Raw genomic sequence first — 110235 nt, 5'->3', positions numbered from 1 at the left:
GCGCGGCGCGGCCACCTGCAGAAGGCCGCCGACCGCATCCTCTGGGACATCTACGACCGCCTGTCCGCCACCCAACGGGTCATCACCCGCATCTGAGCAGCCAGCGGGAGAGGTCGATCAAGAGGCCAAGCGGGCTTGTCGATGTAATGGGGGGTGGGTGGGGGCTGGTGGAGGTCTACCCTTCTGATCCGTGAGGGAGCCTAAGCTGCGCGAGATCGACGAGCGGGCCTTCCTGCGCCGCCTGAACCCGATCCTCGGGGTCTACGCGGCCGCGATGCGGCCGCCGGCCGAGCAGCTGCCGGGGCGGCACACGATCATGGAACGGCACGCCGCGTATCCCGGGTTCCGGGCCTTCGTGGCCGAACGGCGTGGATCGTTCCTCGCCCCGACCGAGGTCACCGGCTTCGCGTACGGCTTCCACGGGGCGCGCGGGCAGTGGTGGCACGACGTGGTCCATCAGGCCCTCACCGACCTCGGCGGCCCGGATCACGCGGCGGAGTGGCTCGACGACCCGTTCGAGGTCGCGGAGCTGCACGTCCATCCCGAGCATCAGGGCCAGGGCCTCGGCCGGGCGCTGCTGACCTCGCTCTGCGAGGGGCGCCGGGAGCGGACCGTGGTGCTGTCGACGCTGGACCGCAGGCCCGACTCGCCCGCGCGGCGCCTCTACCGGTCGGTGGGCATGGTCGATCTGCTCACCGACTTCGAGTTCCCCGGCGGCGGGCCGCGCTACGCGGTCATGGGGGCCGCGTTCCCGCTGGCCCCGTACGCGGCGGCGCCGAGCAGCCCGTAGACCTCGCGGGTCGCCGTCGACTTGTTGAACGTGATGAAGTGGATGCCGGGGGCGTCCTGCTCCAGCAGCTCCCGGCAGACCTCGGCGGCGTGCTCGATGCCCAGCCGCCGGACGGCCTCCGGGTCGTCGGCGACGGCCTCGAAGCGGGCCCGCACCTCCGGGGGGAACGGCGCACCGGACAGCTGCTCGGACCGTTCGATCGTGCTCATCTGCGTCACCGGCATGATGCCCGGCAGGATCGGCACGTCACAGCCGTGCGCCGCGACCCGGTCGCGCAGCCGGAAGTAGTCCTCGGCGCGGAAGAACATCTGCGTGATCGCGTAATCGGCGCCCGCCCGGCACTTCTCCACGAAGTAGCGGGTGTCGCTCTCGATGTCGCGCGACCTGGGATGCTTGTAGGGGAACGCCGCGACGCCGACGCAGAAGTCGCCGTACGAACGGATCATCTTGACCAGCTCGGCCGCGTACTCGACGCCCTCGGGGTGCTTGATCCACTCACCCATGGGGTCGCCCGGCGGGTCGCCGCGCAGGGCCAGGATGTTGCGCACGCCCACGGCGGCGAACCGGCCGATGAGGTTGCGCAGCTCGGCCTGGGAGTGGTTGACCGCGGTGAAGTGGGCCACCGGGGTCAGGGTGGTGTCGGTGGCGATCCGCTCGACGATGTCGACGGTGGTGTCGCGGGTGCCGCCGCCCGCCCCGTACGTCACCGAGACGAACGTCGGGTGCAGCGACTCCAGCTCGCGGATCGTGCGCCAGAGGCTCCGGACGCCCTTGTCGGTCTTGGGCGGGAAGAACTCGAACGAGAAGGACCGCCCGCCCTGCGCGAGCAGTTCGCGGATGGTCGGTGCTCGGTCGGGGCGTCCATGTCGCATCCCCCCAGACTAGTGGAGCCCCGGCGGCCCCCCGCGTCGCGGGCGGTGGCCAGATGGATACGATCACGGACATGTCCACCCGGCTCATACGCAAAGAGGTCGATGAGGCCCTCCTGGCCTTCGTCGACCGGCAGCGTCCTGGCCTCCTGGCCATCAGCGACGAGCTGGGCCCCATGTTGTCGGCGCTCGACGCGCTGCTGGCCGGCGGCAAGCGGCTGCGCCCGGCCTTCTGCTACTGGGGCTGGCGCGGCGCCGGCGAGGGCGAGTCGCCCGGCATCGTGAACGCCGCCGCGTCCCTGGAGCTGCTACAGGCCAGCGCACTGATCCACGACGATGTCATGGACTCCAGCGACACCCGCCGAGGCCAGCCGTCCGCGCACCGCCGGTTCGAGGCCATGCACCAGGAGCAGGGCTGGCCTGGCGCGGCCGTGCCGTTCGGCGCGGGCGCCGCGATCCTGCTGGGTGATCTGTGTCTCGCATGGTCCGGCGAGATGTACGAGTCGAGTGCGCTGGACCCCGACCGCCTGCGCCGGGGTCGTGCCTTCTATGACCTGATGCGCACCGAGGTCATGGCCGGGCAGTACCTCGACATGCTGGAGGGCACGCGCGACACCGGCACGGTCGAGACGGCGCTGCGGGTGGTGGAGTACAAGAGCGCGAAGTACACCATCGAGCGGCCGCTGCACATGGGCGCGGCGCTGGCCGGAGCGTCCGACGAGGTCATCGAGGCGCTGAGCGCGTACGGGCGGCCGCTGGGCATCGCGTTCCAGCTCCGCGACGACGTGCTCGGAGTGTTCGGCGATCCGGCCGAGACCGGCAAACCGGCCGGCGACGATCTTCGTGAGGGCAAGCGGACGGTGCTGATGGCGCTGACCCTCGAACGGGCGGACCCCGCGGCGGCCGCGGTGGTCCGGCGGCGGCTGGGCGATCCCGCGCTGGACGCCGCCGGGGTGGCCGGGCTGCGCGCGATCATCGAGGAGACGGGCGGCCTGGCCGCCTGCGAGGCCATGATCGACCGGTACGCGGCGGAGGCCGCGGCCGCGCTGGACGCCGCCCCGCTGACCGGCGAGGCCCGGCAGGCCCTGGGCGAGCTCACGATCGCCGCCACCGCCCGCCGCGTCTGACCGGGTTCACACCCGGTCGGAAAATGACACGATGTGGCCACTTCGGCCGCTCGGGGTAGCACTGTTACACCATTTGGTGGCAGAAATGTCGCCATGCCTGCCGAGACGCCCCGGATCAGCCCGCTCCCCCAGGACGAATGGAGCGACCTGCTCAAGGTCGTGGCCGAGACGACCGGCCCGCTCAACATCTTCACCACGCTGGGCCGCCACCCCGCCTTGTTCGAGTCGTGGATCGGCTTCGGCTCGATGTTGCTCCTGAAGGGCACGCTGAGCGCGCGCGACCGCGAGCTGGCCATCCTGCGCACCGCCCACCACCGGTCCTGCTCGTACGAGTGGCACCATCACCACCGGCTGGGCCTGGAGGCGGGGCTCACCGAGGCGGAGATCGCCGCGCTGCGGCTCGACCTCGACGGCCACAGCTGGAGTGCGGACGACCGCATGGTGCTGGCGGCCGCCGACGACCTCCACGCACGCGGCACTGTGAGCGACGCCACGTGGGCCGAGCTGGCAGGACGGTTCGGCGAACGCGAGCTGATCGAGCTCGTGATGCTCATCGGGCACTACCACCTGCTGGCGTTCACGCTGAACTCCCTGCGCGTCCAGCCTGAGAAGCACGAGGAGCCGGGAGAGGGCGGCTGATGGGTTCCGCCAGAAGATTCGTCGCCGCGGCAGGCACGCTGGCCTCCGTCCTCGCCATGGTGGCCGTGCCCTCTCCGGCGGAAGCGGCCGGACGGTGCGGCGACCCCCGGCAACGCCCCTGGTGTGACACCTCGCTCGGTCCCGACCAGCGCGCCGGGTTGCTGCTGGCCAGGATGACGGTGGACGAGAAGATCGCGCTGATGGCCTCGGACGACCCGATGGGCGGGCCGCTCGGCGGGTTCAGCGAGAACGCGCACGCCGACACCAACGCCGGGATCCCCCGGCTGGGCATACCGCCGCTCTACATGGCCGACGGCCCGGCCGGGGTACGCCAGGGCAAGGCCACGCAGCTGCCCGCGCCGATCGCCGTCGCCGCCGGTTTCGACCCCGGCGCGGCCCGGCGGTACGGCGCCACGGTGGGGTGGGAGGCCAGGCACCGCGGCAACGATGTGATCTTCGGCCCGACGGTGGACGTCCTGCGGACGCCGTGGAACGGGCGCACCTTCGAGGCCTTCGGCGAGGACCCGTACCTCTCCGCGTCGACCGCCGCGTCCTGGGTCCGCGGCGCGCAGGAGCAGGGCGTGGCGGCCTCGGTCAAGCACCTGGCCGTCTACACCCAGGAGACCGACCGCCTCAGGCTGAACATGAAGGTCGCGCAGCGCACGCTCCGCGAGATCTACCTGCCGCCGTTCGAGGCGGCCGTGAAGGAGGGCAGGGCCGGCACCGTGATGTGCGGGTTCGGCCAGTTGAACGGGCGGTGGGCCTGCGAGGACGGGTCGGTCCTCAACAAGATCCTGCGCGCCGAGTGGGGCTTCAAGGGATTCGTCCCGTCGGACCACACGGCCGCCCACGACGCCGTGACCGCGGCCAACGGCGGCCTCGACATGGAGCTGCCGATCGGGCTCAGGTTCAACGCCTGGAACCTCAAGTCGGCGATCGGCCAGAAGAAGGTCTCGCAGGCCAGGATCGACGGCGCCGCCCGCAACATCCTCCGCACGATGTTCGCGTTCGGGGTCTTCGACCGCGCCGCGTACCCCAACGACCTCACCAGGATCGACCGGACCGCGAGCGAGACCGCCGCACGGCAGGTCGCCGAGGCCGGGATCACCCTGCTCAAGAACACCGGCGGCACGCTGCCGCTGAAGGCTCCCAGGTCGGTCGCGCTGATCGGCAAGGCCGCCGGCGAGAACCCCAGCGGCTTCGGCTCGGCGCAGGTGCAGCCGTTCGGCGGCGTCACCCCGCGCCAGGGCATCACGCGGCGGGCCGGGACGGGCACCAAGGTCACCTACCACGACGGCGGGGACCGGGGCCGGGCCGCCGCGGCCGCCAGGGAGGCCGAGGTCGCGATCGTCTTCGCCGCCGACGGCCAGGGCGAGTTCTTCGACAAGTCCTGCCTGACGCTGGCCTGCAGCGGCCTGTTCGCCCGCGACCACGACGCGCTGATCTCCGAGGTCGCCAGGGCCAATCCCAACACCATCGTCGTGCTGGAGACCGGCGGTCCCGTGACGGCCCCGTGGGCGGACCAGGTCAAGGGCATCATCGAGGCCTGGTACCCCGGGCAGCAGGGCGGTGACGCGATCGCCCGCGTCCTCTACGGGGACGTCGATCCCGGCGGCCGGCTCCCGGTGAGCTTCCCCGTTCGCGAAGGTGACGCACCGACTGCGGGCAACCCTGCCCAGTTCCCTGGCGTGAACAAGACCGCGACGTTCTCCGAGGGAGTCTTCGTCGGCTACCGGCACTACGACGCCAAGGGGATCGCGCCGCGCTTCCCGTTCGGGCACGGCCTCTCCTACACCGGCTTCCGCTACAGCGACCTCTCCGTGAGCCCGACGGCCGTCCAGGTCACCGTGACCAACACCGGCTCGCGCTCTGGCATCGCCGTACCGCAGCTCTACCTCGGCTTGCCGTCCCCTGGCGTGGACGTCCCGCAGCCGCCTCGGCAGCTCAAGGGCTATCAGAAGGTCTCCTTGGCACCTGGCGCGAGCACACGTGTCACCTTCCCGCTGACCTCGCGTTCCCTGGCCTATTGGAACGACTCGGCGAACGCGTGGAAGGTCGCCGCGGGCTGCTACAAGGTCATGGTCGGCAACTCCTCGCGCGACATCGCACTGACAAGCAGCTTCGCCCAGGGCGGAGGTGCCTGCTAGGGAAGATCCGAGATACACGGGCGGCTGTCGGTCCCACGCGGTACAAATGACCCAATCAGGCAATCCACCACTCGTCCCCCGCCGAGCCGGAGCCCCCAGTGCCGCAAGATTCCCTTCAAGGGCGGACGCTTCCGCGTCCGTCCCGCCCCGACCGGCCGCTGGGGCCGGACGATCCGCGTCGCGTCGGCGACTACGAGCTGCTCGGCCGCCTCGGCGAGGGCGGCCAGGGCGTGGTCTACCTGGGCCGAGCCGACGACGGCGACCTGGTGACCGTCAAGCTGCTGCGCGGCGGCACCGCCGCCGGCCAGCGGGCGCGCAGCCGCTTCGCCAAGGAGGCCGAGGCCGCCCTGCAGGTGGCCAACCGGCACACGGCCCGGATGCTGGACGCCGACGTGACCGGCGACCGCCCCTACATCGTCAGCGAGTACGTCGAGGGCCCGTCGCTGCAGTACATCGTCGAGGAGGACGGCCCGCTGCCGGAGCCGCAGCTCCGGCGGCTGGCGCTGCGCACGGCGGGCGCGCTGGCGGCCATCCACCGGGCGGGCGTCGTGCACCGCGACTTCAAGCCCGGCAACGTGCTGCTCGGGCCGGACGGCGCGAAGGTCATCGACTTCGGCATCGCCCGGATCCCGGACGCGACGCCGATCACCACCGGCCCGGTCGGCACGCCCGCCTACATGGCGCCCGAGCAGATCGAGGACGAGCCTGTCGGGCCGCCGGCGGACGTCTTCTCCTGGGGCGCCACGATGGTGTTCGCCGCCACCGGACGGCCTCCGTTCGGCACCGGGGCGAGCGCGGCGGTCATGCGGCGCGTCACCACGCGCAGGCCCGATCTGGGTGATCTGGACGGCCCGCTGCGCGATCTGGTCGCCCGCTGCCTCGACAAGAACCCCGCCGCCCGCCCGAAGGCCGGGCAGATCGTCCGGGCACTGCGAGACAACGAGATGCCGAAGCCCAAGCCGAAGCCCAAGCGCATTCCCGCCTATCGCTGGCGGATGATGGTGGCCCTCGCGGCGGTGATGGCGGCGGGATTCCTCATCGGGGTCGTGCTGCTCTAGCACCCGGACGGGCGCCCAGCGCACCGTTCATCAGGTCACCAGTGCGGCGGGCGGTCCTCCAGCAGGCGGTCGTCGTCGTTCCCGCCGCCGCGCCACTCGCCCCAGCCGGTGTCGGTGTCGTCCGACGTCTGGTCCGGCAGGATCTCCAGGTCGTCGTCGGCCAGGTCGACCGGCCGGTCGTCGTCGGGTCCCAAGGTCATGCATCCATTCTGAGGCATGCCGAGACCTGGTTTCGGAGAACCCCGGCCATCGTCCGGATGAACGGATCAGTACGCGGCGGCTCAGTCCACGGGCGGGAGACGCCGCGCGAACTCGGCCGCCGCGGCGCCGGGGTCGGCGGCCTCGGTGAGCGCGCGGACGACCACGACGCGGCGCGCGCCGGTGGCCAGCACCTGGTCGAGGTTGCCGAGATCGATCCCGCCGATCGCGAACCAGGGCCGCCCCTCCCGCTGCGCCGCCACGTACTCCAGCAGCTTGGGCCCCGGCGCCTCGCGGCCGGGCTTGGTCGGGGTCGGCCAGACCGGCCCGGCACAGAAGTAGTCGACGCCCGGCTCCACGGCGGCCGCCGTGGCCTGCTCGCCGGAGTGGGTGGAACGGCCGATCAGGATGTCCTCGCCCACCATGGCGCGGGCCGCCGGGACGGGCAGGTCGTCCTGGCCCAGGTGCAGCACATCGGCGTGCACGGTCTGCGCGATGTCGGCGCGGTCGTTGACCGCCAGCAGGGCGCCGTGCCGCTCGCAGGCGGCCCGGAAGACCCGCAGGTATCCGATCTCCTGCCGCGCCTCCAGGCCCTTCTGGCGGAGCTGGACGATGTCCACACCGTTCGCCAGGACGGCGTCGAGGAACTCCGGCAGGTCTCCCTGCTGCTCCCGGGCGTCGGTGCAGAGGTAGAGGCGCGCGCGGCTGAGCCGGGCTCGCAGGGCGACCGCGCGATCGGAGAGCAGGTGCCTGGACACGGTGCGTGCCGGTTCCTTTCCGGGACGTGGACGCGGGGCCACGCGGACGTCTCCCGCGTGGCCCCGCAATCTTGTCACGTCAGACTTTCTTCCATATTTTTGGGGCATTTCGGGCGAAACGGCGGCCGGGTCTTTTCGGCGCCCGTCAGAACGCGAGCGCCTGAGCGCGCCTGCGCACCTCGGTGCCCCGGTTCTCGCTGAGCGCCTCGACCGGGGTGCCCGGCAGCGTGTCGTCCGCGGTGAACAACCACCGCAGCGTCTCGACGTCGTCGAATCCGGCGTCGGAGAGCAGCGTCAGCGTGCCGGACAGGCCCTTGATGACCTGGCCGTCCTTGATGAACGCCGCGGGGATCGCAGGACTCCCCTCCCGCCTCACGGCCAGGAGCCTGCGTTCGCTGAGAAGCTGCTTGGTGCGGTTGACCTTGATGCCGAGACGATCGGTCGCCTCTGTGAGGGTGAGCCACTCCCCTACGAGGGCATCGGTCTGCGGGTCGAGAGCGTTGTCGACGGTTGCGTGCATCTGCGTCACGCCACCTGCCTACCACTCACGCCGATCCGTCAAACCATCAGGTTTTCACCGCCTGGCGAACGGGCACTCCGGGGTCGGCCACGGCCTCGGGGTCGACCGGCGTCCCGGCCGCGATGATCCGCCGGGCCTGCACCAGGTCACGCGGCCTGTCCACGGTCAAGATCGCGTCCAGGCGGTCGCCGGTGAGCCAGCACACGGCCCATTTGTCCGCCGCGGGATCACCTCGGAAGACCATGCGTTCGGCCACCGGGTGGTACCCCGCGTACTGCACCATCTTGCCGAACTGCTCGGACCAGAAGTACGGCGCCGCGTCGTAGCTCGCCTCCTGCCCGAGCAGGGTGGCGGCGGCCACGTCGGGGGCGTTGAGGGCCGTGTCCCAATGCTCGACGAGCAGCCTCCGGCCGTACCGTTCCGACCACCAGGCGGCACAGTCGCCGACCGCGACGATCTCGGGACGGCCCGTGCGCAGCGACGCGTCCGTGACGACGCCGCCCTCGATCTCCAGCCCGGAACCCGCCAGCCAGCCCACCTCGGGCCGGACGCCGACCCCCACGACGATCTCGTCGGCCGCCACATGATCGCCGTCGGCGAGGAGGAGCCGTCCGTGTTCGACGGCCGCCACCTTGACGCCGGTACGGAGGTCGATCCCCGCCTCGGCGTACCAGCGCGCGGTCAGGCCGCCCACCTGCGGGCCGACCGCGTTCGCCAGCGGCGCGTCCGCGGCCTCGATCACGGTGACCTCGCAGCCCTTCTTCGCGGCGGTGGTCGCGACCTCGGCACCGATCCAGCCCGCGCCGACGATGACGACGCGGGCGCCCGCGGTCAGCCCGGCGCGCAGGCGGCGGGAGTCGTCGAGGGTGCGCAGCACGTGCTGGGGCCCGTCGCCGGGCAGAGTGATCGGGGTCGCGCCGGTGGCGATGACGAGCCCGTCGAACGGCCGGTCGCCCGCCGTGGTCTCCACGGTCCCGCCGCGTCCGGCGTCCAGCCGCAGCGCCGTGGCCCGCTCGCCGAGCAGCAGTTCGCAGCGGAGCCCGTCCCAGTCGGCGTCGACGGTGGTGTCGTCGACCTCCCCGGCGAGGACCGCCTTCGACAGCGGGGGCCGGTCGTACGGCTTGTGCCGTTCGGCCGAGATGAGGGTCAGCTCGCCCTCGTACCCCTTGCTCCGCAGGGCCTCCACGGCCCGAACGCCCGCCAGCCCGCCGCCTGCGACGATCACCCTGTCCATGGAGGCACACCTTAGCCGGGGCACCTCGAGGACAAATGGACGGGTGTCCAGACATGTGCGTACATGCAGGAAGACGTACCCTGGAGGGGATCGCGGGAGTCCGGTTCGACCGGGCTGAGAGGGCGGCTGAGGCCGGCGGCGCCACGGGGAGTGGCGACCGGCCGCACGGGCCGCCGACCGCCAGGACCTGATCCGGATCATGCCGGCGAAGGGAGCGCGAATGGATGTTGTGATCATTGGGGCCGGGGTCATCGGCCTGGCCACCGCGTGGCGTGCCGCCGCCCGCGGCGCCGCCGTCACCCTGGTCGACCCCGATCCGGCGAGCGGAGCCTCCTCCGTCGCCGCCGGGATGCTGACACCGGTCAGCGAGCTGACGTACGGCGAGGAGCCGCTGCTGCGCCTCGGGCTGGCCTCCAGGGAGCGGTACGCGTCGTTCGTCGCCGAGCTGGAGGAGCTGACGGGCCACGACACCGGCTACCGCACCGACGGCATCCTCGAGGTGGCCTTCGACTCCGACGACCTCGGCTATCTCGATGATCTGCGGCGTTTCCAGGAGTCGCTGGGAATCCCCATTCAAGCGCTCACCGGCCGCGAGTGCCGCAAGGCCGAGCCGATGCTCGCGCCGGGCGTGCGCGGCGGACTGCTGGCGCCCGCAGACGGCTCGATCGACCCGCGGCGCCTCACGCCGGCCCTGCGTGCCGCAGGCGAGAAGCTCGGCGTACGGCTCGTACGGCAGCGCGCCACCGCTGTCCTCGTCGAGAACGACACGGCCGTGGGCGTGCGCCTGGAGGACGGCTCGGAGGTACGGGCCGCCGAGGTGCTGCTGGCCGCCGGGCCGTGGTCGGGCGACATCGAAGGCCTGCCCGCCGGGATCGTGCCGGCCGTACGGCCGGTCAAGGGGCAGGTGATCCGGCTCCGCACCCGCGTGCCCTTCCTGCGGCGGCCCACCCGGGGTCTGGTCAAGGGTTCGTCGATCTACCTCGTGCCGCGGGCGGACGGGGAGATCGTGATCGGCGCCACCCAGGAGGAGATGGGCTTCGACACGCGCGTCACCGCGGGCGGCCTGTGGGAGCTGCTCCGCGACGCCCGCGAGCTGCTGCCCGGCATCACCGAGCTGGAGTTCGCCGAGGTCACCGCCGGCCTGCGGCCCGGCTCGCCCGACAACGCGCCGGTGATGGGGCCGACCGCGCTGCCCGGCTTCTTCGTCAGCACCGGGCACTTCCGCAACGGCATCCTGCTCACCCCGGTCAGCGCCGACATCCTCACCGACGTGCTGCTGGACGGCACGGTGCCGGACGTCGGCACGCCGTTCACTCCGGATCGTTTCGAGGTGGTCCCATCGTGAAGGTCATCGTCAACGGCGAGGCGCGCGAGCTGCCGGAGGGCGCAAGCGTCGCCGAGGTGGTCGCCACCGTCACCACGGCCGCGTCAGGGGTGGCCGCGGCACTCAACGACGAGGTCGTCCGCCGGTCCGAGTGGGACGCGACGACGGTACGGGACGCGGATCGGCTCGAAGTCCTGACCGCCGTGCAGGGAGGCTGACATGAGCGGAACCGCAGTGAACGAGAGCGCAGTGAACGAGAGCGGCCGGCTGGTCATCGGGGGCAAGGAGTTCGGCTCCCGCCTGATCATGGGAACGGGCGGGGCGCCGAGCATGCAGGTGCTGCGGGAGGCGCTCACCGCGTCCGGCACGGAGCTCACCACGGTCGCGATGCGCCGGGTCGACCCGGCGGCGCGCGGCTCGGTGCTGGACGTGCTGCGCGAGTGCGGCATCGAGGTGCTGCCCAACACCGCCGGATGCTTCACGGCGGGCGAGGCCGTGCTCACCGCCAAGCTGGCCCGCGAGGCGCTGGAGACCGACCTGGTCAAGCTGGAGGTCATCGCGGACGAGCACACGCTCCTCCCCGACCCGATCGAGCTGGTCGAGGCGGCCGAGCAGCTGGTCGACGACGGCTTCACGGTGATGGCCTACACCAACGACGACCCGGTGCTCGCCCGCCGGCTGGAGCAGCTGGGCTGCGCCGCCGTCATGCCGCTGGGCTCACCGATCGGGTCGGGCCTCGGCATCCGCAACCCGCACAACATCGAGCTGATCGTGGAACGGGCGAACGTGCCGATCATCCTGGACGCGGGTCTCGGCACGGCGAGCGACGCAGCCCTGGCGATGGAGCTCGGCTGCGATGCCGTCCTCCTCGCCACCGCCGTCACCCGGGCCCAGTCCCCCGTCACGATGGCCGCCGCGATGCGGCACGCCGTCGAGGCCGGCCGCCTCGCCCGGCTGGCGGGCCGCATCCCCATGCGTCGCTACGCCCAGGCGTCCTCGCCGTGGGAGGGGATGAGCCGTGGGAGGGGATGAGCCGTCCAGAGTGAAGCAACGCTAATGGCAGGGTTGAAGTAATACTCACTGGACCTCAATGGTCACCCGCCAGAAAACTGGTCGCACCAGCACCGCAACCACCGGGCACGCTTCGGTGTTCGTGGAAGTGTCCCCTACCTAAGGTGCAGCGCATGGATCAGTTGAAGGCGGCCTCGCCGCGCGCGGAACGCCTGGCCATCGCGGCCGCCACCGTCACCGTGGTGCTGTGGGCCTCGGCGTTCGTCTCCATCCGCAGCGCCGGGCACGACTACAGCCCAGGGGCCCTCGCCTTCGGGCGCCTCCTGTCCGGTTCGATCGCGCTGGGAGCCATCTGCCTGGTGCGTCGTGAGGGCTGGCCGTCGCGCGCCGCCTGGCCCGGGATCCTCGCCTCCGGGCTCCTCTGGTTCGGCCTCTACATGGTCGCGCTGAACTGGGGCGAGCAGGAGGTGGACGCGGGCACCGCGGCCCTGCTGGTCAACGTCGGCCCGATCCTGATCGCGCTCCTGGGCGGCTGGCTGCTCAAGGAGGGCTTCCCGCCGCGGCTGCTGGCCGGCATGGCGGTCTCGTTCGCCGGCGCCGCCGTCGTGGGCGTGTCGATGTCCGACGGCGGGCGGTCCTCGCTCCTCGGCGTCGGGCTGTGCCTCCTCGCCGCCGTGACGTACGCGGCCGGGGTCGTGAGCCAGAAGCCCGCACTCCGGCACGGCTCGGCCGTGCAGATCACCACGTTCGGCTGCGTCGTCGGCACGATCGCCTGCCTGCCGTTCTCCGGCCAGTTGATCTCCGAGGTGCCCGACGCCTCGCTGACCGCCACCCTGAACGTCATCTATCTGGGCGTCTTCCCGACCGCCTTGGCGTTCACCACCTGGGCCTACGCCCTGGCCCGGACCTCCGCGGGCAAGATGGGCGCCACCACCTACGCCGCCCCCGCCCTGGTGGTCCTCATGTCGTGGCTGTTCCTCGGCGAGATCCCCGGCTGGCTGACGCTCCTTGGCGGCCTGCTCTGCCTGGCGGGCGTCGCCGTGTCACGCGGCGGCAAGAAGCCGGCCGCCGCCCACGCGCCCGTCGTGGAGCCCGAGCCCGCCGCCGACCGCGAATCGGAGTCCGTCAGGGCTCGATGACGCGCGCGACGAAGTAGATCGCACCGGTCTCCCGGTGCCGGACGATGACGAGGAACGGCCGGTCCACCAGGAACGGCACCGGAGTGCTCACGTCGAACGAGACCGTCCGCATGACGACCGCCGTCGCGGCGGCGCCCTCGAACCCCCGCTCGTCGACCGTCAGGACGGCCTTGTGCACCACCTGGTCGATCCAGATGCGCGTCTCCTCGGTGATCGCGGAGAAGTCGGCCTCGCGCGTGAACGCCTCGTTCACGCCAAGGGCTTGGAGGGGCCCGTTAAGGACGGCCGAGCCCTCGATCCGGAACCTGGGCAAAGCCAGGTCGAGTTTGGCTTGGCCGCCATCGGCGTACAAGGAGCCGAGCACGTCCGCGGTCACGGCGCGTTCGGCGGCGGCCAGATCACCGTCTGGCAGCAGCACGTCGACCACGGCGTCGCTCTCGGTGGGAAGGGTCGCCATACGCCAGCCGTGGCCCTCCGTATAGCCGAAGTGCTCCGACTGCCGCATCGTCGGTACCTGGCGTGTCCCTGAGGGGGCGTGGAACGGCGCGGGCTTGGTGATCGTCCGCTCGAACACGTGCAGCCACGCCACCTTCATGAAGAGCGCGTTGACGATGACGGCCGCCACCTCCGGGTGGATCGTCCCCTCGGCGAGAAGATTCTTGATCAGCCCCCTCGTCGTCCGTTCCACGTCACGGTTGATCTCCTGCCGCGCTCCGTCGGGATCGCCCGCGAAGTCGGCGGTGTGCAATGCGCCGCCTGGCCATCCGAGCACGGTCTTCTGGAAGTCCTCGCCGAAGACGAGCCCTTCCCGCATCCACAAGTCGTTCGCCACGGCCATCTCGGGCCCGCCCTCGCCATGCGGCAGGTCGATCCGGGCAGAGCGCGCCAGCATCGCCGCGACGTCGCCCAGATCACCGTTCGGCGCGATGGCCGATGCCAACTCGTCGTACGTCCGCCCCCTAGCGCCGGCGGACGCCACGCCGAGCGCCGACGCCACCGAGTAGGGCGACCATGCGAAGTTCCCTCGGGCCGGCAACTCACGGAGGAGGGACAGCGTGAATTCAAGGTGAGGGACGTCCATAGGGCCGACCCTAGGGGAGGCCGCAGGGGAATCCAGTCCTCTGGCGTGATTCATGCTCATACTCCCGAGTGATGAGAACACCGTGATTTCGCCTTTAAACTCGCTCTGATGGACGCGACGGTTGCAGACCCACTCGTCGGGCAGGTGCTCGACGGGCGCTACCGCATTGAGTCGCGGGTCGCCCGTGGCGGTATGGCCACGGTCTACGTGGCCCGGGACATCCGGCTCGACCGCGAGATCGCCCTGAAGGTGATGCACTCCCACCTGGCGTCGGACGAGGACTTCGTCCGGCGTTTCATCGGCGAGGCCAAGGCGGCCGCGGCCCTGTCGCACCCCAACGTGGTCGCGGTCTATGACCAGCGGACCGACGGCGAGCACGTGTTCCTGGTGATGGAGTACGTGCCCGGCCGGACCCTGCGCGACCTGCTGGACGAGCGGGGACGGCTCGGCCCGCGCGAGGCGCTGGAGATCATGCAGCCGGTGCTGGCCGCGCTGGGCGCCGCGCACCGCAGCGGGCTGGTGCACCGCGACGTCAAGCCCGAGAACGTGCTCATCACCGACGACGGCCAGATCAAGGTCGCCGACTTCGGGCTGGCCCGGGCCGAGTCGGCCAGCAAGATGACCAAGACCGGCCTCATCATCGGCACCGTCGGCTACCTGGCACCCGAGCAGGTGCTCAAGGGCAGCGCCGACGTGCGTTCGGACGTGTACGCGGCCGGTGTGCTGCTGTTCGAGCTGATCACCGGTTTCCTGCCGCACCAGGGCGACTCGCCGCTCGCGGTGGCCTACAAGCACGTGAACGAGACCGTGCCCGCGCCGTCCACGGTGGTGCCTGGGCTGACGCCGGAGATCGACCTGCTGGTCACCCGGGCCACCTCGCACGATCCCGCCCGGCGCCCCCAGGACGCCAACCAGTTCCTGGCCGCCACGGCCGAGGTCCACGGCGGCCTGCGGCGTGACTTCGACGAGCGCGTCGCGGCGGCCTCATACTCCCAGACGGCCGTGTTCGAGTCGGGCCCGGCGGTCTCGGGGCACACCGCCGTCTTCGGCGCGGGACCGACCGCGCCCCCCGGCTACACCGCGCCGCCCGGCTACGAGGCCTATCCGCCCGAGCGCACCGCCGCCGACCGGGCGATCGGCGCCATCACCGGCAAGTACGTGCTCATCGCGATCGGCGCGGTCGCGGCCGTGATCCTCGGCTGGGCGGTCTGGTACCAGGTCTCCGGCCAGTACGACCACGTCCCCGACAAGATCGTCGGGATGGAGCTGAACGCCGCCAAGCAGCAGCTCCAGGACGACGGGCTGCAGGTGCAGATCGCCTCGGCGGTCTTCTCCGACCGGGTCAAGAAGGGCCAGGTCGTCAAGTCCGATCCGCCGGCCGGCGCGCGCGTCTCCAGCGGCTCGCTGGTCACGCTCACCCCGTCCAAGGGCCGCACCCCCAAGGATGTGCCGAACGTGGAGGGCAAGTCCCTCAACGAGGCCCGGGACACCCTCCGGGACAAGGGCTTCACTCCGGGCGACGTCATGAAGGAGTCGAGCACCACCGTCGAAAAGGACGACGTCGTCCGCACCGACCCGGCGGCGGGCGAACGCCACTCCCCCGACGAGCCGGTCAAGATCGTGGTGAGCACCGGCATGTCCATGCCGCCGCTGGTCGGCCGCAACGCCGAAGAAGCCGAGAACCAGCTGCGCTCGATGGGCCTGGACGTCAACGTCGACAAGCAGGAGGACGGCGACAAGCCACCCAACACGGTCCTCAGCCAGACCCCGGAGGCCGGCACCGGCGTCTCCAGGGGCGACTCGGTGACGATCGTCGTCAACAAGAAGGACTGCCTCTTCGGCGACTTCTTCTGCCGCGACGGCGGCGGGGGCGACGACGAGAGGATCCCCGTCCCCAACGTGACGGGCCGTACCGTCGACGATGCCCGCCAGGCCCTGGAGAACTCGGGCTTCCGGGTCAGCGTCGTCGGGATCACCGGCAACATCGTCCGGATCCAGACTCCCAACGGCGGCGAGGCGCCCCGCGGCTCGACCGTCACCCTCGTCCGCGGCCCCTGACCGACCCTCCCGCCACTAGGCTGGGAGGCCTATGACCTCCAAGAAGAGCCCCGTCGGAGGGCATATCCCCGTCGCCGGCGGGATGGCCACCAAGGGACTGAAATACGCCGCCGAGATCGGCGCCGAGGCCGTCCAGGTGTTCGTGTCCAACCCGCGCGGGTGGGCGCAGGCGGCGGGCAAGCCCGATGAGGACGCCATGATGCGCGAGAGCGGCGTCCCCACCTTCGTGCACGCCCCCTACCTGGTCAACTTCGGCTCCCCGAGCCCGGAAACGCTGGAAAAGTCGATCGCGTCAGTCCGGCATGCGCTTCAGCGCGGCGCCGCCATCGGCGCCCTCGGCGTCGTGGTGCACACCGGCTCGGCCGTCAGCCAGCCGTTCAACGACGCGATGCGGCAGGTGGGCGAGCACGTGCTGCCCCTGCTCGACGAGCTGCCGGACGACGGGCCCGACCTCCTCCTGGAGCCGATGGCGGGCCAGGGCGCGATGCTCTGCGCGACGGTCGACCAGCTCGGCCCGTTCTTCGAGCAGCTGGACGGCCACCCCAAACTCGGCGTCTGCCTCGACACCTGCCACGCCTACTGCGCCGGGCACGACCTGGCCGCCCCCGACGGCGTCCAGAAGACCCTCGACCTCCTCGTGGAGACGGTCGGCACGGGCCGCCTCAAGCTCGTCCACGCCAACGACTCCAAGGACCCCTGCGGCTCGTTCAAGGACAGGCACGAGAACATCGGCGCCGGCCGGATCGGCGAGAAGGCGTTCGCCGAGCTCTTCCGCCACCCCGAGGTCGCGGGCGTCCCGTTCATCATCGAGACCCCCGGCCGCGCCGCCGAGCCCCACCGCAAGGATGTAGAGACCTTGAAACGCCTACGCGACGAGCCGTAACGACTCAGTGACAACGTCACCATCTCAGCGCGGCAACCCTGAAAATAGGCTCGGGCGCTGCTGAACAACCCCCCGACTGTTCAGCAGCGCCCGAGCCGACCGCCGTCGGATCCCACCCCCCCGGTACGGGATCCGACGGCTCCTGATCCGGCGTTCGACATGCGTTCGCCGGATCTCCAGTGTCGTTCTGGCCGGGGTCTTGCAGGGCCGTCACCGGTCCTGCCCGCTTCCCCGTTGCGGTACTGAGAACACTAGAGGGGTCGTGCCGCCGATCGGGGCACGGACGGCCGCACCCTCGATGAACGGTGCGTAGTCATCGCTGTACGTAGAGTAGTCACAGGACGAGCGGTCGGTTTGGAGCGGCGAACGGTTCCGTTGGCGTGCTGGGAACGATCCACAGGGGACACCCGCCCGTTCACGGACGCGGAACGGTGCGTTTCAGCGGACGAGAATCTCTTCGGGAAGGTGCAGGCGGGCGATCGCACGATCGGCGCGGCGCGGGATGTGACGCCGCGTGAGCAGCGACACGATGATCGTCACCGCGACGCCGATCGGCACGATCACCATCGCGGGCTGAGCCAGGACCGCGGCCGTCCAGCCGGACCACGGGCCGCCGAGGATCCAGGCGACGCCCGCCGCCACGGCGAGCCCGCCACCGACCACCAGGCCGGCGCCCGCGCCGGCGGGCGTCAGGCGGCGCCACCAGATGCCGAGCACCAGCAACGGGCACAGGGAGCACGCGGAGACGGTCAGAGCGAGGGTCACCAGGCTCGCCGCGCCGAGCGGTCCGATCCGGGTCACGAGGGTGAGCGGCACCGCCAGGGCGAGAAGCGCGCCCACCCGGAACGCGGCGACACCGCCGCGCCACAGGCATTGCGAGAACGTGCCCGCGATCGCCACCACGATCCCGCAGGACGTCGAGATGAACGCGGCGAACGCCCCCGCCGCCACGAGCGCGGTGAGCAAGGCGCCTGCGGCGCCCGGTGCGAGCCGCTGAGGCAACATCAGGATGGTCGCGTCGGTGTCGCCCGTCATGAGGAGCTCTGGCGTGTAGAGGCGCCCCAGCGCGCCGTACACCGCCGGAAAGACATAGAAGAGCGACAGGAGCACCGGGACGACCGCGGCGGTGCGGCGGGCGGCTCGGCCACAGCGGTCGGTGTAGAAGCGCATGAGGATGTGCGGCAGGCCCATCGTGCCCAGCAGCACGCCGAGGAGGGCGGAGTAGGTGGCGAACAGCGGGTGGCCCTCGCTCCGCCCGAACGGCATCGCCCACGTGTGCCCGTCCTGCAGAGGAAGGCGTTCGGCATGCGGGACGGGTGTCCCCGCCCGGAAGACGAGCGTGCTCCCCTCCCCCAAGATGTGCCGTCCCGCGGGAAGCGGGACGTCGGCCCCGTCGTAGTGCCTCCCGTCCAGCTCACCGCGTACGGTCACGACGGTGTCGCTCGTGACAACCCGGACGGCCACCTCGGCCTGCACCCGCACGGTCGTGGCCCGGTCGAACGCGGGCAGCCGGTCCGCGGTCGGGTCGTCGCCGCCGTCCAGGTGCCAGAGCGAGAGGAGCGCCACCGCCGGGACCGCCACCGCGACCAGCTTCACCCAGTACTGCACGCCCTGCACAACGGTGATGCTGCGCATCCCGCCCGACAGGACGATGGCCAGGACCACCGCCACCACGACGGCCCAGCCCACCCAGACCGGTGCCCCCGTCAGCACCCGCAGCGTGACGCCCGCTCCCTGGAACTGCGGGAGCAGGTAGAACCAGCCGATGAAGCACACGCACACGCTGACGATGTGCCGTACGGCCCGGGAGCCGAGCCGCCACTCGGCGAAGTCGGAGATCGTGTAAGCACCGGACCGCCGCAGCGGGGCCGTCACGAACGCCTGCAGCAGCACGTAGCCCGCGGCCGCGCCGATCGGCAGCCACAACACGTCGGCGCCGTAGGCCAGCACCATCCCGGCCGTTCCCAGGAAGGCCGCGGCCGAGATGTACTCGCTGCTGATCGCCGACGCGTTCCATGTCGGCGTGACGCCGCGCGAGGCGACGAGGAAGTCCGACGTGGTGGGGGTGCGGCGCCGCCCGTACGAGCCGAGGACCGCGACCATGCCCAGAACGGCGACCAGCGCGGTGAGCGCGGCCGCCACGGCCATCACGATCATGACCGGTCCACCAGCCGGGCGAAGTCCCGCTCGATCCGCTCCGCCTGGCGCAGGTGCCGGGCCGCGGCGGCGATCCAGATCGGCTGGATGCACAGCGCGAGGCCCAGCCACGAGACCGGGATGCCGTGCATCCGCGACCGGCCCAGCGCGGGGAGGAGCACGAGCAGCAGCGGCAGTCCGATGATCACCACCGCGACGACCGTGAGGGTGGCCAGGGCGGCGCGCAGCTGGGCGCGGATGAGCGTGCGGACGTACACGGCGCCGAGTTCGGTCTGCTCGTCGAGGTCGTGAGCCAGGCTCCAGCTCCGCTCGCTGCCCGTGTCTCCGAGCCGGCGCGCCCGGTGCGTACGCGGGCTCGCCACCACGACCCGCCGCTGGTCAGACATCTTCGGCCCGTCCCCGGGTCGCCGCGCCCCGGCCCTCCGCGTTCCGTCTCTCGAGAACGACACGAGTGTCGCGGACGCCGTGGTCGTCGTCGGGCTCGGCGTGGCGGAAGCGGCGGACGAGGAGGTCGCGCACCTCGCGGGTGTGGCGCCGGCTCACCGGGAGCAGCTCCGCGCCGACCTGCACGGCCGCCCGGCCGCCGTCGAAGCGCAGCTCGCTGATGTGGGCGGACGCGACGAGCGTGCTGCGGTGGATGCGGATGAACCCGGCCGCCTCCCACCGCCGCGCCAGCGAGGCCAGCGGCATGCGCACCAGGTAGCTGCCGTCGCCGGTGTGCAGCCGCACGTAGTCGCCCTGCGCCTCGACGTGCGTCACCGAACGGCGGGAGACCAGGCGGGTGCGCCCGCCGAGCTCGACGGGCACCATCTCGTCCGCGGCGGGCTGCTCCGGCGCGCCGTCCTCGCGCGACTGCCGGTGCACGGCCTCGTCGACGCGGCGGACCGCCTCGGCGAGCCGCTCCGGCCGCACCGGTTTGAGGAGATAGTCCAGCGCGCCGAGCTCGTACGCGGTGACCGCGCAATCGTCGTGCGCGGTCACGAAGACGACCTCGGGCGGCGACGCGAACCCCGTCAGCAGCCGGGTGAAATCGAGGCCGTCCAGTCCCGGCATGCGGATGTCGAGAAAGACCGCGTCGAGGCGTTCGCCGGCGACGAGCATCCGGCTGAGGTCGCGCAGCGCCGCCGCCGCGTCGCCGGCGCCTGTGACCTGCTCGATGCGCGGATCCTCGCGCAGCAGGTAGAGCAGCTCCTCCAGCGCGGGAACCTCGTCGTCGACGGTCAGGACACGCAGCATAAAGAGGACCCTGCCGTGATTACTCTCCGTCCGCAATCGATTTCGCTATGCGAGGTCAATGTCTTCCTCAAATTGGCCTCGGCCGTTCCGATGTCAGTCCGGAAAGACGCCTGGACGGTACTTCGGCACCCGCAGGTTGACCTTGGCTCCGGCCCCGAGCGCCGTCTCGACCGTCATCCCGTACTCGTCGCCGTAGACCTGCCGCATGCGCTCGTCCACGTTCGCCAGGCCGATCCCGGCGCCCGCGCCCGCCCGCCGCTCACGCCCCGCCGGTCCGGCGCCCGCGGAGAGGACCTCCCGCAGCCGGTCGGGGTCCATGCCGACGCCGTCGTCCTCGACGCTGATGGCCGCCTCGGCGCCCGCGTCGCGCGCCACGATCCGGATGTGGAACGACTCGCGACTGCCCTCCATGCCGTGCCGGATGGCGTTCTCCACCAGCGGCTGCAGTGAGAGGAACGGCATCGCCACCGGCAGCACCTCGGGCGCGACCTCCACGCTGAACTGCAGCCGGTCGCCGAACCGCGCCCGTTCCAGCAGCAGGTAGCGGTCGATCGAACGCAGCTCGTCGGCGAGCGTGGTGAAGTCACGTGGATTGCGGAACGAGTAGCGGGCGAAGTCGGCGAAGTCGAGCAGCAGCTCTCTGGCCCGTTCGGGATCGGTCCGGACGAACGATGCGATCGTGGTCAGCGAGTTGTAGACGAAGTGCGGGGAGATCTGCGCGCGGAGCGCCCGCATCTCCGCCTCGGCGAGCCGGGCTCTGGAGGAGTCGAGCTCCGCCAGCTCCAGCTGGCTCGAGACCCAGCGCGCCACCTCGCCCACGGCGCGGACGCGGGCGGCCGAGGCACCCGGGCCGTACGCGGCGATCGCGCCCTCGACCCGTCCCTCGACCGACAGCGGAGCGATCATCGCCACGCGGATCCGGCACAGCGGGTCGTCGCAGCCGTTGAGCTCGGGTGCCACCACGCGCGGCCGTCCCGAGGCGAGCACCGGCTGGGCGTGCAGGAGGGCCTGGCAGGCATGCGCATCGCCACCGGGGCCTTCCCAGACCAGCAGCCGCCCGCGCTCGTCGTCCGCGCCTGTGTCCGTGTCCGCACGTGCACCCGCGGCCGTGTCCGTGGCGTGGCCGTCGCAGTCACCGACGCCAGTGTCGGCGTCGGCGTCGATGTCGGCATCGGCGTCGATGTCGGCATCGGGCTGCTGGACGGCGACGAGCGCGACCGCCTCGGCTCCCAGCAGGATGCGCAGGTGCTTGGCGGCCTTGCGCGCCGACTCCCGGTCAAGCCCGGCCCGCAGCGAGGGCGAGGCGCGGGAGATGGTGTGGAGGGTCGCGAACGTCGCCTCGTCAGCCAAGGTGCCGAATCCGCGTCGCCGCGCACGCAGCCAGCGGCGGACGGCGCTGACGAACAGCGCTGTTCCGGTGACGAGGACGCACGCCACCACGTCCAGCACAGAGGGTGATACCACGATGGCCCAAGGTAACGCCCTCGCGGTCCCGGCGTGGCGAGTCCCGCACATCGGCGTTCAGAGCGGCTCGGCGTTCAGAATCGCTCGGCGTTCAGAGCCGCTCGGCGGTCACAGCGGCGGGGTCTCGCCCTCGTCCTCCTGGTAGGAGTAGCGCTGCTCGCGCCAGGGGTCGGCGCCGTTGTGGTAGCCGCGTTCCTCCCAGAACCCCCGCCGGTCCTTGACCAGGTACTCGACACCTCGGACCCACTTGACGCTCTTCCACGCGTACAAATGCGGCACGACGATCCGGATGGGGAACCCATGGTCGGGACTGATCCGCTCGCCGTTCCGGTGCGTGGCGAAGAGCGTGCCGTCGGCCAGGAAGTCGCTCATCCGGATGTTGGCGCTGTAGCCGTACTCGGCCCACACCATCACGTGCGTGACGTCCGGGGCGGGCGGCGCGAGCTCGACGATCGCCGAGCCGGAGACGCCCTCCCATTCGTTGTCCGGGATCGTGAACTTGGTGACGCAGTGGAAGTCGGAGACCGCCTTGGTCCGCGGCAGCGCGTCGAACTCGTCCCATGTCCAGCGGTGCTGCTCGCCGGACTCGGTCGCGCCGAAGACCCGGAAGTCCCAGTCTTTGGGACGGAACTTGGGCACCGGGCCGTAGTGCAGGACCGGCCAGCCCCGGGGGATGTACTGCCCGGGCGGCAGTTGCTTTTCGGGTGGCGACATGACGCGGCCATACTGCCATCCGGGGTGAGCTGAGCCATATTCGCCCCCTCCTCGCAGGTTCACCCAGCCCCATGGGCTACGCTGTGGGCCATGCGCAACGTGATCTATTTCTTTTGGTACGACCGGCCCGGGAGGCTGGTCTGCCAGACGCTGCGCTGACAGACCACAAGGCGAAAGCCCCGGGCCGTGATGGCCCGGGGCTTTCGTCGTTTCAGGATGAGGAGAGGCACAACCATGGTCGTCGTCATGGCCCCGGAGGCCAGCGAGGCAGATATCAAGGCCGTCGTCTCACTAGTCGAGACGGCGGGCGGTGACGCGTTCGTGAGCCGCGGCGTGCAACGCACCATCGTCGGGCTGGTCGGCGACGTTCAGCAGTTCGGGTCGCTCAACCTGCGCGGCATGCGCGGCGTGACCGACGTGATCCGGATCTCCGCGCCGTACAAGCTGGTCAGCCGTGAGAACCACGCCGAGCGCACGGTCGTGCGGGTCGGCGGCGTTCCGATCGGGCCGGGCACCATGACGCTCATCGCGGGGCCGTGCGCCGTGGAGACGCCGGAGCAGACGCTGGCGGCGGCGCAGATGGCCCAGGCGGCCGGCGCCACGCTGCTGCGCGGCGGCGCGTTCAAGCCGCGCACCTCGCCGTACGCCTTCCAGGGGCTGGGCGAGGCCGGGCTCCGCATCCTCGCGGACGTCCGCGCGGAGACCGGCATGCCGGTCGTCACCGAGGTCGTGGACGCGCACGACGTCGAGCTCGTCGCCTCGTACGCCGACATGCTCCAGATCGGCACCCGCAACGCGCAGAACTTCGCGCTCCTGCAGGCCGCCGGGGAGTCCGGCAAGCCGGTCATGCTCAAGCGCGGCATGAGCGGCACCATCGAGGAGTGGCTGATGGCCGCCGAATACGTCGCGCAGCGCGGCAACCTCGACATCGTGCTGTGCGAGCGCGGCATCCGCACGTTCGAGAAGGCCACCCGCAACACCCTGGACATCTCCGCGGTCCCGGTCGCGCAGCGCCTCTCCCACCTGCCGGTGATCGTGGACCCGTCGCACTCCGGCGGCAGCCGCGACCTCGTGCTGCCGCTCACCCGCGCCGCGATCGCGATCGGCGCCGACGGCGTGATCATCGACGTGCACCCGCACCCGGAGACCGCCCTCTGCGACGGCCCCCAGGCCCTGGTGGACGGTGACCTGAGGGAGCTCGCCAAGGTCGTGCGCGACCTGCCCCCCATGGTCGACCGCGAACTCACCCAGGCCGCCGACGGCGTGCCCGCCTGAGCACCCTCTCCTCATCCCCGTCCCGCCGTGATCATGCAGTCGGCGATCCCGAAAGTCGTGGTCACGGCGGATGGTAGGGTCTCGCCCATGGCGTACTGGACCCCCAACTGCGGACCGCCCCGCTCCTGACCGGGGCGTGGCGACTCTTCTCACCCTGAGCATGTTGCGAGACCGGCGCTGACGCGCGCCCGGTCTTGATCTTCTGCGCCCCGGATTCGAACCCTGTTTCTTCTGGTTTCGAGTTCAGGAGCAATTCTTCGTGTCCGTACGCACTCTCTCCCAACGCGCTCTTTCACGGCGCACTCCTTCCCGTCCTGCGCCCGTGCGCGTGGGGGGCACCGCCGACATCCTGGTGGCCGCCTGCCTGTGGGGCACCACCGGGACGGTCCGCACCTTCGCCGACGGGGCCTCCAACGTCTCGATCGCGGCGTCCCGCATCGTCCTCGGCGGCAGCCTGCTGCTCGCGCTGGCCCTGGTGACCGCGCGCGGCGGCCTGTTCCGGCTGCTGAGCACGCCCCGCGACCGGACGCTGGTCGGCCTCGGCGCCGTCGCCATCGCCGTCTACCAGGCGGCGTTCTTCGTCGCCGTGGCCCGTACCGGCGTGGCGGTGGGCACCGTCGTCACGATCGGCAGCGCACCCGCGTTCGCGGGCCTGCTCGGCGCCCTCACCCGCCAGGCCAGGCTGACACCCCGGTGGCTCGCGGCGACCGCCGGGGCGGTGGCCGGCTGCGCGGCCCTCGTCGGCGGCGGCGAGTCGGCCGGCGTCGAGCCGATCGGCGTGGGGCTGGCCCTGCTGTCAGGGCTGGCGTACGCGGTGTACGCCAGCGTCGCGTCCGCGTTCATCACGCGGGGCGAGGACGACCGGGCCGTGGTGGGCATGCTGTTCGGGGTGGCGGCGATCGTCCTGCTGCCCGTCCTGGCGATGACCGGGCCCGGCTGGATGGCGACCCCCTCGGGAGCGCTGATCATCCTCTATCTGGGCGGGGTCACGACGGCCGGCGGGTACATGTTGTTCGCCCGCGGGCTGCGCACCACCCCGGCGACCACGGCGACGACGCTGACGCTCGCCGAACCCGCCGTCGCCGCGGTGCTGGGCGTCGTGGTGCTGGACGAGCAGCTCGGCGGCCTCGCCCTGGCCGGACTGGCCCTGCTGGCGGCGAGCCTCCTGCTGCTGATCCTGCCGTCCCGCAAGTGATCCGCAGCTGATCCCGCCTGCCCGCAGCTGAACGGGTGGTCCCGCCAACCGGGACCACCCGTTCAAATCGGAACGGAAATGTGCCGCGAACCTCTCGCCAGCACGGGCTCTGGCGAGGATGATGTCGCGCATGACAACGGGCGATGGGGACGCCGGTGGGCGGTTGTTCCCCGAAGACCTGGACGGGGTGGACCCGGTCGCAGCCGTGAAGCTGGCGGACGCCTGCCGCTCCATCGCCGCCTATCCGGAGCTGGTGGTGGCGGGCGCGCTGTTCACGGCCGCCGAGCGGGTGTCCGGGGGCTGGCAGATCGTGTGCCCCTGCGACCCGATCCCCCAGGGGGCCAGGGAGTTGCTCGCCGAGCATCTCACCGACCGGGCGGCCCTGGCCGACTGGATCGCGGGCCGTGACCTGCGGGCGGCGGCCCGGAGCCTGGAGAGCGAACCCCGTGACGAGGTCCGGGTGGCCGGCTCGCACTTCCGGATCGTGCGGATCGAGCAGGTGGTGCGCACCGGCCCCGACGGCCCTGAGCCGCCCCGGCCGACGGACGTCGACCCCGCGCCCGACGAGCTGCGCCTGCCGCCGTCCCGCCCGTACGACCTGATGCCCGACGGCCAGACGACCCCGGACATCGCCACCGCCGAGCTGCTGTGCCAGCTGCTGGACGCGACGGGTGCGGGGACCGCGACCGAGCCCGGGGCGTTCCTGACCCCGGTGCTGCTCTCCCCCGCGTTCACCGTGGCAGAACGTGCCAGTGGACGCTGGCGCCCCGGTGGGAGGATGCACGAGACGCCGCAGCAGGCCCGCGGCTCGCTCGCCACCTACTTCCGGCACGTGGTGCCCGCGGTCGAACATCCCGGCACCGAGGAGCTCGACGAGTACGCCGAGGCCGCGGCACTGCTGACGGGCCGTTCACGCCTCAACGGCCTGGAGGTGGCCGGGCGCCGCTTCAGGATCGTCCGGATAGAACGCATCGCGCTGATGGGCGCCGAAGGCCCAGAGCCCCCACGCCCGAGAGACTAGGGGTCAGGAGTCGCCGTAGACGGGACGGTGCTCCTGTACCGACTCGGCCAGCTGGTCGGCGAGCTCGGCGACGTCCAGGCGCTTCTCGATCTGCCGCAGGTCGTCGATCTTGGCCCGCGTCTCGGCCCGCCGCGGGGCCAGCAGCGTGCAGCAGTCCTCGTCCGGCAGCTCCGAGATCGACAACGTCCGGATCCGGCGCGCCTGGTCCATGATCTCGATCTTGTCCATGCCGATCAGCGGGCGCAGGATGGGCAGCTCCACCGCGTCGTCCAGCGCGGTGATGTTGGTCAGCGTCTGGCTGCTGACCTGCCCCAGCGCGTCCCCGGTGATCAGGGTGCCGCCGCCCAGCCGGTGCGCCAGCACCTCGCCGGTCTTGAGCATCAGCCGGCGCTGTGCGATCACCGCGAGCTTGTCCGCGCCGGACGACTTGATCTGCTGCTGCGCCTTGCCGAACGGCACCACGAACAGCCGCGAGCCGCCCTGGAACTTGTCCAGCTCACGCACCAGCGCGTACGCCTTGTAGATCGACTCCGGCCCGGTGAACGGCATGCCGGAGAAGTGCAGGTAGTCCACCCGCAGGCCGCGCCGCATCATCCGGTACGCGGCGACCGGCGAGTCGATGCCCCCGGACATCAGCACCAGGCCCCGCCCGCTCATGCCGACCGGCAGCCCGCCCTGGCCGGGCAGCCCGCCGGAGAAGACGAACGCCTCGTCCCGGTCGATCTCGATCGAGACCGTGTGGTCGGGCCCCTTCAGCTTGACCGGCAGCCCGTACACATCGTTGATCTTGCCGCCGACCTGGCGGTCCAGCTCGGTCGAGGTCAGCGGGAACCGCTTGTCCCGGCGCTTGGTCCGCACCGCGAACGACCCGGTGCGGCCGGCCATGAGCTCCAGCGCGGCCCGCTCGACGCTCTCGACGTCCTTGCCGACCCGCCACGCCCGGTGCGCCCACACGATGCCCATGACATCGCTGATCCGCTCGGCCAGCGCGTCGATCTTCTCGACGGTGGCGTCCTTGGTGCGGACGATGAACACCCCGTGCCGCCGGATCACGTCCACCCGGGCGATCCCCCGGGTGGCGGCCCGCACGTTGTCGGCCAGCCGCCGCTCGAACAGCTCACGGTTCTTGCCCTTGAGCACGACCTCGCCCAGTTTGATCAGCACGCACGGCTCCCCGTCGACCGGCGTCTGCGCCTGGACGGCTTCGGTCGCGGTGTCGAGCGTGGGCATGCGTCATCCTCCTGGAAAGCGGAAAGGGCCGTACTCCAAGTGTGGCCCAGCCAACCCAACACCGCGACTCACTAACCTGTTCCCAGATTCGCGAAAGATCGCCGGTCTCACGGTCCGCGCCTACACGTCGGTCGAGGCGCCGATGCAGTCAGGATGGGACAGCGTGTCAGTGCCGAAGTGGTCTCCGTCGATACGGCCGCCGAGCGGATCTGGCTGTCGCTGGCGGCGACCGAGCACCCGGAGCTCTGGACGTTCTTGAAGGCGCTCCGCGCCGGAGACGTGCCCACCGGCCGGGTCGCCGACATCCAGAACTTCGGTGTGTTCATAGCCCTGGACGAAGGCCCACCGCACCCCGCCTATCCCGGTGTCGGGTTCGTGACGATTCCCGAACTGTCCTGGAAGCACTTCGAAGAGGTGACCGACGTCGTTCGCATCGGGCAGCGAGTCCGCGGAGAAGTGCTCTCCTTTGACACCACCAACGGCGAAGCCAGGCTCTCCCTGCGTGCGCTGCACCCGGACCCGTTCCAGTCCGACGAGCTCGCGACACGGGCGCATCCTGACCCGAAAGGCCGGGATTTTCCGTAGAAGTCGTCGGCCAGGACCACCACCCGGCGGGTGGCGCCCACCAGGCAGTGGTCGAGTCCGTGCCCTCACTTTCAGGCGCGTCGGATGCGCTGGAGAGCGATGAGGATGAGGAGTCCGCTGACCGCCAGATAGAGCCCGGTCTCGATCAGCTGGAACTGCCAATAACGGCTGCCCGGCTGGTACTTGATGTCGACGTGCAGGTTGAGTTTGGACAGGCACGCCGCGGTGTCGCCGAACGTGCCGCCGGTGCCGGTCTTCGGCGGGGTGTCGAGGCACTCGTTGAACTTGCTGTCGCCCAGAGTCCGCCCGTCCGCGGTGCGCAGAGGGCTGGTCTCGCTGATCCATGCGTCGGGTGCGCCAGGCACCTGCAGGCCGCCGATGACGGGGGCGCCGGTGATGCTGCCCAGGCTCCTGGCCTCATTGATGATCTGCGTGGTCATCGGCAGGGTCGTCTTCTCGGACGGCATGAGATACGGCCGCACCAGGTTCGGCACCGAGAACTGGAGTACGAGGAAGACGACGCCCGTGATGGCCATCGCCGGGAGCGTCCGGCGCACGAGCAGGCCGACGAGCGTGCCCAGAATGAAGGCGAGGAAGGCGTAGCCGATCGGGGCGACGTTGCGGGCACCGAACTCCACCGCGCCGAACCTGTCCGCGGCGACCGCGTCGTACGGGGCGGCCGCCCAGGTGAGCAACAGGCTGGCCAGGCCCGTCAGAATCATCGCGGCCAGTCCGACGAACGCCATCCTGCAGATCAGCCAGCGGCGGCGCGTCACGCTCTGGTTCCACACCAGCCGGTGGGTGCTGATCTCCAGCTCCCGGGCGATCAGGGGTGCCCCCCAGAACGCGCCGATGACCACGGGGATCAGCCCGAGTCCGCCGGCCAGGAAGAGCAGCGTGTTCTGGTAGGCGCTCTGAAACTGGCTCTTGGCCTGCGCGCAGTCGCCGGGGTCGGCGCACCGGGACTGGTAGGCGTCGTGGGCATCCCGGATCTCCGTACCCAGGTACAGCAGGTAGACGGCGATCAGAGCGAGCCCGACGGCGGCGGCGAGCGCCTGGAGGCGGAACTGCCGCCAGTTCAACCAGATCATCGCGTTCCCTCCCCGGCGGCGAACGCGCGGGACATGTAGCCGAGCACCAGTTCCTCGAGCGTGACGGGTTCGACCCGGTACGGGATCGACGGCGGCGGCACGTCGGTGCGTACCAGGGCGCGGCTGTACTGGCCGTTGTTCTCCATCCGGACGACCTCGACACCGGCGGGCAGCCGGTCGAGTTCGCCTCTGGGCGCGACAAGCCGATGGTGCGCGGCCAGCAGATCCTGGACCTTGCCGGCGACCTGGACCTGCGCCGCGCACAGCACGATGAGGTGGTCGCAGACCCGTTCGATGTCGCTGAGCAGGTGCGACGACAGCACGGCGCTGGCTCCGAGCTCCGCGACGAACTCGACCAGGTTCTCCAGGAACCCCCGGCGGGCCAGCGGATCGAGCGCGGCCGCAGGCTCGTCGAAGATCAGCAGTTCGGGGCGTTTGGCGGCGGCGATCGTCATCGCCAGCTGCGCGCGCTGGCCACCCGACAGCCGTCCCGCCTTCTGGCCCGGATTCAGGCCGACCTGCGCGATGCGCCGCTCGGCCAGCTCCTGATCCCAGGACGGGTTCAGCCGCGCACCCAGGCGCAGATGGTCGGCCACGCTGAACGACGGGTACACCGGGGTGTCTTGCGCCACGAACCCGACCCGTGCCAGATGCGCGGCGCTCTCCGCCGGCCGGGACCCCAGGACGCGCAGCGAGCCCGACGTCGGTTCGAGCAGCCCGCAGGCGAGGTTCAGCAACGTCGACTTCCCGGCCCCGTTCGGCCCGACAAGGCCGACGACGCGACCGGCCGGAATGGTCAGGTCGACCCCGTTCAAGGCCACCCGGCGGCCATATCTTTTCGTCAATCCCTCGGCCCGCAGAACCGGGACGGAATCCTCATGTGACATGCGCCCATCCTGGAATCAACGCCATTTCCGGGCATCAGTCCAAAGCACAGTCCGGGCCGTCAGCGATCGTACTTTCGGCCGGTGGTGTGTCATCTGGTGTCGATCAGGCGGTTCTCCCAGGCCCATGCGGCGATGCCCACTCGGTTGCGGACTCCCAGTTTGGTCTGGATGCCTGACAGGTGGCTCTTGACCGTGCTCAGCGAGATGAAGAGCTCTGAGGCGATCTCCTGGTTGGTGCGGCCGCGGGCGAGGGCTCGGACGACTTCCAGCTCGCGGTCCGACAGCGGCGGGGGCTGCGCCGGGGGCGGCGGCGCGGTCGCCGTCAGGTGCCGTAGCAGGCGGACGGTGACCGATGGCGAGACCAGTGCCTCGCCGTTGTGGGCGGCGCGGACCGCCTCGACGAGCAGGGCGGGACCGGCGTCCTTCAGAACGAATCCCACCGCGCCGCCGCGCAGCGCCCCGTACACGTACTCGTCGAGGTCGAACGTGGTGACCACGATGACCCTCATCGGGTCGGGCACCCCCGGGCCGGCCAGCACGCGGGTCACCTCGATGCCGTCGAGCCGGGGCATCCTGATGTCCACGAGGCACACGTCGGGACGCAGCCGCCGGGCCATCGCGACCGCCTCGGCTCCGTCGGGTGCCTCCCCGACGACGCTGATGTCGGGCTGGTCCTCAAGGATCAGCCGCAGCCCGCGGCGGATCATCGCCTGGTCGTCGGCGAGCAGGACCGAGATGGTCATCGGGGCTCCCCGGCGGGGAGGGTCGCCCGCACGGACCAGCCGCCACCGGCCCGCGGTCCGGCGCACAGTGAGCCGCCGAGCGTCTCGACACGTTCGCGCATGCCGATCAGACCGTATCCGCCGCGGTGGTGTGGCCTGGTCGGGGTCGCTGGAGCGTCGTCGGTGACCTCGACGGTGATGTCCAGCGGGCCCTGCTCGACGGTGACCACGACGGAGCGGGCTTTGGGCGCGTGCCGCAACACGTTCGTCAGCGCTTCCTGGACGACGCGGTACACCGTGCTGGTCACCTCCGGCGGCCAATCCCCCTCCCGCATGTTCAGCCGCACCGCCGGGCCCTTCCGGCCGAAGCGCTCCACCAGCGCGCCGAGCCCCTCCGGCCCGGGGGACGCCGGTGCCGCGTCCGCCTCGTCGCGCAGCAGCCCGACGACCCGCCGCATCGCCGCCAGCGCGTCGGTGCCGGCGGCCTCCATCTCGCTGAGGTACTCGGTCACCTGCTCCGGGTTTCGCCTCGCGACCACTTGGGCGCCCTGTGCCTGGATGACCATCCCCGTGATGTGGTGGGCCACGACGTCGTGCAGTTCCCGTGCCAGCTCCAACCGTTCGGCCTGGCGCGCCCGTTCTGCGGTGGCGCTCGCCCGGGCGTCCAACAGCCGCAGCGACAGCCCAGCGCCGACGGCGGCCAGCCAGATCATGCCCGTCACGGCCGTTATGCCGGACGAGGGTGTGGTGGCGAGCTGACCGGTGGCGACCACCGCCAGGTCCGCACCCGCGATGGCACCGGCCTGCACAGCGGGCAGAATCCGGAGCGCGGAGCCGACCAGCACCGCAAGGCCCAGGGCCATGGCCGGGCTTGGCTCCGCCGGAAGCTCGGGGGGATCAGCCAGACGGGGAACCAGGATCGTCAGTGCCGCGATGCCGAGCCCCGCGATGGCCGGCCAGGGCGGCCGGCCTTGCCCCAGCAGCGTCAACAGCGCCGGCAGGCACACCGCCACGGCGGAGAGGCTGCCCGGCACCCAGTACCAGGCGCCCCAGCTCTGCGCGATGACGAGGGCCTGCATTGCGATCGCCGTGAGGAACGCGGCGCCGACCGCGGTCACGAAGGCGATCCTGGCCCATCGCGCCGGAACGATCACGCCGGCCAGGCTACCGACTCGTACGCCGTCCCTGCCGTGATCCTTCACTCCGCCGATCCCCATGGCGGTCTTGGAGACCTCGGATACTGTGCCTGGCTCGCGTTCATCTTTACCGCCGAAGCCTGCTGGGCTGCGGCGACTCGGCCGGAGCACCGGATGCGAACACGCGCAGAACCGGCCCGGTGACGAGGCATCCGACCATCAGCAGGGTGGCCAAGGTCGTCATGGCGGTGGGGCCGAAGACCCACGCCAGCGCGGTCACCGCGGCACCGCCCGCAGCGATGGCGATGGCCGCCTGCGCCGGCAGCGTTCTGATCGAGGAGCCGACGAGCACGGCGAGGGCCAGGGCCGTCGTGGGCGACGGCTCCTGCGGCACCTCGACCACAAGCGACATCACGACGGCGACGGCCGTCACCACCAAGCCGGCCACCGCCGTCCACAGCTTCTGCCGCGCGCGCAGCAGCGCGAGCGTGGACACCACCACCGCGACGGCAGTGGTGTAGATCCAGTACGCCTTGCCCCAGCTGCTGATGAGCATGTACGCCGTGAAGGCGATGCCCAAGGCGAACACCACGCCCAGCCCGGCATTGACCAGAATTCCGCCCGGCCCGGCAGGCCGTTCCACGCTGTTCATGGGGTTGAGGCTAGGAAGCGGCAGCGCCCGCGTAACCAGCCGAAAGTACGGAAGTGGGCCGATACGCAGAGTCACTTGTCGTTTTTCTATTGTTGCGCTCTCTCTGCGCTGTCCTGGCGTTAAAGCACTCCCGGCGATGCTCAAAGTGTCCAAATCCACCACGGATGGCACAGCACACGGGAGACCTGAATGAAGCAACGGATTTCGGATCGCGCGGCCCTGACCACCGGCGCGGTACTGCTCGTCGCCGGCGTCGTGGCGGGCGCCGGGATGACGCACGCCGTGGCCGAGCCGGCCAAGGCCGAGCGGGCCGCCTCGGCCACCATGCCCGGCAAGCCGAGCACGAAGGAGATCGCCGGGCTGTTCGACGGCTGGCTGGCGGCCGTGCGCACCGGCGACCCGCAGAAGGTGGCCGCGCGGTACGCGTCCGACGCCGTGCTGCTGCCCACGGCGTCGCCGAAGATCCGCACCGACCGCGCCGGGATCGTCGACTACTTCGAGCACTTCCTCAAGCGCGACCCGGACGCGAAGAAGATCCGGACGGTCGTGAACGTGCTGGACCGCGACTCCGCGATCGACACCGGCCTCTACAGGTTCACGCTCGACGGCGGGAAGACCGTCGTCGAGGCCCGCTACACCTACGAGTACGAGAAGCGCGGCGGGAAGTGGCTGATCGTCAACCACCACTCCTCGGTGGTGCCGCCCGCAAGCTGACGCGCACGACCAGTCCGCCCCCGGGAGCGTCGCCCAGCGCGACGCTCCCGCCGTCGCCGGTCACCAGCCGTTTGACGATGGCCAGCCCGAGCCCCGACCCGGACCGTCCTGTGAGCCCCTGGCCGCGCCAGAAACGGTCGAACGCGCGGGATTTCCCGGCGTCCGGCATCCCAGGGCCCTCGTCCTGGACCTCCAGGACGACCTCGTCTCCGGCCTCCGCGACCGTCACCTGGACGGTCGCGCCGTCCGGGGAGACCGCCAGGGCGTTGGACAGGACGTTGTCCAGCACCTGTTCCAGGTGCCCCGGCCCGGCCAGCACCCGGAGGCGGCCGTCCACCGGCCCGGAGCTGAAGCGCACGCCGCGCTCGTCGCCCGCCGTGCGCCACAGTTCGAGCCGGTCGGCGATCACCTCGCCGAGCGGGACCGGTTCGGCGACGGTGACCTTGGCGTCCTCGTCGGCCAGCACCAGAAGCCCGTTGACCAGGCGGCTCATGCGCACCACCTCTGCGGTCGCCTGCTCGATGTCCTCGCGGGCGAACTCGTCGTCCACGCCGTCAGCGATGTTGTCCAGGGACAGCCGGAGCGCGGTGAGCGGGGTGCGCAGCTGGTGGGAGGCGTCGGCGACGAAGATCCGCTGGGCGTCGAGCAGGGTCTGCAGCCGTTCGGCGCCCAGGTTGAGGGTGCGGGCCAGCGTCCGCGTCTCCAGCGGTCCCGTCACCGGCGACCGGGCCGTCAGGTCCCCGTCGCTGAACTTGCTGGCCATCTCGTTCAGCTGCCGCAGCGGCCGGGTCAGCCGCCGGGCCGCCAGCCGTCCCAGCAGCGCGGCCACCATGATCACCCCGACGGCCAGTGCCGCGCGGAACCACCAGATGCGCCACAGCCGGCTGTTCAACTCGCTGGTCGGGTAGGTGATGCGGATGGCGCCGACCGTCCGGCCGTCGGACGCGCGGGCCGGGGCCGTCACCACCAGGGCGCCCGACCCCCAGCGCGCCGAGTCGCGTCGCTGTGCGGTCTCGCCGGGGATCACCGCGATCCGGCCGGGGGTCTCGCGCTGGTACGCCGCGACCATGCGGTCCAGGGCCTGCCGCGACTGGGCGTCGCCGCCCGCGAGCAGCAGCGCCATCGTGGTGGCCTCCCGGCGCACCGACTCCTCGGTGTCGCCGCGCACCTGCGCGGTCAGCGTGAAGGCCACCGGCACGGTGAACGCGGCGAGCGCCACGGTGACCAGGAGCACGTAGCTGGTGACGAGCTGCCGTATCATGATTGCGCGGACGGCTCGTCGACGACCAGCCGGAACCCGACGCCCCGCACCGTCTCGATCCTGATCGCCCCGGCGAGCTTGCGCCGCAGCGCCGCAACGTGCACGTCGAGCGTCTTGGTCGGCCCGAACCAGTGCGCGTCCCAGACCGCCTCCATGATCTGCTCGCGCGTCATCAGCGCGCCCGGCTCCTCGGTGAGGAACGCCAGCAGGTCGTACTCCTTCGGCGTGAGCTGCACCTCTTTGCCGTCGAGATGGGCGCGTGCGGCCTTGCGGTCGACGGTGAGCCGCCCGTACCGGTCCGGCCCGGCGGCGTCCCCCTGCGGCGGCCGTGCCCGCCGCATCACCGCCCGGATGCGCGCGATCACTTCCCGCACCCCGAACGGCTTGGACACGTAGTCGTCGGCCCCGATCTCCAGGCCGACCACCCGATCGGTCTCGTCGCTCCGGGCGCTGATGACGATGATCGGCACGTCCGTGCGTGTGCGCAGCTCCCGGCACACGTCCAGCCCGTCCCCGTCGGGCAGCCCGAGATCGAGCAACACCAGATCGGCAGGCGAGGCCTCCAGCGCCTCGCGCCCCGTCGTCACCCAGTCGACCTCGAACCCATACCGGATCAGCCCACGCCGCAGCGACTGGGCCACCGGCTCGTCATCCTCCACCAGAAGTACGCGCACGAGAGCACCCTAAGCCGCTGACCTGCACCCCCGCCGCCCGCACCCACCGGGGAGGCGCCGAAGAAGGGCCGGAGAAGGGCCGGACCCAGAGCGGAGTCCGGCCCTCAGGTCGCTCAGCCGAAGAAGACCTCGGCCTCGGCGTAGCGCTCGGGCGGGACGGTCTTGAGCTCGGAGGTGGCCTCGGCGAGGTCGACCCGGGCGATGTCGGTGCCGCGGAGGGCGACCATCTTGCCGTAGTCGCCGTCGCGGACGGCGTCGATGGCCTGGAGGCCGAATCGCGTGGCCAGAACGCGGTCGAACGCGCTGGGCGTGCCGCCGCGCTGGATGTGCCCGAGGACGGTCGCGCGGGCCTCCTTGCCCGTGCGCTTCTCGATCTCGTCGGCGAGGCGCTGCCCGATGCCGCCGAGCCGGACGTGGCCGAACGCGTCGAGCTCACCGGTCTGGATCTGCATCTGGCCGTCGATCGGATGGGCGCCCTCGGACACCACGATGATCGGTGCGTAGCGGGTCTTGAAGCGGCTCTCCACGTACTCGACGACCTTGTCCATGTCGAACGGCCGCTCGGGGATCAGGATGACGTTGGCGCCCGCGGCCATGCCGGCGTGCAGCGCGATCCAGCCCGCGTGCCGGCCCATGACCTCGCAGATCAGAGCGCGGTGGTGGCTCTCGGCCGTGGTGTGCAGCCGGTCGATGGCCTCCATCGCGATGTTGACCGCGGTGTCGAAGCCGAACGTGTAGTCGGTGGCGTTGAGGTCGTTGTCGATGGTCTTGGGCACCCCGACGACGTTGACGCCGTTCTCGTAGAGTTCGCGGGCGACGCCAAGGGTGTCCTCGCCGCCGATGGCGATGAGCGCGTCGACGCCCAGCCCGGCCAGGTTGTCCTTGATCTTCTCGATGCCGCCCTCGACCTTGATCGGGTTGGTCCGCGAGGAGCCCAGGATCGTCCCGCCGCGCGGCAGGATGCCGCGTACCGCCTGGACGTCGAGCGCGATCGTGTCGCCCTCGAGCGGGCCGCGCCAGCCGGCCCGGAAGCCCACGAACTCGTAGCCGAAGACCTGGACGCCCTTGCGCACCACCGCGCGGATCACGGCGTTCAGGCCGGGACAGTCACCTCCGCCGGTCAGCACTCCGACGCGCATGCCCTCTTGCTCGGTCAACAGGCCCTCCCTGGTCGTTCGGCATTCCAGCCTAGTCTTGCGCACATGACGGCACACGGTATTCGACGACTGTGTCGACATGCCGACATTGGTCTAGACCATACCGGGTGGCAGGATGGAGATCATGAGCTTCCGGGAACGGCCGGTGCTGGTGTACGACGGCGACTGCGGATTCTGCACGACGTCCGTCCGGTTCGTCGAACGGCGTGTCCCGACATCAGCGGAGATCACGGCGTTCCAGTTCGCCGACCTCGCCGCGCTGGGCACCGACGTGGAGCAGGCCTCGCGCGAGGTGGTGTGGGTCGCCCGGGACGGCCGGACGTACGGCGGCGCCCAGGGGGTCGCCCGTCTTCTGGTCGACGCGGGCGGCATCTGGCGGCCGCTCGGGATCATTGCCATGATCCCCCCGTTCCGATGGCTGGCCCATGGCGTTTACCGCCTGGTGGCCGGCAACCGCGGCCGGCTGCCAGGCGGTACGCCCGCCTGCGCCCTCCCCCCTGACCGCCGCCCCGGCAGCACCGGCCGCACTCCCTGACCCCGGGTGTGCCGTTCAGCGGCGGCCGATGACGCGGGCGCGGCCGTTCAGCTGGAAGGCGACTCCGCCGGGTACGCGGCGCACGGCCATCCGGCGGGGGCGGGGCGGCGATTCGCCGTCGTAGTGGAAGCGGGTTTCGGTGAGGGCCAGCTCCAGCGCGGCGTTTCTGTCAAGCGACTCCTTGTGGGCCCGGGCGAAGTCCCAGGCATCGCGGATCGAGCCGTTGGTCGGGCGTTCGGCTGCCCAACGAGCGAACGTCTCGGGCCAGTCCCGGCCGTACGACGCGGCCAGTGCCGGCCAGGCCCGCGCCACCTCCCCGGCACGCTTGCGCAGGATGGCGCGGGCCGCGACCTGCACGCCGGCCTCGTCGAAACCGGGCGGCAGCGGCCCGCCGGCCGTCATCGCCCGGACGAGCGCCTCCTGCGCCGCCGCGAGCTCGGCGTTCGCCGGCTCCTCCTCGTTCACGTGATGGATTCCATCGCGGCTGCGCTCGCGATGGCGTCCAGTTCGGCGCGCAACTCGGCCGCGGGCGGATAGCGGCCGTCCCGTTCCAGCAGGAAACCTGGTGGGCGTTGGCGCGCGCACAGCTCCTTGACCAGTGCGAGAACGTCGTCGGGCACCGGTGCCGTGTGGGTGTCGTGGTAACGCCCGCCGTGCTCGTCACCCCCGGCGACGTGGCAGTACGCGACGCGCTCCAGCGGCAGCCGGTCCAGCAGGGCCGCCGGGTCCTCGCCGCGGTTACGGGCATTGGCGTAGACGTTGGCGATATCGAGCAGGAGCAGCGCGCCGGTGCGTTCCACCAGTTCAGTAAGGAAGTCGCCCTCCTCGTACTCGGCGTCGGGCCAGTCGAAGAGCGCGGCGATGGGCTCCACGGCCAGCGGAACCGGCAGTTCCGCCTGCGTCCGGCGGATGTTGGCGGTGAGCGCGTCGAGCGAGGCCCGGGTGCGGGGTACCGGAAGAAGGTGGCCGGCCTCGACTCCCCCGGCCCGGACGAACGCCACGTGCTCGCTGACCAGTGGTGCGTTCAGAGACTCCGCGCACCACGCCAGGTGCGCGACCCGTTCCGCCGCGACCGGTTCCGCGCCGCCCAGCGACAACTTCACGCCGTGCGGTACGACCTGGACGCCGCGGTCGCGCAGCGCCAGCAGGTCGGCGGGCGGGTGGCCCTCGTGCACCGACTCCGCGATCACCTCCGTGAAACGGAGACCTGGCAGCTCTTTCACGAATCCGGCGATCTCGGGCCGCCAGCCGATCCCCACACCCAGGCTCATCCGCCGCACCCGCCTCCGCAACCACCACCACAACTGCTGCCGCTTCCGCAGCCGCCACCACCGCCCCCATCGCCGCCTCCGCCGCCGCTGCTGCCGGACGCGGCCAGGTAGTTCCTGAGCTGAGCCTCTTCGGCGAACGCGGGGTCGAAGCTCATCAGGGCCGCGGTACCGAAGAGCGCGACGCCGAAGGCAGCGCCGCTGGGACCGTACGTCGCCCACGCCGGGTTGGCGGACGGATGGAGGTGACCGAGGCGGTCGCGCGTCGCCTTCAGCGCGGCCCGCCCCGCGCGGGTCTTGCTGCCGACGACCATGAAACCCAGGCACACAAGGGTCAGGAGTATCACCGCGACGATGAGGAAGCCCACCGGCCTGCTGTTGGAGATGCCCGACACGAGCCGCGCGACTCCGACGGCCAGCAGGCCCCAGAGCAGGAGCGAGGCCAGCCGGATGGCGGTCTTGTCGCCGTCGCCCAGCGCGAGGCCCTCGCGTTCGAGGGACGCCTTCAGGCTCGCCGTCTCGTTGAGCACGCGCAGGTCGTCCGGGATGTCCCGGATCCTGATCTCGCCGGATTCGCGGATCACCTCGTGGACGGCGACCTCGACGGGCGCGGCGTCCGGGATCGGCGTCTCGGTGGCGCGGACCTGGCCGCCCCCGGCGGACTCGATCGCGCCGTGCGCGCGCAGCGCGGCGAGGGCCGTTCCGATGACGCGGGTGCGGCCGCCGGTGAGGTAGGCGGCCTCGTACGGGTGGAGCTCACGCGTGGTCTCCTGACCCGCGGCGATCGTCCTGCGGATCAGCACGACGATGACGATCAGCACGAGGGCGGCCGGTATGAAGATCCCCCAGAGGAAGACCGGCCCCGCGATTCCCCACGTGTCCCCTGCTGCGGCAAGAGGCATCCTGCTCTCCCTGTCGCCTCGGCACCGGTACCCCCGGTTCCTCCTACCTCATAGATGCGGGAAGAGCGGCTTCGGTTTCGCGTCGCATGACGCAACCGAAGCAGGAACGTTCACTCCTGGTCGAGGCCCTTCTCGATGGCGTAGCGGACCAGTTCGACGCGGTTGTGCAGCTGGAGTTTGTTGAGGGTGTTCTGGACGTGGTTCTGCACGGTGCGGTGGGAGAGCACCAGACGCTGGGCGATCTGCTTGTACGTGAGTCCCTTGGCGACCAGGCGCAGCACCTCGGTCTCGCGCTCGGTGAGCCGGGGCGCGTCGTCCTCCTCGCGGCGCGGCGCCGCGGCGAGCCTGCGGTATTCACCCAGCACCAGCCCGGCCAGCCCCGGCGTGAACACGGCGTCCCCGGCTCCGGTGCGCTGGACCGCGTCGAGGAACTCCTCCCGCGCGGCCGACTTGAGCAGGTAGCCGGTGGCACCCGCCTTGACCGCGTCGAGCACGTCCTGCTGCTCGCCGCTGGCCGACAACACCAGGACCCGCACCGGCGGATCGGCGGCGGCCAGGTGACGGGTCACCTCGACGCCGCTGATGTCGGGCAGCTGGAGGTCGACGACCGCGACCTGGGGGCGGGCGGCGGCCGCGATGCGCACCGCGGTCCGGCCCTCCCCGGCGGTCGCCACCACCTCGTGCCCGGCCTCGGCCAGGTCACGCGCGACCGACTCGCGCCACATCGGGTGGTCGTCGACCACCATCACCCTGAGGGGAACGTCGCTCACTCTGCCTCCTGGTTGGGGGGCCACCCCAGGCACCCGGAACGCACGCGTGCGCCCGTTCACTGACGCTGCCAACCTTAGAGGCCAGCGGCCGCCGTCGATATATCCGCGTGATGGGAACGGGATACGGGTGATACGGACGGGAGGCCGCCCCTTGGCCCGGGGTGGGGTCAGTTCGGGGTGGGGACGGTCATCTCGATCTCGGTGCCCTCTCCGGGGGCGGTGATGATCGAGACGGTGCCGCCGAGGTCACGGACCCGGCCCTGGATGGACTGGGCGATGCCGAGGCGGCCGTCGGCGGCGGCTTGGGCGAGCCGCCCAGGTTCCATGCCGGGGCCGTCGTCGCGCACGCTCACCGTCACCTCGCCCGGGCCGGGCCCGTCTTCCAGGAAGACCCACGCGCGCGCCCCGTCACCGCCGTGCTGCCGCACGTTGTCGAGTGCCGCGGCCACCGCCGAGCCGAGTTCGTCCGCGGCGCGCTCGGGCAGGAGAACGGGCGTGGCCGGGGTCGACACGGTCACGGTGGTGGACGAATGCCCGGTGAGCACCGGCCGCAGATCGACCGGCTCGCCCACCACGGCCGCCGACCGGGCGCGAGCGGGCGGCGGCGCGCCCAGCCCGGTGCCGATCAGGGCTCGGAGCGCGACCTCCTGCTCCCCCGCCAGGCGGCCCAGCTCGGCGGCCTCGCCGCCCATCTCGTTGCCGCGTTTCTGCACCATGGCCAGCACCTGGAGCACCGAGTCGTGGATCCGGCGGGCCAGCCGTTCCCGTTCACGGGTCGCCGACTCCAGCTCGACCGCCCGCGCCAGCCGGGCCTCGGCGTCCCGGGCCAGCTTGACCACGTGCCCGACGACCAGGCCGGCCATGAACAGCAGCACGATGCCGTTGATCGTGCTGCCCCGGTTGATGCCGTTCGCCGACTCCATGATCACGTGGACGAGCACACCGCACGAGCCCAGGATCAGGGCGGCGGTCACGCCGAAACGTTTGCCGCCGACGACGGCCCAGGCGAGCACCGCCGCGGCCACCCACGAGACGGGAAGGGTGGGGTTGCCCTCCTTGAGATTCCGGCTCGTCTCGACCAGGGCGGTCGCCAGCAGGCATCCCGCCGCCACCAGGAGGTCGGCGGTGAGCAGCGGCCAGTGACGCCGGGACTCGTCGGAGTAGGCATAGGTGGCGAACGCGGTCCAGCCGGCCATCACGCCGAGCACGATCCAGCCGCCCAGCGGGTGCCTGTAGTTGTCGAAGTTGATCGAGATCATGATCGCCGCGTAGATCAGCGCGACGGACCGGTAGACGGCCACCGCCCGCCAGAGCGCGGTTTCGAGCCCCATGCCGCGGCCGTCGGTCAGTCGTCGTCTTCGGACGGGCGGGGCTCCTTGCCCGCCAGCTCGGCCTTGACGTCCGCGGCGTACCGGTCGACGTACTCCTGGCCGGACAGGTCGCGGATCGCCTGCATGATCTCGTCGGTGATCTTGCGCAGCACCTCGTGGTCCTCCTCGCTGCCGTAGTAGCGCGAGAAGTCCAGGGGCTCACCGAACCGCACGCCGGGGCGGATGCCGAGCCTGGGGTAGGACTGGCCGGGGGGCATCAGCTCGAACGTGTTGATCATCGCCATCGGGATCACCGGCACGCGGGACTTCAGGGCCAGCCGGGCCGCGCCGGTCTTGCCCCGGTAGAGCCGGTTGTCGGGGGCGCGGGTGCCCTCCGGGTAGATCCCCAGCAGCTTGCCCTCGTTCAGGATCCGCAGGCCGGTCTGCAGGGCCGCCTCGGCCGCGCTGCCGCCGGTGCGGTCGACCGGCACGACCCCCACCCCGGTGAAGAAGGCCTTGCTGATCAGGCCCTTGATCCCCGTGCCGGTGAAGTAATCGGCCTTGCCGATGAAGAAGATCGGGCGCATCAGCGGCAGCGGGCCGAAGAAGTGGTCGGCGAAGGAGAGGTGGTTGCTCACCAGCAGCGCCGGGCCCTTCTTCGGGACGTGCTTCATGCCCGAGTTCTGCGGCCGCCACACGACGTACATGATCGGCGAGAGAACGATCCTCAGCAGGATCCAGAACCAGAGCATGCCGACACCCTTCCTCTGCCCGCGCGTGCGTGGACGCGCGAGCCCTCGCTCCTGGAAAGCAAGTCTCCGACGAACCGGGGATGATGGCACATCTTCCCATCTCGTCGCCATGCTGCCCACACCCGGATGCCAAGCGGTGTTCGCCCCGTTATGCCTGGCGGGAACGCGCCGTTGCGCCTAGCGGAGTCGCCCCGTTGTACGCGGCGCACTCGCCTCGTTGCGCCTGGCAGGTTCGCCTCGTAGTGCCTGGCGGACTTGGCCCATGGCGCGCGAGGGCTCGCCCCTCGTGACCGCTCGGCTCGCTCTGTCGCGACCCGGTGGGCTCGCCCCGTCACGAGTCGGTGGGCTTGCCCCATGGTGCCCGGCACCGCCCGGGGAACGTAGGCTCTCCGGAGGAAATCGCAATCGAGTGCGTCCGGGGGCTTGTTACGGGCGGCGCAGCGAATACCGTGGGACACACGTTTCGGGGTGTCCGGGAGTGGTCGGTGCGCGTCGCGGGCGGGCCATCCCGGGCACAGAGGTCGAAGGGGGGCGGAGGCCGACATGCCGGTGCTGCCGGTCACGCCGGAGTCGACGAAGGAGCCGGCCCCGTGAATCGCCGTGGCAATGGACTCTCAGCGGACACCTACGCCCCGCTGGTCGACCTCGCCCCGCATCTGGCCGACGCCATGCTCACGGCGTTGCGCGAGGCGGGAGTCGCCGCGTACGCGGCGGCGCCGGACGGGCTGGCCGAGCTCGTGGAGCCGGTGGAGGACCCCGCGGCCGGCGACGTGCTCGACCGGCTGTACGTCGACGTCGACATGAAGCCGACCGCCGAGGGCATCCTGCGCGCCCATTTGACCCGGCTGCGTGACGCCCGCGGGGCCGACTCCGATCTGCTGGACGACCGTCCCGACGACCATCTGGACGCCGAGCCGCGCGGCTCCGGCGATCCGCGGGCCCCGCACGGCACGGCCGACACCGACGGCGCCGACAAGGCCGACAGGCCCGCCGCCGGTCACCCGGCCGACGCCTCGGCGGACACGCCCCCGTCCACCCCGGCCGAACGCGACGAGGAGGCCATCTGGGCCGAGATCGTCGCCGGATTCGACACCGCCCACGAGGGCGACCGGGTTCCGTGGCCCGACCAGGAGAACCTGCAGGACGAGCCGGAGCCGGCGGACGAGGGCGACGACCGCACCGGCCGCCTCCCCCGCGCCCGCGTGATCAAGTCGGCGGACGGGGAGGAGGAGTTCCCCGAGGCCGACGACGACGGCCACTACGTACCGCCGCCTCCCCCGCCGCTGCCCAGCACCGACCCGCTCACCAAGGGCGCCTGGATCGCGCTGATCGGCGGCCCGGTCTACCTGCTGATCACCGTGGTGCTCAACTGGGAGGTGCCCGGCTGGGCGGCGTTCCTCGCGGTCGCCGCGTTCATCGGCGGGTTCGTGACGCTGGTGCTGCGGATGGGCGACGAGCCCCGCGACCCCGACGACGGCGCGGTCGTCTGACCTCCGGCTACGTCCTGACCTCCGGCTTCGCTCTGCCCTCCGGCTGCGCCGCGGGCAGCCGCAGCTCGGCCAGGACCGGCCGGTGGTCGGTGGCCAGCGGGTAGTCGGCGGCGATCGCCGGATCGGCCGGGACGCCGCAGCCGACGACCTCGATGCCCCGCTCGGCGAACACCCCGTCGATGCGGCGCTGCGGGTCGCGGGCGGAGAACGTCAGCTCCTCCCCCATCGGCGCGACGGCCCAGCCGTCCTGGAAGCCCGCGCACAACATCGTCCAGCAGTCGCCGCCGGGCTGCTCGTTGATGTCGCCGGTCACCACCACGGGCGCCCCGTACCGCCGCCGCGCCCGGTCGAGGTGCGCGATCAGCTCGCCGGTATGGGCCCGGCGCGGCTCGTCATAGAGATCCAGATGCGTGCTCGCCGCGATCAGCCGCCGCGCCTCGTTCCCCTGGCCGACCTCCAGTACCGCGACGGCCAGTGCGCGCCGGTGGATGCCGGGCACGCGCGCCAGCAGATGGAACTCCCGGCCCACCCGCCGGACGCCCGGCGCGGTGAACACGGCGAGGCCGCAGGCGCGCCTGCCCGCGGCGATACGGAGCCCGCACGCCCGCGCCAGGCGCCGCCGCTGCCACCACCAGAACCAGAACCGCGGTACTTCTTGCAGGCACAGCACATCCGGCTTCAGAGCGCGCACGACCCGCGCCACCGCGGCGGGGTCGTCGCGCAACGACCGGATGTTGTAGCTGACGACCCGAATGGTGGTGGTCACCTACCCCGCCTCCCCACCGGGCGCCGGTACGCCGCCGCCGATCAGGTGATCACTCCGGAAGGGGTCAGGTGCGGGCGAGGTCGGCGGCGCCGACGATGCCCGCCGCCGAGCCGAGCTCGGCGATCCTGATGTCGGCCACCGGGCGGTGCCCGCGGCCGGTGAGCGCGTCCCCGAACGCGGCCCGCACCGGGTCGAGCAGCAGATCGCCCGCGTCCGAGAGGCCGCCGCCGATGATGAACGCGCCGGGGTCGAGGATGGCGGCCAGATCGGCGAGCCCTTGACCGGTCCATTGGGCCACGGTGCGAAAGCACTCCAGCGCGGCCTTGTCGCCCTCCCTGGCGGCCTCGGTGATCTCCGGGCCGCTGATGCCCTCCGGCCAGCCGTCGCCGAGCTCCAGCAGCCGTCCCGCCATCGCCGGGGACACCCTGGCCAGCTCTCGTGCCTCGTGCACGAGGGCGTTGCCGCTGGCGTACTGCTCCCAGCAGCCGCGGTTGCCGCAGCCGCAGCGGCGGCCGTCCGGGACGACCCGGAAGTGCCCGGCCTCCGCGCCGATGCCGAACCGGCCGCGGTACAGCTCGCCGTTGATGATGATGCCGCAGCCGATGCCGGTGCCCAGGGTGATCAGGACGAGGAAGTCCTCACCCCGTCCCGCGCCGAACCGGGCCTCGCCCCAGGCCGTGGCGTTGGCGTCGTTCTCCACGACGACCGGCAGCCCGACCTGCTCCTCGACCTTCTGCTTGATCGGTTCGTCGCGCCAGGCGAGGTTGGGCGCGAACAGCACGGTGGAGCGGGTCTCGTCGACGAACCCGGCGGTGCCGAGACCGACCGCGGAAACGTCCTCGAACTTGCCCTTGAGCAGGTCGACGACCTCGGCGATGACCTCGGCGGTCTCCTTGGGGTTGGTGGAGGGGGTGGGACGCCGTACCTTCTCCAGGATCGTGCCGCGGTCGTCCACCACCCCCGCGGCGACCTTCGTCCCCCCCACGTCAACGCCGATGGTCAGGGCCACTACGCTTCCTCCTCTTCACGCGCCCCGGGCAGGGGCCCGTCATGCACTACCCGATGTCAAGGGGTTCGTCACGCGCCGCCGCGGCCCACGGATCCTCCGACGACCCGCCCGGAGCCCGCGATCCGCCTGCGGGGCGCGAGCCGCCCGACGGCGTGGACCCGCTTGGGCGCCGGGGGGCGCGGGTGCGCTCGAAGGCGGCCATGACGTCGAACGCCGCGGCCATCAGCGACTGCCCGGCCTGCCGGACGTGCGTCGTGACGTCCGGGCCGGACTCGCGGGCCATCGCGATGGCACGGCAGATGGGGCAGTTGCGGCACTCGGGGGCCCCGGTCGCGATGTGCGGATCCTCGGCCGTGGCCCGGCTCCACACGTCGTCGCCGGCGCCTCCGGCACTGCGTTCGCCCGCGCCTCCAGCGCTGCGTTCGCCCGCGTCGTCTCCGCCGATCCGGCGCCACAGAGAGTCGAAGAGCTTGACGGCCTCAGTGAGGACATCGCCTGGCTGCTCGGTCATGAGAACATTTTCCATCTGTTGTCGGCGAGAAACCGTACCGCCCCGGCCTCGGGAACGAAGATATTGCTCACCGCTCGACGTGTCGCTTGAGCCCCTTGAGCGCCGAGTCGATGATGCGCTTCTCGGCCTTCCGCTTGACCATGCCGATCATCGGAACCCGCACGTCCACCGCCAGCTCGTAGGTGACCTCGGTCTCCGCGTCGCCCTCGACGAGGGAGTACCTGCCGTGCAGGGCGGTCACGACGTTTCCCTTCTCCACCAGTTCCCAGCGGACGGAGTCGTCACCCTCCCAGTGGTAGGAGAGGCCGACCGTGTCGCTGAACGGGCCGCCGTCGAAGGTCAGCTTGGCCCGCGCCGCCCGGCCGTCCGGGCCGGTCTCCTGGACGGTGAACTCGCGGATGCCGCTGGCCCAGTCCGGGTAGGACTCGAGATCGGCGATCACCGCCATGATCTCGGCCTTCCCCGCCTTGATCGTGGTCGAAGAACTCGTCCGGTCCGCCATCTGCGTTCCCTTCATACGGCTCAGCATGCGCCTGCCCGCTGACGGGCTCGGCGTTTCAGCAAGTATTTTTCACACGGACAACACGTAAGGCACCCCGCTGGCCCGGAAATGGCCCACATTCACGCATTCGGTCCGTCCGATGCGCATGCGCCGGGCGAGGGGCTGGTGGACGTGCCCGAAAAGCACGTATTTCGGCTGCGTCCGGTGGATGGCCTCCAGGACGGCCTCGCTGCCCCGCTCGAACCGCCGCGCGACCGTGTCGTACAGCAGTTCGGGCACGGCGGGCGGGATGTGGCAGCACAGCACGTCGACCTCTCCCACCGCGGCGACCTTGGCGGCGTAGACCTCGTCGTCCAGCTCGTACGGCGTGCGGTACTCGGTGCGCAGACCACCGCCGACGAACCCGAAGCGGAGGCCGCCGAGCTCGACGACCTCGCCGTCCAGGACGGTGTGCCCGTCCTTGACGTGCTCGGGCCACATGTGCGGGACGTCGACGTTGCCGTAGGTGAGGTAGGCCGGAACCGGCATCGCCGCGAAGAGCTCTTCGTACTGCCTGTGCACTGCACGTTCGATATGCGGCCAGGCGTCCCCGTCGAGCGACTCCCACATGCGCCGGGAGAAGTCCCGGGCCTCGTCGAAGCGCTTCTGGGTCCGCAGCTCGATGAAGCGGTCGGCGTTCTCCTGCCCGAACAGGTCGGCGAAGATGCCCTGCCCGTGGTCGGAGTAGTCGATGAACAAGATCAGGTCGCCCAGGCAGATGAACGCGTCCGCCCCGTCGCCCGCGCGTTTAAGGGCCTCCGCGCGGCCGTGGACGTCGCTCACCACATGGATCCGCATGAACTGACTCTAATGGGACGGAACCGAATCAATGACCCCTGTCCTTGCCGGGTGTCAGCGGCGCGAGTCCGCGGGTCCGGTCGCGCGCCCAGTCGGGCGCCCGGTCGCGGGCCTAGTCACCGGTCGCGGCGGAGACCAGGGCCCGCCACTCCCGAACCAGGGCCGCGTCGACCGGGGCCTCCCAGGCCCCGTCGGGGCGCACGGCCGTGCCGACGTGGAACTTGGAGACACCGGCAGCGCCCAGGATCGCCACGTGCTTGCGGCGCAGCCCGCCCCCGGCCATGATCATGGCGGCGGCCGCGGGCCCCTCGGCGGCACGGCGGACCAGCAGGTCCACGCCGCTGTCGACGCCGCGGGCCGAACCCGCGGTGAGAACGGTGTCGAGCGTGCCGCCCAGCTCCTTGACCGTCGTCCAGGCGGGCACCGGGTCAAGAGCGTGATCCAGCGCGCGGTGGAACGTCCAGGGCAGCGGCGTGACGACGGCCGCCAGCTTGTTGGTCGCGCCGATGTCGATCTGGCTGAACGAGTCGAGGAAGCCCAGCACGAAGCCGTCCGCGCCCACCTTCTTGAGGGTCTCGGCGGCGGCCCGGAGCCGGTCGAGCTCGTGCGCGGAGGTGCGGAACCCGGCGTTGGCCCGCAACATCACCCGCAGCGGGAGCGAGGTGACGTCCCTCATCCTCGCCACCACGTCCGGATCGGGCGTGAGGCCGTCCGCGGCCATGTCCGCGACGACCTCGATCCGGTCCGCGCCGCCCTCCTCCGCCGCCCTCGCGTCGGCGGCGTCCAGCGCGATCACCTCGAGCAGCGACATGGCCCTCCCCGAATCACATCCGTGAGACTCCCCGCATCGTTCCAGCTCAAGGGTAGGCGAACGGGCGGCCATGTCCGGGTGACCGGTCCCGGACTTTGCCTCACCGTTAACCGGAAGGCAAAGGCCGCATAGGGGTGAACAGATGCTTTCCTACCGGTGGGTATCCTCTGCGTTAAGGAAACCTGTACCGTCTTGCCCGCCGTTTGCAGCGTCCAAGCAAGGAGTAGGCCGTGCGCGAGTTCAGTGTCCCCGCCATGGTGGAGGTGCCAGGCTCCACCAATCTGACCGACGCGCCGTTCGACCGGGCTGCCGAGAAGCCAGGCCAGATCGTCCTCCGCCGCAAGGACGGGAGTGCCTGGCGCGCCGTGACCGCGGGCGAGTTCGCCAACGAGGTCACCGCCATCGCCAAGGGCCTGGTCGCGGCCGGCATCGAGCCCGGCGACCGTGTCGCCATCATGTCCAAGACGCGGTACGAGTGGACCGTTCTCGACTACGCCGTGTGGACCGCCGGCGCGGTCGCCGTGCCGATCTACGAGACGTCCTCCCCCGAGCAGATCCAGTGGATCATCGGAGACTCCGCGACCAAGGCCGTCTTCGCCGAGACCGACCAGCACCAGGCCACGATCGCCGAGGTCCGGGACGAGCTCCCGGGCCTCTCGCATGTCTGGGGCATCGACACGGGCGGCCTCGACGCCGTGGTGGCCCAGGGCAAGGACGTCACCGACGAGGTGATCGAGGAGCGGCGCCGCAGCCGCACCGGCCAGGACCTGGCCACGCTCGTCTATACCTCCGGCACCACCGGCCGCCCCAAGGGGTGCGAGCTCACCCACGCCAACTTCGTCCTGACCTCCCGCAACGCCATCCAGGGCGCGATCGCCGAGGTCGCGGTCGACGGCAGCTCGACGCTGCTGTTCCTGCCGCTGGCGCACGTGTTCGCCCGGCTGATCCAGGTCGCCTGCATCGAGGGCGGGATCGTGCTGGGGCACAGCGACATCGCCAACCTGCTGCCCGACCTCGGCTCGTTCCAGCCGACGTTCCTGCTCGCGGTGCCGAGGGTCTTCGAGAAGGTCTACAACGGCGCCGAGCAGAAGGCCGCGGCCGACGGCAAGGGCAAGATCTTCGCCGCGGCGGCCGACACCGCGATCGCCTACAGCAAGGCCCTCCAGAACGGCGGGCCCGGCCTCGGCCTCAAGCTCAAGCACAAGGTCTTCGACGTGCTGGTGTACGGCAAGCTGCGCGCGGCCGTCGGCGGCAAGGTGGAGTACGCGGTGTCGGGCGGCGCGGCGCTCGGTGAACGGCTCGGCCACTTCTTCCGCGGCGTGGGGATCACGATCCTGGAGGGCTACGGCCTGACCGAGACCACCGCCCCCGCGACCGTCAACCGGCCCACCGCCATCAAGATCGGCACCGTCGGGCGGCCGATCCCCGGCGTGACGATCCGCATCGCCGAGGACGGCGAGGTCCTCGTCCAGGGCGTCAACATCATGACCGGCTACTGGAACAACGAGACCGCCTCCAAGGAGGCCTTGGAGGACGGCTGGTTCCACACCGGCGACCTCGGCTCTCTGGACTCCGAGGGCTACCTCAAGATCACCGGCCGCAAGAAGGAGATCCTCGTCACCGCGGCGGGCAAGAACGTGGCGCCCGCGCCGCTGGAGGACCGGCTGCGCGCCCACCCGCTGATCAGCCAGTGCCTGGTCGTCGGCGACGGGCGCAAGTTCATCAGCGCCCTGATCACGCTGGACGAGGAGGCGCTCACCCCCTGGAAGGACCAGCGCGGCAAGCCCGCCGCCATGACCGTCGAGGACCTGCGCCGCGACCCGGACGTCATCGCCGAGATCGAATCCGCCGTCGCCGAGGCGAACAAGTCGGTCTCGCACGCCGAGGCGATCAAGAAGTACGAGATCCTCGCCGTCGACTTCACCGAGGGCGCCGGTCACATGACGCCCAGCCTCAAGGTGAAGCGCAACGTGGTCATGAAGGACTTCGCCGCCGAGATCGAAGGGATGTACTCCGCCTGACGGACCCGCGGAGGCCCGGCGTACGGCGGAGGCCCGGCGCACCAGATGGGCGGCGGCTGGACGCCGGGCTCAGAGGCTCGCGATCGCGGCCTCGATCGGCGTGTCGCCGTTCACCAGCTCCAGGGTGCGGCGCTCGACTCCGGACGCGTGCAGCAGCGCCACGATGACCGCGGCGACGTCGTCGCGGGTCACCTCGGCCCGGCCCACTTCCGGCTCGCCGAGGGTCACCCTGCCGGTGCCCTCGTCGTTGGTGAGGATGCCAGGTCGCAGGACGATCCAGTCGAGGTCGCGCGCCCGCAGGTCGTCCTCCGCCTCCCCCTTGGCCTTGACGTAGGCGGCCCAGACGTCGTCGGTCCCCTCGCGCGGCGGCTTCCCCGCCCCCATCGAGGAGACCTGGACGAACGTGCGCACGCCCGCGCGTTCCGCCGCGTCGGCCAGCAGCACCGAGGCCGCCCGGTCCACGGTGTCCTTGCGCGCGGCGCCGCTGCCCGGGCCGGCCCCCGCCGCGAAGACGACGGCGTCCGCGCCGGTCAGCTGGTCGGCGACCTCGTCCACGGTCGCCCGCTCCAGGTCGCACACGACCGGCCTCGCGCCCGTCGCCCGTACGTCGTCGGCGTGGTCCGGATTCCGGATCAGGCTCAGCGCGTCGTCCCCACGGGCGGTCAGGCGCCGGGCCAGCCGCAGCGCGATCTGGCCGTGCCCTCCAGCGATCACTACGTTCATGGGCCGATCATACGGACGCCCGCCCCCGGCACCTCACAACGGACGCCCGCCCCCGCCGCCTCGCGGTGAGGCGGCGGGGGCGGGCACCCGCGGGGGGCGGTCAGCAGCGGCGACCGCTGTTGATGCAGTTGACAACCTGCTGCATCAGCTGTTCGGGCATCACGTTCGCGAAGTCGGCATGGTCGGTGACCGGTGCGTGCCCTTGCTCGGGGAACGAGTCGACGGCGAACGCGAGCGGCTGGTTGGGCAAGTTGTAGGAGAGCGTCATCTTCAGTTTCGGAATCGCCTGGGTACCCTGCTGGCAGTTGCCCTGCTCGTCAGGGAAGACGACGTGCGTCCGGTGGTTGGCGCTGTCGGTGTTCTGGCCGTCCCAGCAGCTCGGGAACTCCAGAACGCGTTGCACCTGGCTCCCGCCCGGGCAGAGCGGGTACTTGTCGGTGAGCACGCGGTTCTCGCCGCTGCAGGTCCACTGGGCGCGGGCGTTGGCCGTCCCGTTCGTACCCGCCTTGGCGTCTCCGGTGATCATCCGCAGGAACCGCGGCATCGCCGTCACGTCGCCCTGCGCGTTGCCTTCGAAGGTCATGCTCGCCTGGGCGGGCGTGACGATGCGGCCGACGTTGCCGTCCGCGGTGCTCTGCTGAGCCTGGTTGGAGTCGTCCTGCTGGTTGCGGATGCGCATGACCGGCCAGAAGTACGTGGACTGGTCATTGCGCGCACACGTGGTGCCTGCCGCGGCGAGGCTCTCGTCGGTCGAGAAGCCGTCGGTGGACAGGTTGCCCACGTAGTCGTGAATGTGGTGCGCGCCGTTCTGGACGCCGGGAGCCACGATGAAGTTGTCGGGGTTGTGGTGCTCGTTCTGGTTCGTGCCACAGCGCGAGGTGAACGACCCTGTCGAGGCGTTCTGGCCCTGCTGAGGCTCTGCCTTGGGCTGCCCCTGGTTGATGGGCACGAAGTCGGACGCGACGGGTCCTTCCTTTACCTCCTGCTGCTCGTCGCCTTGGTTTCCGTTGTTCTGACCGTTGTTCTGGTCGTTGCCGTTGTTCTGGTCGCCGTTCTGTCCGTTGTTCTGGTCACCGTTCTGACCATTCTGGCCGTTTTGGCCATTCTGGTCGCCGTTCTGGCCGTCGCCGTTCTGACCGTTCCCGTCCTGGCCGTTCTGGCCGTCTTGACCGTTCTGGCCGTTGTTCTGGTCACCCTGACCGCCGTTGCCACCGTCCTGGCCGCCGCCGTTCGGGTCGTTGGGATCGAGCTGGCCGCCGTTCTGGCCGCCATTGTTCTGGCCGCCGTTTTGATCGCCGTTCTGGCCGCCGTTGTTCTGGCCGCCGTTCTGGCCGCCTTGATCGGGCGGATCGCCCGGATCTGCCGCGACTACGGCGCTCAGCCGCGCTTCGGGCGCCGCGCCGGCCTGCGCCTCGGTCGCCGAGGCGACCAGAAGCAGCGCCGGGATGACGACCGCGATGCCTTTTCTTCTACCCATTTCGATCTCCTTGGAAGCTGGCTGCCAATCCCGTCAGGTGTTGAGAGCCTCTCTGGTGGCCAGACCCGTGCTCTCCAGCAACGCCATATGCGTGTTGACGTATTTGAGAGAACGCTCGGAGAACGCCCGTATCTCGGAGTTCTCGGTCTCCGCTCGCACCTTGGCGATGGTGCCGAAGACCTTGCCGTGCGCCGCACGCAGCCGGAGCACGAAGGTCTGGTCGTAGTCCGCACCGAACTTGCTCGACATCTCGGCCAGCCAGCGCTTCTGGTCGGCGTTCGGCTCGCTGGGCAGGATCACTCCGAGCCGGGCCGCGGTGGCGCGGACGTCCTCGTCGAGCTGCGCGTGCTGCTCCATGATCATGTCCCCCACCTCCTTCACCCTGGCGCTGGAAGCCCGCTGCTGGGCCTGCTGGCCCGCGGGCATCTCCCAGAGACCGGCCCGCCGGACGGCGGCCAGCAGCGCGCGGTCCCCCTCGGAGAGCCGTCCCCAGCGGGTCTCGGTCACTCCGCCCTGCGTCTCGCCGTCCGCCGGCGCGCTGGGCGGGCTCAGAACGACGACGAGAGCCGCGATGACGGCGGCGGCCGCAGCCGCCACCAAGAGGAACTGACCGCGTCCCAGCCGCCGCATGGTGCGCTCTTCCGCGAGGCCGTACGACTTCCTCAAGGTGACCATGCTCCTTTCCGGGAATGCACCTAATCGACCCCAACAGGGGTTGTCATGGGATACGCAACTCCGTAGCGGAGGGTTCAGGAGTCAAAGACTTTTTCGCACCGTTTTCTGAGCAGTTTTCAGGCATGCCGAAAGAAGCCCCGTCACCCGTTTTCAACGTTGTTCAGGAACGGCGTGCCGAGGCCCCCGGCATGCTGCTCGTGACGCGCAGCGCGAGGGCCGGGCACATGGCCACCGCCCGCTGCACGTCGCGTTCCATCCAGCTCGGGACATCGGAGCCGAGCACGACCGGGAAGCCGTGCCGGTCCAGCTGGATCAGCTCGGGTACGAGGTAGGCGCAGAGGCCATGCCCGTCACACCGGCTCCAGTCGATCGCCACGCGTCCCTCGGCACCGGTCGGCACCGGCAACGGCAGCACGCCGAACACCGGCAGCCCGCACGAACCCCCGTACCGGTGCATCTCGATGTCGGCACCGAAGGCGTCGACGGCCGACAACACGAACTTCGCCGTGCCGTCCGGGTGGCTGCAGGCGCCGCGGCCACGGCCGATCCCCGCCGCGCGGCGCACGTCGTCGATGCTGCCCGACCCGTCGGACAGCGCCGTCAGCGTGCGCACCACGTCCGGAAGGCCGAGACGGCAAGGGCCGCACTGCCCCGCGGACTGCGCCGCGAGGTACGAGGCGATCCGGGTGACCTCGCCGAGCGGGCAGGTGCCCTGGCTCAGCGGCAGGATGATCCCCGCGCCGACCGTGCCGCCCACCGCCTTCATCCCCTTCCGGGACAACACGGCGCGGGAGACGGCCTGCGGGTCGAGCCACATGCCGTGGTAGCCGCCGACCAGGACACCCTGGCTCGGCGGGACGTCGCAGTGGTCGAGGACCGTCTGCAGCGGCGTGCCGTACGGCGCCTCGACGACCCTGGTGCCACCGATGGTCAGCAGCGTGGTGCCGGGCTCGTCCTCGGTGCCGGCCGACGCGTACAGGTCGGGGCCGAGCGAGGTCAGCACGGCGAGCTGGGCGAACGTCTCGGTGTTGGACAGCAGCGTGGGGAAGCCGTCGACACCGGACTCCGACGCCCGGACCTTGACGCCGGGCGGGATCGGGGTCTCCCCGTTGATCGCCCGGATCACCGAGCCGCTCTCGCCCGAGATGAAACGTTCGGTCAGCCGGACCACACGGGCGGGCATGGCCCGTTCGGCGATGGCGGCACGGACCGACCGCGCCGCCTCGTCGTTCTCGACCGCCACGACGATCCGCTGCGTGCCGAGCGCGGTGGCGGCGATGACCGCGCCGTCCAGCACGAGGTGGGGGGCGCGGGTGAGCAGGACCTTGTCCTTGGAACTGCCCGGCTCACCCTCCGCCCCGTTCACCACCACGACCGCGTCCTCGTGCGACCGCCGCCGGTCCGCCGCCTCCCCCGGCAGGAGCTCGGACGCCCCTTCCGGGGAGGTGATCTGCGCGGCGACGGCCAGCAGCTTGCGCGCGAACGGGAAGCCCGCACCGCCGCGGCCGCGCATGTCGACCTGCTCGGCCAGCTTGACCAGGTCGTCGAGCACGGGCGCGTACAACTTGCCGTGCACGGCCAGGTGCCGGTCGAGGTCGAGCCGTTCGAACCGGTCGAAGCCCAGCGTCAGCCGGGGCCCGCCGATGTTGCTGACGGTGACGGTAGAGCTCATCCAAGCACCTCGGTCTCACGCTCACCGGACGCGCGGGCCCGGGCGGGAGCGGGCGCGGCGGCCTGCCGGCCGGGCCCCCGCTCGCGGATCGACTGCGCCAGGGGCGCACCCGCGGTGTCGCCGACGTACCGCACGGTCCGGGGCCGGATCCCGACGATCATCCGGGTGATCAGCCCGAGCGCCACGGCACCCGCGCAGAGCAGGTAGCTGAGCGTCACCCAGTTCGCCGCCGGCCGGCCCGCGGTCAGCCCGTGCCAGATGGCGACCGGCCAGCTGAGGTAGGCGACGGCGTGCATCGACCGCCACACCCACGGCTTGGAGCCGAACGCGAAGCGGCGGCGCAGGAGCCCGGTCACCACGATCACGATCATCAGATCGAAGGCGACCGTGCCGACCCCGATCGGGCCGGCGGTGGGGATGATGATCTGGGACGGCGCGGCGAGGCCGCTGAGCACCTTCACCATGATGTGCGAGATCAGGAAGGTCACCGCCAGCAAGGAGGCCGCACGATGCATGCCCTGCGCCCAGACGCGGTGCTGGATGCGCAGGATGAGGCGGTCGGTGGCCAGTAGCCCGGTGACGACCGACGTCGTCATCGAGAGTAGGGCGAAGACGCCCGCGTAGAACGAGAGGAAGCGCTGCACGTCGCCTGCCACGGCGGCGCCCGCCGGAGTCGCCGCGCCGACCAGGACCGCGATGGACCCGATCACTACGATGCGCAGCACCCAGCTCGGCAGCGCCGGATCGTCACTGCTCTTGACCTGCACTCTTCGAACCCTTCTGCTGCGTACCACCGGCCGGCGGAGTGCCGGGCCGGGCACCGGGCGCCGGCTGTTCAGCCGCGCCCGGCGGCTCCGTCGGCGGGACCGGCCCGAAATTGGCCAGCAGCCCACCGGGGAGCACCTGGAGAAGACCTCGTTCCGCGAATCCGAGGAGGGGGCGGGCCCGCTCCCGGAAGATCCAGCCCCCGATCTGCGCGCCGTCCAGCGGCACGTTCTCGCTCGCCCCGCGGAGCCCGAACTGCACCTGCTCGCGAGGGGCCGGAGCGCCGCCGCACGGCAGGTCGCCGCCGGTCCGGCCGAGCGGGTCGCCCTGCTTGACCACGCTGCCGTCCCGGAGCTGCACGACGTCACGCATGCGGTAGTAGGCGCTGGCGAGGCCGCTCGGATGGATCACCATCACGAACCCGCGGTTCCCCTCCGCGCAGAACCGGTACAGCCGCCCGTCACCGGCGGCGGCCACCCGGCCGTCGCCGCCCTGGAAGGCCAAGGTGGCCAGCGGCCGCGCACCGGCCGCGTCGCCGGTGCTGAGCGACCAGACCCCGCCGACCCGCCACGGCAGCATCAGGCCGTCGCCGACGCGGGTGCCGTTGGTGGCGGCGGCGGCCTGCCCGGCCGTGGTGGCGCTGTGCCTGCTGAGCAGGCGCGCCTCGCTGACCGACATCATCGCGGGCGGCATCCGGCCGACGAGCCCCGCGAACGCGGGAGTGCCCGACAGCACGGGCTGCCACCGGCCCGCCGTCCAGCGCGCCGCGAACAGCGCGACGTGCGGCATCGACGACTTGCCGGCGGGCACGGGCACCGCCGCGGTGCCGAAGGCCCAGGTCCGGTCCCGGCTCACCCGGCTGACCACGACCACCGGCGGCTTGTCCGCGGCCACCCCGTACTCCTGCAGCGCCGCCGCGCCGCGCTGGGCCGCCGTGAGGTCGCGGACCTGCGAGGTCAGCACCTGGAGGTCGGGCACCGCCGCAGCGCCTCCTCCCCCGCCGCCACCGCCGCCGCCGTTCTGCTGTGGCGGCGCCGGCTGCTGCGGGTTCCGGTTCGGAAGTGCCGCCTTGGCACTCGGCCTGTCCAGCGGGCGTTCGGCTCCGGCCGGACCTGACTGCCCGATCGGCCCGCCTTCGATCACGCTCCGTTCGACGACGGCCAGCAGCGCGAGACCGGTGACGATCGAGAACACGATGGCGCCCGTGTTCACCCGGTCCGTCCCGAAGGACCTGCGCGCCGGACCCGCCGGGCGACGGGGACGCCCCACCGGATCCCGGCCCGGCCGCCGCCCGGACGAACCCGTCCGCCGCGGCCGCCGTTCAGGCTCGGACTCTCCCCACCCCGCGTCCTCAAGCGCCGCCCACCGCTCGGAGTCGGACACCGGGCGCCGCCGGCGTTCGGGCGTGGCATCGCTCCCACGCCCGGAGGCGCCCCGGCGCGCACGCTCGGAGGTGTCACGCCGTCCGCGCTCGGTGGTGTCACGCCGTCCGCGCTCGGGAGCGGCCCGCCGCGCACGCTCAGGCGTGGTGGAACGTCCAGACTCGGACGCCGCCCAAGGCTCGGCTTCAGACACGTTCAAGGCCTCAGACAGAATCGCGGTGGGCTGCTCGGCCTCAGGCGCTCTCCACCCCTCGGCTGTGATGGGCCGCTCAGGCTCAGGCATGGCGGGCCGCTCAGGCTGAGGCATGACAGGCCGTCCGGCCCCCGATGCCGCCTGACGTCCAGCCTCAGCCGCTCCCCGGCCTTCGGGCCGAGGCGTGGCGGTACGCCCCGCATCGCGTGTGGCGGACCATCCGGCTCCAGGCTCTGACCGCTGGCCGCGCTCAGGCACCCTCCGCTGTCCAGGGACAGGAGCCCACCCCTCGGGCTCGGAGGCGGCAGGCCGCCCGCGCTCGGGAGCCACCGGACGGCCGGGCTCAGGCACCCTCCGCTGTCCCGGCGCAGCCATCCCTCGAAGCTCAGACTCGGACGCTGGACGCCCCTGCGGACGCCCCTGCGGCTGGGCCATGGGCTGCTGCTGTCCGGGCACAGATGCCGCGGGGCCCCCACGCTCGGTCGCCCCCCACCGCCCGGGCTTGGGCGTCGCGGACCATCCGGCCCCGGGCACCGACCGCTGACCGCGCTCAGGCACTCTCCGCTGTGCGGGCGCGGGCGGTCCCACTGGTTCGGACTCACGCGTGGCGGGCCGCTCGGCTCCGGGCGCGGCCTGGCGACCGGGCGCCGGCGTGCGGCGTCCAGCCTCAGGAGTGCCCCGCCGCCCGGAATCGGGAACCGGACGACCGCGCTCCGGCGGCCTGCGCCCAGCCTCAGACGTACTCCCCTGCCCGGACGCGGCAGGGCGTCCCGGCACAGGTGCCTGCCGGCCGGTCTCGGACCCCGTCCGCTGTTCGGCCTCGAGTGGGCGTCCACGCTCGGGTACCCGGCGTCCAGACTCGGGCCCAGCCTGGCGTGCAGAACCAGGTGCTGGGCGGCGGCCAGGCTCTGACGGCCTACGCCCAGATTCAGGCGCACCCAACCGCTCGGGGCGGGGTGCGGGTGGCAGCTCTGAGTCGGACACGGCCCACTGCTGCGTCTCGGGCGCGGGAGCGCGTCCGCTCTCGGGCATCCGGCGTCCAGGCTCGGGCGCACCGCGCCGTCCGGACTCGGGAGCCGGACGGCGTCCGCGCTCCGGCGGCCTGCGCCCGGGCTCGGATGTGCTCCGCCGCTCGGGCTCGGATGTGACGGGCCGCCTGGACTCGGGTGCCGATCGGCGCCCCCGCTCGGGCGCGCCACGGCGCGAGTCCGACGTGGCACGGCGGCGGGATGCCGCCCGCCGTCCAGGCTGCGGTGCCGACTGCCGGTCCATTTCCGGCATCGCCCGCCGCCAGGTCGGCGACATCGCCTGCTCGCCCGCTTCCGCAGGCGATGGCGTGGCCTGTGGCGGCGTGGGCGCAGGCGGCAGCTCCGGCTGCCGCTCGAGCCGCTGCCGTGATGGCTGCGCCTGCTTACGCCGACGGGACCGCTGGTCCCGTGACGTCCGCTGCCGTTGCCGCGGCTGCCACTCCAGGTCAGGACGCTCCCATGGCAGGGGGCGATCCCAGTTGTCGCGTCGCACCATGCCCTCTCCTGTGGAGGAGGCGGAGGTGCGGCGAACGACGGCTTGGTTCCGTTTCGCACGCTCGAGTCCGCTCAAACCCGGGCGTACGTGCTTCCTGAGACGCCGTGGACACTACCGCTAGAGCCCGCTCTGCTCCAAGTGCCCGTGGGCGGTTCGACCCGCCCCGGCTCCCCCGGAGCATACGCCCCAAGGGCCACTTTTGATGAGAGATGGCGCCAAAAAAGCCGCCCGGAGCCCCGGATCAGGGGTTCCACCTGTCATCGAAGTGCAGGTCACCGTCCCTGGTGCACGTCTTTCGAGCCGGTGTCCCGAAGAGCAGTACGCGCGAAGGCCATGACATGTTCACGCATCGCCGCGATGGCTGCGGGATTGTCCATCCGGTCACCGACGACCAGCTCGGCGATCTGGGGCATGACCATCGGCATCATGGCGAGGCCCTTGAGGGTCATCAGGGTCCGGCCGACCTCGGGTGAGGGCTCCTGGTCCATGCGCGCGGCGAGCGATGCCACCGCCTTGCGGCAGCGTTCGACGCGCCGCTGCTGCTGCGGCAGGGCTCCCGGCCTGGAGTGCAGGCCCTCCCAGGTGAGCAGCCGCAGCAGCTCGGGGTGGTCCTGGTAGTAGTCGAAGAGGTGCCCGACGTACTCGACCGGGTCCTCGCCGGGTTGCGGTGTGATCGCCGCGAACTCGTCCAGGGCGGCCTGGATCACCGCGTCGAAGAGCTTCTCCTTGTTGCCGAAGTAGCCGTAGATGCGCTCCTTGTTGACGCCGGCCCGCTGGGCGATGCGGTCGACGCGCGCACCCGCCACGCCGTGCTCGGCGAACTCCTCGCGGGCGGCGGCGAGCAGGGCGTCCTTGGTGGTCGGGCTGTCCCTCTTCGGCATGGCCCACAGCATAGCCGGAACGCTACCAACTAGTTGGTTGACATCCAACTAGTTGGTTGGTTACGTTCGTCCCCATGACCACCGCCATGCGCGCCTTCGTGCGCCCCACCATGAGGTCCGCCACCGGACCGGCCCCGGCCGGCGGCCCCGAGCACGCGCCGTTCGCCCGCACGCTCGTGGTGTTCTCGATCACCGCGCTGCTGGCCACCGGCCAGCTCTACGGGCTGATCCCGCTGGTGAACGCGATCGCCGCCGACTGGCACACCTCCCCCACCGCGGTGACCTGGCTGATGACCGTCTACGGGCTCGGCTACGGGGCGGGCTTCCTGCTCTTCGGGCCGCTGTCGGACCGCTACGGCCGCCGCCGGGTGATCGTCACCGGGGTCGCCGCCACCGCGGTCACCACGCTCCTTGTCGCCGCCGCGCCCGGCCTCGGGGCGGCGGTGGCGCTCCGGATCGTGCAGGGCATGACCATGGGCGCCTTCCCGCCGGTCGCGATGGCCTACGTCGGCGAACGCGTCGAACCCCGGCGCCGGCTGGTCACGGTGACCGCGATGACCACCGGGTTCCTGGGCGCCGCCGTCATCGGGCAGCTCGCCGCCCAGGGGCTCGCTGGGTTCGGATGGCGGGTGTTCTTCGTCGCCGGGGCCGCCGCGTTCGCGGTCGCGGCCGTCGCACTGCGCTGGGCGATGCTGCCCGACGCGCCCGCGTCCGGCACCTCGCCGCTCGACGCGTACCGGGTCATGCCGTCGCTGCTGCGCTCACCCGACCTGCGCCTGTTGTACGCGGCGGTGCCCACCGTGCTCACGGCGTTCGTCGCGATCTACACGGGACTCCAGCTCACCGGCACCACCGGCCTCCTGGGGCTGCGTGCCAGCGCGCTCCCGATCATCCTCGCCGTCCCGTTCCTCACGCCGACGCTGGCGCGGATCCCCGGGCCGCGCCGCGCAGCCGTCGCCCTCGCGGGGGCCGCCGCCAGCACCGGGCTCATCGGCCTGCTGACGCCCGGCACCGCGGGCCTCGCGCTGCTGCTCATGGTGGTCACCGCCGGCATCGCGGTCGCCGCGCCCAGCCTGGTCGACACCATCGGCTCCCGGGGCGGGGAGGCGCGCGGCCCGGCGATCTCGCTGTTCACCGCGCTGCTGTTCGCCGGGGCGAGCCTCGGGCCGCAGGTCGCCGGGCTTCTCTCGGACCACGGCATCGCCCCGCTCGCCTTCGCCCTGGCCGTCATGCTCGCCGTGGGCGCAGCCCTGACCGTCGCCGCCAGCCGTTCCTGACGGTTCGGCGGGTCGTGGCGTTCAGCGGGTCATGGCGCTGAGCGGGTCATGGCGTTCAGCGGGCCCGGCTGAGGAACGCTGCGGCGACGGGCACGGCGACCTTCGGCCCGGAGCCGCCGCCCTGTACGAACACCGAGAAGGCCAGGTCCCCGCGGTAGCCGATGAACCAGGCGTGGGACGGCTCCTCCGAGCCGACCTCGGCGGTGCCGGTCTTGCCACCCGTACCGGACGGCAGGCCGGCACCCGCGGCGGTGCCCCCGGTGACGACCGCGCGCATCATGACCCGCAGCCCCGCCGCGTTCGGCACCGCGTGCGATGGGCGGACCGGGTCGCCTGTCCTGCGGATGAGCCGGGTCTCCACCATCCGCGGCGAGCGCCACGTACCGTCCGCGACCGCCCCGGCGACGACGGCCATCATCAGCGGGCTCGCCTGGACCCGTCCCTGCCCGATGGCGGCCTCCGCCAGCTCGGCACCGTTCTCCGGCTCGGGGAAGCTCCCCCGGGACGCGGCCACCCCAGGCGTGATGGGCTCCCCGAAGCCGAAGCCGCGCGCACTCGCCGCCAGCTTGTCCGCCTTCAGGCGTTCGACCGCCAGGCGCGCGAACGTGGTGTTGCACGACTCGGCGAACGCGTCGCGCAGCGAGGCCCGGCCCACAGGCTTCCCGTCGTGGTTGCGGATCGTGCGCTGTGCGGTGACCACCGTGGCGGGGCAGTCGGCCCCGCCTGCCACGCTCATGCCGTCGCCCAGCAAGGCCGCCGCGGTCACCACCTTGAACGTGGAGCCGGGCGGGTAGAGGCCGAGGAACGCGCCGCGTCCGCCCAGGCCGTCGGCCACGGCGAGGATCTCACCGGTGGACGGCCGCAGCGCCACGATCGCGGCCTCGCCCGGGGCGTCCTGGACGGCCCTCTCGGCGGCCGCCTGCATCCGCCGGTCCACCGTTGTACGGATCTTCCGGCCCTTCCCGCCACTGAACACCTTCACCCGCTGCACGGGGCCGCCGCCGTCCTGCAGCTCGATGGCCCAGGGCGTCGGGTCGTCCTCCTCCGCGTCCGGCTCGTCCTCGTCGGCGCCGAGCCGTTCGACGAGCTCGCCCACGTACGGCTCCAGCGAACCGCCCTCGGGCAGCGCCTTGCCGTCGCGGTCGGTCAGGGCGAGTGCGGGGACCTCGATCTGGCTCATCCGCCAGGTCCCCACGCCCTTCAACCCGGGGTAGAGCGTGGCGGGCGACCACAGCACACGCCACCGGCCGTCGACCTTGCCCAGCCTCAGCACGGACCGGAACGACCAGGTCCCATGCCCGGACAACTCCCGGTGCACCGTGAAGTCCAACTGCGCGTGATCCGGCCCCGTGCGGGTCAGCCGGCCTGCGCGCAGGTCGATCGAGGTCACCAGAAGCCCTCTGGACAGTGACCGGTGCTGGGAGGCGAAGTTCTCCGGAGCGTTCGCGACGAGCTTCTCCATACGCGTGAACGAGCCGTCGCTCCATGCCGCGAGGTAGTCGGCCGCGACCTTCTCGGGACCAGGCCCGCCGCGCTGCGGGAACACCAGAGCCGCCCCGGTCCCGGCGACGAGCACCAGGGAGTTCACCCCGGCCAGCACCACAAGGCCACGTGAACGCATCGGCGTCCTTCCCCTCGACGGCCCACCCTGATGCTTACAGCAATTCCTGGCAACGAGAAGCGTCCTGATGCTCACGTTTCGATTGAGTTGTCATGCTTAGCGCCATCTCAGTCATGCCTTAAGCCCGCCCTAATAGTGGAGACATGGGGCTTTTGGCGGCATAACTTCGGGAGTGTCATCCGGTCGACGACATGACGGAGGAGGTGCCCCCGATGAGCAGAGGACAGGCGGGGGCTGCCCACCCTCCCCCGGGGAGTCGCGGCCGCATGCCGGGGTCGTGCCCGGCATTCCCGTCCACGCATCCGCGGTCCCGCGGGACCGGCAATCCTGCACGGCGCGCCTACCTCCAGGTTCTCCCCCTAAAAAAGGGCGCCGGGCCGGCTCGCATGGATCACACCCCATCCTCGACAGGGGCAACGCGTGGAACTGGTCTCCGGGAATCCCGGCACGACCCCAACCGGACGCCGCCCAGCGGAGCATCTCCGTTGAACGGGCGGTCGCGCGGGGGGTAGGGGAAGACGTGGGGTGAGCGTTCCCGCCGGCGGCGCGGCGGCGGGGGCGCTCACCTCACATGTCCCCCTCACATGTCCCCCTCACAAACTCCCCAGGGCCGGTTGAGTATCCGTACTCAGGGCAGCGCGCCCGCAGTGCGAGATCGTCATCCCATGAGCAACTCGCCCCGCATGGAGCGCCGTGACGTCGGAACGTTCGGCCGCGCCGCCGGCATCGGAGCCCTGATCGGACTCGCCACAGTGGCCCCCGTCCTGGTGACGGCCGTCGGCCCCCAGATCCTGGCGGCCCTCCGTCCCGGCGGGCTCATCGGCCCGCATCTCCTGACCGGCCTCCGGCCTGGCGGAACGCTCACCGGCCTGCGCACCGGCACCGGAGCCCTGGCCGGGCTCAAGCCCCTCTCGATGCCGATCCCGGTGGGCCCTGCCGACCGCGTCCGCGTCACCCTCCTCAAGGCGTCCTTGCGGCGCCGGCTCGACGCCCTCCGGACAACGCGCAAGTGACCGCCAGGTGACGATCTGGCAGCAGCGCGGGGATTCCGGGGCCGGCGCGGGTCGCGCCCTCCGTATGATCTCCCTGGCCCGGTGCCGCCGATCCGACGGGGGACGGCGAGAGACCGCGCCAGGGGAGCTCTCATCGTGCGTCGTCGCTTCAGGCATGTCGTCGTGCCCGGAATCGTTCTGGCCATGACTGCCGCACCGGGAACACCAGCCCACGCTCAGACCGCACCGGCCCAGGCGGCATCCGCCAAGGCCGCACTCGCCAAGGCCGTATCCGCGAAGGCCGCATCCGCGAAGGCCGCTTCGGCGAAGGTCTCGCCCATCAACCGGCCGGTCTATCTGATCCATGGCGTCCAGTGGGACGGCGGCACCGACTGCGAGGCGTCCTGGCAGAACGCCAAGGCCGCCCTCCGCCGCGAGGGTTTCCGCGGGCCGCTGATCACCTGGGGCTATTACCGGGGCGACCGGCGCTGCGCGGTCACCTACCAGGGCGACGTCGACACCGGGATCGTGGAGCTCGGCCGCCGGCTCGCCTGGGAGGTCTACCACCGCCATTCGCGGCACGGGCGGCCGGTCGGCCTCCTCGGCCACTCCATGGGCGGTCTCATCGCGGCCGCCGCCCTGGTGGGCGTGCACAAGAACGGCGGACGGTCACGGGCCTGGCCGCCCTACCTGCGGGTCGCGGACGTCGTCACGCTCAGCACGCCGTTCCAGGGCGTCGCCTGCGCCGCCGAGCTGTTGCAGTGCCACGACATGCGAGGCGGAAGCCCCTTCATGCGGTGGCTGGCGTCCTGCCAGAACGCCCAGGGCCGCGGCGGAACGGACTGGACACTCGTCGGCGCGTACGACGACAAGCACGTGGTCCCCCGGTCGGCGCTCGGCAGCAAGGCCCGGCACAAAATCGTCTACCTGCGCGGGCAGCGTGTCACCCATCCCAACGTGCACTACTTCGCCAAGGGCGCGCGTTGGAAGTTCCGTTACTCCCACCACTGGGGCAAGCAGGTACGCCAGACGGCCAAGGGCGCCGCTCCGCTACGGGTGGCGGCTCTGGCGCTTCGATCCAAGGCTCAGTAGGGCCGGTCAGCCGCCGAGCAGGGCGTCAAGGCGGGCAGCCTGGATCTTCCAGCGCCACTCGCGCTCGATCCAGGCGCGGCCCTGGTCGCCCATCTTGCGGGCCCGCTCCGGGTCCAGCAGGAGGTCGATCAGGGCCTCCGCGACCGCACGGACAGAGCGTCCGGGGACGACCACGCCCGTCTCACCGTCCAGCACGGCGTCGGGTGCGCCGCCGGAGTCACCCGCCACGACGGGCAGGCCGGTGGCGGACGCCTCCAGGTAGACGATCCCCAGGCCCTCGACATCGAGCCCGTGGTTGCGCGTCCGGCACGGCATCGCGAACACGTCGCCCGCGTCGTAGTAAGCGGGCAGCTCCTCCCAGGGAACGCTGCCGGTGAAGATCACCGAGTCGCGATCGGCCGCAGCCAGCCTCTCCAGCTCCGCCCGGTACGGTCCGCCGCCGACCAGCAGCAGGGCGGCGTCCGGGACCGCCTTCCGGACATGCCTCCACGCGTGTATCAGCGCGTCCTGCCCCTTCCGGGGAACGAGCCGCGACACGCACACGACCACCGGCCGGCTCGCCAGTCCAAGCCGCGCACGTACCTCCGCACCACCCGAGCCCCGCCGGTAGACGGTCTCGTCCACGCCAGGCGCCAGCCGCGCCAGCCGCGCCGCCGCGGCCGGCGAGAGGGCCCGCGCCATCCGCGACCGGGTGTACTCCCCCAGATACGTCAGCACGTCCACGCCGTCACCGATCCGGCGCAGAAGGCTCCGCGCCACGGGCAGCGACGCCCAACCGGCCTCGTGCCCGTGCGTGATGCCGACAAGGCGCTCCGCCCCGTACCGCCGCAGCCCGGACGCCAGCAGCCCGAGCGGCGCGGACGCCCCGAAGAGCACCGAGTCGCACCCCTCGGATCGGATGATCTCGCCCGCCCGGCGCAGCACGCGCGGCTCAGGCAGCATCAGCGACGTCGGGTGGCGGACCACCGGATACGGCTGCCCCGCGTCGAACTCGGCCGCGCCCTCCCAGGCCGGCGCGTAGACCACGACCGAGCCCGGCGGGCGCCGCAGCACCAGCCCCTGGACGAACGTCTGGATGCCACCCGGGCGCGGCGGGAAGTCGTTGGTCACGACGAGCGTCTTCGTCATCTCACTCCCAGCATCCCATGCCCCCTGGCCTGACCTGCATCCCCACTCCGCCCCAGATAAATAGAGACGAGGCCCGTCACCGGGTGGTGACGGGCCTCGCTCCTGGTGCCGTGCCTAGTGGCGCAGCTCCTTGTCGCTCTTGCCGGCCTCAAGTTCGTGACCCTCGTGGCCGTTGCCGTGCTCGTGCTCCTCGACGGCGATGTCGTCGAAGGTCCAGGCGCGCTGGAGCCGCGACCGGAGCACTCCCAGCGGGCCCTTGGTGCCCGGGGCGGGAATGCCGTTGGCGTCCGTCGCGGGCGCCTCGGGCCTGGCGTTCTCCTTGGAGAGGATCGTGATCCGCTCCTCCTCGCGCGCCGGCTCGTGCCGCTCGCTGAACCTGCCGTCCGGCGAGGCGACGATGATGCCGCTCTCCACGCCGTGGCCGATCACGTTGGCGTCCGAGCGCTGCAGCCCCAGGCAGACGCGCTTGGTGATGATGTACGCCAGGATCGGGCCGATGATGACGGTGACCCGGAAGAACCAGGTCGTCGCGAACAGCGAGACGTGGAACCTCTCGGCGATCACGTCGTTCGCGCCGGCCAGCCACAGCAGCCCGTAGAAGGTCACCGCCGCCATGCCCACACCGGTGCGGACCGGGGCGTTGCGCGGGCGGTCGTTCACGTGGTGGCTGCGGTTGTCGCCGGTCACCCAGCGTTCGAGGAACGGCCAGAGCGCGGCGCCGGTGAAGATGATGCCGAGCGGCCCCAGCGCCGGGATCAGCACGTTCAGGCTGAGCGTGTGGCCCCAGGCGGTGATCTCCCAGTTGGGCATGATGCGCAGCGAGCCTTCGAGGACGCCCATGTACCAGTCGGGCTGCGAGCCCGACGAGATCGCACCCGGGTCGTACGGGCCGAACTGCCAGATCGGGTTGATCTGGGCGAACGCGCCGAGCAGCGCCAGCACCCCGAAGGTGAACAGGAAGTAGGCGCCCGTCTTGGCCATGAAGACCGGGTAGAACGGGTAGCCGTACACCTGCTCCTCGGTCTGGTTCTTGACCGGCATCGCGGTGTGCTTCTGGTGCCACATGATCATCATGTGCGCGGTGATCAGGGCCAGGAAGATGCCCGGGAGCAGCAGGATGTGCAGCGTGAACAGCCGCGGGATCAGCTCGCCGTTCATGCCCTCGGGGAACTCGCCCCCGAACAGGAACATGTACCCGTACGTGCCGACCAGCGGGAGCGACTCCAGCACGCCCTGGGTGATCCGCAGACCCGTGCCGGACAGCAGGTCGTCCGGCAGCGAGTAGCCGAAGAGGCCCTCGAGCATGCCCAGCGTGAACAGCACGATGCCGATGAGCCAGTTGATCTCGCGCGGCTTGCGGTAGGCGCCCGTGAAGAACACCCGCAGCATGTGCGCGCAGATCGACGCCATGAACAGGATCGCGGCCCAGTGGTGGATCTGCCGCATGAGCAGCCCACCGCGGACATCGAACGTGATGTGCAGCGTCGAGGCGTACGCCTGGGACATCTTCACGCCGCGCAACGGCTCGTACGAGCCCTCGTACACCGTCTCGTGCATGCTCGGCTGGAACCAGAGCGTGAGGAACGTTCCGGTCAGCAGCAGGATGATGAACGAGTACAGCGCGATCTCGCCCAGCATGAAGGACCAGTGGTCCGGAAAGACCTTCTTCACGTTCCGCTTGAAGAAGGTGGTGGAACCGAGGCGCTCGTCAAGGAAGGTCAGCGGGGCGTCCACTGCCTTCGGGGCGGCAGCCTTCGGGGCGGTTGCCTCGCTCATCCGCGCTCCCAGAAGCTCGGGCCGATCGGTTCGGGGAAGTCGGCGGTGGCCACGATGTAGCCGTCCTCCACGGCGAGCGGCAGCTGCGGCAGCGGACGGGCCGCCGGTCCGAAGACGACCTTGGCCGCGTCGGTCGCGTCGAAGGTCGACTGGTGGCACGGGCACAGGATGTGGTGCGTGGTCTGCTCGTACAGGGCCGCCGGGCAGCCGACGTGCGTGCAGATCTTGGAGTACGCGACGATCCCGTTGACGTGCCAGTTCTCCCGGCCCTTGGCCGGCTTGAACTGGTCGGCGGGCACGTTGATGAGGATGGTCACCGACTTGGCGATCTCGTTGAGCGCGTGGTGGCTCTCCTCGACGCCCTCCGGCAGCACCGTGATCATGCCGCCCGGGCTGGCGAAGTCGCTCACCTTCAGCGGCTTGTTGGTGCCGTCGACGACCAGCCGCACGCCCTTCTTGCCCTCGGCCTGCGCCTTCTTGACGGCCTCGCCCCAGAACGTGTGGCGCAGCCGCTTCTCCGGCAGCGGGCCGAGGTCGCGCAGCAGGATCAGCGGGGCCAGGCCCAGCGGCGCGGCGGCCAGCAGCAGCGTGCGGCGCAGCAGCGGCCGCTTGGTGATGCCGCTGTCCTCGGCGCCCTCCAGGAACTCCTGGTTGAACGCCGCGCGGGTCTCGGCGTCCGACTGCAGCTCGTGCCGCTCCTGGACGATCGGCGCGCTGGTCATCAGGCGCCGCACCCAGATCGTCATGCCGATCGCCAGCGCCAGGAACGACAGCGCCATCGTGCCGCCGAGCCAGAAGTTGGACTCCCGGGCGCGGAAGATGCCGTGCATGCCGCCGTCGCGGCCGCTCCAGCCGATGTAGTAGGCGATGAACGCCACGCTGCCGGCGAAGGCGAGCAGGAAGAACAGCGCGACGATCCGCTCGGCGCGCTTGGCCGCGTCCTCGTCCAGCTGCGCCCCGGCACCGGCGGGCGCGGGGTCCTCGTCGACGGCCAGCAGCTGCTTCTCCGCCGCCGGGGACGGAGTGCCGACCACGCGGTCGTGCGTGCGGCGCTCCTCCTGCGGTTCAGGCGTCCCGCCTGGTCCCTTGTTGTCGCTCATGACTTCTTCAGCTTCTTCGGCTTCTTCGCGGTGATCCACATGGCCGCCAGCACCAGCAGGCCCATTCCGATCAGCCAGCCGGCCAGGCCCTCCGACACCGGGCCGATGCGGCCCAGGCCGTTGCCGCCCGGGTTGGGCTCCTCACGCGACTGGACGACGTAGGCGATGATCGCCTGCTTGTCCTTCTCGGTGAGGGTGGTGTCGTTGAAGACCGGCATCGCCTGCGGGCCCGTCAGCATGGCCTCGTAGATCTGGGTGGGGGTCACGTCGCTCTTGCTGAGCGGCGGGGCGTACTTGCCACCGGTGAGCGCGCCGCCCTGACCGGTGAAGTTGTGGCACTGGGCGCAGTTGGTGCGGAACAGCTTGCCGCCGAGCGCGGCGTCGCCCTTCTGCGGGTCGCCGACCTGCTCCTTGGTCGGCACAGGCGGGCCGCCACCCATGGACGCGACGTACTCACGCAGATCCGCGATGTTCTTCTCGGCTTGGGCCTTCTGCTTCTCGGCCTGCGCCCGCTTCTCGGGGTCGTGGTAGTCGGTCTTGATCTGGGTGTTGAACTCGGGGATCGGCTCCTTGCGCGGCATCTGGGCGCCAGGGTTCATCGCGGGCATGCGGCCCGTGGCGACCTGGAAGTCGACCGATGCGGCGCCCACGCCCAGCAGGCTCGGCGCCAGCGGGTTGCCCTTGGCGTCCTTGGTGCCCTCGCCTCGCAGACCGTGGCAGCTCGCACAGTTCTTGTTGAACAGCTGCTGGCCGTTCTGCAGATCTGCGGCGGCCTGCGTGTTGTTCGCCGCCTCGGCGCTGTCAGTCTGCGGCGAGAATCCGGCGTAGATGCCGGCGATCGCCGCCAGGGCCGCCAGCACGACGGCGTAGCCCGCCCAGGGGCGCCGTCGCCATGCGGTGATCCTTTTCACGGATATCCCCGTTCGGGTCATGTCGTCGGTTGAGGTCAAGCTGGTCAGAGGTCGAGCAGGTAGATCGTCGCGAACAGCCCGATCCACACCACGTCGACGAAGTGCCAGTAGTACGAAACGACGATCGCGCTCGTCGCCTGCTCATGGGTCCAGCGCTTCGCGGCGTACGTACGTCCCAGCACGAAGAGGAACGCGACCAGGCCGCCCGTGACGTGGAGGCCGTGGAAACCGGTGGTCAGGTAGAAGACCGAGCCGTACGCCGAGGACGACAGCGTGAGGCCGTCGTGGTTGACCAGCTGGTAGTACTCGTAGGCCTGACCGGCGACGAAGTACGCGCCCATGAGGAACGAGAGCACGTACCACTCGCGCAGACCCCAGCGCCTGAAGTTCAGCAGGCCGCCGTCGCGGCCGACCTTGCCCGCCTCGGCCTTGAACACGCCCATCTGGCACGTCACGGAGGACAGCACCAGGATGGTGGTGTTGAAGGCGGACAGCGGCAGGTCGAGCTCGGCGCCGGGCCACGCCTCCTGCCCCTGCTGACCGATGGTCACGGAGCGGATCGTGAAGTACATCGCGAACAACGCCGCGAAGAACATGAGCTCAGACGACAACCAGACGATCGTCCCCACGCTGACCAGATTGGGCCGGTTGGCCCGAGCGTGGGGTGTTGTCTCTATCGCGGATGCTGTTGCCACGGGCAGCATTATTACGTCACCCGACCCAACACTGACGCATGACCCCCCTTCTGGAGTTCCCAAGCCCGTCTCAGCGGCCCCCGCGATCCCCTCTCCGAAAGCTCGAAAACCCCGCGTGACAAGGCATTTGGAGCGATTCGGCGGCGTTCTCCCGATCAAGTGGTCGTGCGACCGGACCCGGCGCCTCGTGCGCGGAGGGGTGAACCGGTAGCCTTCTCTGCCATGAGCCAGACTCCGATGAAGGTTCTCGTCTACAGTGACGACGCGAACACTCGCAGCCAGATCCGGCTGGCCCTCGGCCGCCGGCCGGCCGCCGACCTGCCGCTGATCGAGTACGTCGAGGTCGCGACCCAGCCCGCCGTGGTGGCGCGGCTCGACGAGGGCGACATCGACGTCGCGATCGTGGACGGGGAGGCGCAGCCCGCGGGCGGGCTCGGAGTCTGCCGCCAGGCCAAGGACGAGGTGTACGACTGCCCGCCGATGCTCGCGATCATCGCCCGGCGCGACGACGGCTGGCTGGCGACCTGGTCGCGCGCCGACGCCGTGCTGAGCCTGCCGCTCGACCCGATGGCCCTGGCCAACTCCGTCGCCGACCTCATGCGCCGGCGCGCCGAGAACCGCCTCCCGGCACTCTAGAACCGCGGGGCCGGCGGGGCGGCCCCGTCAGGGGCAGCGATCAACACAGCGCCCCCCGCGCACCGACCCGATGACTGGGGGAAGCATGGACGCGCGTACGACCTGGCCGGCACTGCTCAACGCCCTGCTCGACGGCGAGTCGCTGTCGAGCGACGAGACCGCCTGGGCCATGAACCAGATCATGGCCGGGGAGGCCACCGACGCGCAGATCGCGGGCTTCGCCGTGGCCATGCGCGCCAAGGGCGAGACCGTCGCCGAGGTCTCCGGCCTGGCCGAGGGCATGTACGCCAACGCCACTCCGATCGAGATCCCCGGTCAGATCGCGGACCTGGTCGGCACCGGCGGCGACCGTGCCCACACGGTCAACATCTCCACGATGGCCGCCGTGGTCGCCGCCGCGGCGGGCGTGAAGGTCGTCAAGCACGGCAACCGCGCCGCGTCCTCCTCCTGCGGCGCCGCCGACCTCCTTGAGGGCCTCGGCGTGGCCATCGACCTGCCCCCCGAGCGCACCGCCCAGGTGGCCGAAGAGGTGGGCATCACCTTCTGCTTCGCCCCCCTCTTCCACCCGGCGCTCCGCTACGCCGCCAAGACCCGCCGCGAACTAGGAACGCCCACGGTCTTCAACTTCCTTGGCCCGCTGACCAACCCGGCCCGCCCCAAGGCCCAAGCAGTCGGCGTCTTCCACCCCCGGATGGCAGGCATCGTCGCGGGCGTCTTCGCCGAGCGCGGCTGCTCGTCCCTGGTCTTCCGCGGCGACGACGGCCTCGACGAGCTCACCACCACGGGCACCTCCACGGTCTGGGCCGTCCGCGAAGGCACGTCCACCGAAACGACGTTCAACCCCGCCGACCTCGGCATCCCCCCGGCCAAGCCGGAGGATCTCCGTGGCGCCGACGCCGCATACAACGGCCGCGTCGCACGTGAGACCTTCGCCGGGGCACCCGGCGCAGTCCGCGACATGGTCCGCCTGAACGCCGCCGCCCTGATCGTGGCCGCCGAGGGCACCCCGCCCGCCGCCCAGCTCACCGAGGCCCTCCGCACCGGCTACGAACGCGCAGGCGAGGCCATCGACTCCGGCGCCTCCGCCGCCCTCCTCGACCGCTGGATCCAGGTCTCCCAAAGCCTCAAATAAGCCACCACGCCACCACTGGCGCGCGGCACACCATCAATCGACCCTCACTAGCACTCGCCCTGCTGAGACCATCGCCCTCGCTACGCTCGGACAGCCTCATCGGGGCTCCCGCCCCGAACCCCAAGCTGGGGCCAAGCCCCCAGACCCCCACCTCTTCAGTGGTGCACCCCTTCCGCGTGATACTCCTCATGCGGAATGGCTCGTTCCCACACCATCTCAAACGCCGCGACCACCTGGGCCACCCGGCGTGGATCAGACACGAACTCGTACTCCTCCAGCATCGGCATACGGCACCTGATCGTGACTGGGAATGGCCCACGATCGGAGCATTCGGCGCGCCCCGTGAGACTGGGTTTTAGCTTTCCCCGCGGCTGGCAGCCAACCCGCGCAGCGCGAGATCGACCTGATGCTCGATCGTGCCCGGCGCCGGCTCGGAGAGGAGCTGCACGATCCGGATGAGGCCGAGCAACTGGTAGGCGATGTCGTCGGCGGTCACGTCCAGGGCGAGGGTGTGGTCGGTGGCGGATCGCTCGATGGCTTCGCGGCCAACGGTTCTCAGATGGGCAAGGCACCGCTCAAGGTCCGCGTCGGAGGGGGATCCGCCCGCGAGTAGGTCGATCATGGCCTTGTTGGCGGTGAGTTGAGCCAGCGTCCTGGTGAAGAGCTCTCGGAGTCCGTCGATCGCTGACGTCCCGTCAGGGAGATGGGCGACGGCGAGGTCGGCGAGGTCGGACCCGGTGATGGCCTGCACGAGGTCTTCCCTGGTGGGGAAGTGTCGGTAGAGCGTGCCGATGCCGACTCCGGCTGCCGCCGCGACCGCGCGCATGTCGACGGAAAGGCCGTGGTGTCGGAACGCCTCTTCTGCGGCGTTCAGGATCCGTTCCTTGTTGGCCACGGCGTCGCGTCGCTGCTTGCGCCCTTCTGCCATGTCCTCAGCATAGCAATCCGGAACATCTGTTCCGCATCGGTGCTACGCTATTCCGGAACATGTGTTCCGGAATGAGGGAGTGTGCAGTGAGGACGATCGTGATCACGGGAGGCACGGACGGGATGGGCGCCGCCCTGGCGCGCCACTACCTCGCAGCAGGAGACCGAGTGGTGGTCATCGGACGTAGTCGCGCCAAGTTCGAGGCGCTGGTCGCGGCGAGCCAGTCCCCTTCGGCGCCGTCCAGAGCCGAGTTCATCGCGGCCGACCTCGCCCTCGTTGAGGACAGTCGCCGCGTGGTCGACCATCTGAAGGAGAGCCACGAACGTATCGACGCGCTGGTACTCGCGGCGTCGTTCATCCGGCAGCGCCGACACAGCACCCCCGAAGGGCACGAGGCGTCCTGGTCGCTGTTCTTCCTCAGCAAGTACCTGTTCGTCACGCAACTTGCCGACCTTCTGCGCGCCGGCGACAGGCCGGTCATCGTGAACACCGCGGTCCCGGGCGCCCGCCCGGATGCCATCGGGTTCGACGACCTGGAGATGGTCGACGGATTCACCTTCAAACGATCGAACGCTCAGCAGCGTCGGGCCAACGAACTGCTCGGGATCCTCGCCACCGACCAGAACTCGGATCTCAGCTACGTCACCTGGGGACCCGCCCGGCTGGTCCGCTCCAGCTTCGCAGGCGAAGTGGGGGCGGGCATGAAGTTCGCTGCCGCCATTCTGGGGCCGTTGCTGGGCCAACGTCCTGAAGATGCGATCCAGCCGATCATCAACATCATCGACACCCCGACCCCAGGTCGAGCCGCCTACCGCGGCGCCAAGACTCGCCCACTCGCCGTCGGCCCCCACGACGAGAAGGATGCTGCACGCCTCGCTTCTGCCGTCGAGGAGATCCTCTGATGCCGCACCGGAATGCCCCGCTCCCCTACACAGGTCGCCTGCGGCTCGTGCAACGATGCCACACGTGACCGAGCGCCCATGGATGGTCAGGTCTCCCGACACGCGGCGGCCACATCCCCGGCCAACTCAAGCATGACCACATTCCGACCACCGGCGACAACATCGAAAAGGCCTCGAAGAAATGGGCTATCCAATGTCAATCGTCGGCTCGGGCAACTCCGAGTGCATCACTGAGACTGTCACCGATGGTCCGATAACTGTTCAGAGCGAAGAATCCACATGGCTCGATGAGATCCGTTAGGATTTCCCGTGCGTCAGTAACGTAGACCTTTTTTAGTGGGTCATAAAAGCAGTGTTTGACGAGGACATCACTCTCTTTCAAGGGGACATTCGCAACATTCTCGAAATACCCCTTTAGCCATGGCTGCCGATTGATGAATGTCGGCGGAATCAGGAGCTTATCGGACGACAGCGCGTCAGGATCGACCGACTTCTCCTTCGATTTTCGACTGTAAATGTAGATGAGATTGTCTCCGGGCATGGGCGAGTCACCCATGGACATGTCCACACGAATTACTCTGCCATGCAGGAAGAAATCTCCAGCTTTTGGAAGCGCAAGGAAAAGATATCACCAGGCTGTAGCTTGCGCCGAGAACGCTTAAGGACCTCCATGTTGGGCATGGTCGCGCGTCTCCTTCTCCTAGCTAGTAGCCATTGCTCATCAGGACAGCCGAGAGAACACTCGTCGAATTGATCAGTACCGGGGTGCACGATGTCCCGCTGAGCTTTACCGGTGGACTCCGGCTCACGACCCACACTTCCGATTCTGGGCCTGTCCAGACCCACTGGGCCATCGGTTGGACAGGATTTGTACAGGATGACGAGCGCGCCCGCCAGTCTGAACATCTTCGGTGTGCTGACGGACCAGCTCGTGTGGATGCCCAGCCCCGGGTCGAGGGTCGGTGTTTGCCGTACGGGCATCCCCGCGATCATCCCCAACGTGCTGGGATCTTATCCACGGCGCTCTTGCCTCAGCGTCCACATCGGGCACGGCCACAAAAGCTCCGACCGGCATCGTCAGCAATCACCGTGAGGTCGATCGTCTCTAGTACTTGGATAGCGAAGCTACTGAGTCAAGATGCGGAGTACGTCCTCAAACCATGCGCGCCAGGCCTCCGTATCTGCGGAAGGTGCATACGCGGCCGCCCATTCGTCTACCCATAGGGCGCGGAACTGACTTGCTTCTGGGCTCGAAGCCAGAAGAGCTTCCACTTCTGCGGCTAGCACAACGCGTATCTCACGGGGTTCGTCGCGTACGAAGTTGTGGATCGCCCCGATCGGGGAGGATGCCTCAAGATCGTAGTCCTGATGAAAATAGGCTTGAGCGAGATATTTTAGTTCTTTATACATTTTTAACGCCGCCTGCTGTCCACCGAGTGGGAGACTGCCGTGTCACCAGCATCGACATCGACCCTGGACTGGTCGACACCGCCCGTCGTCACCTCGCCGACGCCGGGTATCGTCCCACCCTCGCCACCTGTGAGGGCGCCGTCGGGCACCCCGACCGAGCACCCTTCGACCGGATCATCTCTACCGTCGGGGGATTGAGTGGGAATGTGGGGATCGGCAGACCCATCCCATTGGTCCACTTTGCATTCGCGCCACCAGGTTGGACCTTGTCCGTTACCTCCGTCTCACGGCGCAGTGCTGTCAGCCACGCAAGGGTAAGACGTCGAAACGACTTGACCACGGCGACCGTCACGGGGTCGGACAGTTGCCCTCCAGCCGACGAACCTGGAGCGCGCAACATGGGGCGACTTCATGGGGACGGGGACGATCTGACCGCTACGTTCTTCTGTAAGGACCCCGAGTCTCATGGGGCTGATGAGTGCGAGACGTTCTACTCGACTGATTGTGGCTCTTGGATCGTGCAAGGCAAACGGCGAGGCCCGGGGGTTGGCGCGCAGCTCATGGGCCTAGCTGGTGATGAGACGTTCCTGGAGATCTCAGACCGCACGGCTGAGGCGTTCGTCCGGAAGTACGTCAAGGAGCGCTATGGAACTGATCTCGGTGGAGCAGAGGACGGCACTGATCTGGGCAGGCCGTCCCTTCCTGAAGCTTGAGCTTCGGGACAGCTACGCCTTTGATGCCGGGCTGTTCGACGCATGGCGACGCGGGGACCGAGAGACCATCTCTCGGTCCGTTGATACGTGGCGCGACAAGGTCGCGTCCGAGGTAGCCGCAGGAAGGCGGCTCCGCAGGGTCCGGGTCGTTTCCGAACCGCTCTCGGAGTATCAGCGCATGGCAGTCGATATCAGCGGCTCAGCCGTAGACGCTGGCGAGGAACTTCGTTGGCTTCCCCGGCGTCTTGTCTCGACGTCAGCCGACCAGACCGGTTCGGCTCTGCGCTGGCCGACCTACAAGGCGGCAATGACCTGTCGCGGGGCTTCCCCTTGGTGGGAAGCAAGTACCTTGCCCTAGCCGTCATCGTCATCCACTAAAGGCCCAGCTCAGGCTCTCGTCGCGCGAGCGGCGGGGGTCCCTTTGTTGGCTTGAATCATGATCCAATACCTGGGGCCAGCCCCCGAGACCTAACAGCTGGCACCGCTCGACAGTAGGCCGGCACTTCTGTCATCAGTCACCTTCGTCGAAGGCTGCCTTGAGCCTGTCGGCTGGACTGGTCTGTTCCTCATCGCGGGCACCCTAAAGCGCTCTACGGCGCTGCCAGAGATGCACGACCAGGCTTCTACGAGAACGAGGCCCAGGTCAGGGGCTCTCTTCGCCCCGCTTCACGCGGGCGATGAGGTCAGCAAAGCTCTTAGCCGACAGGGACAGATGTCCAGCGTCGGCGGCCTTGGAGTCACGAACGCCGATGGCCCCGGGGAGCCGAGCGAGCTCAACGCAGTCGGACTGCGTTGTAGCGCTACCGCTGTAACTGGACTTCCGCCAAGTGATCATGAGAACCGCTCCAACGTTTCTCTGAGGAAGCGCAACGACGCGTCCTTGGGTAGTGCCACATCTCCGATGAGGTCGAACCACACCCGATATGAGGCTATCTCCGTCGGGTCCTCCACAAGGCGCCCGCCGCTGTGCGCGGCAGCGTAGACGACGTCAGAACCGGCCGCGGTAATGATCTTGAAGGAGCCGTCCCGGCCCACATGTGCACCAACCTCGCGTGGAACGACTCGGATCGTGACGTGGGGAAGTCGAGCGACTTCTACCAAGCGGGCAAGCTGTTCCCGCATCACGTCGGCGGAGCCGACAGGCTGCTCTATAACGCCCTGATCTAGGATTACCCACACCCGGGGTCGCGGTTTCCGGTGCAGGCAGCCTTGCCGGTTCAGGCGCGAGTTCACCCCCTCTTCAACATCCTCCACTCCGGCCGCCTCGAACATGGCACGCGCATAGCCCTCGGTCTGGAGTAGCCCAGGAATCCAGCCAAGTTCCCAGATTCGCAGTTCGGATGCCCTGGCCTCCAGCTCTAGGTGGGTCTTGAACCACTCCACGTCGTGGCCGGCCTTAGCGAATTTGACTAGGCGACGGAAGAGCGCGCCCGCCTCCCATGCGTGATCCAACTTCTTGGCATGGGCTTCTTGCAACTTCGTGTCGCCGGATTCAACATGTGCGACCAGGGACCTATCTCGGCCGATGATCTCGCCCACAGCAGCGAGCGACAATCCACGTTCCTGGCGTTGTCTGCGCAGCTCAACCGCTATGAGGTCCCACAAGCTGCCGTCCGGATCAAACCCTGGCCGCATCCGCATCTTCGCCTCAGGCTTGTTTAGTTTGATTAGCTCACGTAGCCAAGTTAGCCCGAGAGGCGCACGCTGTCAGGAGATGAAGAGAAGCCACAGAAAAACCGACTCCGGGCGGGCGCGATGTATTTCGATAAGCGACACAACAACGGCAAAAACGACAATGTTCTCCAAACCCCACAAGAACGTGCAGAGGCTCTACGACAGAAGCACCGGGGTCGATGGATGGTGCTCTGGTCGGTGTATGAAACGCGGTTCATCGCCTATCCGGTGTGGATAGGCGGAGGCGGTCACATGCTCCGGGCCAGGACCGAGGCGGAACTAGAACGGCAGATGTCCGAGATCGAGCAAGCGTCGCTGCCGGGTCGGTGGGACCAGCTGTGATGTCCGGGGTTGCCGGACGGGGGTCGCGACAGGTCACGCTGCTGGCGGCTGTGGAGATGGTCAGGGCCGCCTACGAGGAAGCCCTGATCATGCACGGCATGTTGCCGTCCACGGTGGCCCTGATCCATACCTACGCAGACGCCAACCTTGCCGCACTGGAAGAAGCACCGGATGGTTCCTGCGTGAGCGACGCCTTTGGGGATGGGGTGCACCACTGAAGGGTGAGGGATGCTGGGGCTTGCCCCCAGCTTGGGGTTCGGGGCGGGAGCCCCGATGAGGCTGTCCGAGCGTAGCGAGGGCGATGCTCTTATGCGGGCCGAGCGAGGGCGGGGCCTGGGGTTGTCAGTCGGCGTCGGGGAGGCCTAGGGAGAAGGCGGCATCCAGGTCGTGCTTGGAGTAGGTCTCGAAGGCGATGTGGGTCTCGGTTTCGAGAATGCCCGGGACCTTGTTGAGGCGGCCGGGGATCACGTCGTTGAACTCCTCGTGCCGGTGGACCCGGATCATCGCGATCAGGTCGTACTTGCCGGTGATGGAGTAGACCTCGCTGACGCCGTCCAGCGCGGCGATCGTCTCGGCGACCTCGCGGATGCGGGCGACATCGGTCTTGACCAGCACGATCGCGGTATGCACTGACTCCTCCTCGAGTGGCTCGTCCCGAGCCTATCCCCTGGACAGGGCCGCGACGCGGCGGGCGGGTCCGGCACGGCGGGCCAGGACCGCGAAGGCCACTCCGGCCACGAAGCCGTAGATGTGCGCCACGTACGCGACGTTGCTCTCCTTGTCGCCGAGGGACAGCCACTGCAGGACGAACCAGTAGCCGAGGACCACCCAGACCGGCAGCCGGATCACGATGATCGGCGGCACGAAGCTCACGACGCGGCCGCGGGGGTTGAGGATCAGGTAGGCGCCCAGCACGCCGGCGATCGCGCCGGAGGCGCCGATGAGGGGCACGCCCGAGTCGGGTGAGGTGTAGGCGAACCCGTAGACGGCGACCAGCCCGAAGAACAGGTAGCTGAGCAGGTAGCGGAGGCGCCCGAGCCTGTCCTCGACGCCCATGCCGATCACGAACAGCGCCACCAGGTTGCCCAGCAGGTGCAGCCAGTTGGAGTGCAGGAACATCGACGTGAACGCGGAGACCCACGGGATCTTGTCGAAGGTCGCCTCGCCGCATTCGCGCACGATCTGGGCCGGGACGGGCTGCTGGGAACCGGTCGTGAGCTCCTTGGGGATGGCGCCGTGCTCCAGCGTGAACTCGACGGCGTTGCACTCGCGGACCTGGTCGTCCCCGTACCAGGTGGCGAAGTTGGCCATGGGGGTCATCAGGAAGACCACCACGTTGGCCGCCACCAGCAGATAGGTCACCCAGGGGACGCGCCGCGCGGGCTGGCTGTCATAGAGAGGTAGAGCCACGCCGATCCTCGCTGATTGCCCGGGTTTCCGCTGTTCCGTTCACCTTAGTGGGCGTCCTCCGCCGCGGTCCGCCGCCTCGGTGCCGGTGTAGGCGTTGTCGATCCACTGGCGCAGGCCCTCGGCTCCGTGGGCGGGACTGCTCCACTCGCCGTCCACCTCCGCGAGGCGGGCTCCCGGGGTGTCCAGCCAGCGCAGTACGCACTCCATCTCCTCGGCGGTGGCGCTCCCCGAGGGGCCCGGCCCGGGGATGACCGTCTCGGCGGTCGCGACGAGCGCGTCGAGATAGGGCCGCGGATGGGCGCGGGGCGGGATCGTTCCGGCGGCGGCGAGGCGGCCGTGGCGGACCACCGCCACCTCCCAGCCGCCGTCGAAGGACGGGCGGGCCGCCACGAGCTGCGCGATGCGGGCCAGCGCGGTCAGCCGCTGGCCGCGCGCGGCCGCCCGGATGAACGCGGCGAGCCGGTCACGCTGGGCGGCGGCCTCCTCGTACCGCAGCTCCACCGTGAGCCGGTCGATGCGCACCTGCGCGGCCGCCACCACCGGCCGCACGTCGCCCTGCATGATCGAACGGGCCGAGTCGGCGTGCACCGCGTAGGCGGTGGCGGGCTCGCGGCCCTCGCACGGCGCGCCGCACCGGCCGATCTCGCCGAGCAGGCAGGTGCGGGCGGCGCCGCGTTCGATGAGGCGGAGCGTCAGCCGCTGGGTGCACTGCCGTAGCGGCACGGCCTCGTGCAGCGCCGCCTGGGCCTCCTCGGCCTGCCGCCGGGATGACAGCGGGCCCAGATAGACGGCGCCGTCGTCCTTGCACTCCCGGACGATCGACAGCCGGGGGAACGGCTCGACGGTGAGCTTGAGCCACATCGCCCGCTCGGGGAACTTCGACTTCCGGTTGTAGCGCGGTTTGTGCTCGGCGATCAGGCGCAGCTCGCGGACCTCGGCCTCCAGGCCGGTGGCGCACACGATGGTGCGGACCTTTTCGGCGAGGCCGACCATCTCGCGCACCCGGTGCCGGGTCTCGGAGCCGGTGAAGTAGCTGCGCACCCGCGCCCGCAGATCGCCGCTCTTGCCCACGTAGAGGACCTCGCCCCGCTCGTCCTCGAACAGGTAGACACCGGGGGCGCTGGGCACGCCGTCGGCGAGGTAGCGCTTGCGGCGCTGCTCGGGCGTGGGCGCCTTGGCGAAGGACTTGAGCTCCTCCAGCGAGGTGACGTTGAACGAGCCGAGCCGTTCGATGAGACCGTGCAGCACGTCGACGGTGGCGCGGGCGTCGGCCAGTGCGCGGTGGATCGGCTCGGTCGCGGAACGGAAGAAGCGGGCCAGCGTGCCCAGCTTGCAGTTGGGCACCTCGTCCTTGGTGAGCACCCGGCGAGCCAGGTCGACGGTGTCGATGACGGTGAACGCGGGCCACGCGTAGCCCTGCGCGGCGCAGGCCGCCTTGAGGAACCCGGTGTCGAACGAGGCGTTGTGCGCGACGAGCACGCAACCGCGGGCGAACTCCAGGAACGCGGGCAGCACCTGCTCCATCTTGGGCGCGGCGTAGACCATCTGCTGGGTGATGCCGGTGAGCGCAGTGATGAACGGCGGGATCTCGCCGCCAGGGTCGACCAGCGTGCCGAAGTCGCCGAGCTCCACTCCCCCGCGCACCTTGACGGCCCCGATCTCGGTGATCGCCGACTCGGCCGGGGAGCCGCCTGTCGTCTCCAGGTCGACGACGACGAAGGTGACGTCGGCGAGGGGGGTACCGAGATCGTCCAGGGTGCCCTGAACGCCCTGGGCGCCGGGGCCGCCGGGGGCTCGGTCGCGGCTGGCGGGGCGGGCCGGGTGGGTCATGACCGCGACCGTAGAGGGCGCCACCGACAGTTCACCGACCGCTAGGGTTGGGACGCGAGCCGGGGGCGACCCGTCCGGACGCCGACCGGCTGCCGGCACATCGGATCGTCAAGCGCGGCCCGTCCATCGTGGCCGGGGGCCGTCGAACTCAGCTTGTCCGTTGAGAGGACGGATGGGCGGGGGCTGCGGGATGGTATTTGTGCTGGTTAAGGTGCCCTGCACCCGGAAATACTAGGCGAACGGCGTCGAAAACGGGCACTGGGAGGAGCGGGATCATCGACAGCGGCCCCGGAGCGGAAGCCGAACGCCTGGCCCGTCCTCTTCCCGAGGCGGTCCGCCAGGGCGTGGTGGAGGCCGCCGCCGAGCTGATCGGCACCCTGCCCGCCACCGACGTTCCGCTGCCGTTGCGGCGGTTCGCCCAATTCGAACGCCGCAAGCGCGCCAAGCTCGCCGGGCAGCACATCGCCGCGCTGCTGGAGAAGGACGCCGACTTCCGGCTCCGGGTGGCCGAGCACCTGCGGGAGGCCGAGCCCGAGCTGGTGGCCGCCGTCGAGGAGGGCCAGGTGCCGCCGGCGGCCGATCCGGTGCGGGTCGCGACGGTCGCGTACCTGCTGCGGCCCGCCGGCTGGACGGAGCTGGCCGAGGCCGCCCGCGCCGAGCTGGAACGCTCCGCGAGCGCGTCCGAGGGCGAGGCGGCCGAACGTAAGATCGCCGCTCTCCGGGACGAGCTGGCGGCCGCCCGCGCGTCACGTTCGGCCGAGGTGGACAAGCTCCGCGGCGAACTGCGCGAAAGCAAGGCCGAGGTGGCCGAGCTGCGCCGCAAGGTGCACGACGCGCGCCAGAAGGCCAAGGCCGCCGAGGAACGCGCCGCCGAGCTGGCCGCCGAGACCGCCCGCGAGCTGACCGCTGCCCGCGAGACCACCGCCGCCGCCGAGAAGGAGCTGCGCAAGCTGCGCGTCCGCCTCGAACAGGCCGAGACCGCCGCCGAGCACGCCCGCCGCGCCGCTCGCGAGGGCCGCAACGTGGAGGACGTCCGGCTGCGGATGTTGCTGGACACGCTCGTGGACGCCGCGCAGGGCGTCCGCCGGGAGCTGGCCCTGCCCACCATGATCGAACGCCCGGCCGACGCCGTCGCCGGGGTCGAGCCCGACAAGCTCGTCCACCGCAACCTGCCCGGCCGGGCACTCTCCGACGACGACCCGCAGCTGCTCGACCGGTTGCTGACGCTGCCCCAGGTCCATCTGGTCGTGGACGGCTACAACGTCACCAAGACGGGCTACGGCGAGCTGCCGCTCGCCGACCAGCGCAGCCGCCTGCTGTCCGGGCTCGGCGGGCTGGCCGCACAGACCCGCGCCGAGGTCACGTGCGTCTTCGACGGGGCCGAGCTTGACGCGCCGGTGGCCATCGCGGCGCCGCGCGGCGTCCGGGTGCTGTTCAGCCGGCCGGGACAGACCGCCGACGAGCTCATCGCCGAGCTGGTCCGCGCCGAACCCTCCGGCCGCGCGGTGGTCGTGGTCTCCTCCGACCGCGAGGTGGCCGACGCCGCCCGCCGGGCAGGAGCCCGCCCGGCTGTATCTACTTTGCTCCTGCGTCGCCTTTCACGGCCTTGACCCCTCGCCTGGCGGCTCGGGGTCAAACCGCGAAAGCGGCGAGCGCGACATCGCTTCGCGATCTCTCGTGAAGCTTCGCCTCCGGCTCGCTTCACGACCCGTTAGGGCGCTCGCGTGCGGGGTTGATGCTCGCGGTCACGGTTTTGTCACACCCTCCGCGTACCTTCCGTCACAACCGAGGTACGACATACGGACGTACGGAGGACGACATGCTGATCGAGTGCAACGGCTGCCAGGTGCGCGGCACGGGCTGCGGCGACTGCGTGGTCACCACCTTGCTGGCGGCGCCGGCCCAGCCCGGAGCCGGTGACGCGGTGGACCTCGACGTGGACGAACGGCGCGCGCTGCAGGTGCTGGCCGATCTTGACATGGTGCCGCCGCTGCGCCTGACACCGGCCCGCGAGCGCGCTTCGTGACCATGCAGTCACCACGTGCTGTAAATGCCCAGCGAGCTTGACGAATACTGACGATTCGGTTGTGACGGGTGTGACCCCTCGCTAGTGTCTCCCGCGAATAGTGGACGAGAGGGGCAATTCCGACCGTGGCCAGTGATCGCAGCTCCCGCCGGCTGATGGCGACCGCATGCCTCGCCGTGACGACCTCCATGGCGCTGCCCGTGGCTCTGCCCGCGACGACCGCGCACGCCGAACCCAAGCCGAGCGTCAGCCAGGTTCGCAAGAAGCTGGAGAAGCTCAACGAGCAGGTTGAGCAGCTGGTCGAGAAGTACAACCAGGTCAGCGAGGACCTCAAGCGGGCCAAGAAGAAGCTTCAGGCGACACAAAAAACCAGCCGCGACGAAGAGCTCGCCTTCGAGACGCTGCGCAACAAGGTCGCCCAGATGGCCGCCACCGCCTACAAGAACGGCGAGACCGGCGACGTCGCGGGCTTCATCAGCAGCGACGACCCGCAGGCCATCCTCGACCAGTCGGCGGTCTTCAGCCACCTGTCGCGCAACCGCAACTCCGAGGTGGGCCAGTTCCTGGCGGCCACGCAGCGGGTGCGCCGCGAGAAGGCCCAGGCCCAGAGCGCCTACGACGAGGTCGCCGCCAAGGCCAAGGATCTGAAGAAGCAGAAGGCCACGGTCGACAAGTCGATCAAGGAGCAGCAGAAGCTGCTGAAGAAGCTCGGCGTCAAGCCCGACAAGCCCAGCAGCGGTGGCGGCGGCACCTACAAGGGCCCGGCGAGCGGCTCGGCCCGTGTCGCGCTCAACTTCGCCTACAGCAAGCTCGGCACGCCCTACGTGTACGGCGGCACTGGCCCCAACGGCTACGACTGCTCTGGCCTGACAATGCGGGCTTGGGAGGCTGCCGGAGTCAACATCACCCGGACGACCAACTCGCAGTACGCGGCCACCAAGCGGATCGCCAAGAGCGACCTGCAGCCGGGCGACCTGGTGTTCTTCCGCAACCTCGGCCACGTCGGCCTGTACGTGGGCAACGGAAAGATGCTCCACGCCCCGCGCACCGGCAGGAACGTCGAGATCGTGAGCATCACCTCCGGCTACTACCTGTCGACCTACTACGGCGCCACGCGGCCCTGACGGACCCCAACGGGCATCCCGACGGCCCCGTGAGGCACGACACATCGCGAACGGACCAGGTCTGACCTGGTCTGTTTTGCTTTGCGGGGGATTTGCTTTCGCGTGACCTTTTGGTACTTTGTGGCGACTTGCGGCGCTCACCAAGCGTCGCATCGCCCCCGACGCCCTAGGGCGTCACAGGAGGCGGGCGCCCTCCAGGTGCCACCTCCTCGCGCGGCACCCTCCAGGTGCCCGCCCCCAGGCGCGACACCTTCCAGGTGCCCCGCCGGTGCGACGCCCTCCACGCGCCGCACCCGGTCTCCACGGAGGCCGGCCGGCCCAAACCGCACAGTGCGCACGCTCAGCGGCCCGAACGGGCATGGCGTGCATGGCGCCAGCGAGCGCGCCACGGCGGTTCAACCATCGGGCTCTGGCCATCGAGCGAACGCCCATCTGAGGCCGCTCATCCCAAACAAATCAGCGCCGCGCTTTCGCACACGGGACACAGGGTCCCGTTGTACGGGCCCCATCAGGCCCAAGGATCGCCGCGGCAGCGCCGAGTCCGCCATCGCGCGGAGCCGGGGACCCACCTTTCGGCGGCACGGCCCTCCCCTGGGCCCGCCCCGACCGGGGTGAATCGGCGCGCCCTCTCTTCGAGCTTCTCGAACCGGGCGCACCGTAGGGCAACTTCCACGCCCGAACCCGTCAGCTAACCCGGTAGGCGTCTGGAAGAAGGAGATGCCCCTGTCCAGCAACGCTCTCAGCACGACCCGTCGCGTCCGCGTCGCCGGTGGCCTCGCGATCGCCACAGCGGTCGTCACTCCCCTCGTGCCGGCGGGCCCTGCCCCCTCTGCTGAGGCGGCCACCAAGGCCCAACCCGTGGCCACGGTGGTCAAGCAGGCCAAGAACAGGTCGTGGGCCGAGCGCCAGAAGACGGCGCAGAAGGCCCTCAAGGCCGCCCACAAGAAGAAGGGCAAGCCGTACCGCTACGGCGCGGCGGGCCCGAACGCCTTCGACTGTTCCGGTCTGGTCCAGTGGTCCTACCGGAAGGCGGGCGTCAAGCTCCCGCGCGTCACGACCGCCCAGTACCGCGCCGTGAAGAACAAGGTGTCCTGGAGCAAGCTCGCTCCGGGTGACCTCGTCTTCTTCCACGGCAAGGGCCACGTGGGCATCGTGTCCAAGCGCAAGGGGAGCAAGGTGTGGATGATCCACGCCCCCAACTCCGGCAGCCACGTGAAGGTCGTCAGGCTCAACAGCTACCGCAAGAAGACCTTCTCGGGCGCCGTCCGTCCCTACTGATCCAGAACCCCAACTGATCCAGAACCATCCCCTGGCGGGGGCGGCCGGCCCGTCCCCCCGGCGGCCGCGCCCGCTCCGCCCCGCACACCGCCAAGCACCCCGGGGGGGGGGGGCCGGCCCCTCCCCCGGGGGGGCCGCGCCCGCTCCTCCCCTCACACCGAATCTCAGGCCGTCCCAGACGGCCACCGCCGAGTCCGCGCCACACGCGGAGCCGGGGACCCACCGTCCCGCAGCCCCACCCTTCAACGGACGGGCTGCGCCCGACATGTTCCCTGGGGTGAATCGGCCTGCCTGCAGGCCGTAGGGCAGCTTCCACGCCCGAACCCGTCAGCTAACCCGGTAGGCGGCATGGAAGCCCAAGGAGAGCCCCACTCGTGGCAGGCAAGCACCGCAAACCCAGTCCGCTGGCCATCAGCCTTCGGACCACCGGCGGCCTCGTCGCCGGCGCGGCCGTCATCGGCGCGGTCGCAGTCACCGCACAAGCAGCCATAGGCGCGGCCCCTGCCGGGACCGGAACGGCCAAGCCGCCGGTCGCCGGCGCGGCGGCCGAACTGACGGCCAAGGCCCCCGGCTCGCACAATGTGCCGAACAAGCTCTCCGGCGACGCGAGCAAGGCGAGCACCACCCCCAAGACCGCCGCCGCCGCGAAGGCCCCCGCGAAGGCGCCCGTCAAGGCCGCGCCGAAGACGCCCACCGCCGCCGACGCCATCAAGCTGGCGACGTCCCAGGTCGGCATCGCTGAGAGCAGCAGCGGCGAGACCAAGTTCCAGGACTGGTACATGAGCACCGCCCGCGCCAAGGAGACGCTGGCGCGCGACGGCGGTGACCTGGAGGGCTACAACGACGCCGCGTGGTGCGACATGTTCGTCTCCTGGATCGGCGAGCAGCTCTCCTTCGGCCACAGCATGGGCAGCGACGCCTGGACGGTCGAGCACGCCAAGTGGTTCCAGAGCCGGAACCGCTGGGGCAGCAAGCCCCAGCCGGGCGCCATCGTCTTCTTCAACTGGAGCGGCTCCAAGAACATCGACGACATCGAGCATGTCGGCATGGTGATCAAGGACAACGGCGATGGAACGATCCAGACCGTGGAGGGCAACACCTCGAACGCGGTCAAGATCGAGAATCGTTCGCCCGGCCAGATCGTGGGTTACGGCTACCCCGACTACGCGAAATGACCCGTCCGGCGCAGGCCGCGGCGGCGGCTCAATAGGATCGGCCGCATGGAGGACCAGCGCTCCGGCCTGCCGGACGAGCGGCCCGGCCCGCCACCGGCCGAGCGACCTGGCGCATCAGAAGAGCGGCCGAGCCTGCCGACGAACGAGCGACATGGCCCGCCGCCAGACGAGCGGCTTGGCCTGCTGTCGGACGAGGAGAGCGGCGGGCCTGGTGGCTTGCCACGTCGCCGGGCCGTGGCGCTGATCGGCCTTGGTGCGGCCGCCTGCGCGCTGGTGGCCGGGGTCGGGCTGGCCTCGACCCGAGGGGACGCCTCCCCGGCAGACGCCTCCCCGAGCGAGGCCGCCGCGACGGCCCCGGTCGCGGGCGTTCCCGACGCCCGCGCGGTCGAGGCCGTCCTTGCCAATCGCGCCACCGCCGTGCGCGAGCACGACCGTGCGCGGTTCCTCGCGACCGTCGCCTCAGCTCCGGCGGCCTTTCAGGAGGCGCAGGCGAAGGTCTTCGACAACCTCACCAAGCTGCCGCTGGAGTCCTGGCGGGAACGGTACGAGGGAATCGAGCCTGCGGGCCCCTCCCGTTCACCGGCCGTCCGGGTCAGCCTCCAGTACAAGCTGCGCGGTTTCGATCGCGGCGCGGTGGCGCGCACCCGCCATCTCACGTTCGCCCCCCGGTCCGGCGCCTGGGTGATCGTCGGCGATGCCGCGGGCCGTGGCCTGCGCGACGATGTCGAGATCTGGGACGGCGGGCCGCTGAGCGTCCGGCGCGGCCGCAACGGGCTGGTCATCGGCGACGCTCCCGGGCTCGACGGGATCGCCCGGCGCCTGGACGCGGCCGTGCCCGTCGTGACCGGCGTGGTCGGCTCGGACTGGCCCGGGCGCGCGGTGGTTCTCGTCCCGGCCGATCCCGCCATGGCGGCGGCCCTGGTCGGCGACGCCCAGAACCTCAAGGAGATCGCCGCGCTGGCCACGGTGGCCCCCTCGGCGTCCGGCGGGCGCGGCGAGGACCGCATCATCGTCTCGCCGGGCACGTTCGGCCGCCTGAACGACCTCGGCCAGAACGTCGTCCTCACCCACGAACTGACCCACGTGGCCACCGGCGGCGCCCGGGACGGCCGTACCCCGCTCTGGCTCATCGAAGGCTTCGCCGACTATGTCGGCTACCGCAAGGCCAAGGTGAGCGTACGGTCGGCGGCCCGGGAGCTGAGCCGGGAGATCAGTGCGGACCGCGTACCGGCCGCCCTCCCCGGCCGCGCGGCGTTCGAGGGCACCTCGCCGCGCCTCTCCCAGGCGTACCAGGAGGCGTGGCTGGCCTGCCGGATGATCGCTGACCGGTACGGTGAACGGGAGCTCGTCCGGTTCTACCGCGCCGCCGGGCGCCGGTCCGAGACGGCCGCCCTGCGCGAGGTGCTGGGCGTCACCCCCGCCCGCTTCACCGCCATGTGGCGTGACTACCTGCGCGAGGAGCTGCGTTGACCGAGTTGGAAGAGCGGGCGGACGGTCAAGCCGACCCGGACCGCACAGACGGCGCCCAAGGTATGCGGCGGCCGAGGATCGCCGCCGCGATCGCCGCCGCCGTGCTCTTCGCGGCCGTCGGCGTGATCCTGGCGCTGACCACACCGTGGCATCCGATCCCCGAGCACGTGCCGGGCGGGCCCGTCGCCGCCGAACCCGCCCTGGACTTCACCCCGGCCGAGATCGCCCGTTCGCGCGCCTTCGACTCCGCGCTGACCCCGCCCGCGTACGCCCGGCTCGTCCTCGGCCTGGCCCTGGTCCTGCTCCTCGGCCTCACGCCGCTGGGCTCCCGCCTCATCGGCTGGGCGACCGCGCGCGTCCGCCGGTGGCCGCTCCGGGTGATCGGGGCCGCCCTCGTCCTCACGACGGTTCTGCGGCTGGCGGGGCTGCCGTTCGCCATCTGGAGCGAGACGGTCCTGCGCCGGTACGGCCTGTCCACCCAGAGCTGGCCGGAGTGGCTCGTGGACCAGGCGAAGTCGCTCGGCGTCACGTGGACGATCTGGTCGATGACGCTTCTGCTGCTGTACTGGCTGCTGCGGCGCTTCCCGCGCTACTGGTGGACGGGCGCGGCGGCGGGCGCGTTCGCCCTGGTGATCGCGGTGTCGTTCATCTACCCGATCGTGGTCGAGCCGGTCTTCAACAAGTTCCATTCGCTGCCCGCCGGCCAGCTGCGGACCGACCTGCTGGCCATGGCTCAACGAGACGGCGTGCCGGTGAAGGACGTGCTGGTCGCGGACGCCTCCCGGCGCACCACCGCGCTCAACGCCTATGTCTCCGGCTTCGGCTCCACCCGGCGCATCGTCGTGTACGACACGCTCCTGAAGTCGCCGCCCAAGCGCATCGAGTCGATCGTGGCGCACGAGCTTGGCCACGCCAAGCGCAATGACGTCCTCCACGGAACACTGATCGGCGCCCTGGGCGTCGCGGGGGCGGTGTGCCTCCTCCAGCTCCTCCTGACCTCTCCCGCCCTGCGGCGCCGCGCCCAGGCGGGCCAGAGCCTTGCCGATCCCCGTTCCGTGGCGCTGCTCCTGGCCTTCATCACCGTGGCGACGCAGGTGGGAGGCCCCGTTCAGAATCTCATCAGCCGCCACATCGAGGCCCGCGCCGACGCGCACGCGCTCGACCTGACCCGCGACCCCGAGACGTTCGTGACGATGCAGCACGAGCTGTCCGTCCGCAACATCTCCGAGCTTCGACCGGACACCCTCGAACACCTGCTGTGGTTCAGCCATCCCGCCGCGCCGGAACGCATCGCCATGGCACGTGACTGGGCCCGCCAGAACCACGTGCCCGAGCCTCCCCCGCTCACCCGCCGCTAGCGTCCGTCGGCTTCGGGGCGGGCGTGGTGTCCGTCGGCTTCGAGGCGGGCGCCGACGGCACCGCCTGCGCGGGCGGGGTCGCCGGGGCCGGGGTCGCGCCCTGGGGGCCGACGAGGAGGGACTGCTTGAGGGCGCTGCCCTTCACCCAGTCCTCCCAGTCGAGCTGCCAGAAGCCCCAGCCGTTCTCGGGCTCCAGCTCCCGCGCGGTGCCCGTGATCTCCACCGGGTCGCCGCGGTAGACCAGGTCGTAGAACCAGGAGGCGTTGCTCGGGCTGATGTTGACGCAGCCGTGGCTGACGTTGCTGTTGCCCTGGGAGCCGACCGACCAGGGGGCACTGTGCACGTACTCGCCGCTGTCGGAGATGCGCACGGCCGAGTAGACCGTCTGGCGGTAGTAGCCCGGACAGCCCGGCCCGCAGCCGACCGTGGAGGAGTCCATGATGACCGGGCTCCCCTTGTCCATGGTCAGGTGGTCGCCGTTGGTGGTGATGTACTTCGTGAGGCCGCCCCTCCCCATGCTGACCGGGATGGTGCGCTTGAGCTTGCCGTTCACCCTCACCCACATCTGGTGCGAGTTCTCGCTCGCCTTGATGATGTGCTCGTCACCGATCCTGAAGTCGATGTTCTTGTTCTCGGTGCCGTACGCGCCGCCGGCGAAGCGCACCCCGCTGAGGTGGGCGCGGAAGCTGACCTTGGTGTGCCGTGGCCAGTACTTCCTGGTCCGGAACACCACCCGCTGGTCGTTGAACCAGTGCCAGGCTCCCTCGACGGGCTTGTCCGAGCGGATCTCCAGCGCCCGTTCCACCGCCGCGCGGTCGCCGACCTCCTCGTCGAAGTTCAGGATGATCGGCATCCCGACCCCGACCGTCTCCTTGGCAGACGGCGCCTCGACCGTGGTCTCCACCGACTTCTTCACCTTGGCGGTGGTGAACCGGCTCGTCACGGTCTGGGTCTTGCCGTCACGGCCGAGCGCGGTGGCGGTGACCCTGTACTTGGTGGCGGGGGCGAGCGTCCACCGCGACTGCCATCTGGTCCTGTCGGCGCTGAGACCGCCCTCGACCTGTTGGCCCTTGGCGGTGACGGTGACGTTCTCGATGGTGCCGTTCTGCGCCTGCACCATGATGGCGCTGTCCGGGCGCAGCGAGCCCGTGCCGTCTCCAGGCGTGAGCGAGAGCTTGACGGCGTCCCTGCCGTCGGTCAGGCCGCCGTCCGAGCACCCGGCGGCCCCGGCCGCCATCGTCATTCCGATCACTGCGGCGGTGGCACGGCGTCCGCGCCGCGCCGATACTGAGACGCCGACCTGCACCGTCGAACCCCCGGTTGTCACTCTATGCATGGCTGCGTACCCGCACGGTGGCGTGCGGGACGCGGACCATTATGAAGGGGCCGGTGCTCGCCTGCTCGCGAACACCGGCCCCTCTGGGGATCCTTTGCCAATCAGTGAGAGAAGTGACCCCTGTAGTACTCAAAGACCAGACCGACCGAGGTCATGATCGTCGCTGCGGCGCCCAGGATCACCAGCCACCAGCCGAAGACCACGCCGAGCGTGACCATCGCGGCGGACAGCGCCAGGAACAGCGGCCACCAGCTGTGCGGGCTGAAGAAGCCCAGCTCGCCGGCGGCGTCGGCGATGTCACCCTCGGGGTCGTCCTCGTACAGAGGACCGCCGTTGGCGCTCTCCAGCCGCCGGACCGTGAAGTGGATGTAGAACCCGATCAGGCCGGCCAGGCCGACGGCCAGGGCCATCGCCGTGGTGCCGGTCCAGTCCTTGGACCAGAGCCAGTAGACGACGTCGGTGGCGAGGAAGAACACCGCACACCCGTAGAACATGAACGCCTGAACGCGCATCGGCTACTTCCCTTCCAGGACGCCGCCGGTCCCGGTGCCCGTGCCGGTCCCCGCGAGCTCGCCCTTGGCACCCACGTGCGGGTGGTGCAGGTCGAACGCGGGCCGCTCGGAACGGATCTTCGGGATCGAGTTGAAGTTGTGCCGGGGCGGCGGGCAGGACGTCGCCCATTCGAGTGACGAGCCGTAGCCCCACGGGTCGTCCACATCGACCTTCTTGCCCTTCTTCGCCGTGATGTAGACGTTGTAGAAGAAGGGCAGCAACGAGACGCCGAGGAGGAACGAGAAGGCCGTCGAGACCTGGTTCATCCCGGTGAACTCGCTGGCGTAGTCGGCGTACCGGCGCGGCATGCCCGCCGCACCCAGCCAGTGCTGGATGAGGAACGTGCCGTGGAAGCCGATGAACAGCAGCCAGAAGTGCACCTTGCCGAGCGTGTCGTTCAGCATCTTGCCGGTGAACTTGGGCCACCAGAAGTAGAACCCGGCGAACATCGCGAACACCACGGTGCCGAAGACCACGTAGTGGAAGTGCGCCACCACGAAGTAGGAGTCCGACAGCTGGAAGTCCATCGGCGGCGAAGCCAGGATGACGCCGGTCAGGCCGCCGAAGAGGAAGGTCACCAGGAAGCCGAGCGACCACAACATCGGCGACTCGAAGGTCAGTTGCCCTCGCCAGATCGTCCCGACCCAGTTGAAGAACTTCACCCCCGTGGGCACCGCGATCAGGAAGGTCATGAACGAGAAGAACGGCAGCAGCACCTGGCCGGTCACGAACATGTGGTGCGCCCACACGGTGATGGACAGGCCCGCGATGGTGATCGTCGCGAACACCAGGCCGATGTAGCCGAAGATCGGCTTGCGGCTGAACACCGGGAGGATCTCGGTCACGATGCCGAAGAAGGGCAACGCGATGATGTAGACCTCCGGATGCCCGAAGAACCAGAAGAGGTGTTGCCAGAGCAATGCGCCGCCGTGCGAGGCGTCGAAGATGTGGGCACCGAGCTTGCGGTCGGCCTCAAGGGCGAGCAGCGCGGCGGCCAGGACCGGGAACGCCAGCAGGACCAGGATCGAGGTCAGCAGGATGTTCCAGGTGAAGATCGGCATCCGGAACATGGTCATGCCGGGCGCGCGCATGCACAGGATCGTGGTGATGAAGTTGACGGCGCCCATGATGGTGCCGAAGCCCGACATCGCCAGACCCATCACCCACATGTCGCCGCCGACGCCCGGGGAGCGCACCGCGTCCGACAGCGGCGCGTAGGCGAACCAGCCGAAGCTCGCGGCGCCGCCCGGGGTGAGGAAGCCCGCCAGCACGATGAGGCTGCCGAACAGGAACAGCCAGTAGGCCAGCATGTTCATGCGGGGGAAGGCGACGTCCGGCGCGCCGATCTGCAGCGGCATGATGACGTTGGCGAAGCCGGCGAACAGCGGCGTCGCGAACATCAGGAGCATGATCGTGCCGTGCATGGTGAACAGCTGGTTGAACTGCTCGTTGCTCATGACCTGCAGACCCGGCTTGTACAGCTCGGCCCGCATCAGCAGCGCCATCACGCCGCCGATCATGAACATCACGAACGACGTGATCAGGTAGAGATAGCCGATCACCTTGTGGTCGGTGGACGACATCCAGGAGGCGATCAGGCGCCCCTTGGTCGTCCGCGACACGGCGATCGGCGCGCTCGGTGCGTGACCGACCGTCGTCACTGGGCACCCCCCGCTGCCTTGGCCTTGGAATCGGCGATGAACTTGGCGTACTGCTCGGGCGACACTACCTGGAGCTGGAAGAGCATCCGGCTATGGTCGACGCCGCAGAGCTCGGCGCAGCGGCCCTCATACGTGCCGAGCTTGCGCGCCGTGAACTCGAACTCGTTGACGTAGCCCGGCATGACGTCCTTCTTGTAGAGGAGCGCCGGGACCCAGAACGAGTGGATGACGTCGTTGGCGTGCAGCCGCACGCGGACCGTCTGGTTGGCCGGGATCGTCATGACCGGCTTGGCCCCGGAGGGAGCGTTGGGCGCGACCGGAGTGCCGACGACGGAGGCGACCGTCTGCTCCTTGCCGGCGGCGTCCTTCTCCTTGTAGTCGAACTGCCAGCTCCACTGAAAGCCGGTGACGTCGATGGTGACCGCCGGGTTGTCGGTGGTCTTCTCGACGTAGTTCTCGTCGCGCGCGGTGAAGTAGAAGAGCACCGCGATGATGACGAACGGGACCGCCGTATAGAGGATCTCGATCGGCATGTTGTAGCGCACCTGCGGAGGCAGGTCGTCGGAGCGCTTGCGGTGGAACAGCACCGCCCAGATGATCAGTCCCCAGACGACGGCGCCCACGGCGAACGCCGCGATCCAGGAGCCCTGCCAGAGCGTGAGCATGCGCTCGGCCTGGTCACTGATCGGCTCGGGCATGCCCAGGCGCTTCACCTCGCCGCTGCAGGCGGTGGCGGTCATCGCCAGCAGGCCCAGCGCGGCGGCGCTCCTCAATGCACGGCGACCGCGCACAGGCGTGCGCCGCTCCCTAGAGCGGGTCGGACTCACGGAATGCCTTCCCCACGGATGAGAGCCCAGGGAACTCCCGGGCAGAGAGATCAGTTATTACACGTTTGGGGGACACATTAGCGCGCGGGTCGCCAACACCCGCTGTTGGGTGCCCGGTTAGGGTTCATGTGTGGCTGACTTGCAGGGAGCTTCCTCGATGACCGCGTACTTCGACGCCGCATCGACCGAGCCCCTGCACCCCGCCGGACGCGCCGCCCTCCTCACGGCGCTGGAGACGGGATGGGCCGACCCGGCGCGCCTGTACGGCGTCGCACGCGGCACCCGGATGCTCCTCGACCAGGCGCGGGGACGGGTCGCCAAGGTCCTGGGAGTACGGCCCGACGAGGTGTCGTTCACCACGTCCGGCACCCAGGCGGTGCACCTGGGGATGCTCGGCGCGCTCCACGCGCGGCGGCGGGTCGGCCGCCATCTGATCGTCAGCGCGGTGGAGCACTCCAGCGTGCTGCACGCCGCCGGGACGCACGAACGCGACGGCGGCAAGGTGACCACGGTCCCGGTCGACCGGGAGGGCCGGGTGGACGTGGCCGCGTTCGCCGAGGCGCTGCGCCCGGACACCGCGCTGGTCTGCCTGCAGTCGGCCAACCACGAGGTGGGCACGGTGCAGCCGGTCGCTGAGGTCGCCGAGCTCTGCCGCGCCGCGCGGGTGCCGCTGCTCGTGGACGCCGCCCAGTCGGTCGGCCGGATGGACGTGCCGTCCGGCTGGTCGCTGCTCACGGCCAGCGCCCACAAGTGGGGCGGCCCGGCGGGCGTCGGCGTGCTGGTCATCCGCAAGAACACCCGCTGGCGGTCGCCGCTGCCCAGCGACGAGCGCGAGGGGCGGCGGATCCCCGGATTCGAGAACGTGCCGGGCGTGGTGGCGGCGGCCGCCGCGCTGGAGGCCTACCGGGCCGAGATGGCGGCCGACGGCCCCCGGCTGTCGGCGCTGGTCGACCAGATCCGCGCCGGGGTGCCGCGCACGATCAGCGACGTCCAGGTGGTCGGCGACCCGGTCGTGCGCCTGCCGCACATGGTGACGTTCTCGTGCCTGTACGTCGAGGGCGAGGCGCTCCTCACCGAATTGGACAGGCTGGGATTCGCGGTTTCCTCGGGAAGTTCCTGTACGGCGGATACGCTGCGTCCCAGTCACGTCCTCGAGGCGATGGGAGTGATTACCCATGGGAACGTCCGGGTATCGCTGCCGCGTGGGGCAAAAGCGACCGACGTCGACCGTTTCATCGCCGTTCTCCCCGAGGCGGTCACCCGGCTCCGCCGAACCGCCGGAGTGACCACACCATGATCTCCACGACCATCTCCCAGACCCCGACGACAGGGAGGCGGGTGCGCCCATGAGGTTCCGAAGCCGTGCCAAGACCGGCTCGCGGGACGGTGCCGACGGCGCCGCCCAGCCACCCGTGCCCGACCCGTCCCAGCCGCCGCCGACCCTGGTGATCGACGCGCTGGGCCGCAAGTGCCCGATCCCGATCATCATGCTGGCCGAGCGCCTCCGCGAGGTGCCGGTCGGCGACGTCATCGCGGTGCTCGCCGACGACGTGGCCGCCCGCACCGACATTCCCGCCTGGTGCCGGATGAAGTCCCAGGACTTCGTCCGGGAGGAGACCCTCCCCCACGGCGGCTGGGGCTTCCACATCCGCCGGACGTACTAGTCGGACGCACCACGACGTCCTGACACCTACCGAACATCAAGGGCCACCGGATCACGATCCGGCGGCCCTTGACGTGTGTCAGGAATCAGACGTGTGTCAGGAATCAGGGGTTGGGCGTGTCGAGGTGCGGCGCGATCTCGTCCGCGGCCGCGTCGCCGTAGGCCTCGGTGAAGCGCTCCAGGAAACGGGTCTTGGACAGGTGGTACTCCTGCGGCCCGGCGACCTCGAGGACGTGCGCGGCGATGAGGTTGCCGACCTGGGCCGCGCGCTCCAGCGACAGGCCCCAGGCGGTCGCGGTCAGGAAGCCGGCGCGGAAGGCGTCGCCGCCGCCGGTCGGGTCGACCACGGCGTCCACGCGGACGGCGGGGACGTGCAGCCCCTCCTCGCCCTTGCGGTCGATCACCACGCCCTTGGCGGCGAGGGTGGTGATGCGGACCCCGGTGCGGTCGAGGATCTCGGCGTCGGTCCAGCCGGTCTTCTCCTCGGAGAGGGCCTTCTCGTACTCGTTGGTGAACAGGTACGCGGCACCGTCGATGAGGCGGCGGATGTCGGCGCCCTCCATCCGGGCGAGCTGCTGGGAGGGGTCGGCGGCGAACGGGATGCCCCGGGTGCGGCACTCGTCGGTGTGCCGCAGCATCGCCTCAGGGTCGTTCGGGCTGATCAGCACCAGGTCGAGCCCGCCGACCCGGTCGGCGATCGGCTGCAGCTCGATCAGGCGGGCCTCGCTCATCGCACCGGCGTAGAACGTGGCGATCTGGTTCTGGTCCTGGTCGGTGGTGCACAGGAACCGGGCGGTGTGGTGCAGCTCGGACACGTGCACCGAGGCCGTGTCGACCCGGTGGCGCTCCAGCCACGACCGGTAGTCGGCGAAGTCGTCGCCCACCGAGCCGACGAGGATGGACTCCTTGCCCAGGCAGCCCATGGCGAAGCAGATGTTGGGGGCGACGCCACCGCGCCGGATGTCGAGCTGGTCGACCAGGAAGGACAGCGAGACCGTATCGAGCTGGTCGGGGCGCAGGCTGTCGGTGAACCTGCCCGGGAAGGTCATCAGATGGTCGGTCGCGATGGAGCCAGTCACGGCGATGCGCACGGCGGGTCGCTCTCCTCGTTGGTGTCGTCCGGCTATTTGTCCGGCTTCTCTACAACCCAGGTGGGGAATTGCGGGGACACAGCCTACTTGCCATCGCAGCGCCGGGCGTACCCGGCGCGTGCCCTCTACCGCTCTAGGGGAACACGAACGAAGCGGCCCGGACAAGGATCATCCAGACCGCTTCGGGGTGCACGTGCGGAACCGGCGTACTTGGCCGGTCCGCTCGGGCTTTGAGACACGCCCCAGGGCGTGTCCTAGTTGAAGGAGTCGCCGCAGGCGCAGGAGCCGGAAGCGTTCGGGTTGTCGATCGTGAAGCCCTGCTTTTCGATCGAGTCGACGAAGTCGATCGTGGCGCCGGTGAGGTAGGGGGCGCTCATCCGGTCGACGCGGACGCTCAGCCCGTCGAAGTCCTGGACCTGGTCGCCGTCCATCTCGCGCTCATCGAAGAAGAGCTGGTAGATCAGGCCCGAGCAGCCACCCGGCTGCACGGCGACACGCAGCGCAAGGTCGTCGCGGCCCTCCTGCTCGAGCAGGCCCTTGGCCTTCTCGGCGGCGGCGTCGGTCAGGACGACGCCCTGCTGCGTGGTCTCCTGCGTGCTGGTCTCGCCTGAAACCGTCATGTGTTCAGCTCCCGGGTCTCGCTACGCCGCTCAAGCGGCGAACTGTCGCATGTCCACGAGGGCGTTGCCGCCTTCTTCCACAGGACAACGTACCTCGCTCCGTGGCCATTCCTCGTATCACCAGTGTTTCACCTCAGATGGCCATCACGCCGGGTCTGAGTGCGTTCTATGTCACAGCGACGACCCCGGGCGGGGCACTTGTCCGCTATGTGTGCGAGTATTAGTCGTCAATGCGACGATAAGCCCCCCATCTCGGGGAGGGAGACTCCAGTGACCACCCCAGTGCGTGATCTTCCTTTGCTCTTCCTCGGCACCGGGTCCGACCCGGCCAGCGAACGCGGCGTCGACTGTCCCGGCGAGCTTCCCGCGGCCTCCGACCCCGGTCTCGTGGAGCGCGCCCGGGCGGCCAAGGCGGCGCTCGGCGACCAGGTGTTCGTCCTGGGGCACCACTACCAGCGGGACGAGGTCATCCAATTCGCGGACGTGACCGGCGACTCGTTCAAGCTCGCCCAGCAGGCGGCGGCCCGGCCGGACGCCCCGTACATCGTGTTCTGCGGTGTGCACTTCATGGCCGAGTCGGCCGACATCCTCACCGCCGGGCACCAGCAGGTCGTCCTGCCCGACCTGGCGGCGGGCTGTTCCATGGCCGACATGGCGACCTTCGACCAGGTGGAGGAGTGCTGGGAGGCCCTGGAGGACGCCGGGATCGCCGATGACGTGGTCCCCGTCACGTACATGAACTCCTCGGCCGACATCAAGGCCTTCGTCGGCCGCCACGGCGGTGTCGTGTGCACCTCCTCCAACGCCAAGCGCGCGCTGGACTGGGCGTACTCGAAGGGCTCCAAGGTGCTGTTCCTGCCAGACCAGCACCTCGGCCGCAACACGGGCGTGCTGGAGATGGGCTTCTCCCTGGACGACTGCGTCGTCTACAACCCGCACCGGCCCGACGGCGGGCTCACCCACCAGCAGATGCGCGACGCCAAGATGCTTCTCTGGCGCGGCCACTGCTCGGTCCACGGCCGGTTCAGCAAGGAGTCGGTGGACGACGTACGGGCCCGCGTTCCCGGCGTGAACGTCCTCGTCCACCCCGAATGCCGCCATGAGGTCGTCCTGAACGCCGACCAGATCGGCTCGACCGAGTACATCATCAAGACCATCGAGGCCGCGCCGGCCGGCTCGGCCTGGGCCGTGGGCACCGAGCTCAACCTGGTCAAGCGCCTGGCCGGCGCCCACCCGGACAAGAACATCATGTTCCTGGACAAGACGGTCTGCTTCTGCTCGACCATGAACCGGATCGACCTGCCGCACCTGGTCTGGTCGCTGGAGGCGCTGGCGCGCGGCGAGGTCGTCAACCGGATCGAGGTGGACGCCGAGACCGCCCACTACGCCCGCGTCGCCCTCGACCAGATGCTCGCCCTCCCCTAGGGATTACGCACGTTCGCCGGATGGGGCCTTGGCTTCCATCCGGCGAACGACGGGTGTCCCGGCTACGATCGGTCCCGGTTGCCGAACGTCATGAGCTCCACCTGCGCGTTCCGGTCCGCCGCCTTGATCGCGTTCTGCGTCGCACGAGCGCGGTCGAAGCCGCGGACGGTCGCCTTCACGCGGCCGGTGCCCCGGTAGCCGATGACCCGGCGCGGTGTGCCCGTCCCGTACACCGGATGGATCGATATCTGGGTGGCCCGCACGTCACTGGCCGCCACCCCGGAATCGATGATCGTCTTCATCAACCGGGCGTTCGCCGCCTTGGCCGCGAGGTAGGTGTCCAACACCCCGTTCCGCCGTACCTCCGTGGCCGCCAGCACGTAGACGATGTCCGCAGCCGCCGGCGCCCCGCGCTCGACGGCGGCCTCCATCCGATCCTCCCGGTCCAGGACCGCCGCCCCGGCGCCCGGCGCCCCTGCCTGCAGGGCCGCGGTCAGCGCGAGCGCCGCCGTGGCCGGGACCACCAGCCGTCTGATCATCCTTGCTCCCCCGATCGGTGCACGGCGCCATTCGATCATCGTGGGCGGGCGGCGGCGGGGAGCTGCGGCCCAAGGTCGGGTCATGACCTGGGCGAACAACTGCAAGATCAGATCGCGGGGGCGTCCCACAGCGGGAACCATCGGGCGCGGTCCCGCTCGAACGGCAGGTCGGCCCCGACGGCCTCCGTCGCCTGGTCCTCCAGGGCGTCGTCGCGGCCGCCGCCCGCCGCCGGCGCGAACGGGTAGAACGTTCCGCTCACGTGCGTGTAGACGAGGGCGAGACGGCGTCCGTCGGGCCGGGCGAACCCGGTCAGCGAGCACAGCAGGTACGGCCCGAAGCCCCCCTCGTCGAACGTCGCGTTGACGGCGTGCAGGTCGTTCACGACACGTTCCAGCGCGCCTTGCGGATGCCGTGTCAGGACCCAGCCGCAGCCGTACGCGTCGGTGCTGTACTCGGCTGTGGCGCCGGGCTCGGTCGCGACCAGGCGCCGGAGCTCCCTCTGGACCTGGGCGAACGCGTCGAAGACCCCGCCGTCGACCGTCCGGAAGCACACCGAGCCCAGCCCCGAGGGGACGAAGCCGGTCATGGCCTCCAGCGCGGCGGCCGCCGGCACCAGGCCGAAGATCGCGTCCAGGTCGGGGTCGGCGGGCCTCGCGCGGCCGAGCACGACGTCACCGAACGACGGCATGGTCACCTTCTTCCGCTCGCGAGCCGCTGGGAGACCTCGGTGAGCCGGCGGACCCGTACCTCCACCGGGGGATGGGTCGACACCAGGTCGGCGACCGCACGGCCCGTCGCCCGCGCCGGCACCGTGAGGAGGCCGTTCAACGGACGCAGCTCCCGGAGCTCGGCCGTGGGCGCGGACTCGATCTCGGCGCAGATCTTGGTCAGGGCAGCGGACGAGGCGGCCGGCCGGCCGGTCAGCAGGGCACCGGTACGGTCGGCGCACAGCTCGCGCTGCCGCGAGATCGCCAGGTTCAGCAGCTGGCTCAGCGGGAAGAGCAGCACGGCCAGCGCCACCATGGGCAGCAGGACCACGCCGGCGAGCCGGGCGGCCAGGCGGCCCTCGCCCAGCAGCAGCCCGCTCACGGTCGTGATGATCAATCCGCCGCAGAACGCGGGAAACCCGGCGATCGTGGCCACCACCACGTCCCGGTGGGCGAGATGCGCCATCTCATGGGCCAGCACGCTTTCGAGCTCGGCCACATCGAGCCGTTCACGCAGGCCGGTGGTGACGCAGACGACCGCGCGATCCCGGCGGCAGCCGGCGGCGAAGGCGTTGGGGATCTCGGTGTCGGCGACGGCGACGCGGGGCTTGGGAAGCCCCGACGACATGCACAGGCGCTCGACCAGCCCGTGCAACTCGGGCTCCTCGGCCGCGGAGACCTCCCGCGCGTCCATCGCCCACAGCGCGACGTTGTCGGCGTAACGGAACTGGGCCGTGAGCAGGACGGCGACGGCGGCGACCGCCGCCAGTCCCCAGAGCGTCGAGACCTGGAAGAAGGGTGTCACCAGCAGGCCGTACAGGACCGCCAGCAGGACCATGGTCAGCACCACCCGCGAGGTGAGGCCTCGCTCGCGTGAATAGCGCGCAGGCACCATCGATCCCCCTGCTCTCCAGGTATGGAACGAAGGTAGGACGCGGCTGGCGGAGATTACGTGCCGTGTGACACAAATATGGCGTTCAGAGGCCGGGTCGTTCAGAGGCCGGGGGCGCCCCAGACGGGGAACCAGCGCGACAGATCGTCCTCGAACGGCAGGTCGGCACCCACAGCGCCGCGCACTTGCAGCTCCAGCGCGTTGTCACGCTTGTCACCGGGGAGCGGTGCGAACGGGTAGAACGTGCCGCGCTTGTAGAGGTAGACCAGTGCCAGCCGCCGTGTTTCAGCCCCATGGCCACGCCCCACCGCCCCAGGGGCATCCGGCCCCTGGAAGCCGACGAGCGAGCACAGCAGGTGCGGGCCGAAGCCGCCCGCCTCCAGGGTCGCGTTGACCGCGTGCAGGTCGGTGACCAGCGCGGGCAGGTCGTCGGCGGGCTGCCTGGCCAGCAGCCAGGTGTAACCGTAGGAGTCGGTGCTCAGCTCGACCTCCGGCCCGTCACCCGCGTCCAGCAGCTCCTGGACGTCCTTCTGCATGCGGGCGAACGCCCCGCCCTCGACCGCCCGGAAGCACACCGAGCCGAGCCCGGTCGGGATGAAGCCCGTGCCGGCCTCCAGCGTCAGCGCGGCGGTGGACAGCGCGAACAGCCGGTCCAGGTCCGGCTTGACCGGCTTGGACCGGCCCAACAGTGTGTCCAGGAAACCCACGGTCAGACTCCCCTGCTCATCTGGTCGGAGATCTTCGACAGCTGGGCGAGCCGCCTGTCCAGCGGCGGGTGGGTGGCGAACAGCGAGGAGACGCTGAAACCCTTGGTGAAGGCCGGGGCGAAGAAGAAGGCGTTGAACGGCTCGGCGGCCCGCAGGTCCTTGCTGGGAATCCTGGCGATCTCGCCGGAGACCTTGGTCAGCGCGCTGGCCAGCGCCGACGGGCGGCCGGTCAGCAGCGCGGCGGCCCGGTCGGCCGACAGCTCCCGGTAGCGGGACAGGGCGCGGGTGAGCACGAAGCTGATCGCGTACGCCACCGCGCTCACCGCGATGACCGCGAGCAGGATGAGCCCGGTGTTCTGGTCGCCGTCACGGCGGCTGAAGCCTCCCCACAGCCCCCACTCCAGCCCGAACCGCGTGATGAGGCCCGCGCACACGCCCAGGAACGAGGCGATCGTCATGACCGCGACGTCCTTGTGGGCGATGTGCGCCATCTCGTGCGCGAGCACGCCCTCCAGCTCCACCGGGTCGAGCCGGCGCAGCAGCCCGGTGGTGACGCAGACGACGGCCTTGCTCTGGTTGCGGCCGGTCGCGAAGGCGTTGGGCACATCGGTGTCGGCGACCGCCACCCGCGGCTTGGGCGCGTCCGACATCGCGCAGATCCGGTCGATCACCCCGTGCAGCTCGGGCGCCTCCTCCGGCGTGACCTCCCGCCCGTGCATGGCGAAGAGCGTCATGCGATCGGAGAAGAAGTACTGGGCGAGCAGGAAGACGGCGGCGCCGATCAGCGCGAACACGCCCCAGCTGGGCGCGATCACGAAGAACGCCGTCACGAAGACGACGTAGACCAGGCCCAGCAAGAACATCGTCACGAGCATGCGTGACGTCAGCCCCCGGTCCGAGGCATACCGCGTCCGCGCCATGCCGCCCCCTTCCGTGCCGGCACGACCCCGTTCACCTTGAACAACGATCAAACGTGCCGGTTTGTGCCCCAGTGCCCCGGTTGCCCCGGTCGCCACGGCGGTGGTCAGGAAGAAGGCCAGGAGGAGGTAAGGCTCAGTCCGGGATCAGGCCCTCGTCCCCCAGCATCGCCTTGACCTCGTCCATCGTGGCGTCCGACGGCGGCAGGATCAGCTCCGACGGCTCCAGGTCGTCATCCGGGAGCGGCTTGCCGATCTTGCGGGCCTGGTCCAGCAGCGCGTGCAGCGCGGTGCGGAAGGCGGTCTCGTCCCCCGACTCGATCGCCTGCTCGACCTTCTCGTCGAGCTCGTTCAGCCCGGCCAGGTCGCCCGGCGCCACGTCGACCTGCCCCTCCCCCATGATCCGGACGATCACTGCTGGCCTCCAGGCTGCTGTGGCCACTGCTGGCCCTGCGGAGCCTGCTGGGGGGTGTCCTGCTGCTGCGGCGCGGCGGTGGGCGTGCCCTGGTTGAGCTCCTTGGGCGCGGGACCCTGGCCCAGCTCCGCCTTCAGGCGTTCGAGCTCCATGTCGACGCCGGGACCGGAGCCCATGCGGTCGAGCTCGGCCTGGATGTCGTCCTTGGGACCGGAGAAGTCCTCCAGGGCACCGGAGGCCAGCAGCTCGTCGATCGCCCCGGCCCGGGCCTTCATGGTCTCGGTCTTCTCCTCGGCGCGCTGGATCGCCAGGCCGACGTCGCCCATCTCCTCGGAGATGCCGCTGAAGGCCTCGTTGATCTTGGTCTGCGCCTCGGCCGCCGTGTAGGTGGCCTTGATCGTCTCCTTGCGGGTGCGGAAGGAGTCGACCTTGGCCTGCAGCCGCTGGGAGGCGAGCGTGAGCTTCTCCTCCTCGCCCTGGAGCTGCTGGTACTGCATGCGCAGATCGTTCAGCTGGCCGTCCAGACCGGCACGACGGGTCAGCGCCTCGCGCGCCAGATCCTCACGGCCCACCTGGAGCGCCTTCTTACCCTGGTCGGTCAGCTTGTTCTGCTGGCCCTCAAGCTGGTTGATCTGCAACTCGAGACGCTTGCGCGAGGTGGCGACGTCGGCAACGCCCCGACGAACCTTCTGCAGCATCTCCAGCTGACGCTGGTAGGAGTAGTCGAGGGTCTCCCGAGGATCTTCCATGCGGTCCAGGGCCCTGTTCGCCTTGGACTTGAAGATCATCGACATTCGCTTCATCACGCTCATCGCGCGGCGCCAGTCCCTTCGTGTGCTGTAGCTCAGTCACAAACTGGGCTCTATAACCACTGCTGGGGTTCATATCACCCTACGCGTTAACGCGCGAGGCAGCCACGATGTTCGCAGCCGGTAGGCTGATCTCTGTGTTCCGACGTCGTACCCAGGAAGCCCCCGCAGATCCTCCTCAGGTAGTAAAGCCAGGAGGCAAGGGGCGCCCCACTCCCAAGCGCGCGGAGGCCCAGAAGGCCCGCCGCCAGCCGATCACGGCACCCTCCAATCGCAAAGAGGCCTACAAGAGGGTCCGCGAAAAGCAGGCCGAGCAACGGGCCAAGGCCCGTGAGGGCATGGCCAAGGGTGACGAGAAGTACCTCCTGAAGCGCGACAAGGGCCCGGTCCGCCGGCTCGCCCGCGACTATGTCGACGGGCGCCGCACGATCGGCTCCTACCTCATGTACGGCATGTTCGCGATCGTGGCGCTCAGCCTGCTGCCGATCGCCGCGGCCAAGCTGCTGGTGCTGTTCGCTCCCCCGCTGCTGCTCGCCGCGGTCTTCATCGAAGGTCTGGTCATCAGCCGGAAGATCAAGAAGCTGGCGGCCGAGCGCTACCCGGACGAGGACACCAAGGGCGTCGGCCTGTACGCGGCGATGCGCGCCATGCAGATCCGCCGGCTCCGGGTGCCGGGGCCTCAGGTCAAGCCCGGTCAGAAGGTGTGAACCACTCCGATCTCCCGCCATTAGGGTCGGGGGCATGGAGTTTCGACGACTGGGCCGAAGCGGCCTGAAGATCAGCGAAATCGCGTACGGCAACTGGCTCACCCACGGTTCGCAGGTCGAGGAGGACGCGGCGCTCGCGTGCGTCCAGGCGGCGCTCGACGAGGGCGTCACGACGTTCGACACCGCCGACGTCTACGCCGGGACCCGCGCGGAGGACGTGCTCGGCCGGGCGCTCAAGGGCCAGCGCCGCGAGGGCCTGGAGATCTTCACGAAGGTCTACTGGCCGACCGGTCCCGGGATGAACGACCGGGGCCTGTCGCGCAAGCACATCTTCGAGTCGATCCACGGCTCGCTGCGCCGTCTGCAGACCGACTACGTCGACCTCTACCAGGCCCACCGCTTCGACTACGAGACCCCGCTGGAGGAGACGCTCAAGGCGTTCGACGACCTCGTCCGGCAGGGCAAGGTGCTGTACGTCGGCGTCTCGGAGTGGCGGGCCGAGGAGATCGCCCGGGCGCTGGAGATCGCCGACCAGATGGGCTTCGACCGGATCGTGTCGAGCCAGCCGCAGTACTCGATGTTGTGGCGGGTGATCGAGAGCGAGGTCGTCCCGCTCTGCGAGAAGGAGGGCATCGGCCAGATCGTCTGGTCGCCGATCGCGCAGGGCGTGCTGAGCGGCAAGTACAAGCCGGGCCAGCCGCTGCCCGCTGGCACGCGCGCCACCGACGAGAAGGGCGGCGCCGACATGGTCCGGCGCTATCTCAACGACGACACGCTGACCCGCGTCCAGAAGCTGCAGCCGATCGCCGACGAACTCGGGCTCACCATGGCGCAGCTCGCCGTCGCCTGGGTGTTGCAGAACCCGAACGTCTCAGCCGCGATCGTGGGTGCCTCCCGCCCCGAGCAGGTGCGCGACAACGTGAAGGCCGCCGGGGTGAAGCTGGACGCCGAGGTGCTCGAGCGCATCGACGACGTACTCGGCCCGATCGTGGAACGCGACCCGGCGCGTACGGTCAGCCCCCCACAGCGTCCGTGACGCTCGGCGTCTCCTTTGCCGTGCGGTGCACGGCAAAGGAGACGCTCACCGCGCTTCGTGCAGGCTCATCGGCCCGTACGCGACGCTCTCGTCGTCCAGGAGCGTGACCTGGTCGACCTCGTCCTCGCGCAGGGCACGCCAGTTTTCGCCCAGCCAGGTCTCCGCGTCGGCCTGGGTGGAGAACGTCTCCTCCGACATGCCGACCGAGCGCCCGTCGGCCTTTTCCAATCGCCAGCTCCACGCCATCGCGCTTGTCCTCCCTCGTTGCGGCGAGAGTAGCCTCTCGATCAGCGCCCCGCGTCGTTACCAAGGCGGCGCAGACCTGGCCCGTAGAGTTTTCGATCAATGAACATCGATCTTCAGGGGACCGCCGGCCGGGACGGCTGGCCACTGCCCGACTGCCGCTGTGCCTCCTGCACCCGCCTGCGCACCGCCGGGATCAGCCACGAGCCCACCCGGATCCTCATCGACGGCGTCCCGCTCGAGAAGTGCTCGCGCTGGAAGGTGCCCGGCGGTTACGACGTGCGGTCCGCGTCCGGGCGGCGGATCCTGGTGGCGGGCGGGCCCGGGGAACGGCCGGAACCGGTCGCCGAGACCGTGTACGACGCGGCCCTGCTGGACCTGGTGGGCTGCCCCGACCACCTCGGCCGGCTGCGGCACGCCGGGGCGGTCACCGCGGCGACCGAGATCATCGCGGTGTACGTCGACCATCGCATCCCGTCGCCGGAGGAGCTGGAGCGGCGCAAGGGCTTCTGGATGACGCAGCGGGAAGGGCCGCACCGCACGCTGCTGCTCGGCGGCTCCCGGTCCGGCAAGTCGGCCGAGGCCGAGATGAGGTTGATCGGCCATCCGTACGTGACGTACGTGGCGACGGCGGTGCGCGGCGACGATCCCGAATGGGCGGCCCGGATCGAGGCGCACCAGCGCCGCCGCCCCGCCTGGTGGAAGACGGTGGAGGCGACGCGCGACCTGGCGCACCTGCTGGCCTCGACCTCCGGCGCGATCCTGGTGGACGGCATCGGCACCTGGGTGGCCGCCGTCATGAGCGAGACCGGCGCCTGGGAGGAGCCGGCCCGGGTGACGCCCTGCCTCGACGAGCTGATCACCGCCTGGCGCGCCACGACGGCCCGCGTCGTGGCGGTGAGCGACGAGGTCGGGCTCTCGCTGGTGCCCACGACTCCGGCGGGGCGGGCGTTCCGCGACGTCCTCGGGGATCTCAACCAGCGGCTGGCCGCCGAGTCCGAGGAGGCGGCCCTCGTCGTGGCCGGCCGCGTGACCGACCTGCTGTGAACGGGTTGCGGCTGGCCGTCTCGTTGCTGACGGTGATCCCGCTGCCGGCGCCGCGCGTCGATCGCGGCACGGCGCGTCAGGCGATGATCCTCGCTCCGGCCGTCGGTCTCGTCGTGGGCGGCGCCGCGGCACTCGTCCTCGTCCTGGGTGAGTGGCTCGGCCTGGCACCGTTCCTCCGGGCGGCCCTGGCGGTCGCCGTCATGGCAGTGATCACCCGCGCGCTCCATCTGGACGGCCTGGCCGACCTCGCGGACGGGCTCGGCAGCGGCCGCCCGGCGCAGGACGCTCTGGCCATCATGAAGCGCTCGGACATCGGACCCTTCGGCGTGGTGACCCTGCTCCTCACCCTGCTGATCCAGGTGGCGGCGCTGGCCTCCACCCCCGACGCTCCGGTCGCCGTGCTGATCGCCGCCGTGACGGGCCGTCTGGCACTTCCCTGGGCGTGCCGCACGGGCGTTCCCTCCGCCCGCCCGGACGGATTGGGCGCCTTGGTGTCCGGCACCATCACCACCGGCATCGCCTTGGCCGTCACCGGGTTCTGCCTCCTTGCCGCCTTCGGCGCGGGTCTGGCCATCGGGCGTCCCGTTCACGCGGCCGCTGCCGTCCTGGCAGGCGTGGGAACGGCGCTCCTGCTCCTCCGTCACTCCACTCGCCGCCTGGGCGGGGTGACGGGAGACGTCTTCGGCGCCGTGGTCGAGACCGCCACCACCGCCGCCCTGATCGTCCTCGCCGTCCGTCCCTGATCCGCCATCAGGCAATGCTTGATCCAAAAGGGCGAAACCGGTCACCGGGAGGACTAACATCGGACTACGTGACGAGCATCAGCCTTGACAGCGCATCCACCGCCGCTCTGGACGCCGACGCGATCGTGATCGGCGTCGTCCCCGCCGACGCCGGCCCGAGGCCGGCCGCAGGCGCCGAGGAGGTCGACCGGGCGCTGGACGGGCGGCTCGCGAGCGCGCTGAAGTCGATGGGCGCCACCGGCAAGGCCGGCGAGGTCACCAAGCTCCCGACGCTCGGCGCCCTGACCGCGTCCGTGATCGTCGCGGTCGGTCTGGGCAAGGAGCCCGGCACCGAGGAGCTGCGCCGGGCCGCCGGCGCCGCCCTCCGTGCCCTGGCGGGCACCACCAGGGTCGCCGTCGCGCTCCCCGCGAGCTCGGCCGAAGAGGTCGGCGAGATCGCTCTCGGCGCGCTGCTCGGCAACTACAGCTTCGGTGCGTACCGCACCGGCGAGCAGAAGAGCCCGGTCGAGCAGATCACGGTCGTGGGCGAGCACGGCGTCGAGGGCGACATCGAGCGCGCCCGCACGCTCGCCGACGCGGTGACGCTGGTGCGCGACCTGGTCAACACCCCGCCGTCCGACCTCAACCCCGAGGTCTTCGCCGAGACCGCCGAGCGGATCGCGGGCGAGGCCGGCCTGGAGGTGGAGGTGCTCGACGAGAAGGCGCTCGTCGAGGGCGGCTACGGCGGCATCGTGGGCGTCGGCCAGGGGTCGGTCAACCCGCCGCGGCTCGTCCGCCTCGCCTACCGCCACCCCGAGGCCGCCAAGACCCTCGCCCTGGTCGGCAAGGGCATCACGTTCGACTCCGGCGGCCTGTCCCTCAAGCCCTCCGAGGCCATGGACTGGATGAAGTCCGACATGGGCGGCGCGGCCGCGGTGCTGGGCGCGCTCCAGGCTCTCGCGGCGCTCCGTCCCAAGGTCAACGTGGTCGGCTACCTGGCGCTGGCGGAGAACATGCCGAGCGGCACGGCGCAGCGCCCGTCCGACGTGCTCCGCATCTACGGCGGCAAGACCGTCGAGGTCCTCAACACCGACGCCGAAGGCCGCCTCGTCCTGGCCGACGCCATCGTGCGTTCCGGCGAGGACTCCCCCGACCTGCTCGTGGACGTCGCCACGCTGACCGGCGCCCAGCTCGTCGCGCTGGGCACGCGCACCACCGGAGTCATGGCCAACGACGACGGCGTCCGTGAGAAGGTGGTCGCGGCGGCCGAGCGTGCCGGGGAGCCCTCATGGGGCATGCCGCTGCCGGCCGAGCTGCGCAAGGGACTCGACTCCTCGGTGGCCGACATCGCCAACATCAGCGGTGAGCGCTGGGGCGGCATGCTGGTCGCGGGCGTCTTCCTCAAGGAGTTCGTCCCGGACGGCGTTCGCTGGGCGCACCTGGACATCGCGGGCCCCTCGTTCAACAAGGGCGAGCCCTATGGGTACACCCCCAAGGGCGGCACCGGTGCCGCTACGCGTACTTTGGTGGAAATCGCCGAAGACCTCGCGGCCGGAAACCTGTGAGGTCCCGGCCAGGCCAGAATTGAATAGATTTCCTCACGGCTACGGGGCCGCCCGCCTGAGGTGCGCCCCGTACCGCCGCGAGGGCCGGCCCGGCACGCTCGGGACCCGGCGAGCCAGACTGAGTACCGGAAAAGGGAGCGTCCAGTGGCCAACAGCGGCCCCTTCGACATCGTCGTCCTAGGTGGTGGCAGCGGCGGATATGCGTGTGCACTCCGAGCCGCCGAGCTCGGCAAGTCCGTGGCGCTCATCGAACGAGACAAACTGGGCGGGACGTGCCTCAACCGGGGCTGCATCCCGACCAAGGCCCTCCTGCACGCGGCGGAGGTGGCCGACCAGACCCGCGAGGCCGCGACCTTCGGCATCAAGGCCAGCTTCGACGGCATCGACATCGCGGGCGTCAACGCCTACAAGGACAAGGTCGTCTCGACCACGGTCAAGGGACTGACCGGCCTGATCAAGTCCAAGGGCATCACGATCGTCGAGGGCGACGGCAGGCTCACCGGGCCGACCACCGTCGAGGTGACCGGTCCCGGCGGGGAGCGCACCACGCTGGAGGGCGGGCACATCGTGCTGGCCACCGGATCGGTGCCCAAGTCGCTGCCCGGCCTGGAGATCGACGGCGAGCGGGTGATCTCCAGCGACCACGCGCTGGTGCTGGAGCACGTGCCGGCCTCGGTCGTCGTCCTCGGCGGCGGCGTCATCGGCGTCGAGTTCGCCAGCGTGTGGCGCTCGTTCGGCGCGGAGGTCACCATCGTCGAGGCGCTGCCGCACCTGCTGCCGCTGGAGGAGGAGTCCAGCTCCAAGCGGCTGGAGCGGGCGTTCCGCAAGCGCGGCATCAAGTACGAGCTGGGCGCGAGGTTCCAGGGCGTCAAGCCGACCCAGGGCGGCGTCTCGGTGACGCTGGACAACGGCAAGACGATCGACGCCGAGCTGCTGCTCGTCGCGGTCGGCCGTGGTCCGGTCTCCGAGGGCATCGGCCTGGCGGAGGCCGGCGTGGTGACCGAGCGGGGCTTCGTCAAGGTCGACGAGTTCTGCCAGACCAGCGTCTCCACGATCTCGGCGGTCGGCGACCTGATCCCCACCCCGCAGCTGGCCCACGTGGGCTTCGCCGAGGGCATCCTCGTCGCCGAGCGCCTGGCCGGGCTCAACCCGCCGGCGATCGACTACGACGGCGTGCCCCGCATCACCTACTCCGACCCCGAGGTCGCCGCGGTGGGCATCACCACCAAGGTCGCCGAGGAGCGCGGATACGAGATCAAAGAGGTCACCTACGACCTCGCCGGCAACCCCAAGAGCAAGATCCTCGGGACCCAGGGCGAGGTCAAGGTGATCGCGGCCGTGGACGGCCCCGTCCTCGGCATTCACATGGTCGGTGCGCGTGTGGGCGAGCTCATCACCGAGGGTCAGCTCATCTACAACTGGGAGGCCCTGCCCGCAGAGGTCGCCCAGCTGATCCATCCCCACCCGACCCAATCCGAAGCGGTCGGCGAAGCACACCTCGCTCTCGCCGGCAAGCCACTGCACGTGCACGGCTGAACGCCCGCACAGGAAATTCGAAGGAGTCGCGAGAGCCATGCCGGTCTCCGTCACAATGCCCCAGCTCGGCGAGAGCGTCACCGAGGGCACCGTCACCCGCTGGCTGAAGAAGGAGGGTGAGCACGTCGAGACGGACGAGCCGCTCCTGGAGGTGTCGACCGACAAGGTCGACACCGAGATCCCTTCGCCTGCGTCGGGCATCCTGACCAGCATCACCGTCGCCGAGGACGAGACCGTCGAGGTCGGCGCCGAGCTGGCGGTCATCGGGGACGAGGGCGACGCCCCCGCCCCGGCGGCCGAGCCGCAGGAGGAGTCCCAGCAGCAGCCCGAGCAGCAGCAGGCCGAGCCGCAGCAGGCCGAGCCGCAGCAGGCCGAGCCGCAGCAGGCCGAGCCGGCCCCGGCCCAGCAGCAGGCACCCGCCCAGCAGCCGCCGG

General features: G+C 70.5%; 113 protein-coding genes and 2 riboswitches (1 of these 115 only partly in view). Of the genes, 45 read left to right on the top strand and 68 right to left on the bottom strand.

Annotated features, from left to right (window positions below; translation table 11 throughout):
- Positions 1 to 96, top strand: partial view of a hypothetical protein gene (locus F8566_RS36150; RefSeq protein ID WP_151566375.1) — the final stretch only. The gene continues 237 nt to the left of window position 1, outside the view; the window shows 96 of its 333 coding nt (coding positions 238-333); its start codon lies off the left edge, out of view; its stop codon occupies positions 94 to 96.
- 94 nt (positions 97 to 190) lie between these two features.
- A complete protein-coding gene (locus tag F8566_RS36145) occupies positions 191 to 790 on the top strand; it encodes a GNAT family N-acetyltransferase (RefSeq protein ID WP_225993818.1) in 600 nt (199 codons plus the stop codon).
- Here the strand turns inward: F8566_RS36145 and metF are convergent.
- Positions 727 to 1662: a methylenetetrahydrofolate reductase [NAD(P)H] gene (gene metF, locus F8566_RS36140; RefSeq protein ID WP_151566374.1), complete on the bottom strand. Its 936-nt coding sequence runs from the start codon at positions 1660 to 1662 to the stop codon at positions 727 to 729. The genes F8566_RS36145 and metF overlap by 64 nt on opposite strands.
- A 71-nt stretch (positions 1663 to 1733) precedes the next feature.
- On the opposite strand from metF, the gene F8566_RS36135 reads away from it, so the two are divergent.
- The 4 genes from F8566_RS36135 (at position 1734) to F8566_RS36120 (ending at position 6630) form a co-directional block, all read left to right on the top strand.
- Complete coding sequence (locus tag F8566_RS36135; protein ID WP_151566373.1) at positions 1734 to 2786, top strand: polyprenyl synthetase family protein; 1053 nt, start codon at positions 1734 to 1736, stop codon at positions 2784 to 2786.
- Between the two features lie 93 nt (positions 2787 to 2879).
- Positions 2880 to 3425, top strand: a complete 546-nt coding sequence (locus tag F8566_RS36130) for a carboxymuconolactone decarboxylase family protein (protein ID WP_151566372.1) — start codon at positions 2880 to 2882, stop codon at positions 3423 to 3425.
- On the top strand, positions 3425 to 5572 hold the full coding sequence (locus tag F8566_RS36125; protein ID WP_151566371.1) for a beta-glucosidase family protein: 2148 nt from the start codon (positions 3425 to 3427) through the stop codon (positions 5570 to 5572). Before F8566_RS36130 ends, F8566_RS36125 begins: the two co-directional genes overlap by 1 nt.
- A gap of 98 nt (positions 5573 to 5670) precedes the next feature.
- On the top strand, positions 5671 to 6630 hold the full coding sequence (locus F8566_RS36120) for a serine/threonine-protein kinase (RefSeq protein ID WP_151566370.1): 960 nt from the start codon (positions 5671 to 5673) through the stop codon (positions 6628 to 6630).
- Positions 6631 to 6665: 35 nt separating this feature from the next.
- Here the strand turns inward: F8566_RS36120 and F8566_RS50355 are convergent, their stop codons facing one another.
- The 4 genes from F8566_RS50355 to F8566_RS36105 all read right to left on the bottom strand — a co-directional run bounded on the left by F8566_RS50355 (position 6666) and on the right by F8566_RS36105 (position 9340).
- Positions 6666 to 6830 carry a hypothetical protein gene (locus F8566_RS50355; RefSeq protein WP_192810039.1) on the bottom strand — a complete coding sequence of 55 codons (165 nt, stop codon included), beginning with the start codon at positions 6828 to 6830 and terminating at the stop codon, positions 6666 to 6668.
- A gap of 81 nt (positions 6831 to 6911) precedes the next feature.
- Entirely contained in the window at positions 6912 to 7586 is a 675-nt protein-coding gene (gene thiE / locus F8566_RS36115; protein WP_225993817.1) for a thiamine phosphate synthase, read from the bottom strand.
- Between the two features lie 145 nt (positions 7587 to 7731).
- Positions 7732 to 8106, bottom strand: coding sequence for an Rv2175c family DNA-binding protein (locus F8566_RS36110; RefSeq protein WP_151566572.1), 375 nt, complete (start codon positions 8104 to 8106; stop codon positions 7732 to 7734).
- Positions 8107 to 8152: 46 nt separating this feature from the next.
- On the bottom strand, positions 8153 to 9340 hold the full coding sequence (locus tag F8566_RS36105) for an NAD(P)/FAD-dependent oxidoreductase (protein WP_151566368.1): 1188 nt from the start codon (positions 9338 to 9340) through the stop codon (positions 8153 to 8155).
- A gap of 220 nt (positions 9341 to 9560) precedes the next feature.
- Here F8566_RS36105 and thiO point away from each other — a divergent pair, with 220 nt between their 5' ends.
- From thiO to F8566_RS36085, 4 genes are all read left to right on the top strand, one after another.
- Entirely contained in the window at positions 9561 to 10685 is a 1125-nt protein-coding gene (gene thiO / locus F8566_RS36100) for a glycine oxidase ThiO (protein ID WP_151566367.1), read from the top strand.
- On the top strand, positions 10682 to 10882 hold the full coding sequence (thiS, locus tag F8566_RS36095) for a sulfur carrier protein ThiS (protein WP_151566366.1): 201 nt from the start codon (positions 10682 to 10684) through the stop codon (positions 10880 to 10882). The genes thiO and thiS overlap by 4 nt, the downstream gene beginning before the upstream one ends.
- A 1-nt stretch (position 10883) precedes the next feature.
- Positions 10884 to 11696, top strand: coding sequence for a thiazole synthase (locus F8566_RS36090; RefSeq protein WP_151566365.1), 813 nt, complete (start codon positions 10884 to 10886; stop codon positions 11694 to 11696).
- A gap of 152 nt (positions 11697 to 11848) precedes the next feature.
- Complete coding sequence (locus tag F8566_RS36085) at positions 11849 to 12814, top strand: DMT family transporter (protein WP_151566364.1); 966 nt, start codon at positions 11849 to 11851, stop codon at positions 12812 to 12814.
- On the opposite strand, the gene F8566_RS36080 is transcribed toward F8566_RS36085, so the two are convergent.
- A complete protein-coding gene (locus F8566_RS36080) occupies positions 12801 to 13895 on the bottom strand; it encodes a serpin family protein (protein ID WP_192810038.1) in 1095 nt (364 codons plus the stop codon). The genes F8566_RS36085 and F8566_RS36080 overlap by 14 nt on opposite strands.
- Before the next feature lie 108 nt (positions 13896 to 14003).
- Here F8566_RS36080 and pknB point away from each other — a divergent pair, with 108 nt between their 5' ends.
- Both pknB and F8566_RS36070 read left to right on the top strand, forming a co-directional pair.
- Positions 14004 to 15953, top strand: a complete 1950-nt coding sequence (gene pknB / locus F8566_RS36075) for a Stk1 family PASTA domain-containing Ser/Thr kinase (RefSeq protein ID WP_151566362.1) — start codon at positions 14004 to 14006, stop codon at positions 15951 to 15953.
- 31 nt (positions 15954 to 15984) lie between these two features.
- Positions 15985 to 16836: a deoxyribonuclease IV gene (locus tag F8566_RS36070; RefSeq protein ID WP_151566361.1), complete on the top strand. Its 852-nt coding sequence runs from the start codon at positions 15985 to 15987 to the stop codon at positions 16834 to 16836.
- Positions 16837 to 17274: 438 nt separating this feature from the next.
- On the opposite strand, the gene F8566_RS36065 is transcribed toward F8566_RS36070, so the two are convergent.
- The 5 genes from F8566_RS36065 to F8566_RS36045 all read right to left on the bottom strand — a co-directional run bounded on the left by F8566_RS36065 (position 17275) and on the right by F8566_RS36045 (position 22407).
- On the bottom strand, positions 17275 to 18993 hold the full coding sequence (locus F8566_RS36065) for a sodium/solute symporter (protein ID WP_225993816.1): 1719 nt from the start codon (positions 18991 to 18993) through the stop codon (positions 17275 to 17277).
- On the bottom strand, positions 18990 to 19379 hold the full coding sequence (locus tag F8566_RS36060; protein ID WP_151566360.1) for a hypothetical protein: 390 nt from the start codon (positions 19377 to 19379) through the stop codon (positions 18990 to 18992). Before F8566_RS36060 ends, F8566_RS36065 begins: the two co-directional genes overlap by 4 nt.
- The gene (locus F8566_RS36055; protein WP_151566359.1) at positions 19372 to 20229 is read right to left on the bottom strand and encodes a LytR/AlgR family response regulator transcription factor; all 858 of its coding nucleotides are present in this window, start codon (positions 20227 to 20229) and stop codon (positions 19372 to 19374) included. Before F8566_RS36055 ends, F8566_RS36060 begins: the two co-directional genes overlap by 8 nt.
- A 93-nt stretch (positions 20230 to 20322) precedes the next feature.
- Complete coding sequence (locus F8566_RS36050; protein ID WP_225993815.1) at positions 20323 to 21693, bottom strand: histidine kinase; 1371 nt, start codon at positions 21691 to 21693, stop codon at positions 20323 to 20325.
- A 108-nt stretch (positions 21694 to 21801) separates the two neighbouring features.
- Positions 21802 to 22407 carry a sulfite oxidase-like oxidoreductase gene (locus F8566_RS36045; protein ID WP_151566357.1) on the bottom strand — a complete coding sequence of 202 codons (606 nt, stop codon included), beginning with the start codon at positions 22405 to 22407 and terminating at the stop codon, positions 21802 to 21804.
- Between the two features lie 234 nt (positions 22408 to 22641).
- Here F8566_RS36045 and aroF point away from each other — a divergent pair, with 234 nt between their 5' ends.
- The 3 genes from aroF to F8566_RS36030 all read left to right on the top strand — a co-directional run bounded on the left by aroF (position 22642) and on the right by F8566_RS36030 (position 25898).
- Positions 22642 to 23682 carry a 3-deoxy-7-phosphoheptulonate synthase gene (gene aroF / locus F8566_RS36040; RefSeq protein WP_151566356.1) on the top strand — a complete coding sequence of 347 codons (1041 nt, stop codon included), beginning with the start codon at positions 22642 to 22644 and terminating at the stop codon, positions 23680 to 23682.
- Between the two features lie 322 nt (positions 23683 to 24004).
- A complete protein-coding gene (locus tag F8566_RS36035; RefSeq protein ID WP_225993814.1) occupies positions 24005 to 24877 on the top strand; it encodes an EamA family transporter in 873 nt (290 codons plus the stop codon).
- Between the two features lie 130 nt (positions 24878 to 25007).
- A complete protein-coding gene (locus tag F8566_RS36030) occupies positions 25008 to 25898 on the top strand; it encodes a DUF5954 family protein (protein WP_151566354.1) in 891 nt (296 codons plus the stop codon).
- Positions 25899 to 25901: 3 nt separating this feature from the next.
- Here F8566_RS36030 and thiI read toward each other — a convergent pair whose 3' ends face one another.
- Positions 25902 to 27128: a tRNA uracil 4-sulfurtransferase ThiI gene (gene thiI, locus F8566_RS36025; protein WP_151566353.1), complete on the bottom strand. Its 1227-nt coding sequence runs from the start codon at positions 27126 to 27128 to the stop codon at positions 25902 to 25904.
- Between the two features lie 153 nt (positions 27129 to 27281).
- Here thiI and F8566_RS36020 point away from each other — a divergent pair, with 153 nt between their 5' ends.
- On the top strand, positions 27282 to 27713 hold the full coding sequence (locus F8566_RS36020) for a S1 RNA-binding domain-containing protein (protein ID WP_151566352.1): 432 nt from the start codon (positions 27282 to 27284) through the stop codon (positions 27711 to 27713).
- 71 nt (positions 27714 to 27784) lie between these two features.
- Here the strand turns inward: F8566_RS36020 and F8566_RS36015 are convergent, their stop codons facing one another.
- The 5 genes from F8566_RS36015 to F8566_RS35995 form a co-directional block, all read right to left on the bottom strand.
- Positions 27785 to 28804 (bottom strand): ABC transporter permease subunit, encoded by a 1020-nt coding sequence (locus F8566_RS36015; protein ID WP_151566351.1) that lies wholly within the window; start codon positions 28802 to 28804, stop codon positions 27785 to 27787.
- The gene (locus F8566_RS36010; RefSeq protein WP_151566350.1) at positions 28801 to 29691 is read right to left on the bottom strand and encodes an ABC transporter ATP-binding protein; all 891 of its coding nucleotides are present in this window, start codon (positions 29689 to 29691) and stop codon (positions 28801 to 28803) included. The genes F8566_RS36015 and F8566_RS36010 overlap by 4 nt, the downstream gene beginning before the upstream one ends.
- 89 nt (positions 29692 to 29780) lie before the next feature.
- Complete coding sequence (locus tag F8566_RS36005; protein ID WP_151566349.1) at positions 29781 to 30434, bottom strand: response regulator; 654 nt, start codon at positions 30432 to 30434, stop codon at positions 29781 to 29783.
- Positions 30431 to 31567, bottom strand: coding sequence for a sensor histidine kinase (locus F8566_RS36000; RefSeq protein WP_225993813.1), 1137 nt, complete (start codon positions 31565 to 31567; stop codon positions 30431 to 30433). The genes F8566_RS36005 and F8566_RS36000 overlap by 4 nt, the downstream gene beginning before the upstream one ends.
- Positions 31568 to 31676: 109 nt before the next feature.
- Complete coding sequence (locus F8566_RS35995; RefSeq protein ID WP_225993812.1) at positions 31677 to 32201, bottom strand: hypothetical protein; 525 nt, start codon at positions 32199 to 32201, stop codon at positions 31677 to 31679.
- 189 nt (positions 32202 to 32390) lie between these two features.
- Between F8566_RS35995 and F8566_RS35990 the strand changes: the two genes are divergently transcribed.
- Positions 32391 to 32915, top strand: coding sequence for an SgcJ/EcaC family oxidoreductase (locus F8566_RS35990; protein WP_151566347.1), 525 nt, complete (start codon positions 32391 to 32393; stop codon positions 32913 to 32915).
- Here F8566_RS35990 and F8566_RS35985 read toward each other — a convergent pair.
- From F8566_RS35985 to F8566_RS35975, 3 genes are all read right to left on the bottom strand, one after another.
- Complete coding sequence (locus F8566_RS35985; protein WP_151566346.1) at positions 32878 to 34176, bottom strand: HAMP domain-containing sensor histidine kinase; 1299 nt, start codon at positions 34174 to 34176, stop codon at positions 32878 to 32880. The two genes, F8566_RS35990 and F8566_RS35985, sit on opposite strands and share 38 nt — an antisense overlap.
- Positions 34173 to 34850, bottom strand: a complete 678-nt coding sequence (locus tag F8566_RS35980; RefSeq protein ID WP_151566345.1) for a response regulator transcription factor — start codon at positions 34848 to 34850, stop codon at positions 34173 to 34175. The genes F8566_RS35985 and F8566_RS35980 overlap by 4 nt, the downstream gene beginning before the upstream one ends.
- 113 nt (positions 34851 to 34963) lie before the next feature.
- Positions 34964 to 35989, bottom strand: coding sequence for a 6-phosphofructokinase (locus tag F8566_RS35975; RefSeq protein ID WP_151566566.1), 1026 nt, complete (start codon positions 35987 to 35989; stop codon positions 34964 to 34966).
- 142 nt (positions 35990 to 36131) lie between these two features.
- Here F8566_RS35975 and F8566_RS35970 point away from each other — a divergent pair, with 142 nt between their 5' ends.
- Complete coding sequence (locus tag F8566_RS35970) at positions 36132 to 36542, top strand: thiol-disulfide oxidoreductase DCC family protein (protein WP_151566344.1); 411 nt, start codon at positions 36132 to 36134, stop codon at positions 36540 to 36542.
- A 15-nt stretch (positions 36543 to 36557) separates the two neighbouring features.
- Here F8566_RS35970 and F8566_RS35965 read toward each other — a convergent pair whose 3' ends face one another.
- From F8566_RS35965 to F8566_RS35940, 6 genes are all read right to left on the bottom strand, one after another.
- A complete protein-coding gene (locus tag F8566_RS35965) occupies positions 36558 to 37007 on the bottom strand; it encodes a hypothetical protein (RefSeq protein WP_225993811.1) in 450 nt (149 codons plus the stop codon).
- Positions 37004 to 37813, bottom strand: a complete 810-nt coding sequence (locus F8566_RS35960) for a DUF692 domain-containing protein (RefSeq protein WP_151566343.1) — start codon at positions 37811 to 37813, stop codon at positions 37004 to 37006. Before F8566_RS35960 ends, F8566_RS35965 begins: the two co-directional genes overlap by 4 nt.
- Positions 37810 to 38712 (bottom strand): TIGR04222 domain-containing membrane protein, encoded by a 903-nt coding sequence (locus F8566_RS35955; protein ID WP_151566342.1) that lies wholly within the window; start codon positions 38710 to 38712, stop codon positions 37810 to 37812. Before F8566_RS35955 ends, F8566_RS35960 begins: the two co-directional genes overlap by 4 nt.
- A gap of 110 nt (positions 38713 to 38822) precedes the next feature.
- The gene (locus F8566_RS35950; RefSeq protein ID WP_151566562.1) at positions 38823 to 39458 is read right to left on the bottom strand and encodes a response regulator; all 636 of its coding nucleotides are present in this window, start codon (positions 39456 to 39458) and stop codon (positions 38823 to 38825) included.
- A gap of 191 nt (positions 39459 to 39649) precedes the next feature.
- Positions 39650 to 40813 carry a MacS family sensor histidine kinase gene (gene macS / locus F8566_RS35945; protein ID WP_151566341.1) on the bottom strand — a complete coding sequence of 388 codons (1164 nt, stop codon included), beginning with the start codon at positions 40811 to 40813 and terminating at the stop codon, positions 39650 to 39652.
- A 14-nt stretch (positions 40814 to 40827) separates the two neighbouring features.
- The gene (locus F8566_RS35940) at positions 40828 to 41544 is read right to left on the bottom strand and encodes a lysophospholipid acyltransferase family protein (RefSeq protein ID WP_151566340.1); all 717 of its coding nucleotides are present in this window, start codon (positions 41542 to 41544) and stop codon (positions 40828 to 40830) included.
- 590 nt (positions 41545 to 42134) lie between these two features.
- Here F8566_RS35940 and F8566_RS35935 point away from each other — a divergent pair.
- The gene (locus tag F8566_RS35935; RefSeq protein WP_151566339.1) at positions 42135 to 43034 is read left to right on the top strand and encodes a hypothetical protein; all 900 of its coding nucleotides are present in this window, start codon (positions 42135 to 42137) and stop codon (positions 43032 to 43034) included.
- Between the two features lie 7 nt (positions 43035 to 43041).
- Here F8566_RS35935 and F8566_RS35930 read toward each other — a convergent pair whose 3' ends face one another.
- The 6 genes from F8566_RS35930 to F8566_RS35905 all read right to left on the bottom strand — a co-directional run bounded on the left by F8566_RS35930 (position 43042) and on the right by F8566_RS35905 (position 47470).
- Entirely contained in the window at positions 43042 to 43800 is a 759-nt protein-coding gene (locus F8566_RS35930; protein ID WP_151566338.1) for an endonuclease/exonuclease/phosphatase family protein, read from the bottom strand.
- Between the two features lie 64 nt (positions 43801 to 43864).
- Positions 43865 to 44809: an ROK family glucokinase gene (locus F8566_RS35925; RefSeq protein ID WP_151566337.1), complete on the bottom strand. Its 945-nt coding sequence runs from the start codon at positions 44807 to 44809 to the stop codon at positions 43865 to 43867.
- A gap of 46 nt (positions 44810 to 44855) precedes the next feature.
- Positions 44856 to 45320: a hypothetical protein gene (locus tag F8566_RS35920; protein WP_151566336.1), complete on the bottom strand. Its 465-nt coding sequence runs from the start codon at positions 45318 to 45320 to the stop codon at positions 44856 to 44858.
- A 67-nt stretch (positions 45321 to 45387) separates the two neighbouring features.
- Positions 45388 to 45837 (bottom strand): SRPBCC family protein, encoded by a 450-nt coding sequence (locus F8566_RS35915; RefSeq protein WP_318836462.1) that lies wholly within the window; start codon positions 45835 to 45837, stop codon positions 45388 to 45390.
- A 54-nt stretch (positions 45838 to 45891) separates the two neighbouring features.
- Complete coding sequence (locus F8566_RS35910; RefSeq protein WP_151566335.1) at positions 45892 to 46659, bottom strand: metallophosphoesterase family protein; 768 nt, start codon at positions 46657 to 46659, stop codon at positions 45892 to 45894.
- Positions 46660 to 46771: 112 nt separating this feature from the next.
- Positions 46772 to 47470: a copper homeostasis protein CutC gene (locus tag F8566_RS35905; RefSeq protein ID WP_151566334.1), complete on the bottom strand. Its 699-nt coding sequence runs from the start codon at positions 47468 to 47470 to the stop codon at positions 46772 to 46774.
- A 230-nt stretch (positions 47471 to 47700) separates the two neighbouring features.
- Here F8566_RS35905 and F8566_RS35900 point away from each other — a divergent pair, with 230 nt between their 5' ends.
- Positions 47701 to 49491 (top strand): AMP-dependent synthetase/ligase, encoded by a 1791-nt coding sequence (locus F8566_RS35900; RefSeq protein WP_192810036.1) that lies wholly within the window; start codon positions 47701 to 47703, stop codon positions 49489 to 49491.
- A 69-nt stretch (positions 49492 to 49560) separates the two neighbouring features.
- Here F8566_RS35900 and F8566_RS35895 read toward each other — a convergent pair whose 3' ends face one another.
- The 7 genes from F8566_RS35895 to F8566_RS35865 form a co-directional block, all read right to left on the bottom strand.
- Positions 49561 to 50214: an SDR family oxidoreductase gene (locus F8566_RS35895; protein ID WP_151566333.1), complete on the bottom strand. Its 654-nt coding sequence runs from the start codon at positions 50212 to 50214 to the stop codon at positions 49561 to 49563.
- 100 nt (positions 50215 to 50314) lie between these two features.
- Positions 50315 to 51691, bottom strand: coding sequence for a DUF1996 domain-containing protein (locus F8566_RS35890; protein WP_151566332.1), 1377 nt, complete (start codon positions 51689 to 51691; stop codon positions 50315 to 50317).
- Positions 51692 to 51724: 33 nt separating this feature from the next.
- Positions 51725 to 52366, bottom strand: a complete 642-nt coding sequence (locus tag F8566_RS35885; protein WP_225993810.1) for a DUF4142 domain-containing protein — start codon at positions 52364 to 52366, stop codon at positions 51725 to 51727.
- Positions 52367 to 52526: 160 nt separating this feature from the next.
- The gene (locus F8566_RS35880; protein WP_151566331.1) at positions 52527 to 54038 is read right to left on the bottom strand and encodes an NADH-quinone oxidoreductase subunit NuoF family protein; all 1512 of its coding nucleotides are present in this window, start codon (positions 54036 to 54038) and stop codon (positions 52527 to 52529) included.
- On the bottom strand, positions 54035 to 54805 hold the full coding sequence (locus F8566_RS35875; RefSeq protein ID WP_151566330.1) for a hypothetical protein: 771 nt from the start codon (positions 54803 to 54805) through the stop codon (positions 54035 to 54037). The genes F8566_RS35880 and F8566_RS35875 overlap by 4 nt, the downstream gene beginning before the upstream one ends.
- Positions 54786 to 56015, bottom strand: coding sequence for a M23 family metallopeptidase (locus F8566_RS51800; RefSeq protein ID WP_225993841.1), 1230 nt, complete (start codon positions 56013 to 56015; stop codon positions 54786 to 54788). The genes F8566_RS35875 and F8566_RS51800 overlap by 20 nt, the downstream gene beginning before the upstream one ends.
- A gap of 2159 nt (positions 56016 to 58174) precedes the next feature.
- Positions 58175 to 58783, bottom strand: coding sequence for a TetR/AcrR family transcriptional regulator (locus tag F8566_RS35865; protein WP_151566328.1), 609 nt, complete (start codon positions 58781 to 58783; stop codon positions 58175 to 58177).
- Positions 58784 to 58857: 74 nt separating this feature from the next.
- Here F8566_RS35865 and F8566_RS35860 point away from each other — a divergent pair, with 74 nt between their 5' ends.
- Complete coding sequence (locus tag F8566_RS35860; protein ID WP_151566327.1) at positions 58858 to 60060, top strand: MFS transporter; 1203 nt, start codon at positions 58858 to 58860, stop codon at positions 60058 to 60060.
- 55 nt (positions 60061 to 60115) lie between these two features.
- Here the strand turns inward: F8566_RS35860 and F8566_RS35855 are convergent, their stop codons facing one another.
- The gene (locus F8566_RS35855) at positions 60116 to 61681 is read right to left on the bottom strand and encodes a penicillin-binding transpeptidase domain-containing protein (protein ID WP_151566326.1); all 1566 of its coding nucleotides are present in this window, start codon (positions 61679 to 61681) and stop codon (positions 60116 to 60118) included.
- A 665-nt stretch (positions 61682 to 62346) separates the two neighbouring features.
- Between F8566_RS35855 and F8566_RS35850 the strand changes: the two genes are divergently transcribed.
- On the top strand, positions 62347 to 62694 hold the full coding sequence (locus tag F8566_RS35850; RefSeq protein ID WP_151566325.1) for a hypothetical protein: 348 nt from the start codon (positions 62347 to 62349) through the stop codon (positions 62692 to 62694).
- Between the two features lie 183 nt (positions 62695 to 62877).
- On the top strand, positions 62878 to 63765 hold the full coding sequence (locus F8566_RS35845) for an esterase/lipase family protein (protein ID WP_151566324.1): 888 nt from the start codon (positions 62878 to 62880) through the stop codon (positions 63763 to 63765).
- 6 nt (positions 63766 to 63771) lie between these two features.
- Here the strand turns inward: F8566_RS35845 and F8566_RS35840 are convergent, their stop codons facing one another.
- The 5 genes from F8566_RS35840 to ctaE form a co-directional block, all read right to left on the bottom strand.
- Complete coding sequence (locus F8566_RS35840; RefSeq protein WP_151566323.1) at positions 63772 to 64893, bottom strand: glycosyltransferase family 4 protein; 1122 nt, start codon at positions 64891 to 64893, stop codon at positions 63772 to 63774.
- Positions 64894 to 65007: 114 nt separating this feature from the next.
- Positions 65008 to 66669: a cytochrome bc1 complex cytochrome b subunit gene (qcrB, locus tag F8566_RS35835; RefSeq protein WP_151566322.1), complete on the bottom strand. Its 1662-nt coding sequence runs from the start codon at positions 66667 to 66669 to the stop codon at positions 65008 to 65010.
- Positions 66666 to 67769 carry a cytochrome bc1 complex Rieske iron-sulfur subunit gene (qcrA, locus tag F8566_RS35830; protein ID WP_151566321.1) on the bottom strand — a complete coding sequence of 368 codons (1104 nt, stop codon included), beginning with the start codon at positions 67767 to 67769 and terminating at the stop codon, positions 66666 to 66668. Before qcrA ends, qcrB begins: the two co-directional genes overlap by 4 nt.
- Positions 67766 to 68680, bottom strand: a complete 915-nt coding sequence (qcrC, locus tag F8566_RS35825; RefSeq protein WP_151566320.1) for a cytochrome bc1 complex diheme cytochrome c subunit — start codon at positions 68678 to 68680, stop codon at positions 67766 to 67768. The genes qcrA and qcrC overlap by 4 nt, the downstream gene beginning before the upstream one ends.
- Positions 68681 to 68724: 44 nt before the next feature.
- Positions 68725 to 69384, bottom strand: coding sequence for an aa3-type cytochrome oxidase subunit III (ctaE, locus tag F8566_RS35820; protein WP_151566319.1), 660 nt, complete (start codon positions 69382 to 69384; stop codon positions 68725 to 68727).
- A gap of 213 nt (positions 69385 to 69597) precedes the next feature.
- Between ctaE and F8566_RS35815 the strand changes: the two genes are divergently transcribed.
- Positions 69598 to 70011: a DNA-binding transcriptional response regulator gene (locus F8566_RS35815; protein WP_225993808.1), complete on the top strand. Its 414-nt coding sequence runs from the start codon at positions 69598 to 69600 to the stop codon at positions 70009 to 70011.
- A gap of 85 nt (positions 70012 to 70096) precedes the next feature.
- Positions 70097 to 71143 carry an anthranilate phosphoribosyltransferase gene (gene trpD, locus F8566_RS35810; RefSeq protein WP_151566318.1) on the top strand — a complete coding sequence of 349 codons (1047 nt, stop codon included), beginning with the start codon at positions 70097 to 70099 and terminating at the stop codon, positions 71141 to 71143.
- A gap of 155 nt (positions 71144 to 71298) precedes the next feature.
- Here the strand turns inward: trpD and F8566_RS52460 are convergent, their stop codons facing one another.
- The gene (locus F8566_RS52460) at positions 71299 to 71430 is read right to left on the bottom strand and encodes a DUF6879 family protein (protein ID WP_264159519.1); all 132 of its coding nucleotides are present in this window, start codon (positions 71428 to 71430) and stop codon (positions 71299 to 71301) included.
- A gap of 68 nt (positions 71431 to 71498) precedes the next feature.
- Positions 71499 to 72071 carry a TetR/AcrR family transcriptional regulator gene (locus F8566_RS35805; RefSeq protein ID WP_151566317.1) on the bottom strand — a complete coding sequence of 191 codons (573 nt, stop codon included), beginning with the start codon at positions 72069 to 72071 and terminating at the stop codon, positions 71499 to 71501.
- A gap of 86 nt (positions 72072 to 72157) precedes the next feature.
- Here F8566_RS35805 and F8566_RS35800 point away from each other — a divergent pair, with 86 nt between their 5' ends.
- Positions 72158 to 72973 (top strand): SDR family NAD(P)-dependent oxidoreductase, encoded by an 816-nt coding sequence (locus F8566_RS35800; protein ID WP_192810034.1) that lies wholly within the window; start codon positions 72158 to 72160, stop codon positions 72971 to 72973.
- Between the two features lie 196 nt (positions 72974 to 73169).
- On the opposite strand, the gene F8566_RS35795 is transcribed toward F8566_RS35800, so the two are convergent.
- Both F8566_RS35795 and F8566_RS53120 read right to left on the bottom strand, forming a co-directional pair.
- Positions 73170 to 73562 carry an Imm26 family immunity protein gene (locus tag F8566_RS35795; protein WP_225993836.1) on the bottom strand — a complete coding sequence of 131 codons (393 nt, stop codon included), beginning with the start codon at positions 73560 to 73562 and terminating at the stop codon, positions 73170 to 73172.
- Between the two features lie 536 nt (positions 73563 to 74098).
- Positions 74099 to 74383: a contact-dependent growth inhibition system immunity protein gene (locus F8566_RS53120; RefSeq protein WP_192810033.1), complete on the bottom strand. Its 285-nt coding sequence runs from the start codon at positions 74381 to 74383 to the stop codon at positions 74099 to 74101.
- 645 nt (positions 74384 to 75028) lie between these two features.
- Between F8566_RS53120 and F8566_RS35790 the strand changes: the two genes are divergently transcribed.
- A complete protein-coding gene (locus F8566_RS35790; RefSeq protein WP_151566314.1) occupies positions 75029 to 75454 on the top strand; it encodes a DUF6879 family protein in 426 nt (141 codons plus the stop codon).
- A 285-nt stretch (positions 75455 to 75739) separates the two neighbouring features.
- Here the strand turns inward: F8566_RS35790 and F8566_RS35785 are convergent, their stop codons facing one another.
- Together F8566_RS35785 and F8566_RS35780 are read right to left on the bottom strand one after the other, a co-directional pair.
- A complete protein-coding gene (locus F8566_RS35785; RefSeq protein ID WP_151566313.1) occupies positions 75740 to 75931 on the bottom strand; it encodes a DUF397 domain-containing protein in 192 nt (63 codons plus the stop codon).
- Positions 75928 to 76731, bottom strand: coding sequence for a helix-turn-helix domain-containing protein (locus F8566_RS35780; RefSeq protein ID WP_404800377.1), 804 nt, complete (start codon positions 76729 to 76731; stop codon positions 75928 to 75930). The genes F8566_RS35785 and F8566_RS35780 overlap by 4 nt, the downstream gene beginning before the upstream one ends.
- 380 nt (positions 76732 to 77111) lie before the next feature.
- Between F8566_RS35780 and F8566_RS35775 the strand changes: the two genes are divergently transcribed.
- Positions 77112 to 77330 (top strand): hypothetical protein, encoded by a 219-nt coding sequence (locus tag F8566_RS35775; RefSeq protein WP_151566311.1) that lies wholly within the window; start codon positions 77112 to 77114, stop codon positions 77328 to 77330.
- A 124-nt stretch (positions 77331 to 77454) separates the two neighbouring features.
- Here F8566_RS35775 and F8566_RS35770 read toward each other — a convergent pair whose 3' ends face one another.
- Genes F8566_RS35770 through F8566_RS35760 form a run of 3 tightly spaced genes read right to left on the bottom strand, consistent with a single transcriptional unit; the run spans position 77455 to position 80352 of the window.
- Complete coding sequence (locus tag F8566_RS35770; protein WP_151566310.1) at positions 77455 to 77742, bottom strand: Lrp/AsnC family transcriptional regulator; 288 nt, start codon at positions 77740 to 77742, stop codon at positions 77455 to 77457.
- A 30-nt stretch (positions 77743 to 77772) separates the two neighbouring features.
- Positions 77773 to 78522 (bottom strand): rhomboid family intramembrane serine protease, encoded by a 750-nt coding sequence (locus F8566_RS35765; RefSeq protein WP_192810032.1) that lies wholly within the window; start codon positions 78520 to 78522, stop codon positions 77773 to 77775.
- 39 nt (positions 78523 to 78561) lie between these two features.
- On the bottom strand, positions 78562 to 80352 hold the full coding sequence (locus F8566_RS35760) for a DEDD exonuclease domain-containing protein (RefSeq protein ID WP_151566309.1): 1791 nt from the start codon (positions 80350 to 80352) through the stop codon (positions 78562 to 78564).
- A gap of 344 nt (positions 80353 to 80696) precedes the next feature.
- Between F8566_RS35760 and F8566_RS35755 the strand changes: the two genes are divergently transcribed.
- The 7 genes from F8566_RS35755 (at position 80697) to F8566_RS35725 (ending at position 88783) form a co-directional block, all read left to right on the top strand.
- Positions 80697 to 81962 (top strand): NYN domain-containing protein, encoded by a 1266-nt coding sequence (locus F8566_RS35755; protein ID WP_225993807.1) that lies wholly within the window; start codon positions 80697 to 80699, stop codon positions 81960 to 81962.
- 209 nt (positions 81963 to 82171) lie between these two features.
- The gene (locus tag F8566_RS35750) at positions 82172 to 82378 is read left to right on the top strand and encodes a hypothetical protein (protein WP_192810031.1); all 207 of its coding nucleotides are present in this window, start codon (positions 82172 to 82174) and stop codon (positions 82376 to 82378) included.
- 125 nt (positions 82379 to 82503) lie between these two features.
- A complete protein-coding gene (locus F8566_RS35745; protein WP_225993806.1) occupies positions 82504 to 83502 on the top strand; it encodes a C40 family peptidase in 999 nt (332 codons plus the stop codon).
- A 523-nt stretch (positions 83503 to 84025) separates the two neighbouring features.
- Positions 84026 to 84221: riboswitch (cyclic di-AMP (ydaO/yuaA leader) on the top strand.
- Positions 84220 to 84780 (top strand): C40 family peptidase, encoded by a 561-nt coding sequence (locus F8566_RS35740; RefSeq protein WP_151566308.1) that lies wholly within the window; start codon positions 84220 to 84222, stop codon positions 84778 to 84780. It overlaps the preceding riboswitch by 2 nt.
- Positions 84781 to 84956: 176 nt before the next feature.
- Positions 84957 to 85140, top strand: a riboswitch (cyclic di-AMP (ydaO/yuaA leader).
- A gap of 14 nt (positions 85141 to 85154) precedes the next feature.
- Complete coding sequence (locus tag F8566_RS51790; RefSeq protein WP_225993805.1) at positions 85155 to 85955, top strand: CHAP domain-containing protein; 801 nt, start codon at positions 85155 to 85157, stop codon at positions 85953 to 85955.
- Positions 85956 to 86000: 45 nt separating this feature from the next.
- Positions 86001 to 87425: a basic secretory family protein gene (locus F8566_RS35730; RefSeq protein WP_225993804.1), complete on the top strand. Its 1425-nt coding sequence runs from the start codon at positions 86001 to 86003 to the stop codon at positions 87423 to 87425.
- Entirely contained in the window at positions 87422 to 88783 is a 1362-nt protein-coding gene (locus F8566_RS35725; protein ID WP_225993803.1) for a M48 family metallopeptidase, read from the top strand. Before F8566_RS35730 ends, F8566_RS35725 begins: the two co-directional genes overlap by 4 nt.
- On the opposite strand, the gene F8566_RS35720 is transcribed toward F8566_RS35725, so the two are convergent.
- The 4 genes from F8566_RS35720 to ctaC form a co-directional block, all read right to left on the bottom strand.
- A complete protein-coding gene (locus F8566_RS35720) occupies positions 88770 to 90119 on the bottom strand; it encodes a L,D-transpeptidase (protein ID WP_151566307.1) in 1350 nt (449 codons plus the stop codon). The genes F8566_RS35725 and F8566_RS35720 overlap by 14 nt on opposite strands.
- A gap of 101 nt (positions 90120 to 90220) precedes the next feature.
- Entirely contained in the window at positions 90221 to 90631 is a 411-nt protein-coding gene (locus tag F8566_RS35715) for a cytochrome c oxidase subunit 4 (protein ID WP_151566306.1), read from the bottom strand.
- 3 nt (positions 90632 to 90634) lie between these two features.
- The gene (gene ctaD / locus F8566_RS35710; RefSeq protein WP_225993835.1) at positions 90635 to 92254 is read right to left on the bottom strand and encodes an aa3-type cytochrome oxidase subunit I; all 1620 of its coding nucleotides are present in this window, start codon (positions 92252 to 92254) and stop codon (positions 90635 to 90637) included.
- Between the two features lie 74 nt (positions 92255 to 92328).
- A complete protein-coding gene (ctaC, locus tag F8566_RS35705; RefSeq protein ID WP_151566304.1) occupies positions 92329 to 93123 on the bottom strand; it encodes an aa3-type cytochrome oxidase subunit II in 795 nt (264 codons plus the stop codon).
- 193 nt (positions 93124 to 93316) lie between these two features.
- On the opposite strand from ctaC, the gene F8566_RS35700 reads away from it, so the two are divergent.
- The gene (locus F8566_RS35700; RefSeq protein WP_151566538.1) at positions 93317 to 94456 is read left to right on the top strand and encodes a cysteine desulfurase family protein; all 1140 of its coding nucleotides are present in this window, start codon (positions 93317 to 93319) and stop codon (positions 94454 to 94456) included.
- Positions 94457 to 94505: 49 nt separating this feature from the next.
- Positions 94506 to 94823, top strand: a complete 318-nt coding sequence (locus tag F8566_RS35695) for a sulfurtransferase TusA family protein (RefSeq protein ID WP_225993802.1) — start codon at positions 94506 to 94508, stop codon at positions 94821 to 94823.
- A 103-nt stretch (positions 94824 to 94926) separates the two neighbouring features.
- On the opposite strand, the gene F8566_RS35690 is transcribed toward F8566_RS35695, so the two are convergent.
- On the bottom strand, positions 94927 to 95913 hold the full coding sequence (locus tag F8566_RS35690; RefSeq protein WP_151566303.1) for a carbohydrate kinase family protein: 987 nt from the start codon (positions 95911 to 95913) through the stop codon (positions 94927 to 94929).
- 254 nt (positions 95914 to 96167) lie between these two features.
- Positions 96168 to 96533, bottom strand: coding sequence for a HesB/IscA family protein (locus tag F8566_RS35685; RefSeq protein ID WP_151566302.1), 366 nt, complete (start codon positions 96531 to 96533; stop codon positions 96168 to 96170).
- Positions 96534 to 96803: 270 nt separating this feature from the next.
- Between F8566_RS35685 and nadA the strand changes: the two genes are divergently transcribed.
- Positions 96804 to 97958, top strand: a complete 1155-nt coding sequence (nadA, locus tag F8566_RS35680; RefSeq protein WP_225993801.1) for a quinolinate synthase NadA — start codon at positions 96804 to 96806, stop codon at positions 97956 to 97958.
- Between the two features lie 62 nt (positions 97959 to 98020).
- On the opposite strand, the gene F8566_RS35675 is transcribed toward nadA, so the two are convergent.
- The 7 genes from F8566_RS35675 to F8566_RS35645 all read right to left on the bottom strand — a co-directional run bounded on the left by F8566_RS35675 (position 98021) and on the right by F8566_RS35645 (position 102948).
- A complete protein-coding gene (locus tag F8566_RS35675; RefSeq protein ID WP_192810030.1) occupies positions 98021 to 98497 on the bottom strand; it encodes an SIMPL domain-containing protein in 477 nt (158 codons plus the stop codon).
- Between the two features lie 107 nt (positions 98498 to 98604).
- A complete protein-coding gene (pspAB, locus tag F8566_RS35670; RefSeq protein WP_151566300.1) occupies positions 98605 to 99186 on the bottom strand; it encodes a PspA-associated protein PspAB in 582 nt (193 codons plus the stop codon).
- Positions 99187 to 99188: 2 nt separating this feature from the next.
- Complete coding sequence (locus tag F8566_RS35665) at positions 99189 to 100100, bottom strand: M48 family metalloprotease (protein ID WP_151566299.1); 912 nt, start codon at positions 100098 to 100100, stop codon at positions 99189 to 99191.
- A gap of 98 nt (positions 100101 to 100198) precedes the next feature.
- Entirely contained in the window at positions 100199 to 100804 is a 606-nt protein-coding gene (gene pspAB, locus F8566_RS35660) for a PspA-associated protein PspAB (RefSeq protein ID WP_151566298.1), read from the bottom strand.
- Positions 100805 to 100806: 2 nt separating this feature from the next.
- Positions 100807 to 101724, bottom strand: coding sequence for a zinc metalloprotease HtpX (htpX, locus tag F8566_RS35655; protein ID WP_151566297.1), 918 nt, complete (start codon positions 101722 to 101724; stop codon positions 100807 to 100809).
- 133 nt (positions 101725 to 101857) lie between these two features.
- Positions 101858 to 102136: a PspA-associated protein PspAA gene (gene pspAA, locus F8566_RS35650; RefSeq protein ID WP_151566296.1), complete on the bottom strand. Its 279-nt coding sequence runs from the start codon at positions 102134 to 102136 to the stop codon at positions 101858 to 101860.
- Positions 102133 to 102948, bottom strand: a complete 816-nt coding sequence (locus tag F8566_RS35645) for a PspA/IM30 family protein (RefSeq protein WP_225993800.1) — start codon at positions 102946 to 102948, stop codon at positions 102133 to 102135. Before F8566_RS35645 ends, pspAA begins: the two co-directional genes overlap by 4 nt.
- A 134-nt stretch (positions 102949 to 103082) precedes the next feature.
- Between F8566_RS35645 and F8566_RS35640 the strand changes: the two genes are divergently transcribed.
- Positions 103083 to 103652: a DUF3043 domain-containing protein gene (locus tag F8566_RS35640; RefSeq protein WP_225993799.1), complete on the top strand. Its 570-nt coding sequence runs from the start codon at positions 103083 to 103085 to the stop codon at positions 103650 to 103652.
- A 34-nt stretch (positions 103653 to 103686) separates the two neighbouring features.
- Positions 103687 to 104688, top strand: coding sequence for an aldo/keto reductase family protein (locus tag F8566_RS35635; protein WP_151566293.1), 1002 nt, complete (start codon positions 103687 to 103689; stop codon positions 104686 to 104688).
- A 45-nt stretch (positions 104689 to 104733) separates the two neighbouring features.
- On the opposite strand, the gene F8566_RS35630 is transcribed toward F8566_RS35635, so the two are convergent.
- A complete protein-coding gene (locus F8566_RS35630; RefSeq protein ID WP_151566292.1) occupies positions 104734 to 104934 on the bottom strand; it encodes a hypothetical protein in 201 nt (66 codons plus the stop codon).
- A 99-nt stretch (positions 104935 to 105033) separates the two neighbouring features.
- On the opposite strand from F8566_RS35630, the gene F8566_RS51785 reads away from it, so the two are divergent.
- From F8566_RS51785 to F8566_RS35610, 5 genes are all read left to right on the top strand, one after another.
- Positions 105034 to 105978: a bifunctional adenosylcobinamide kinase/adenosylcobinamide-phosphate guanylyltransferase gene (locus F8566_RS51785; RefSeq protein WP_225993798.1), complete on the top strand. Its 945-nt coding sequence runs from the start codon at positions 105034 to 105036 to the stop codon at positions 105976 to 105978.
- Complete coding sequence (locus F8566_RS51780) at positions 105975 to 106721, top strand: adenosylcobinamide-GDP ribazoletransferase (protein WP_318836461.1); 747 nt, start codon at positions 105975 to 105977, stop codon at positions 106719 to 106721. Before F8566_RS51785 ends, F8566_RS51780 begins: the two co-directional genes overlap by 4 nt.
- Before the next feature lie 14 nt (positions 106722 to 106735).
- On the top strand, positions 106736 to 108265 hold the full coding sequence (locus tag F8566_RS35620) for a leucyl aminopeptidase (RefSeq protein ID WP_151566290.1): 1530 nt from the start codon (positions 106736 to 106738) through the stop codon (positions 108263 to 108265).
- A 144-nt stretch (positions 108266 to 108409) separates the two neighbouring features.
- A complete protein-coding gene (gene lpdA, locus F8566_RS35615; RefSeq protein ID WP_151566289.1) occupies positions 108410 to 109801 on the top strand; it encodes a dihydrolipoyl dehydrogenase in 1392 nt (463 codons plus the stop codon).
- A 37-nt stretch (positions 109802 to 109838) separates the two neighbouring features.
- A partial coding sequence (locus F8566_RS35610) for a biotin/lipoyl-containing protein (protein WP_318836460.1) occupies positions 109839 to 110235 on the top strand: 397 nt, incomplete at its 3' end.

Origin of the sequence: Actinomadura rudentiformis, assembly GCF_008923185.1 — a bacterium.
In the GTDB taxonomy this organism is placed as follows: domain Bacteria; phylum Actinomycetota; class Actinomycetes; order Streptosporangiales; family Streptosporangiaceae; genus Spirillospora; species Spirillospora rudentiformis.
The sequence above is the reverse complement of the archived record's forward strand: the minus strand, read 5'-3'. Positions and strand labels throughout refer to the sequence as shown.

Bases quoted from the DNA above. Each gene is read 5' to 3' on its own strand.
- F8566_RS35635 (WP_151566293.1), top strand. From the start codon at position 103,687: ATGGAGTTTCGACGACTGGGCCGAAGCGGCCTGAAGATCAGCGAAATC.
- F8566_RS36110 (WP_151566572.1), bottom strand. From the start codon at position 8,106: ATGCACGCAACCGTCGACAACGCTCTCGACCCGCAGACCGATGCCCTC.
- F8566_RS36105 (WP_151566368.1), bottom strand. From the start codon at position 9,340: ATGGACAGGGTGATCGTCGCAGGCGGCGGGCTGGCGGGCGTTCGGGCC.
- F8566_RS36005 (WP_151566349.1), bottom strand. From the start codon at position 30,434: ATGACCATCTCGGTCCTGCTCGCCGACGACCAGGCGATGATCCGCCGC.
- F8566_RS35845 (WP_151566324.1), top strand. From the start codon at position 62,878: ATGACTGCCGCACCGGGAACACCAGCCCACGCTCAGACCGCACCGGCC.
- pknB (WP_151566362.1), top strand. From the start codon at position 14,004: ATGGACGCGACGGTTGCAGACCCACTCGTCGGGCAGGTGCTCGACGGG.
- macS (WP_151566341.1), bottom strand. From the start codon at position 40,813: ATGGGGCTCGAAACCGCGCTCTGGCGGGCGGTGGCCGTCTACCGGTCC.
- F8566_RS53120 (WP_192810033.1), bottom strand. From the start codon at position 74,383: ATGTATAAAGAACTAAAATATCTCGCTCAAGCCTATTTTCATCAGGAC.
- F8566_RS35855 (WP_151566326.1), bottom strand. From the start codon at position 61,681: ATGCGTTCACGTGGCCTTGTGGTGCTGGCCGGGGTGAACTCCCTGGTG.
- F8566_RS35700 (WP_151566538.1), top strand. From the start codon at position 93,317: ATGACCGCGTACTTCGACGCCGCATCGACCGAGCCCCTGCACCCCGCC.
- F8566_RS35715 (WP_151566306.1), bottom strand. From the start codon at position 90,631: ATGCGCGTTCAGGCGTTCATGTTCTACGGGTGTGCGGTGTTCTTCCTC.
- F8566_RS35905 (WP_151566334.1), bottom strand. From the start codon at position 47,470: ATGTCGCTGCTCGAGGTGATCGCGCTGGACGCCGCCGACGCGAGGGCG.
- F8566_RS35950 (WP_151566562.1), bottom strand. From the start codon at position 39,458: ATGGTGGTCGACGACCACCCGATGTGGCGCGAGTCGGTCGCGCGTGAC.
- F8566_RS35790 (WP_151566314.1), top strand. From the start codon at position 75,029: ATGGAACTGATCTCGGTGGAGCAGAGGACGGCACTGATCTGGGCAGGC.
- F8566_RS35645 (WP_225993800.1), bottom strand. From the start codon at position 102,948: ATGAGCGTGATGAAGCGAATGTCGATGATCTTCAAGTCCAAGGCGAAC.
- F8566_RS35890 (WP_151566332.1), bottom strand. From the start codon at position 51,691: ATGGGTAGAAGAAAAGGCATCGCGGTCGTCATCCCGGCGCTGCTTCTG.
- F8566_RS35850 (WP_151566325.1), top strand. From the start codon at position 62,347: ATGAGCAACTCGCCCCGCATGGAGCGCCGTGACGTCGGAACGTTCGGC.
- F8566_RS36015 (WP_151566351.1), bottom strand. From the start codon at position 28,804: ATGATCTGGTTGAACTGGCGGCAGTTCCGCCTCCAGGCGCTCGCCGCC.
- F8566_RS35880 (WP_151566331.1), bottom strand. From the start codon at position 54,038: ATGAGCTCTACCGTCACCGTCAGCAACATCGGCGGGCCCCGGCTGACG.
- F8566_RS35895 (WP_151566333.1), bottom strand. From the start codon at position 50,214: ATGAACGTAGTGATCGCTGGAGGGCACGGCCAGATCGCGCTGCGGCTG.
- F8566_RS35665 (WP_151566299.1), bottom strand. From the start codon at position 100,100: ATGGTGCCTGCGCGCTATTCACGCGAGCGAGGCCTCACCTCGCGGGTG.
- trpD (WP_151566318.1), top strand. From the start codon at position 70,097: ATGGACGCGCGTACGACCTGGCCGGCACTGCTCAACGCCCTGCTCGAC.
- F8566_RS36030 (WP_151566354.1), top strand. From the start codon at position 25,008: ATGACAACGGGCGATGGGGACGCCGGTGGGCGGTTGTTCCCCGAAGAC.
- F8566_RS35630 (WP_151566292.1), bottom strand. From the start codon at position 104,934: ATGGCGTGGAGCTGGCGATTGGAAAAGGCCGACGGGCGCTCGGTCGGC.
- qcrB (WP_151566322.1), bottom strand. From the start codon at position 66,669: ATGAGCGAGGCAACCGCCCCGAAGGCTGCCGCCCCGAAGGCAGTGGAC.
- F8566_RS35995 (WP_225993812.1), bottom strand. From the start codon at position 32,201: ATGAACAGCGTGGAACGGCCTGCCGGGCCGGGCGGAATTCTGGTCAAT.
- qcrA (WP_151566321.1), bottom strand. From the start codon at position 67,769: ATGAGCGACAACAAGGGACCAGGCGGGACGCCTGAACCGCAGGAGGAG.
- F8566_RS36065 (WP_225993816.1), bottom strand. From the start codon at position 18,993: ATGATCGTGATGGCCGTGGCGGCCGCGCTCACCGCGCTGGTCGCCGTT.
- F8566_RS36020 (WP_151566352.1), top strand. From the start codon at position 27,282: ATGGGACAGCGTGTCAGTGCCGAAGTGGTCTCCGTCGATACGGCCGCC.
- F8566_RS35940 (WP_151566340.1), bottom strand. From the start codon at position 41,544: ATGCTCTGGTTCTGGATCCTGCTGAGGATCGTTCTCTCGCCGATCATG.
- F8566_RS36090 (WP_151566365.1), top strand. From the start codon at position 10,884: ATGAGCGGAACCGCAGTGAACGAGAGCGCAGTGAACGAGAGCGGCCGG.
- F8566_RS36130 (WP_151566372.1), top strand. From the start codon at position 2,880: ATGCCTGCCGAGACGCCCCGGATCAGCCCGCTCCCCCAGGACGAATGG.
- F8566_RS35815 (WP_225993808.1), top strand. From the start codon at position 69,598: ATGAGCCAGACTCCGATGAAGGTTCTCGTCTACAGTGACGACGCGAAC.
- F8566_RS35920 (WP_151566336.1), bottom strand. From the start codon at position 45,320: ATGACCGAGCAGCCAGGCGATGTCCTCACTGAGGCCGTCAAGCTCTTC.
- F8566_RS36070 (WP_151566361.1), top strand. From the start codon at position 15,985: ATGACCTCCAAGAAGAGCCCCGTCGGAGGGCATATCCCCGTCGCCGGC.
- pspAB (WP_151566300.1), bottom strand. From the start codon at position 99,186: ATGCCGTCGTTCGGTGACGTCGTGCTCGGCCGCGCGAGGCCCGCCGAC.
- F8566_RS36085 (WP_151566364.1), top strand. From the start codon at position 11,849: ATGGATCAGTTGAAGGCGGCCTCGCCGCGCGCGGAACGCCTGGCCATC.
- F8566_RS36010 (WP_151566350.1), bottom strand. From the start codon at position 29,691: ATGTCACATGAGGATTCCGTCCCGGTTCTGCGGGCCGAGGGATTGACG.
- F8566_RS36055 (WP_151566359.1), bottom strand. From the start codon at position 20,229: ATGCTGCGTGTCCTGACCGTCGACGACGAGGTTCCCGCGCTGGAGGAG.
- ctaD (WP_225993835.1), bottom strand. From the start codon at position 92,254: ATGTCGTCCACCGACCACAAGGTGATCGGCTATCTCTACCTGATCACG.
- F8566_RS51785 (WP_225993798.1), top strand. From the start codon at position 105,034: ATGAACATCGATCTTCAGGGGACCGCCGGCCGGGACGGCTGGCCACTG.
- F8566_RS35955 (WP_151566342.1), bottom strand. From the start codon at position 38,712: ATGCCTCTTGCCGCAGCAGGGGACACGTGGGGAATCGCGGGGCCGGTC.
- F8566_RS36080 (WP_192810038.1), bottom strand. From the start codon at position 13,895: ATGGACGTCCCTCACCTTGAATTCACGCTGTCCCTCCTCCGTGAGTTG.
- F8566_RS35620 (WP_151566290.1), top strand. From the start codon at position 106,736: ATGCTTGATCCAAAAGGGCGAAACCGGTCACCGGGAGGACTAACATCG.
- F8566_RS35865 (WP_151566328.1), bottom strand. From the start codon at position 58,783: ATGCCGAAGAGGGACAGCCCGACCACCAAGGACGCCCTGCTCGCCGCC.
- aroF (WP_151566356.1), top strand. From the start codon at position 22,642: ATGGTCGTCGTCATGGCCCCGGAGGCCAGCGAGGCAGATATCAAGGCC.
- F8566_RS35750 (WP_192810031.1), top strand. From the start codon at position 82,172: ATGCTGATCGAGTGCAACGGCTGCCAGGTGCGCGGCACGGGCTGCGGC.
- F8566_RS35915 (WP_318836462.1), bottom strand. From the start codon at position 45,837: ATGAAGGGAACGCAGATGGCGGACCGGACGAGTTCTTCGACCACGATC.
- thiO (WP_151566367.1), top strand. From the start codon at position 9,561: ATGGATGTTGTGATCATTGGGGCCGGGGTCATCGGCCTGGCCACCGCG.
- F8566_RS36135 (WP_151566373.1), top strand. From the start codon at position 1,734: ATGTCCACCCGGCTCATACGCAAAGAGGTCGATGAGGCCCTCCTGGCC.
- F8566_RS35975 (WP_151566566.1), bottom strand. From the start codon at position 35,989: ATGCGCGTCGGAGTGCTGACCGGCGGAGGTGACTGTCCCGGCCTGAAC.
- F8566_RS35985 (WP_151566346.1), bottom strand. From the start codon at position 34,176: ATGATACGGCAGCTCGTCACCAGCTACGTGCTCCTGGTCACCGTGGCG.
- ctaE (WP_151566319.1), bottom strand. From the start codon at position 69,384: ATGCTGCCCGTGGCAACAGCATCCGCGATAGAGACAACACCCCACGCT.
- F8566_RS35720 (WP_151566307.1), bottom strand. From the start codon at position 90,119: ATGCATAGAGTGACAACCGGGGGTTCGACGGTGCAGGTCGGCGTCTCA.
- thiI (WP_151566353.1), bottom strand. From the start codon at position 27,128: ATGCCCACGCTCGACACCGCGACCGAAGCCGTCCAGGCGCAGACGCCG.
- F8566_RS35675 (WP_192810030.1), bottom strand. From the start codon at position 98,497: ATGATCAGACGGCTGGTGGTCCCGGCCACGGCGGCGCTCGCGCTGACC.
- F8566_RS35910 (WP_151566335.1), bottom strand. From the start codon at position 46,659: ATGCGGATCCATGTGGTGAGCGACGTCCACGGCCGCGCGGAGGCCCTT.
- F8566_RS35685 (WP_151566302.1), bottom strand. From the start codon at position 96,533: ATGACGGTTTCAGGCGAGACCAGCACGCAGGAGACCACGCAGCAGGGC.
- F8566_RS35760 (WP_151566309.1), bottom strand. From the start codon at position 80,352: ATGACCCACCCGGCCCGCCCCGCCAGCCGCGACCGAGCCCCCGGCGGC.
- F8566_RS36125 (WP_151566371.1), top strand. From the start codon at position 3,425: ATGGGTTCCGCCAGAAGATTCGTCGCCGCGGCAGGCACGCTGGCCTCC.
- F8566_RS35780 (WP_404800377.1), bottom strand. From the start codon at position 76,731: ATGCGGCCAGGGTTTGATCCGGACGGCAGCTTGTGGGACCTCATAGCG.
- F8566_RS35990 (WP_151566347.1), top strand. From the start codon at position 32,391: ATGAAGCAACGGATTTCGGATCGCGCGGCCCTGACCACCGGCGCGGTA.
- F8566_RS52460 (WP_264159519.1), bottom strand. From the start codon at position 71,430: ATGCCGATGCTGGAGGAGTACGAGTTCGTGTCTGATCCACGCCGGGTG.
- metF (WP_151566374.1), bottom strand. From the start codon at position 1,662: ATGCGACATGGACGCCCCGACCGAGCACCGACCATCCGCGAACTGCTC.
- F8566_RS35840 (WP_151566323.1), bottom strand. From the start codon at position 64,893: ATGACGAAGACGCTCGTCGTGACCAACGACTTCCCGCCGCGCCCGGGT.
- F8566_RS35740 (WP_151566308.1), top strand. From the start codon at position 84,220: ATGCCCCTGTCCAGCAACGCTCTCAGCACGACCCGTCGCGTCCGCGTC.
- F8566_RS35805 (WP_151566317.1), bottom strand. From the start codon at position 72,071: ATGGCAGAAGGGCGCAAGCAGCGACGCGACGCCGTGGCCAACAAGGAA.
- F8566_RS35885 (WP_225993810.1), bottom strand. From the start codon at position 52,366: ATGGTCACCTTGAGGAAGTCGTACGGCCTCGCGGAAGAGCGCACCATG.
- F8566_RS35960 (WP_151566343.1), bottom strand. From the start codon at position 37,813: ATGAGCCTGGGTGTGGGGATCGGCTGGCGGCCCGAGATCGCCGGATTC.
- F8566_RS35970 (WP_151566344.1), top strand. From the start codon at position 36,132: ATGAGCTTCCGGGAACGGCCGGTGCTGGTGTACGACGGCGACTGCGGA.
- F8566_RS35730 (WP_225993804.1), top strand. From the start codon at position 86,001: ATGGAGGACCAGCGCTCCGGCCTGCCGGACGAGCGGCCCGGCCCGCCA.
- htpX (WP_151566297.1), bottom strand. From the start codon at position 101,724: ATGGCGCGGACGCGGTATGCCTCGGACCGGGGGCTGACGTCACGCATG.
- F8566_RS36045 (WP_151566357.1), bottom strand. From the start codon at position 22,407: ATGTCGCCACCCGAAAAGCAACTGCCGCCCGGGCAGTACATCCCCCGG.
- F8566_RS35785 (WP_151566313.1), bottom strand. From the start codon at position 75,931: ATGATCACTTGGCGGAAGTCCAGTTACAGCGGTAGCGCTACAACGCAG.
- F8566_RS35860 (WP_151566327.1), top strand. From the start codon at position 58,858: ATGACCACCGCCATGCGCGCCTTCGTGCGCCCCACCATGAGGTCCGCC.
- F8566_RS36060 (WP_151566360.1), bottom strand. From the start codon at position 19,379: ATGTCTGACCAGCGGCGGGTCGTGGTGGCGAGCCCGCGTACGCACCGG.
- F8566_RS35775 (WP_151566311.1), top strand. From the start codon at position 77,112: ATGTCCGGGGTTGCCGGACGGGGGTCGCGACAGGTCACGCTGCTGGCG.
- F8566_RS50355 (WP_192810039.1), bottom strand. From the start codon at position 6,830: ATGACCTTGGGACCCGACGACGACCGGCCGGTCGACCTGGCCGACGAC.
- F8566_RS35695 (WP_225993802.1), top strand. From the start codon at position 94,506: ATGAGGTTCCGAAGCCGTGCCAAGACCGGCTCGCGGGACGGTGCCGAC.